A 115343-nucleotide genomic window follows, 5' to 3' on the forward strand; every position below is an offset into this window, starting at 1 on the left:
CCTCTGCCTGTACACTGCGATTCTTCATCAGCTTCTTTCCTTCCTCACTCTTTAGACATTCATCTATTTCTCTATGCATCTTCTCCAAGGCTGGTACGATCCTTGCGCTTCTTCCGTTTTTTGATGTCGTGCATTTGCTCCTATGCGGACATTCTACACAGTTTTTATTTCTGTAATACACGGTTGTTTTTGGGTATTGTCCCTTAAGGCTGACTCCGACACGTTCTACTTCAAATACATATCCGACAGGGCATACAGGTGTTCCGTTTTCATCTCGCTCCATGTGCCGTAGCTGATAACGATTCTTGTCCGTTATTTTTTCTTTCTTTTTTTCATATCCGCTGTATTTCAATATCCCTTTGATACCTTTACTCCTGCAGTAACTGTAATTTTCATAGCTTCCGTATCCTGCATCTGTCACTTCCACTTTTGGATAGTTACCATACAGTTTTTTATATCCTTCTGTAAATGGTTGTAATGTTCGTATATCATTCGTATCGCCACTGATATAAGAATATGCGATATATCCATTGCTTACTCCTACCTGCACATTGTATCCCGGCTTGAATACATTCGTATGATTGTAATAATCATATTTCATATGCATGAATGTAGCGTCCGGATCTGTCTTGGAAAAACTGTTCCTGTTTCCCAGTATATCTTCCTGCATTGCATACTGCCACATCTTTACTGCACTTTTCTTCAGTTCATCGCACAATTTTGCGATTTCGTGCTTTCCTCGGCCTTTTCGAATATATCCTTTTTCTTTCAACCAGTTTTCTAGTGTTTCATCTATTTGTATCATATATTCGATATTCGGATATTTTAGAAGGGAATATTGAATATTGATCTCATGCTTTTTAAAGTATTGGTTTATCTGTCTCAATAGCTCCATACATTTCTGCCAGTGTCTTGGAAGATAACATCTGCTCCAGCCTCTCCAACAGAAAGTCATCTTGTTGGCATTTGCTTCGAACTTCGTTCCATCGATATAAAGAATCTGTTCTTCTAGCGCTTTTTCATCCTGTATATACAGATAGATTTCCTTCGCAATGGTTTCTATTGATTCTTTCAGAGTGTTATTGATGAAACTGGTACTATGTCAAGATTTCGGACAACTAAAATATAAGAATTTTCAATTTTTAGTTTAAATTATTCTGGTAGTAGTTTTTTTCATATTTGTTTGGAGATTGGTAATCACAATGAGAATGTATTCTTACTGTATTGTAAAATCCTTCTATGTATTCAAATACCATCTGATAGGCTTCTGAATAGTCATTTATCTTTTTTCTGTTTAGCCATTCTCTTTTTATCAATGCATGAAATGATTCTATGCATGCATTATCCCATGGATTCCCTTTTTTAGAGTAACTGCCGATCATTCCTATCGTTAGATTATAGTATTTTTTTGATGTGAATTGAACACCTCTGTCACTGTGTATTACTACCGGATTATCTGTTTTTCTCCTCCTTTTTGCTTCTTCCAGACATTTTAATACTTCCTCTACTTCCATTGTTTTTGTTAGTTTCCAGGCTATTATTTTTCTTGAGTATAAATCCATTATACTTGTCAGATACACAAATCCTTCTTCCTGTGTCCAAATATAGGTTATATCTGTACACCAGGCTGAATTCGGCTTTTCAGGATTGAAATTACGTTTTAGAATATTCTTCAGTTTTGATGAAAAATCACTGTCCTTAGTGGTTATTGTGCATGGTCTGATATAATGGGCTTTAATACCCATCTCACGCATAATATTGCCCACATATTTTTCGCTGACTTTTATTCCTGACTGATTCAGTTTTACAGTTATTTTCGGTGCTCCATAAATTTCATGTGATTCTTCATGAATTGCTTTTATTTTTTTACTGAGTTCCTGTTTTCTAACTTTTTGTTTAGAAGGTTTTCTGTTAACGTAATCATAATATCCTGATTTACTGACATTAAGTTTATCGAGCATACCGGAAATCGAAGCATTATTATCATTCTGCTTTTTTATTTTGATTTGATAATAAAGTTCCTGTTTCGTTATTTTCCCAGTATGCCAATAGCCTTTTTTAAGACATCAAGCGCATCCTGTGTATCTTTAAGCTCCTTACGCAAACGAGCAATTTCTTTAGCTTCATCACTAGAGAAATTACCAGAACCTCTGGAAACAATAGTACCATTATTTTTATCAGCATCTTTCACCCATTTATGAACAGTACTGTCAGCAATGTCAAAACGTTTAGCAATAGAAAGTTTAGATTCATCAGGATGATCAAGTACATACTGAACAACTCCTTGTTTAAATTCATCTGTAAATGTAGGTTTAGCCATAATTAAATTCCTCTTCTTTCTGTGTTAATAATTTATGACAGTATACCATAAGATGCTTTAACTCTCACATTTAACTGATACGGTTTTTATTCTAGCATCAAACGCTCAAAACTCTTGTAACTGGGAACACAACCATTTGTAATGCTGCGATATCGAACATCGTAGCGACAAAGCTTCTCTAACCTACGTAAAGAAGCGTAGCCATTTTCAGCGAAAGCCATAAGGATGACGGTTAGCATCATGACAGGATCATAAGAACGAGGATCAAGACTAAGGAAGTCTATGAACTTACTCAAATTTATCCTCCTCAAGACTTCCAGGATCGTGATACTCAAATCATCTTTAAGAACATCGTTTTGAAAAGAAAAATTAAAATCTAGTAGCATATATGGCTGATATGCTGTATAATTTTCTTGGTTAATTTGAGTACTTGTCATACATAAATTATACCAAAAAATACACCTTCTTCCTTATGGAATTGGGTGTATTTTTTTTGTCTTAGAGCTTGACTTATCTGTCACAGCACCGATATATGGACTGGATTGACAATACTTTATCTAAAATACGGCTTTTAGGATATTTGATGTAGAATAGAAGAATCTTTGCTACTTTCTTGGGAGCGGTATAAAAAGAACAGAGGAATAAAAGCAATGAAGCAGGCAGCTATCCCTGCTAATTCCAACCAAAGGATAGGTATGTTGATATAGCTTAAGAAAGGGAATAGTTTCATAATATGAGCGGGAAGATTGGTTGTCATGATGTAGTTGGAGCCAATAACTTGATTGAGTCCGAAAACAAGCGCAAAAATAATATTAGCGTCGATAAACGCTTGAAAGGCTTCTCGGTAGGTGATTTTCCATTCCAACACATACAAGACGTAAATACTGGCAGTTAAAAAGAAATGATGGCTGAAGAAGAATTGCCAAAAGATAAAGCGATCCGGTCCACAAGTAAGATCCGGCAGTAAAATAGCAGGAAGCGGTCCGGCAAATGAAAAGAAATAAACAAATTTAAACATCTTTTTATGATTGGTTATGAGTGCGTACATAAACAAATAGCCACTGATAAAACAGAAATGTAATGGTAAATGCTCCTTGTAGCTCCATGTTCCATCGAGTATTTTTTGACCATAATAAATAGCCATATTGGTAAACATGATGCCTGCAACGATGTAACGAAAGGCTTTATCATGGTATTTCCATTTGCGTATAGCTTCTCGATGCTTATAAATCAGTACCATTGCCAACAGCATCGTTATAGTTAAAACGATATGCCAAAAACCGAATAAACGGAAATGAAAAATCCCCGGCGTGTCGCTAAAAAAACTCATACTATCCCTCATTTCATATATTTATTTTAGCATAAAACAGCATAGAGAATTATTACATTATGGTAAGAATGGTAGAAAGATAAGCGTGATTGTCAGTTTTTTCTTTCCCAATTTGTGAATTATTGATATAATAACAAGCGTTAGGCGGGGATTGAGTATGAAACTTAAGCAATTCAAATATATGGATTATATTAATGTAGTTATCGGCGGTGTTTTATTTGCGGCAGCCGTTAATCTATTTATTGTACCGATGAATTTATTCAGTGGCGGAGGTATCGGCGTTGCCCAAATTTTACGTACCCTGATTAGTGGGTGGATTTCAGTTCCGAAGGGGTTAGATGTTGCGGGTATTATCAACTTTTTAATCAATATACCCTTGTTTATCATGGCATATCGCAGTATCTCACGTAAGTTTTTTATTAAAACCCTGTTGAATGTAATTGCCCAAACGGTTGCCTTTACATTGATTTGGATACCGGAAACTCCGATTATTGATGATGTGTTAGCAGCTTGTTTGATTGCCGGCTTGATCGGTGGTTTTGGTATCGGTTTTGCTTTACGTTGCGGCGGCAGTGGCGGCGGTGTGGATATTCTCGGTGTTTATATGGCGAAAAAATCCGAACGGTTTTCTGTCGGAAAACTGAGTATTGTTATTAACGCCTGTATTTTTACTTGCTGTGCGATTTTATTTGATTTGGCAACAGCCATTTATTCGATTATCTTTACAGCTTGTATGTATTTGACGGTGGATAAATTTCACTATCAAAACATCAACATGACAGCGATGGTGTTTACACGAAATCCGCAGGTTAAAAACAGTATTATGGAGGAAACCGGCAGAGGTGTTACGTATTGGAAAGGCGCAGGTGCCTATACAGATAATGAAACCTTTGTTTTAATGACGGTTATTAACAAGTATGAGGTGCCACAGGTAAAAAAGATTATTTTATCGGCAGATCCGCAAGCCTTTATCATTATCAATGAGGGAATGAGTGTCAGCGGTAACTTTGAAAAACGTTTGTAGGAAGTCTTTTGATTTTCGATATGGATAAATAAAACGGAGATCTCAAACATGGTTAAATGAAATGACCATATAAGAAATCTCCTTTTTTATTGCTTGTTTATAGATAGAAGAAAATATTATTTTTTATTGGCTTCTTCCTTCTTTTTCTTCTCACTGATGTATTTTTCGTAAATAAACTTTAATCCCTTAAAGGTTAAATCACGATCGTAAATATCAATTTCATCGGTATTTTTATAAATGATTTTCCCCAATCCTCCGGTAGCGATGACCTTCATATTACAGCCAAGCTCCTCTTTGAACTGACGAATGATGTATTCGCTTTGTCCGATATAGCCATAAACAAGACCGGCTTGCATACTGGTTGTGGTAGTCTTGTTTAAAATGGATTTCGGCTTTTTGATTTCGATTTCCGGAAGCTTGGCAGCCTGTGTCCACATTGCTTGTGCACTGGTTTCAATCCCTAAGGCAATTACTCCGAATTCAAAGTTTCCTTGTGCATCTACATAATCATAGGTTGTAGCAGTACCGAAATCTACAACTAAGCAAGGACCTCCATAGGCATAAAAGGCACCGGCTGCATCAACGATACGATCTGCGCCGACCGCCTTGGGATTCTCGGCTTTGACGGAAATTCCGGTTTTGATACCGGGACCGACAACGATCGGTTCTTTTTTCATATATTTGCGAATGCCATTCAAAAAGGAATGCATGATCTTAGGAACAACGCTGCTGACGATAACATCATCAATATCATTGATGGATACCTGAGAGGCATTTAAAAAGTTTGTGATCATGAAGCCGTATTCATCACTGGTACGCTTCATTTTGGTGGTTAAACGATAATTTCCGATGAGTTTATTGCCATTGTAAATACCGATGGTAATATTGGTGTTTCCGACGTCCATTACTACTAGCATGCTATTGTACTCCTTTTTCCTCGCGAATTTCGGCAAGTCTTTCCAAAATCTTGCAGGCAACCTCATATTTGCTCATAATTGAAAGCTCTTGAAGCTGCTCTTTTTCAATAAGGGTTACGATGTTGGTATTATGACCGAACCCGGCTCCCTCGGTTTTTAAATTGTTTGCGACAATCATATCGCAATGTTTCTTTTCCAACTTTGCTTTGGCATTCTCAATTAAATTTTGGGTTTCCATCGCAAAGCCGCAAAGAATTTGATCCTTTCGAATATGTTCTCCCAAATAGGCGAGAATATCGGGATTTTTGACAAGCTTTAAGGTAAATTCTTCACTATCCTTCTTGATTTTATGCTCGGCAACACTTTCAACACGATAATCTCCTACGGCAGCTGCCTTGATAATATAATCGGCAGATATATAGTGCGCTTTTACAGCCTCTAGCATATCCAAAGCGCTTTGAACGGAAATCAGCTGAACGCCGAAAGGTGCTTCCTCTCGACTCGGTCCACTGATCAAGGTTACACAGGCTCCCATGGATTGTGCGGCACGTGCTAATTCATAACCCATTTTACCGCTGGAATGATTGGAAATATAACGTACGGGATCTAAGGCTTCCTGTGTAGGTCCGGCAGTGATCAGCACATGTTTGCCCTCTAAACGTCGATTGGTTTGAAAGTAGGAATCAATGCATGCTTCTATATCACTTAGCTCTGCCAACTTACCTTTTCCACAATCCCCACAGGCAAGAAAACCACTTGCCGGCTCAACGATGTGATAACCAAGCTCCTTGCAAGTCTTAAGGTTACGTTGCGTAACGGGATTTTCATACATTTGCGTATTCATGGCAGGACATATTACCTTAGGACAATCGGCAGCTAGAAAGGTTGTAGTAAGCATATCATCGGCAATACCGCATACAAATTTCGCAATGACATTTGCGGTAGCCGGAACAACGACAAACAAGTCGGCACGTTTGGCAAGGGAGATATGCTTTACACTGCGATCGGCAACCTTTTCAAAGGTTGAAACCATAACATTATGCTTCGTAAGGCTTTCAAAGGTTAAGGGAGTCATAAACTCTGTCGCATTCTGCGTCATGATCACCTCTACATCATAGCCCTTTTTTATTAAATTACTCGTTAGCTGAGCAGCCTTAAATACAGCAATTCCTCCACTAACACCTAATACGATAGTTTTTTTCATATTCAAATCCTCTTTCGCTGAGACAGCGTCATAAGCTATCTTATTATAACGCAATGTGATATGCTTGACAAGAATTGTGTGATTGCTTTCACAAGTTGAGATAAGCATTCTTTTCTTTTACGATCTATATTATAATAAAGATAAACGAGGTGGTTGTATGTATATTGTCGATAGTAAGACCATGCATAGATTAGATGAACAATTGATAAAACAGCAGCGTGTATCATCACTTGATCTTATGAAGCGAGCTGCAAGTGGCGTGAAGGATTACATTGATGAGCATCATACAAAGCTGGTACGTATTTTGATCGTTTGCGGTGTCGGAAATAATGGCGGCGATGGTTTTGCGCTTGCCAGCTTATTGAAAGAAGATGGGTATGTAAATGTAACCTTGTTTACGCTTGCAAATGAAAACCAGCTTACAAGCGATGCAAGATTTTATGCTTTGCGCTGTGCTCAACTGAATATTCCTTGTTTTCATCAACTTCATGAACTGGAAGGTTTATTAAAAAACAGCGAACAATGTGTCGATGCTTTGTTTGGAACAGGCTTATCACGTGGGATCCATGGGGATTATGCGCAGGTCATTCATCAAATCAATGCAAGTAAGCTTCCTTGTATCAGCATTGATATGCCAAGTGGTATCCACAGTGATACAGGAGCTTGTATGGGCTGTGCGATTCATGCCGATGTTACGATTAGCTTTGCCTGTTACAAGCAAGGACAGCTGTTAGGTGAGGGAAGGCGTTATTGCGGACATTTGAAAATCGTAGATATCGGTATTCCTCATGAAATGATCGCAAAGGAAGAGCATGCGATACTTTTAACGGAGGATAAGACACGCCAGATGTTGCCAAAGCGTTTTGAACAATCGCATAAAGGCAGCTATGGTAAGGTGTTGGCAATTGGCGGAAGTCGTTCGATGCATGGTGCTATTACCTTATGTGCCAAAGCAATGCTGCGAAGCGGAGTAGGCACTTTGACCTTATTTGTGCCCAAAAGCATCGGTATGCTTTTAGCAATGAAGCTAGAGGAGTGCATGTTGATAGAGGCAGATGATGAGAATGGCATGTTTGCACAAGGGGCATTATCCTTGCTTAAAGAAAAAATTGGGAACTACGATTTGGTTGTGATTGGAAATGGTATGGGAAGAACAAAGGCAAGTGAGGCATTGGTTGCCTATGTGCTGCAACAAGATATACCTTGCATTCTTGATGCCGATGCCTTGTGGTCATGTGCTAAATACAGAGAGCTGATAAAAAGACGGCAAGCTCCTTTGATCGTAACACCACATCCAAAGGAGTTCAGTTATTTGACAAGCAAAAGCACTGCCGAAATCAAGGCCGATCCTTTTAAGGCAGTGCGGGAATTTACAAGCTGTTATCCAAATGTAACACTTGTTTATAAAGATTATGTCAGTATCATAGCGACAGATAAAAAGTGCTACGTTAATTGTATCGGTAACAATGCCTTAGCCAAAGGTGGAAGCGGCGATGTGCTTTGTGGCATCATTTCCGGTTTATATGCACAATCCAAGCAAGCAATAGAGGCAGCAGGTGCCGGAGTTTATGTACATGCCAAGTGTGCCGATGAGCTATTACAAGTGGAAGATGCAAACAGTATTTTACCAAGTGATATCATCTTTACCTTATCCAAGGTATATAAAGCTTTACGCTAATGCATATACGCTTTATATGTTTCCAACAAATCATTAGGTAGAGCAACCTCAAGATGCATGCCATCTTCGAAATCATCACGCTGTGAAATTTGTGCTTGTGTAAGCAGTCTGCCATAAAGACTGCTTTTTTCATAAGGAATGCAAAGCTTTACCATAGTGGTTAGTGGAAATAAACGAAGTCGAATTTGATTTATCAGTTCCTTTATACATTCCTCGTTTTTAGCACTGATAAAAAGGTGCTCGCCATGCATGGAAGGATAGGGAATATCGGTTTGATCGCATTTGTTGAATACATGAAGTATCGGCAGATTTCCGATATGCAGGGCTTGCAGTGTGTCGCTTGTTACTTTCATCTGTTGTTCATAATCGGCATAGGAGGTATCAATGACTTCGATTAACAAATCGGCATAGCAAGCTTCCTCCAAGGTTGAGTGAAAGGCCTCGATAAGTTCATGGGGAAGATCGCGTACAAAACCAACGGTGTCGCTTAATAAAAAGCTTTGATGTCCCAAATCAATGCGGCGTAGAGAGGTATCTAGAGTCGCAAACAGCATATCCTTTTCATATACGTATTTCTCTTTCGAGCTATTGCTGTATTGCAGCAGAGCATTCATGATGGTTGATTTTCCGGCATTTGTATAGCCGATCAAGGAAACAAGAGGGAGGCGAGATTGCAAGCGAGCATTTCGTTGTGTCATGCGCGTTTTTTCCAATTGCTTTAATTCTCTTGTTGTAGATACAATGCGTGAGGCAATACGGCGTCTATCCAGCTCCAACTGCTTTTCTCCCAAACCCTTGTTTTGACCGCTGGCACTTTGTCTGCCTAAATGTTTTTTCGAACCGATCAAGCGTGAGCGCTGGCGTTTTAATTGAGCATTTTCGATTTGTAAGCGTGCTGCTTTTGATTTGGCACGGCGAGCAAAGATTTCCAAAATCAAATCGCTGCGATCCATGACGTTTATATTCCAATAAGCCTCAAGGTTTCGGATTTGTAGAGGGGATAAGTCATTGAAAAATAAAACAGCATCTAGGGCATGTGCTTGTAGAAAGGTATGGATTTCCGCACATTTTCCTTTTCCGATCCAAGTGTTGCCATGAATTTGTCGCAGCACTTGGCGAAATTCTCGGACAATTTCCATATCACAGGCAGCAACCAGCTCCTTAAATTCCTGTATATCTTCTTCATGAAGTGTTTGTGCACCAAAAACAACAGCAACCTGTTCCATGCAATCCCTCGCTTTTCTTTCTAAGAATAGGATACCATAGTTTTAAAGGAAAATTCCAAGAAAATATTGCACCTAAAAGAAACGTGAGCATAGCTTAGGGAAGGAGGGATTGTATGACGATTCGTGTTTTTATTGATCAAGGACACAACTTGGGAGAAATCAACGCTGGTGCGAATGGAAATGGTGTCGTTGAGGCGGAGGTAACCTATCGAGTAGGTAAATATTTGGCAAAGTATCTAAATACCGATCCTGCTTTTACGGCAAGGGTATCACGTTTGTTTCCGGATACGGTTTTGGGATATGATGCCGCAAGCAGCTTACAGGAAAGGGTAGCGATGGCAAATCGTTGGCCTGCTGATTATTTTATCAGTATTCATGTAAATGCCAATTTGAATCCCAATATCAACGGAAGTGAAATTTACGTATATCAGGAAAACAGCGTTGCTTATGATTTAGCGCAGGTGGTTTTGGCTTCCATTGTAACAAGCATTCCGATGCGGGATAATCAGGTACGTATCAACCCACGCTTATATGTGTTGCGTAAAACGACGATGCCGGCAATTTTGATTGAATTGGGCTACCTTAGCAATCCGGAAGATGCGCAGAAGCTTTTAACGAAGCAGGAGCAATTTGCCTATGCGATTTATCAAGGCCTGCGTGATTATGTCATGCGGAATGCTTAGAAATCACAGCTGTGATTTCTCTTTTTTTACTGAAAGAGGTTCCAATTTCAAAAAGTCGGGAAAATGTAAATAAATCCTTGGAAAATGATAGGAAATAAAAGTAAAGTAAGGTATAATTTAAATATAAGCAGGTGATGAAATGGAACAGAAAATGCAGGAATTTTTAGCAAAGTATGAAATAGCTCCTTGTGAACATATTGAAACAGTGTTGGATACGAGTACGACTTGTCTTGTTGTAAGGGGCTGTGTGGGCAGTGGTAAGACACAGCTTTTTTTATCGCGTCTTGCCTATCTATTAGAGAGTGAAGCAGCACAAAAGGAACAGATGCTGAACCTAGTTGTTGATGCCTCTAGCGCACGTATGATGAAACAGGCATACAGAGAGCGTTACGGTTGTGAAAAGACCCCTAATTTTGTGGATATCTTTTCGTTTGCCTATCGCATTGTCAGCTTTTATGATGAGAAAAATCAAAATACCAGAAAGGTATTCAGCAATATGCAGAAGGCTGCCGATAAGATTTTAAGAACTCAGTTTAAGCTGATATGCTCCAATGTGGAAATCGAGCGGTTATTGCAGAAGGTTTATCAGTGTAAGCTGCGTTTGTTAAATGAAAAAAGAATTGCGGAAATCAAAATGGATAACATTGATTTTGCGGCTTTTTATAATGCTTATGAAAAGTTTAAGAAGCAAAAGAAAATTTATGACAAAGCCGATGTCTTGCAGGAAGCCTTGCATATTCTAATGTATGATAAGGAAATGCTGGAGCTCTATCAGCAGCGCTTTGCGTATATCACGATCGATGATGCACAGGAGTTATCCTATGCCGCACAGATGCTGATTCGCATTTTACAGGCGCATCAGGCAAAGCTGTGCGCGTTTGTAAATCCACAGGTAAGCTGCGATCTGACCTATGATGCCGATGCAACGATATTCGATGCATGGAAAGATGATTATGAGGATTATAAAGAGGTTGTTTTAACAACGACACATCGTTTGAATTCGACATTATGTGAATTGACAAATCGTTTTATACCAAGCACCATGACAACTGCAAGTACTGAGGAATGTGAAATTAAGTATAAAGGCTTTAGCGAATGGAAAAAGATGTATGATTATGCATTAAAAAGAGTTGAGGAAAAAGAGGAGGTTGCTTTCTTATATCGAGAAGATGCCATCGCGATTCCGTTGATTGAGCATCTTGTATCCAATCAAATCGCAGTAAATTTCCAATGGAATATCAAAAGCTTTTTGAATGATTCGATTGTCAAAGATATGGTTAACTTTTTGTCCTTATTTATAAATCCACGAAATATGCGTGCCTTTTTTGAAGTGCATAAATATATGGGCTTGGATATGAGCAATCGTATGCTTTTGGAAATTGATGGAATTATGAGCGATCAACCGCAGATGGATATTTATCAATCCATTATTGCCAGCAGTTATAAAGCTAGTGGGAAACGTTTATTGTCCTCTTATATGGAGGATATCCGAGAGGTTTCCGGTGGAACGACCTTTGACATGCTGCAATTTGTGTTGGAGAAATTTGCTTATGATGCGAATATGCGAAAGGAACGACGTACGATACAGGATCCGGTATGGATCGCATTGCAGATTTTGGCAGCGAAGTACCCCGATCCAAGAGAATTTTTAGAGGTATTGCGTGGTCTGATCAATATTTCTTCAAGTGAGCATGCCGATGTTTATGTATTGCCGCTTCGTGCAGCGTATGGCAGACAGTATTCCTGCGTATGTATGATTGACTGCTTTGCGCATATTTATCCGAAATTTAAAGGAAATGCCTATGAGGAAGCCTTTGAAAGACGGTTGTTTTATATGGGAATGAGCCGTGCTGTTCATCATTTGGAGCTATTTACCGGCAAGAACTGTTTTGGTACGCGTTTGGAAATGTCGCCATATATTTATGAATTGCATGGTAAGCGCAAGGAAGCAAGTAAGCCGAAGGCCACAAGCTCTCGGTTAAGAGAACAGGATTTTAAACGTGGTGTACGCATTGAGCATGCAAGCTTAGGAAAGGGAACGATCAAACGTGTGAAGGACGGTATGATGGAGGTCGTTTTCGCAGAAGAAAATAAAATGCTTAATATTAAATTATGTATAAAAAATAAATTGGTAAAGCTTGTTTAAAATAGAATATTATAGAAGTGCAAGAAAGACTATCTTTTCCAAACTTTTAAGCAGGTATTAAAAAGAGATTTCTAATATGGTTGTTTAGCCGCTGCCATACTTGAAATCTCCTTTTTATATGCTGTATCGTTTTGATTTTAAATATGCGATGTCTTATAAACTACTTTGTGAAGTGAATAGGTTCCTTTTGTTTTACTTCTTCTCATTTTTCTCTTACATAACAAAAAAAGCCTTAATAGAAGGCTTCATTTATCAAATGGTGACGCGTACGGGATTCGAACCCGTGAATGCATGCGTGAAAGGCATGTGAGTTAACCGTTTCTCCAACGCGCCATCAATATTGCTTACATATCCTACCATAAGTAGCGAATAAACACAAGTAGAAATTTGCATTTTTTTCATATAATTTATTGCACGGGAAATAATTTGCCATAAAAAAGCAAAATATATATGCAAAATGAATGATTTTTAACTTTTTAAATGAGGTGATGTTTAGTATAATAAGGCAGGAAGCTAGGTGGAATGAAATGAAAAAACTATTATTGATTACAACCGGAGGAACGATTGCTTCCTCACCAAGTGATGAAGGCTTGATTCCGGCATTGAATAGCCAAGAATTGTTATCAATTTTAGGCTTACGCGAAGAACATATACAATTGGATTGTGAGGATTTGTTAAATCTTGACAGCAGCAATATGCAACCGGAGGAGTGGAAGCTGATTGCTCGCCGTATTTATGAGGTATATGCGGATTATGATGGCATTATATTAACGCATGGAACCGATACGATGGCATATACTGCAAGTGCCTTGAGCTTTATGCTGCACAATTTGCCGATACCGGTTATTTTGACAGGCAGTCAGCTGCCGTTGCTGCACCCGCTGAGTGATGGTGTGGATAATATACGCTTGGCATTTGCTGCTGCTCAATGCGCTTTGCATGGTGTCTATATTTGCTTTAATCGCAAGCTGATGCTTGGTACACGTGCGGTTAAGGTACGTACGATGAATTTTGATGCCTTTGAAAGTGTCAATGCACAGCCAATCGGTATCGTTGATGCAAGAGGCTTACATATCTATGAGAAAGACGCTATCTCTTTAAAGGGGAAATGTGAGTTGTATGATGATTTGTGTGAAGATGTCTATTTGATGAAGCTTACTCCCGGCATGAATCCGGAAATTTTAGATGTTTTAGCAAATATGAATTACAGAGGCATCGTCATTGAAGCCTTCGGTGCCGGAGGTATTCACTTTATACGTCGAGATTTGATTAGTAAGCTGGAAGAAATTGTTGCGAAGGGAATCAGTGTGGTGGTATGCAGTCAGTGTCTTTATGAAAACAGTGATTTTTCGATTTATCAAACCGGACAAAAAGTGCTGCGTCATGGTGTGATCCAAGGCTATGATATGACGAGTGAGGCTTGTCTGACCAAATTGATGTGGGCATTGGGACAAACAGCGGACCCACAGACTGTGAAGGAAATCTTTGCGACAAATTATGTGAATGAAATTACTTTGAAATAATAAAAATAAGAGACAATCAATTTTTTACGGTTGATTGTCTTTTTATATGGAAATGAAAAATGAGACCAGTATTTCACTTTGTCTCATTTATGCAATTAAATATGATGCTGCAGCTCTTCCCAAGTATTACAGGTAAGTAGCTGATTGGAAAGCTCATATAGCTGAGATTAAGCTTAAAGTGGATAACCATTCCTTTGCATCAATAGCGAATTTCTGTTTGATTTGCATGGACAATAAATTCAAAGTGCCAAGTCGATTGCCTTCTTCTAAACCAAGCTTTGTGCCCTGTTCTAACCCTAGTTTTGTCCCTTTTTCTAATCCTAGTTTTGTACCTTCCTCTAGACCTTTCTTCTTGCCTTCATCATAGCTATCCAACAGATTGTTCTTCTCTCTCCACTCTGCCATCTGTCTCGACATTGCCAGCGACCACAGCCCTTCATCATCTTTGAATTTCTCATGCTTTTCCATTAGCTTTCTCACCAACCTTTCCTTTGTCTTTAGTATAGCATGATTCGCATTGTTTTTAAATAAGTAGCACACCTGTTCAAAATCATTCATTGCTTCCATTCCCTTTTCCTTCGCTATTTCATCAATCATCGGCAGTTGAATATAGATTCTGTGTAACAGTGGCTCTTTGCTTTCTGCCTCTCCATATGGATCTCGCATAATATAGCGATTGATCAATCGTTTCTCATTTTGCGGACATGCATTTACAAAGATGATTTGATAAATCGATTGCAGCTGACGATAGTTCTCTCCCTCTACGAGCTGCTTGCTAAGCATGTTTGCCCCATAGTATTCAAATCGTTTCCATTCCGATGCCTGTAAGAAGGTAGTTTGCATTTCAAAGTCATATTCATGACCTTGCTCGTCCTTGACATGAATATCCAAGATGCTTTGCTTTTGCGCAAGCAGTGTTGGATCAAGATTGGGATTCAAAACGATGCTTTCTTTTGGGTGAATACCGGTAACACGTTCAATAATGGTGTTACGGATATACGTGGAATCCTCATCTTCACTTCCAAGAGCATATTTAAAGAAAAAGTCGTTGCAGTAATTCACTTCATTACTGCATGTTGTATTGGTAAGCATATCGATCCTCTCCTTTCGCTGAAATATACCTACATATATCTCATACGAAGGAAAAAGAAAAAGCAGTGAAAAATTGTAGAAAAATAAAAAAAGATGCTTTTAAATCAGCATCTTAATCACATAAGCAATAAGAATTGTAGAACCGGATAGGGAGGAGCCTACAATACCAAGTACAAAACCGGCAATGGCTCTGCCAAGAGGGCGTGCCTTGTTGCCAAGAACAATAGCAATGATACCACAAATTAAAGAAGCAATGCCACAGCCAACACCTAATGGAAATAAAAAGAAAAACAAGATGGCGGATAATACGGCAATAGATACGGAAACAATACCAAGTACCATAGAGGCAATTGCTTTTCCGACAGATGTATTTTGCATATCATCACTCTCCCTATTTCATGATAATTCTAACATAATCCAAACATACAGGCAAGAAAGGAAGAAAACGTGAAAAATATAAGAAGGATCTTCCACGTTATATATTGCTATATCAAGAAGAAGCTTTATAAAAAAGTGGCGGCAGGTGAGGAAATTTCACATAATTAGTTGCGCATGCAACGAGTTTGCGCTATACTATACAAGTCTTATTGAGGAGAGAAAACATGAGAGAAATCAGCAAATATGCGTCAATGATTTATCGCTGCGGACAAATCTATTATGACGAATATCTGACACCCTATCATATCGGTTGTGGGCAGCAGTTTTTTTTACTTCGTATTTATGAAAAGCCCGGGATTTCACCGTATGAATTGGCATCTATGGGAATGTACGACAAAGGAACATGTGCCAGAGCGTTGAAGAAGCTGGAGGAGGAAGGCTATATTGAGCGTGTGGTTGATACACATGATCGACGTTTGCAGCATTTATTTATTTCGACAAAAGGAAAAGAGCTTATACCAATCATTCAAAAGATGCTAGATGAATGGTATGAGGCAATATGTATTGATTTTAGTGAAGAAGAAAGAAGCATGGCAGGGGAATTGATGCGGCGAATCAGTGAACATGCGATGCATGCTATCGGTAGGAGGTAATTATGGAAGCAGTGAAAATAAGAACAAAAAATCCGTTAGGATATCAGCCAATCGGACATTTATTGATGCGATTTGCGATTCCATCAGTGGTATCAATGTTGGTTAATGCTTTATATAATATAGTCGATCAAATTTTTATCGGAACCGGAGTCGGCTATTTAGGAAATGCCGCAACAACGGTTAGCTTTCCTTTGCAGACAATCATTTTGGCATTAGGAACGATGATTGGTGCAGGGGCGAGTGCCTATGCTGCTATTAAACTAGGTGAAAAAAGAGAGCAAGAAGCAGAGCATACTCTTGGAAACGCCTTTTTTATGCTAGTATTGGCAGGTATTATCATCATGGTTGTCGGACTGGTATTTTTAGAACCGATCTTATATTTGTTTGGCGCAACCGCAAAGAATTTTGCATACTCCCAAGATTACGCCAGTATTATTTTGTTGGGAACGGTTTTTAATTTGTTGGGAATCGGCTTAAGTAATATGGCAAGAACTGATGGCAGTCCAAACATTGCGATGCTCAGTATGATTGCCGGTGCTGTTTTAAATACCATTCTTGACCCGATTTATATATTTGTATTTCATTGGGGCGTGAAAGGAGCAGCCATTGCGACGATCACCTCACAGATTATCGGTGCGGTTATTCTGGTGTATTATTTTTTGAAGAAAAGTACAATGCGTTTGCATATTTCACAAATGAAAATTAAGAAAACTATTTTTGTCAGCATTTTATCCTTAGGGTTTTCAAGCTGTATCACGCAGACAGCCGCCACTATTATGCAGGTAGTAATGAATAATTCTTTGGTTTATTACGGTGATTTAACTTCTACTACCGGCGATGTAGCACTAAGTGCAATGGGGATTGTGTTAAAGATATCTATGATCATTACCTCGATTTGTATTGGAATTGGTATCGGAGCACAGCCGATTTTAGGGTTTAATAAGGGAGCAAGACAGCCTAAGCGTATAAAGGAAACATACAAAAAAGCATCTTCGATTGCTGTTTTGACATCAATTATCGGTTGGGGAGTATGTATTGCGATTCCCGGTGTAATTCTATCCTTGTTTGGCAGCAGTGATCCGGTATTCTCAACTTTTGCGCAAAGAGCTATGCGTATTTATATGCTTGGTATCTTTACTGCCGGTTTCCAAATTACCGCAACCAGCTATTTTCAAGCGACCGGACAACCGTTAAAAGCATCGGTTTTATCCATGATGCGCCAGCTGATCCTGTTGATTCCTTTGATTTTGATTTTACCACTGTTCTTTGGTTTAGACGGTATTTTGTTTGCCGGTCCGATTGCGGATATCAGCAGCGGAATCGTAGTTTTTGTCTTTATTTCAAAGGAAATGAAAAAACTGAATGCCCAGATTGCGTTGGAAACGGAAGAAGAGCTTGGTGTTTATAATGATGAATTGGTGATGTAAAGCTGTTATAGCGACAGCTTTCTTTTTTAATGATACTACAACTTCAAAGAGAAAAGAGGTATAATAGTAGCTAACGGAGGTGAGGTATGTGAATGTTAATTCCCCGATTGGTATTTTCGATTCGGGAATGGGAGGCATTAGTGTTTTAAAACAGATTCATGCCCTCATGCCGCAGGAGAATTTACTTTATTTCGGTGATTCGGCCTATGCACCGTATGGAGAAAAAAGCAGAGCTGAAATTACAGAGCGCTGTTATAGCATTTGTGAATTTTTTATGCGTAAAAAGGTCAAGGCTATTGTGATTGCCTGCAATACAGCTACAAGTGCTTGTGTAAATGAACTGCGTAAGCGTTATTTGAACATTCCGATTATCGGCATGGAGCCGGCTTTAAAGGTTGCGGCGGATAATGAACAACAGCAGCATATTCTTGTATTAGCGACGTATTTTACATTAAAGGAAAAAAAGTTTGCCGATTTAATGGCGCGCTGTGAAAAAGAGCATATTATTTACAAGCAGCCTTGTCCGGCTTTGGTACATATCGTTGAGGAGCATAAGCTGCAAGATGAAGAACTTGTGAAACAAACATTGCGAAACTATTTAGCTCCTTATAACCTTGAAGAAATAAACAGCATTGTATTAGGCTGTACGCATTTTGTGTTTTATCGAAAATATCTTACGGAGCTATTGCCAAAGCATATTGCAATCATTGATGGAAATACGGGAACAGCGAAGCAGGTAAAGCATTTGCTGGAGGAGCGCGATTTGCTGAAACAAACCAAGGATATCGGAGCAATAGAAATTTATAATTCCTTAGAAGATGATAAGGATATACAGGATTTGGCACAAGAGCTATTGAAGGGATAAGCCGTTTTCATTGCGTGAATGTGCAAATCATTATATAATAAGAACTATTAGGAGGATCTGACATGAGAGAAAATGCTTGGAAAAAATATGATGAAAAAGAAATGAGTGAAGTCTTTGCGTTCAGTGAAGGCTATAAGAAGTTTATTTCTGATTGCAAAACAGAAAGAGAATGTGTCGATGAGGCAATTCGCATGGCGAAGGAGCACGGCTATCGTGATCTTGATGAGGTAATCAGAAATAAGGAAACTTTAAAGGCCGGAGATAAGGTATATGCCAACAATATGGGGAAAACAATTGCTTTGTTTATGATTGGTGAAGAAGCAATGGAAAACGGAATGAACATTCTCGGTGCCCATGTGGATAGTCCGCGTTTGGACTTGAAACAGAATCCATTGTATGAGGATCATGATTTGGCAATGTTGGATACGCATTACTATGGTGGAATTAAGAAGTATCAGTGGGTAACTCTACCTTTAGCACTACATGGTGTAGTTGTGCGTAAGGACGGTACATCTGTAACTGTAAATATCGGTGAAGATGAAAGCGATCCGGTAGTTGGTATTTCCGATTTGTTGGTACATTTATCTGCGGATCAAATGACCAAAACGGCTAGTAAGGTGATCGAAGGAGAAGATCTTAATGTTACCGTTGGCAGCATTCCTTTAAAGGATACGGAAAAGGAAGCAGTTAAGGCGAATATCTTAAAGCTTTTGAAAGATAAGTATGATATCGTAGAAGACGATTTCGTATCTGCGGAAATTGAAGTTGTTCCGGCAGGAAAAGCACGTGATTATGGCTTGGATCGTTCCATGGTAATGGGATATGGGCATGATGATCGTATTTGTGCTTATACATCTTTAATGGCCTTATTGGAAATGCCAAGTGTAAAGCGTACTGCTGTATGTCTGCTTGTAGATAAGGAAGAGGTAGGCAGTATCGGAGCGACCGGTATGCAGTCAAAATTCTTTGAAAATACAGTAGCAGAGGTTATGGATCGTATGGGTGAATATAACGATTTAGCACTTCGCCGCGCATTGAAAAACTCTAAGATGTTGTCAAGTGATGTAAGTGCTGCGTTTGATCCTAACTATGCAAGTGTTATGGAGCCTAAAAACTCAGCTTATTTCGGACAGGGTATCGTATTTAATAAATATACCGGTTCAAGAGGAAAAGGCGGCTGTAACGATGCCAATGCGGAATATATTGCAGAGCTGAGAAACATCATGGAGAAAGAAAATGTAGCATATCAGACAGCCGAGCTTGGAAAGGTTGATCAAGGCGGAGGCGGAACAATCGCTTATATCCTTGCTCAGTATGATATGGAGGTTATCGACTGCGGTATCGCCCTTCATAATATGCACGCACCTTGGGAAATTGCCAGCAAGGCAGATATTTATGAGGCTACCAAAGGCTATATTGCATTCTTAAAGCACGCCTAATAAGTAAAAAGCAAGTTTGGTTTTATCAAGCTTGCTTTTTTAGAAGATTCTATGTTATATAAGATAAAGTGAAATTAGAGAAAATTAATGTTTCATTTTTGTTTTATCATCTAAAATTATTGTTATGAAAAATGATAATAAAAAAAGCTCATAGCTCGAGCTTTTATTTTTCTATGGCTGGGGTACTTGGATTCGAACCAAGGAAATGCCAGATTCAGAGTCTGGTGCCTTACCGCTTGGCTATACCCCAATCTTTGTGCGGCATGTGATATTATAAAGCACAAGGTAGGACTTTGTCAATAGAAAATAGGTAAAAATCCTAGTTTTGGTTGATAATGGCACGCGTTTATTATATGATAATAATGCTATCGAAAGGAAGAATATGTCATGAAAAAAGTAAGAACAAGATTTGCACCTAGTCCTACGGGATATATGCATATAGGAAACTTAAGAACAGCACTTTTCGAGTATTTGATTGCTAAGCATGAAGATGGGGATTTTATCCTGCGTATTGAGGATACCGATCAAGAACGCTTGGTAGAGGGAGCTGTTGATATTATTTACGATACGATGAAGGCGGTTGGTCTGAACCATGATGAAGGACCGGATATTGGCGGAGACTTCGGACCGTATGTACAATCAGAGCGTTTATCCATGTATAAAGGATATGCGGATCAGCTTGTAGAGCTTGGCGGAGCACATTATTGCTTCTGTAGTGAGGAAGAAATCGAAGCACAGCGCAAGGAAGCGGAAAGCTTGGGAATTTCTTTTAAATACGATGATCCATGTAAGCATATTTCGATTGAGGAAGCCAGAAAGCGTATTGCCGATGGTGAAAAGTATGTTGTACGTCAAACGATCAAAGCCAATGGAGAAACGTATTTTGATGATGAGGTGTATGGAAGAATTGAGGTCGATAATGCTACCTTAGATGAGTCCGTTTTATTGAAATCCGATGGCTTCCCTACATACAACTTTGCGAATATTATTGATGATCATCAGATGCAGATTTCTCATGTTGTACGTGGGAATGAATATTTGTCATCAACTCCGAAATATAATTTGATTTATCAGGCATACGGTTGGGATATTCCTACCTATGTGCATGTTCCACCGGTTATGAAAGATGAACAGCATAAGCTTTCCAAGCGTAATGGAGATGCCAGCTTTCAAGATCTAGTAAAGAAGGGGTATTTACCGGAGGCAATTCTAAACTATATTGCTTTGCTTGGTTGGGCACCGGAGAGCGAACAGGAAATTTATTCGCTTGAAGAGTTAATCAAGGTTTTTGATATTAAGCGTATTTCAAAATCACCGGCTATCTTTGATATTGATAAGCTGACTTGGATGAATGGTATGTATTTGCGTGCTATGAGCGAAGAAAAATTTTATGAAACGGTAAAGCCGTATATTGAAGAAGCGATTAAACGTCCGGTTGATCAGATGGCAGTTGCCCGTATTTTACAGCCACGTACCGATGTACTGTCCAATATTGTGGAAAGTTTGGATTTCATTGATGTCCTTCCGGAATATGACAATGCCATGTATATTCATAAAAAGATGAAAACAACCTATGAAATTGCGTTAAAGGCATTGAAGGCAAGCAAGGAAGCCTTGGAAGCATTAAATGATTGGTCCAGTGAAGAAAAGCTGCACGATGTATTGTTGGCACTTCCGGCACAGATGGAAATGAAAAACGGACAGATTTTGTGGCCTGTACGTTGTGCGATTACCGGTAAACAGTTTACACCGGGAGGAGCAATCGAAATTGCATATATTCTTGGTAAGGAAGAAACACTGGCTCGTATTCAAATCGGTATTGAAAAGCTGGAAAAAGAGGTTGCTTAAGAACTGCGTTTGCAGTTCTTTTCTAATCGTAACGGATAATGTCATGAAGTCGCATACCGTTTACGATTTCTTGAAAGACGATGTAAGAAATAAATGAAATTAAGGTATCCAAGGACAGCATTTTAGAGTACAATGTTGTTGAATACTTGAAGGAGGACGCAAAATGACAGTAGTTGAAAAATTAATTGAATTAAGAGCATTGATGGCAGAGCGCGGCATTGATGTGTATATGATACCAACCTCTGATTTTCATGAAACAGAATATGTTGGCGAGCATTTTAAAGCAAGATATTTTATGTCCGGCTTTAGCGGTTCACAGGGAACGTTGGTTGTTTGTAAGGATCAGGCAGCTTTATGGACCGACGGACGTTATTTTATCCAAGCCGCAAAGCAGTTAAAGGGATCCGGTATTGAACTCATGCGTATGGGAGAAGAGGGAGTTCCTACCATTGTCTCTTATATTTACGATCATATTTGTGAGCATGGTGGTTTTGGCTTTGATGGGCGAGTTATGAATACAAAGCTTGCGGCATCTATTTGTGCAAAGCTTAGTGAAAAGCAAGTACGAATCATTTGTCATGAGGATTTAGTGGATAAGATTTGGAAGGATCGTCCAGCGCTTCCAAAGGATCCTGCCTTTTTCTTAAAGGAATGTTACAGTGGAAAATCAACAGCGGATAAATTGGCAGATATTCTTGCGGTTATGAAGAAGAAGCAGGCAACCCATCACATCGTTACGACCTTAGATGATATTGCATGGATTTTAAATATGCGTGGGAATGATATTGCGCATTTTCCGGTCGTACTTGCATATTTGATCATTACCGAAAATAAGCATCACCTATTTGTCGATAGGAGTAAGTTATCTCAAGAGCTATTGGATAATTTTGCTCAAAATGAAATCGAATTGCACCCGTATGATGCGGTTTATGAATTTGTGAAAACAATTCCGAAAACAGCGGTTGTCATGATGGATAAAGCACATGTGAATTATGCAATCAGTGAGAACCTTAAGCAAGTCAGCAAGATCATTGATTGTCCAAATCCATCACAGATGATGAAGGCAATTAAAAATCCGGTGGAATTAGAGAACAATCGTAAAGCGCATATCAAAGACGGTGTTGCGATGACGAAGTTTATGTATTGGCTGAAAACCAATGTCGGAAAAATGGAAATAAGTGAAATTTCCGCAAGTGATTATTTAGCTGAATTACGTGCGCAGCAAGAGGGTTTTTTAGATGTAAGCTTTGATACGATTGCGGCTTATAAGGAGCATGCGGCAATGATGCATTACAGCGCTACAAAGGAAAGCGATGTTCTTTTAAAGCCGGAGGGAATGCTGTTAGTTGATAGTGGCGGACAGTACCTAGAAGGGACAACCGATATCACCAGAACTTTTGTGTTGGGGGCAATCAGCGATGAGGAACGTTTGCATTTCAGTGCTGCTTTACGTGGACATATCGCTTTAAGCAAGGCACATTTCTTATATGGCTGTCGTGGAACAAATCTGGATATTCTTGCCAGAGGACCATTATGGGAAATGGGAATTGATTATAAATGCGGAACCGGACATGGTGTTGGGCACTTACTAAACGTACATGAAGGACCAAATGGCTTCCGTTGGCGCATTGTGAGTGAACGCAATGACAGCTGTGTGTTAGAGGAAGGTATGACACAGTCCAATGAACCGGGAGTTTATGTAGAAGGAAGTCATGGTATTCGTCATGAAAATGAATGTGTGGTTGTTAAGGGAGAAAAGAATGAGTATGGGCAATTCATGCATTTAGAAACGATTACCTTTGTACCTTTTGATTTAGATGGAATTGATCCCGATGTTTTAAGTAGCTATGAGAAGCAATGGCTGAACGACTATCATCAAGAAGTGTACGAGAAAATTTCGCCATATTTGACGGAAGAAGAAAAGACTTGGTTAAAACAGGCAACAAGAGCAATCTAAGAGCGGTTAACATACCGTTCTTTTTGTTTTTATATTATAATAGAGATGGTGATATCATGAAATCAATATTGGTAGAAATTCAATGTGATTGCGGTTTTCATACCTATCGAAAGAGCGAAACTTTAGTGTTATCTGATTTTGAGGTGGATATTCGCAAGGCATTAATGGAAAATACATATTTTACGATACGCTGTCCACGATGTGGAAAAGAAATTATTTTTCTTCACCCCTTTGCTTATGTGGATAAAAAGCATCATTTCATAATATTATTGAAGCCGAAGCAAGCCTTTTGTGAAGATGATCATCATTTGTATCATGAGGATACAAGAAGTCGCAAGCGAATTGTGTTTGATCCTAAGACGATAAAGGAAAAGCTATGTATTTTGGAAGATGATTTCGATGATCGTGTGATTGAAATCATGAAAGAAAAACTACGATTGCAGCTGGAAAGACAGGGACGGGAAATCGTGGATATCGTATATCAGGATCGCCATGAGGACAGCTTATGGTTTTTGGTCAATCAAGAACCGTTGGCAGTGCTGTATGAAAATTATCAAAGCATTGAAAGCAGTTTAGAAAAGGAGAAGTACGATCGTTATTTAGCGATTGATGGGCAATGGGCGAAAGCATGGCTGGCATTGCATAAATAAGTGTGGAAGGAGAGTTTTGTATGTCGTTAAAACTGGAGCATATTACAAAAAGCTATGGTTGCATAGAGGCAGTGAAAGATGTGTCATTCACATCACAGGGAAAGCATTTCATTGTACTTGCCGGTCCTTCCGGCTGTGGAAAGACGACGCTTTTACAGCTGATTGCCGGTTTTTTAAAGCCGGATAGCGGAAGTATATGGATAGATGATAAAGAGGTTCAGCATGCCAAACCGCATGAAAGAGATATTGCGATGGTATTTCAAGATGCGGCATTATTTCCAAGCATGACGGTTTACGATAACATTGCCTATGGTCTTACCTACGGCGGCCTTTCTAAGCAGGAGGCAGGGCAGCGAGTGAGGGCGATGGCGGAGGTATTGGGCATTGATGGTTTATTAAAACGCAAGGCAGAGGCTTTAAGCAATGGACAAAAGCAGCGTGTGAGCATTGCCAGAGCCTTGGTACGCAGACCGAAACTGTTTTTGATGGACGAAGCCTTCAGTGCCTTGGATACACGTTTAAAGGCTCAATTACGTTTGGAACTTGCGAAGCTTTATCAACAACTGGACGCAACATTTCTTTATGTTACACATGATCGCTTGGAGGCTATGACCTTGGCAGATACCTTAATTGTGATGAAGGAAGGAGTCTTTCAGCAAATCGGCGATCCCTTAAAGCTGTATCGTGATCCCGCTAATTTATTTGTGGCAGCTTTTTTAGGTACGTATGAAATCAATACTCTTCAAGCGTATGTCGATGGTAATATTCTTGCCTTTGAGAAAGAATGCATAAAGCTTTCAAATACCTACGAAGCACAAGAGGTTATTATGGCAATACGTCCGGAGCATCTTATTTTTTCAAAGGAGGGAATGCGAGGAAGAATTGTTCTTGTGGAGCATTTGGGTGATGAGTGCTATATCCGTCTTGCTTGGCAGGATCATCTTTTTTATATGAAGGTCGATCGTAAAGTAAATATACAGCTATATGATGAGGTTTGTTTTCGCTTTGATCCAAAAGAAATCCTTTTGTTTGATAAAACAAGTGAACAGCGTTTGTTTGGTAAATAGGCAGTGGAAAAGGAAATGTAGGAGTATGTAGTTTGATAAAATGAGTTTTAAAGACTTTGGGGAATTTCCTCAAAGCTTTTTTATTGCTGTTTATAAATAACAGCTATCATGGATAAAGGCATGTGGAAGCTTACAAGTTGGAAAAAGATGGAAATTAAAGCGATTCATAAAAGATGGAAATTAAAGCGATTTCATATTGACGTAAGAAAAGGAAATGATATAATTATTAAGCTGAAAACGTTTTCTAATTTAAAAATCAGCGACAGACAGATATTATTTAATTGTCTTTGTTTATGAATAGGAGTGGGAGTGTTTACGATAGGGGTTTGAATTTGGCAAGGCATGCTTAAGGTATGAAGCAAGGCTTTGCGAAATAGCGATTATTTAAGGTAAGAGAAAGGAATAGGACATATTTACGATGAAAAAGACGACAGATAAGCTCAAAAAAATAGTTTTAGCATTTTGTTGTAGCATTTCTTTGGTATCTGCAACAACTGTAAATACAGCAGCGGCAGAAAACAGCGATGTTATGAATGCTTATGTAGGAAATGAAAAGCTGTTGGATACAGAATTGAATCTTGATGAATTAAAAAAGGGAAGTGGATCTTCTTATAAAGGAACAGCTTGGCTAAATGATGAATTAAGCTCTAAAATAGTTGTAACTACCAATCAAGAAGTTCATGATGTGGAAGTAACTGCAAATGATTTTACCAATCAGGCAGGCAAGGTTTTAGCAAAAGAAAATATTGAAATCAAGTGGCTGAAAGAGGTTGAAGCCAAAGAAGGTCGTAACGCAGCCGGAAAAGTGAAAAAATATCCTGATGTCATTCATAAGGGCGGTAAGAAGGATATTGCGGCAAACGATGTGCAGTTTGCATGGGTAACGATCAAGGTTCCGGAAACTACCGCACCGGGCATCTATAAAGGAACACTTAAGGTATCGGCGGCAGAATTGGAAAAACCATTTGAACTGCAATACACGATTGAAGTGTTAAACTTGAAACAGCCGGCAGCAGAAGCAACGGAAATTCAGGTTTGGCAGCACCCTTTCTCAGTCGCAAACTATTACTTGGGATTGGGAGAAAAAGCAACCGGTGGTATTACGAATGAAGTAAGAAATGATTTCTATTTCACAGAAGAGCACTTTAACTTAATGCGTGATTCTATCGAAGAATATGTTTCTATCGGCGGTCATGATGCGGTAGCGAACATTGTTGAAGAGGCATGGAACCATCAATCCTATTATAACGATTTATCCATGGTAAAATGGACAAAGAAAAAAGACGGAACATGGGACTTCAATTATGATTGGTATGATAAGTGGATCAATTTTATGATCGAATGCGGTGTATTGGATCCTGCAAACGGCATCGGACAGATCAAATGCTACAGTATCGTACCATGGAACAATCAGATTGCTTACTTTGATGAGGCAAAAGGGAAAACGGTAAAAGAATCTCATGAGCCGGGCAGTGCAGAATGGAAAGCTATGTGGCAGCCGTTCTTGGAAGATTTCTTAAAGCATTCAAAGGAAATGGGTTGGTTTGAAATTACCTATATTTCTATGGACGAACGTGGTCTTGATCAATTAAAACCGGCAGTGGATATGATTGAATCCGTAACCGATGAGGAAGGCAATCACTTTAAGATTTCTTCTGCATTGAACTATCAATCACCGGATACATACGAATTTACCGATCGTATTGATGATATTTCCATCAACTTAGGCAATATCAAACAAGCAGAGGATATGGAGCAGTTATCTGCGCATCGTCAAGCATTGGGATTGACTACAACGATGTATACCTGTACCGGAGATTATCCAAGCAATTTTATGATCAGCGATCCGGGAGATAACTATTGGGATATTTGGTACACCATGACACTGGGAACCGATGGCTATATGCGTTGGGCATGGGATAATTATGTGTATGATATGCACGGTGATGCTACCTATCGTTATTGGGAACCGGGAGATGGGTGGTTCATTTATCCGGAAGAAAGAGAAGCAATTGATGAAAGCTATCAAGCTTCCTTCTATAGCACACCACGCTATGAGCTGTTTAAGCAGGGAATTCGCGATGTTGCGAAAGCAAAATATTTATTGAACAGTGCGGCTGCAAGTGCAGAGCAGAAAACAGCTTTAAAGAATGTTGTTGAAAATCTGAAAAAGCCGAACAAAGGAACTTATCAGGGGTCAGCTGTTCCTGCGACACCGGAAGATCGTATGCTTGTGCATTCTGAAACCGCACGTGCATTGGAGGCTACAAATCAATTAGCCAAAGAGGTAGCTGGAAGCAATGAAAAAGCAGCTTTAAAAGCGGCAATCGACAGTGTTTCCAAGTATGAAGCAGGTAATTATACAGAAGAAAGCTGGAATGCATTGCAGAAAGCATTAAAAACAGCCAATACAGTTTATGCCGATGCAGATGCGACACAGGCTGATTACTATGATGCAAAAGAAGCATTGGAAGCAGCAATGCAGGCATTGACTTATCGCAGAGCGGATTATTCAAAGATAGAAGCGGCAATCGGCAAAGCAGAGGCATTGAATCGTGCCGATTATGTTGATTTCAGTGCGGTTGAAAACGCCATTCAGGCAGTTGAATATGACTTGGATATTACGCATCAAGCCGAGGTAGATGCCATGGCACAGGCAATTCTTGCTGCGATTGAGGGCTTAGATAAAAAAGAGCCTATAAAACCGGAACAGCCACAGACACCGGACAAGGAAGAGGACAAGAAGCCAAACACCGGTGATGTAACAAGTATGCCGTTGTTTTTAAGCCTACTTACAACGTCCGGTATTGCGCTTGGCTATGGAATGAACAAGAGAAGAAAAAACTAAGCTAACCAAAGACTTATATGTGAAGTGAATCGGTAGCTTTCACGTATTTGATAAAGAGAAGCAGGTGGGTACAAGCCTCAGGTAGAGGTTTTGTGTTCATCTGTTTTTTCTTTAGGGGAACTTGCTTCATCGTAAAAGCTTTTAAAGGTTGCGGATGCGGATATAGGTATATATTTTATTGGAAGTTTATTAGAAAAAAGATAATAGTGTAAATGACTATCAACACTATTTGAATATTTTAGAGAAACAAAAAGTACCGAATGCTAAAGCTGAATTAGAAAACATGATTGTTTTGGATTATTTAACAATGAATATAGACAGGCACATGAAAAACTTCGGTGTTATTCGAAATGTAGAAACACTTGTATGGGAAAAGGTAACACCTTTATTTGATACGGGACAATCGATGAATTGCAGTGAGATTACTAAAAATATGAATTTTTATGATGGAAAAGGGAAATTATTTTATAATACAGAAAAGAAATTTTTTACTTATTTATCAATCATTGATAATTTTGAAAGATTTGATCTATCCAAGTTAGATGGTTTAGATAAAGAATATCAAACAGTATTAAAAAAATATCAGCAGTTTACGGATATGAGCGATGATCGAATCGAAAAGCTTGTAGATGGCATACGCATAAGAATGAAAGAATTTAATATCTATAAAGAGAAACAAATTTCCAATGGAAAAAGTATTGTTGCCGGGAAAGACTAGACAGTCTGATTTATAATAAAGATGTGAAATTAAAGTCGGGCATCTATGTATTCTCATAACGAATTAAGAAGTATAGGAACTGTTTGATAAAACACACAATCTCACATAGTCTCGACATAATTTAAATATTATTTTTTACTATACTATAAGCAAGCAAGGGATAATAATCATAGAACCCTTGCTGTATGAATAACCCCCTCAAATAATTTTTCATACTTTCTCCCTATCATACAAAAAAGACGTCGTTGGCGTCTTTTTTGTATGGTGAATTGTGTAGAATCGATAAAGAGAGTTTAAGTTATGATTAGAAAAAGACACTTATTGACTTCATTTAGAAAAAAAGCTATGATTATCGTATTCGAAAATAAGAAGGAGATTTCAAATGGAAAACAAAACAGGAAATGTAGAGAAAAAGAAGGCAACACTGCCATTTCGTTTATTTTATGTATTGGCAATCGGTATGCTGATTTATATGGGCTTTTCTGCGATTACCAGCTATCAAGCCTTTGTAGATTATTGTGCCGGTTATCAATTGGAACCAAGTGCGGAATGGTTTACCGGACTAAAAAGTATTTTGGCAGCAGTGATTCCTTGTTTGGTATATGCGGCAACCATGTATGGTATTGGTTTGCTATTGGAAAATTCAGAGAAAAAGTAAAATAATGAGCATATGGAGGTGAAACTTTATGTGCTTTTTTTATGCTTTTATGCTTAAAGATATAAAAATGATTTGTATTTTTGATTATATTCATTTTTCTGTGCAACCGGAAAGTGCAAAATAAATGTTAAAAAGTACAAACAAAAAATATAGACGATGATATTCGAAAGTAGTAAAATTTAAGAGTAAACGGTTACAGCTATTTCTGTTGATGGGCATAAGAAATTGTCCGTTTATATTTTTTAGCTGTGATGTAAGCGGATACATAGCGGATTATATATGGTTTAAGATGGGGGAATCTATGAATTGTATAGATACGCTATGCGTTGCTAATGCTTAGCTGCAATAATGATAGAATCATCGACTTTGGAGCCAATGACTGTATTATTGTTGCTGAAGGGAGGAGCGATCGGTAAAACGAGAAAACATAATTTTAAACGCAATGAAATCAAAAAGGATTGAAAGGAGAATATTATGTTTAAAAAGGTTGTTGCTAGTGGACTAAGCCTTATGATGGTACTAAGCAGTACAGGGTATCAGCAATTGGTTCAAGTTCACGCAGAAACAAACATGTTGAGCAAACAATTATCCGGCATCAAAAGCGTAGAAGCGGATAAGAGTGAAAAGAATGTTGTTTGGGTAACATTCACAAATGGATACAAAGGAAAATTAACTTTCTTGGATAATGGAATTTTCCGTTACAATGTAGATCCAAAGGGTGAGTTTAGCGAATATGCTACACCACGTTCCAGCGCTCACAAAGCAAGAATTCAGCAGTATCCAGATGATTCTGATAAATATAAACACCCGGAAGCTACTGTAACGAATCAAGGCGGAGTATATACGATTTCCGCAGGTGATGTTACAGTTACATTCAACCAGCAAGCGTTGATGAGCGTAAAATCCGGAAATAAAGTTGTTTTACAAGAAACATCACCTCTTTCTATCGGTGATCGCAGTGTCGTTCAAACATTAGCAAAGAATGATAATGAAAATTATTATGGTGGTGGAACACAGAACGGACGCTTTGTTCATACCGGTAAAACAATCAATATTGCAAATGAAAGCGGTTGGAATGATGGACAGGTATCTTCACCAAATCCATTCTATTGGTCAACTGCCGGATATGGTGTTTTAAGAAATACATTTGCTGATGGAAAATATGATTTCGGTGAAACAAATAGTGAGACTGCAACAGCAACTCATGATGAAGGAGAATTTGATGCTTATTACTTTGTAAGTGATGGAGCAAATGGTGCAGAGGTTTCACAGGATATTTTACAGGAATACTTTAAGGTAACTGGTAACCCTGCATTACTTCCTGAATATGGATTCTATGAAGGACACTTAAACTGTTATAACCGTGATGCTTGGGCAGATGGTGAGCAGAAAGCCGATCCAAGTAAAGGAAATAAAACTTGGGTAACAACAAATCCTGATGGAACTGAATTTAAACAGACAGAAGCAGGCGGAACCGGATATGAGATTAAAGAAAATTTACAATCCGAATCCTTAATGGGTAAAGGTCCGACTACAAAAAACAATGTGCCTTCCGGTGTTACGACACCTGAACAATTCTCAGCAAAGGCAGTATTGGATCGTTACGTTGAAAACGATATGCCATTAGGATATTTCCTTCCAAATGACGGTTATGGCTGTGGATATGGACAAAACGGATATAAAGTAACCGGTGGTGTTGAAGCTGATGGAAGCAGCAATGCGGAACGTACTGCAGCAATCGATGCCAATGTCGCTAACTTAAAGGAATTTACCGATTATGCAAACAGCAAAGGTGTTGATACCGGTCTATGGACACAAAGCCAATTATCACCGGATTCTAATAACAATACATCTTGGCATTTATTAAGAGATTTCAAAAAAGAAGTTAAAAACGGTGGTATTACGACATTAAAAACCGATGTTGCTTGGGTTGGTCAGGGTTATTCAATGCAACTAGATGGAGTAAAAACCGCTTATGACACAATTACCACTGAAGTAAATAAGCGTCCAAACATTATTTCCCTTGATGGTTGGGCAGGTTCTCAGCGTTTCAACTCTGTTTGGACAGGGGATCAAGCAGGTGGAAATTGGGAGTATATCCGTTTCCATATTCCTACTTATATCGGACAGTCTTTAAGTGGTAACCCTAATATCGGTTCCGATATGGACGGTATTCATGGCGGTGCACCGCTAATCGCAACTCGTGATTATCAGTGGAAAACATTTACTCCACAGATGTTGAATATGGACGGTTGGGGTACTTATACAAAAGCTCCACATGCATTTGCCGATCCATATAAGAGTACATCTCGTATGTATTTGAAGTTAAAAGGTCAGTTGTTGCCTTATATTTATACAAGTGCTGCTTCTGCATCTAACTTGAATACGAAAAACGGAGATACCGGACTTCCTATGATCCGTGCAATGTTCTTGGAATTCCCTAACGATGATTATGCATACAGTAAAAATATGCAGTATCAATATATGTTCGGTGATGCATTCCTTGTTGCTCCTGTTTATCAAAATACTGAATTGAATGAAGAAACAGGTGCAGATATCAGAAACGATATTTATTTACCAAAAGGTGAAACTTGGATTGATTACTTTACCGGTGAACAATATCGTGGTGGAACTGTAATCAACAACTTTGATGCACCATTATGGAAGCTTCCATTATTTGTAAAGAACGGTTCTATCGTTCCAATGTATGAAGAAAATAACTCTCCGGACAAGATCAATCGTGCAAATCGTATTGTTGAGTTCTGGCCGGAAGGTGAAAGCACTTATACAGCTTACGAAGATGACGGAAAATCAATTACAAATAAAACAGAAAAAGATGAAGATTATGGTGTGATTGATAATATTTCTTATGGAAATCACTCTGAATTGACTTATAAATCTGTTGTTAATGAAGAAAAGAAACAAGCTACATTAACTGCTGAAAAAGTAAATGTAACTGGTTCTTATGATGGATATTCTGCTGAAAAGAACACTACATTTGTAGTAAATGTATCTAAGAAGCCAACCAAGCTGACGGCTAAAAACGGTTCTTCAACCTTAAAGAATGTTGAAGTAAATTCAAAGGCTGAATTTGATGCAAAAACTCCAAATGCAGGTGAGGCGGTATTCTTCTATGATGCAAACCCAACAATCGAAACTTATGCAAATGAGCATGAAACTAAAATCAAAGAAATGGTGAAAGATGTTAAGGTTGCACCGAAATTATATGTAAAATTTGCAAAAACCAATGCTACTGAAAATGCTCAGCAATTAGTAATTGACGGTTTTGTTAATGATGGAAATCTTCCAAATGACGGAGAAAATGCAAGCCTAGATGCTCCTAAAAACATTGAATACAAACCTTCTTCTGATTCCATTGCATTGACATGGGACGAAGTAGAAGGCGCAACTTCTTATGATGTTGAAGCTGATGGTATTGTATATTCTATGCTTGAAAAACCGGCATATACACATTCTGGATTAAACTATCTTGAAAAACACACATATCGAGTTCGTTCTGTAAATAAAGACGGACATTCTGAATGGAGTGAATTGAAAGAAGTTTCTACACTTGATGATCCATATCGTAATGTTCCTAAGGGTATGACAGTGTCTTATGATCAAGGAAATACTCCGGCAGCTTATGCAGGAAAATTTGAATATATGGTAGATGGTGATGATGTAACAGAATATAGCTCTGCTGATGCAGGTGTATTCAATGGAAAATCATTCACAATTGATATGAAGAAGATTTATTCTATCAATAAATTAGACTATGTATTTAGACAAGATGGATCAAATGGTACAATTAAGAAATTCAAATTATCTTATAGTAACGATGGTGTAAATTGGAAGAAATATAAAGACGGGGAAGAAATCAATCTTACGCCAACAACGCAATGGCCACTTGGAGATAAAAATAAACTAAATACACAAAATGTTAATGCACGTTATGCGACAGTGGATTTAGAACAATTTAAGGCTAGATATATCAAGGTTGAATTGGTAGAAACTGCCGGAGGCTTCTTGCAGGCATACGAAATTCGTCCATATCATGTTGATAAGGATAAAGGAGTAATGCCGGGCGACTTTGAAGCAAATGGTATTATCAATGATAACGACGAAGTTTGGTTAGATAGCCATAATCCTGAAGCAGCCGGTGCACGCAAAGGTGGAGCATTCTATGAATCTGATGCAAATAAATTTGATTTGAATGAAAACGGAATCTTTGATGCTTACGATATTGCTGTCTTGACTACTCAGTTAAATGGTGGGGTAAAAGAAAAGACAAATGCTTCCGGTGTATTGAGTGCAGTGCCTTCTAAACAAAATGTAAAAGCAGGCGAAACATTCACAGTTGATATTTACGGAAGTGGATTGAAGAATGTTTATGCATTTGATTTTGAATTATCTTTTGATAAAGGTGCACTTTCTTACAGTGATGATGACTTTGTTGTAAAGACAACTGCAAAAACAAGAAATCAAAAAGTATATGAATATCTACATCATGAAGAAACTGATGAAAAAGATAGAGTATATGCAACTATAACAAATCTTGGAAATCAGACAAGTCTAAATGGAGATATGAAGTTAGCTACTGTTACTTTAAAAGCTAATAAAGAATTAGATTTAAGCAACTTGCAGTTATCCCATGGATTGGTAGTCGGTTCTAGCTTGAACTACGTGAATGGTTTAGATCCAGTGAAACCAAATGAACCAAGTGATATGGTTGAAAAACGTTTGGTTGCTCACGAAGATATCGTGAAGGCAAAAGCTAAATCAAATGGACCAGTTGGAGATGGAAATGACATTTGGGCAAGCTTAGACCAAAATAACAGCACTTACACAAACAGTAATTATGGAAATGCTGCAAATGCACACCCTCAGGTATACACATTTGAACTGAAGGATAAGATGAGTCTTTCTAAGGTTGGAGTAAGACCTAGATCAGCAAATCACTATGGTCAGTTAGGTTCATTCAAAGTATTTGTTAGTGATGATAAGAATACTTGGACACCGGTTAGCGATAAGGTTACTGTAAATGCAACTACTGCGGATAGCGAAGGCTATACATCTGTTGAACTTCCAAAAGGAACAAGTGCAAAATATGTAAAACTTGAACTTGAACCTGCGACTGCCGATGGAAATTGTGTTGCGACAAGTGAAGTAGCTATTTACTCAGCAGCAAGTGTAAAACCAACAAGTATTGTATTTGAAAAGGATACAATGGAATTGCACATTGGACATCTAACTCCTGTAAAAGCTATTGTTGCTCCTGAAGATGCAGCTAATAAGCTATATGAAGTAACAAGCGATAACTCAAAAGTTAAAGTAATTACTTCTTCTGATGCGAATGGATATTATTACTCTCTATTGGCTCTAGAAAAACTTAACGACGGTGAAGTAGTTACTCTTACTGCTACTTCAAAAGCTGATCCTAAGTTGAAGGATACAATGACAGTAACGGTAACTGATAAAGCATTCGTTGATGATTTGAATGCCGCAATCGCTGAAGCTGAAAAAGTAGTCAATGAAAAGGATCTATACACTTCTGCTTCTGTTGATGTAGTGGAAAAAGCATTAGCAGCTGCTAAAGAAGCAGTTAAAAACGGAGATCAGGCTACTGTCGATAAAGCAGAAATTGATTTATTGAATGCTATTGCCGGTTTGGAATTTAAAGGCTCTGATGATACTAGACCAGATAGTACAAATCATATTGACGAAGGACAGATGGAAGTAATATCTGTTACAAACTATGCAGACAGTGATATCAAAGATCACATTATCGATAACAATGCGGATAGTATTTGGCATTCTAGCTATGGACAGGGTGCAAAACTTCCAGTAGATGCAGTAATTGATTTAGGTGCTGTTTATCAGTTAGAACAAGTTGATTACTTACCACGTCAAAGTAGCTCTAATGGACACATTACACATTATCGTATTGAAGTAAGTACAGATAACAAGACATTTACTCCGGTAGTTGAAGGATATCTTCCAAATAATGGCTATGAATTGGATAACAAGGAAGTAGCTAAGATGATTAAGTTTGCTCCGGTTGAAGCACAATATGTGAAGTTCATCGCATTGGGAACTATCGGTGATAGTGGAAAGAACAATGACCGTTATGCATCTATCGCAGAATTGGATTTCTATGGTACTACGAATGCGGCAGTAACAAATGTTGCTTTCGAAAATGATGCAATGGAAATGGTAATAGCTGAACAAAAACAGTTAAAAGCAATTACTACTCCTTCTAACTCTACAGAACAATTAGTATGGAGCAGTGATAAGGAAGATGTTGTATCAGTAGATCAAAATGGTGTAGCAACTGCCAAAGCAGCAGGAACTGCAACTATTACGGTTAAGAAGGCAACTGACGCAAATATTTCAGCTTCTATGACGATTACGGTTAAAGCATTGGATAAGAGTGTATTAGAAGCTAAGATTAAAGAAGTTAGTGAGTTTAAAGCTACTGTAAAAGATGAAAAAGTTGTTGCTTATCTAACAGAAGAAATTGCAAAAGCGCAAGCAGTTGTAGATAATGCAGGTGCAACAGAATCTGATGTAACACAAGCGGTAGAAGCCTTGACGAGTGCTAAAGATACAGCTGTAAAAGCAATTGATGTTTTAAATCGTTTCGCAGCTGTAAAAGCATTGGATTTGAGTAAATTCGATCCAGCCGGACAAGAGGAACTATTAGCTCTTATCAGCGAAGTTGAAGAATTGGCAAAAGAGCCAATCACCAATCTAGACGTATTAACTGAAAAAGTTGCTAAGTTAGAAGAATTGAGTGGTAAATTGCTTCCGCTTGATGTTACTACTTTAGAAAACTTAATTAAGGTTGCTGAAGGAATTGAATTGGACAAATATGTTGATAATGACGCTAAAGATGCATTCTCTGCAGCTTTAAATAAAGCAAAAGAAGTTGCTGCAAATCCGAAAACTTTGGCAGAGATTAAAGCAGCGGAAACAGCATTAAAAGATGCAGAAGGAAAACTAGTCTTAAAAGCAACTACAGCTACAAAAGATGCTTTGAAGGATTTGTATGATGAATTTGCTAAGTTAGATTTGGAAAATTATTCAAATAAACATCAGGAACAAATACGTGATATGATGGATCGTATTCAGAGTGCTTTGAAAGATGAGCAATTATCTGAAGATGATGCAAAAGCGTTGTTGAGTGAAGCAGCTAAGGTTTATGCTGAATTACCAGCAATTAGTCCACTACCAGATCCAAATAATCCAGGCAATGGTCAAAATCCTGATGGTAATAATGGAGCAGGTCAAAAACCGAATGGTGATTCAACAAATACAGGCGATACAACAAATGCAGCATTATATTCTATGTTGTTATTGGCTAGTGCCGGTGGTGTTGCTTTAATTGGAATGAAGAAGAAAAAAGCGAATAAAGAATAGAATAAAATTATGAGCTTGTAATAATCTTTATGCCAAGTAAGATGTAAATAAAAAGTGGGATCAATGTGCCCACTTTTTATGTACCGAGAAAAAGTTTTCAATATTTTTGATTATCTCTTTATCAATATTAAATAAATCTATGATAAAATCACACATAAGTTTAAATTTCCATTGTTAGCATTTTTTCTTCTATAAACAAAATAAAAATGCGGGGGATTTTAGCAAAAAAAAGTATTTATACAAAATGTTAAAGATACTTACACATAATGTTGAATAGGCTTTAAAACGGCAGCATCTAAGTTTAAAGGTATCACACACCCTATACGAATTTAAAGCGCTTTTATTATGATAGGGTATGATAGGATAAAAATGAAGGTATATGTATATTTATTAGCTTTAATTTATTCTGAAATATTAAAAAGTGCAAAACAAATGTTTAAAAATACAAAAACTATTATTTTAAATTGAGATATAATATATGCTGTAAGGGCTTTCTAACACTCTGCGGTTAGCTTAAACATTTTAATTACATTTGGATTTACATGAATCTTTAAATGATAAGAAAGAAACAGGTAGTCTTTATGGAATTAAATCAAGGTAATTATATAATTCTTTGGGATAAGGATTATATGATTATAAAAAGGAAGGGGTTGGAAACAGAAAGAAGGCCTTAAATTCTATCTGAAGTAGAGGGTGTTACAAAGCGTTTTATTTTTAAATCTGCGGGAAAGGAGAAATTTATGATTAAAACGAAAGTGGGTAAATTGTGTTTGGCATCAGCGATGGCATTTACTACATGCGTACCATTTGCAGCCACACCGATTTATGCAAAAGACGAATCTTCTTTTAAAGGTGTATTAGCAAGTGTCGATAGTGTTACTGTGGGGAAAGATAAAAACATTGTCGATATTAGCTTCAACGGGGGAAAGGTTAAAGGTCGAATCACATTCTTAGAGGACGGTATTTTCCGTTATAATGTCGATCCGTCAGGAGAGTTTAGCGAATATGCCACTCCAAGAAGTCAAAGCCATAAGGCAACTATTCAAGCACAATCAGATGATTCTAATGTGTATAGCAAGCCGGAAGCAAAAATTACCGATGACGGCTCAGCTTATAAAATCAGTGCAGGCGGAGCAACGATTGTTCTTGATAAAAATACTGCGGAAATGTCAATTGTCAACGAAGCAAATGAAACTGTATTGGATGAATCAGCGCCATTGAGCATTGGTAACCAAACAGTGCAGCAATTAGAACAAAAAAGTGATGAATACTTTTTTGGAGGGGGAACACAAAACGGACGTTTTACGCACAAAGGTAAAACAATTAACATCGCAAACGAAAGTGGATGGACAGATGGTGGTGTAGCTTCACCAAATCCATTCTATTGGTCTACAAACGGTTATGGTGTATTAAGAAATACCTTTGCACAGGGTAGTTATAACTTTGGAAACGGTATTTCTAATGTAGCAACTACACATAACGAAAATGAATTTGATGCGTATTATTTTGTAACTAGCGGAAAAGAAAAATCAGTTGCCGAAACTGCAGAAACCGTGTTAAATGAATATTACGATGTAACAGGTAATCCAGCGCTACTTCCTGAGTATGCTTTCTACCTAGCTCATTTGAATTGCTACAACCGTGATGGTTGGACAGCTGAGTCAGATAAAGGCTGGACTTTGGAAGATGGTAAAAAATACCAAGAATTAGGTCAAGCTGAAGGTTATGTTATTCCGGAAGGAACATATGCCGAGTCTTTAAATAATGAAGGGCCGACAGTAGATAAGGATAAATTTAAGGGTGTTATCAATGAGGATACTCAAAAATACTCCGCACAGGCTGTTATTGACGGACATATTAAATATGATATGCCGTTAGGTTGGTTCCTACCAAATGACGGATACGGCTGTGGATACGGACAGAATGGTTACTATCAGAAGCGTGAAGCTGGTGAAGGTACGGAACGTATGACTGCAGCTATTGATGCTAACGTTGCAAACCTGAAGAAATTTACAGATTATGCAGAAGCACGTGGTGTTCGTACCGGATTATGGACACAAGCAGCATTGACACCTGAAGATAGTGAAAAGGATTCTCATTATCAGGGCTTCCAAACATTACGAGATTTCAAAAAGGAAGTTAAAAACGGTGGAGTATCTGCGCTTAAAACAGACGTTGCATGGGTAGGACAAGGGTATTCTATGTCATTGAATTCCGTAAAGGACGGATATGATATTCTATCTACAAGCGGTAAACGTCCTGCACTTGTATCACTAGATGGTTGGGCAGGCTTCCAACGTTATGCTAGCGTTTGGACAGGCGATCAAGAAGGTGGAAATTGGGAATATATCCGATTCCATATTCCAACATATATCGGACAGTCTTTAAGTGGTAATCCCAATATCGGTAGTGATGTTGATGGTATCTTCGGTGGTTCCAGTTTGATTACTACTCGTGATTTGCAGTTCAAAACATTTACTCAGACAATGCTAGATATGGACGGTTGGGGTGCAAAACCTAAAAAACCTTATAACAACGGTGATCCTTATACTTCAATTAACCGTATGTATTTGAAGTTGAAAGCACAATTGATGCCTTATCTTTATACATACGCACATGAATCCGTAGATGGCTTACCAATGATTCGTGCAATGTTCCTAGAGGAAGCAAACGCTCATACATTCAGCACTGCTACTCAGTACCAGTTTATGTATGGAGATAATTTCCTAGTTGCTCCTGTTTATCAGGATACAGCTATGAAGGAAAATGGTGATGATATTCGAAATAATATCTATCTTCCATCTACAGCAGATACTTGGATTGATTACTTTACAGGTGAACAATATAAAGGCGGACAGGTTATCAACAACTTTGATGCACCACTTTGGAAGTTACCATTGTTCGTTAAAAACGGATCTATTATTCCAATGTATGAAGAGAATAATAACCCAATGACAATTACAGAGGATAACCCTAAAGGTCTAGATAAAACAAGAAGAATTGTTGAATTCTATCCTTATGAAGAATCTTCATTTGATTTAATCGAAGATGATGGTATTTCTTTAGATCTTGCTAACGGATCAAGAAATTATGGCGGACAGGTCAAGACCCATATTACTTCTGTTGTTGATGGTGATAAAGCTACCTTAACAATCGGAAAATCTAATGGAAATTACAATGGTTATAATTCTAACCGTCATACAACTTTCGTTGTAAATGTTTCAAAAGAGCCTTCTTCATTAGAAGCGAAGAATGGAGCTTCTAAGGTAAGCTTGGAGAAAGCAAAAGATTATGCTGATTTTGAAGCAAGAGCTAAGAAAAACGAAGCAGTATATTTCTATGATGAATCTCCTAACTTGAATAAATATTCAATGGACGGAGAAGAATTCAAGAATACAAAAATCACTACAACACCTAAGCTATACGTTTCATTACCTAAGACAGATGTAAATCAAAATGAACAGGTATTGGTTGTAAACGGATTTGAAAACGACAGCGAAGCATTGCACATGAAGGACGAGCTGAACGAAAAACTAGCTGTGCCTACATTAAAATTCGATGAAGAAAAGAAAACTCCGACAAGCATTTTAGCTGAATGGACAACTGTACCAGAAGCTACAAGCTATGAAATGATGATTGACGGTGTACTTTATGCAGTAGGTGATGAAAAGACAACAAGCTATAATCATGTAGATTTAGCTTATAATTCAGCACATACTTATAAGATTCGTTCTAGAAACAAAGATGGCTATTCAGCATGGAGTGAAGAACAAACAACTTCATCATTACAAGATCCATGGAGAAATGTGCCTGATGTAGAGGTTACTTGGAATGGTGGAGATGCATGGGGAGCATTGAAAAATGCAACTGACCACAATTTATCTACAATTTTCCACTCAACTAATGGAGATGCGGTATCTAAGGCTGAACCATTGATCATGGATTTGGGTGCTGGATATCAGTTGGATAAATTCGTATATACACCACGTGGTACAGGTCAGTCAGGTGATGGACCTGTTGGTGTAAGCAGTAATGGTACTGTTTCTCAGATGGACGTTTATATTAGTCTTGATGGTAAGAATTGGGAAAAAGTACACGATGGAGCAAGCAATCCTTGGACATATCAAAAAGATGCAGAGGTTAAAGACAGTCAAAAAGAAGTTTCTTTAGAAGGAAAATCTGCACGCTATGTTAAGTTGATTGCTACAAAATCTGTTGGTGGATTCTTCGCTGCGAATGAATTATCTGTGTATAAGAAAGATGGTACAAGTCCATTTGCAATCGGAAGTATCAGTGCTCAAGGTAGAGATGAGGTAACGGAATCAGATTATCAGAACTTGATGACTTATAAAGGCTTATCAACAAAGGATAATCCAACATTTGCTAATCAGGTTCAAAACTATAGTATGGACATCAATATGAACGGTGTTTACGATGTTTATGATTACACTTATACAATGTTTAATCTAGATGGCGGTACTAAAAAGGAAGGTTCTGTTTCCGGAAATGCATTGCTATTGCCAAGTGCAACAAGCGTAAATGCAGGAGATACATTTACAATTGATGTATATGCCGAAGATGTTAAGAATCTAAATGCTATCGGACAGGTAATTAACTATGATCCTAGCAAATTAGAATTCCAAAAAGCAGAACAGAGCGCGTTGATTGCACAGATGGAAGATTTGACAGTTAATAAAACATACGATTCTGATAATACAGCTTATGTGAATTTAGCTTATGTAAATCGCGGTAATAAGCCTGTATATGAAGGGTCTGGTATTCTTGCAACGATTACGATGAAGGCAAAAACAAATCTTACAAATGTTGCGGAAGCAATTGAATTGAATAAAGTAACATTGATTGGGCCAAATCATAATGAAGTTGTAACGAATACAGATGAAACTCCAGAAATTCCAGATGTTCCAGTAGAAACAACGAAAGAATATACATTGAATGACTTTAACATTACGATGACAAATGATGTTCTGACAACAGATGATGGAACTAATGTTAATAAGATTCTTCAAGCTGGTGGATATGATGCATTGTTTAATGGAACAAACGGTCGTGAATTTGAATTTAAGTGGTCAGCACAATCAGCAGATGCCGAAAAGCTTCCAGCTTATGTAAAAGTACCGACTACTATGCACTTTGAATTTAAAAAACCTAGTTCATTAACGAATTTCGTAGTTCACAATTCTGATAATGCAACTGCAAACAGCAACGGGTACTTAACAAGTGTTAAGGCAACGATTACTTTTGCAGATGATAAGGTTGAACCGAAGGTAATTACATTTGATAAGCCACAAGATGCTTACGAATTTGTTACTGGATCTAATGAATTGGTTAAAAAGGTAGATATTGAATTCCTTTCATCATCAGGTACTGCACAGTACGATGATCCTCAGAAAAACCGTATGTTGACATTGGGAGAAATCGACTTTAATTTGGTAACTGGTGTACCGGTAGAAGGAATTAAACCAGCAGACAGCAATGCAAAAGAAATTTTTGTAGGTTATTTATCAGATGTGAAAGCAGTTATCACTCCAGAAGAATGTCCTAATAAATTCTTTACAGTAACAAGTAGCAATCCGGAAGTTGCAAGCATTGTTACTTTAGCTGATAAAAACGGAAACCCTATTTACAAAGTACGCGGTGTATCAGAGGGTGATGCAACAATTACCTTAACATCTGCTGCGGATAAGACAAAGACAGCCTCTTATGTAGTTAGAGTAGTTAAAGGTGCTGATAAGAAAGAATTAGCACAGCTTATTGAAGATTACAAAAACTTAGCTGCTGACAATTACACTGCGGAATCTTATGCTAAGTTTGAAAAGGCGTTAGCAGAAGCATTGAAGGTTAATAGTGATGTTGATGCTACACGTGCAGAGGTTGATAATGCTACAGTAGCTTTACGTAACGCGGTTATGTCTTTGGAAACGAAACCAGTTGATGAAGGAAAACTATTATCTGGACATATTGAATCAGCAGATGCGCTTTACAGTGAATCCAATACAGCGGACAAAATGTTCGATGGTGATTTATCAACTTATTGGGAATCCCCATATAGCGGATCTAATGTAGGTTTACCAAAAGATGTAGTTGTTAAGTTAAATAAGACTTACACATTAGAACAATTAACATTTATTTCTCATACTGCACGTAACGGCGGTGTAACAAATTATCGTATTTCTGTAAGCATGGACGGCCAAAACTGGACAAACGTAACTAGTGGACTAGTAGACTATGATGCATATTTGAAAAATGAAAATGTTACTGTAAATGCACGCTTTGCTCCAGTTAATGCAAATTATGTTAAATTGACAGTTCTTGAAGCAGTAGGTAGAGTACAAAGTGAAGATAATCAATATGCACGTATTGCTGAGATGAAATTGTATGGAGAAGTTCCATCTGAACCAGTTGATACTTCAAGCTTAGAGCAACTTGTTAATAAGTATAAAGATACCGAACAGGGTAATTATACTGATGAAAGTTGGGCAGCATTCCAAAATGCATTGTTTGAAGCAAATGCTGTACTAGAAAAGGAAAATCCAACACAGGACGAAGTAGATACTGCGTATGCTAATTTGAAAAATGCGATTGAAGGATTAACTGACAAAGAAAATCCAGATAAACCGGTAGATCCAGATAATCCTACAGGTCCAATTCAACCTGTTGATCCAGAAAACCCTGGTAATCAATCCGGCGGTTCAAAGGATGAGACAAATACCGGAGATGTAACAAATTTAGCAAATATCTTTATTCTGTTATTGCTTTCAGGTGCAGGACTTGTATTGCTTCGAAAGAAAAGCAGACAATAATTGAACATAAAGAGTGAGAGGATTAAACTTTCACTCTTTTCAAAGTTTAATAAAGATTTAAAAAAGTATAAAAATAGATAGAGGTAGTTGAATGAAACTGAAGATGACAATTTTGGTAGCAGCTTTATTGTTGTGTAGTGGTTGTAATGCGGCAGAAGAAAAACCAATCAAATATGTTAATTGTAAAAGAATGGATTACTATAATGTAATGGATATCGAAACAAATATTAAAATCGGATATCAAGGTCTTGATGTTGTGAACACAGAAACTATTGAAAATATTACATTATATAAATCCGAAGATGTTAGTAATGAAGAAATGACGAACATGGTAAATGATATGTTAAAAGCATATGATGAACAGAAGAAAAAGATGGAAAAAGATAAGGCAATTGAATTTGATTATACATACGATGAATCAAATATTACAACCTATGGAAAAATCGACTATGGAAAAGTTGATGTGGATAAGCTGTTAAAGGAAGATCCAAGTCTAAAAGATTTAATTGAAGATGGTAAGTTTCATGTAGTAAAAATGAAAGCAAGCTATGAGGCTCTAGGAGCTGTTTGTACGGATTTGGAATAAACTTATATAATATATTGCTATTATGAAAAAAGTGAGTGATGTAATGAAAAAGCTGATTTTAGGCGTATTCTGTATATGTATGCTTGTAGGGTGCGGCTCCAAAGATGCTTACGAGCGAGATGAGAGTGCCGGTAAAATTGTTACTATTACACTAGATGAAATGCAGGAAAAGCTTTCGAATAAAGAAACCTTTCCTATTGTATTTACAACAAGCTATTGTGGTTATTGCAGTGAGTTTCATGAGGTATTTGAAGAATATATAAAAACGCATCATGTTGTGATGTATGAAGTGGTACTTGATATGGAAGATCGCAGTGAACAAGAAAATTTAGATATTATTTTGCCGCATTTCCCACAATTCTATTCTACTCCGGGGGTATTCTTTGTAAAAGATGGAAAAAATGAGGAGTATTTAGATTTTGCAAGCTTAGGTATGAATGAAGAAGTAATTGATGAGTGGGTGCAAAAGCATCAATTAGATAGAAAGAAATAAGATTAAGTTAAGGTGATTGATACTATGATTTCAATCATCTTTTTTTCTACTTAGCTTATGCCATTAACGTCAACGACTTGATGGTGAATGGCTATTAAATAGAATCTACAGAAATAGTAAGCTATAATAGAACAGTGCTTGTATCTGTATTTATCAAAGCATATTGTTCACTAAACTATATAAAAGTGTGAAATATAATCACTAAAAACTATATAATTATGTGATTTTAGTTGTTGCTCTCATGATTTTAACATATAATATAAATGTAAGAGGTGATTTTATGGAGCGATTTATCTTAAAAAAACTGTTAGACTGGAAGAATTCTTCTTATCGAAAGCCATTGATCTTGAAGGGAGTGCGTCAGGTAGGTAAGACATGGATTTTGAAAGAGTTTGGCAAACGCTGTTATGAAAATATAGCCTATTTTAACTTTGACGAAAATGAAGAGTATAAGCAATTTTTTGAAACTACCAAGGACGTAGATCGGATTCTGCAAAATTTGATGCTTGCCAGTGGTCAGAAAATCTTGCCTGAAAAAACCCTTATTATTTTTGATGAGGTGCAGGACTGTCCTAAGGTAATTAATTCTATGAAATATTTTTGTGAGAATGCGCCGCAATATCATATTGCTTGCGCCGGATCTTTGTTAGGTATTGCTTTGGCAAAGCCATCTTCTTTTCCGGTAGGTAAGGTTAATTTTATGCAGATTGATCCGATGACATTTACTGAGTTTCTACTTGCTAATGGTGATGAAAATCTAGTACGGTACTTGGAACAGTTGGATAGTCTTGAACCTATTCCTGATGCCTTCTTCAATCCTCTCTATGAGAGATTGAAAATGTATTATGTTACCGGCGGTATGCCGGAATCGGTGTTAATGTGGACGGAGGCACGAGATGTTGTTGCTATGCAGGAAGCATTATCCGGAATTATCGGAGCTTATGAACGGGATTTTGCCAAGCACCCGAATCTCAGTGAGTTTCCAAAGATTTCAATGATATGGAAGTCTGTTCCTTCTCAATTGGCAAAAGAGAATAAGAAGTTTCTCTATAAGGTAGTTAAGGAAGGTGCACGAGCTCGTGAGTACGAAGATGCTTTACAATGGTTGGTAGATGCTCGTTTGGTGCATAAGATTTATCGTAGTTGTGCGCCTGGTTTGCCGATTGCTGCTTACGATGACTTATCGGCTTTCAAACTGTATTTAGTAGATGTGGGATTGCTCCGCCGTTTAGCTCAGTTGGCTCCTACTGCCTTTGGAGAAGGAAATCGCCTGTTTACTGAATTTAAAGGTGCATTGAGTGAAAATTTTGTGTTGCAAACTTTAATTACTCAGTTTGAAGTCGTGCCACGTTATTGGAGCCAAAACAATCCACCTTATGAAGTTGATTTTCTCATTCAAAGGGAGAATGACATTTTTCCTATAGAGGTTAAATCTGAAACTAACACAAGTAGTAAAAGTATGAAGAAATTTAAGGAGCTGTTTCCTGAAAAAGTCAAACTTCGCATACGATTTTCATTGGATAATCTGAAGCTGGATAATGATGTGTTGAATATCCCTTTGTTCATGGCGGATCAGGCAGATCGTTTGATTGGGTTGGCGTTAGAGCAAAATAAAGTATAATAACAGAAGATTTGTTAACGAAGCTTGAATATAAATGTAATTAAAAAGATATTTTAAATATACCACATGTGGCTTTCTGCTAATCAAATGGCATCACTTGTTGGTAGAGATTCAAAGACAATAGGAAAGCATGTAAATAATACACGAAAAGACAGGACTACCATTTGGCAATCTTGTTCTTTTTTTATTTTAGAGCTATTTCGACTGTTATAGCCCTTTTTTATTTAGTAATCCATGTACCACTTCGTTTAGAACCCGCTCGTTCTAATTTACCAAGTTTTTGTAATTTTGCACATATTTTTTTAACACCAGCTAAGCTTACTCCTGTTAGGTTAGCAACAGCTTGCATAGATAAGTTAGGATTTTCAGTTAAAGCGTTATATACTTTTGTCTGTTTGGTAGATAAATCCGATTGATGAATTTCTTTTTGTTTTCTCATTGTTATATCAGGTCTTTCAAAAGCTAGTGGAAGAGTAACTTTTAACATACCATCATCAAAAGAAAAAACATCTCTACCATATTTTTCTACTATAGTAGGAATACCATGTCCACTTTGTTCTGCGTATTTAGCAGCCATGAATATTGTTAATAGACTTTTGTTTACAGGAACACTTGTTCCATGGTAGAAACCTTCTTTAGATAGTGAGAATGGAAGTCCACCATAGGAAACGATTTCAATACGATCATCAAACATATATACAGATGGTGCAAAACCATTCTTCCAGTCGTTGTGTAGACTAGCGTTGATCCATGCTTCTCTAAAACTTGCAAAATTAAATAAAGATTGTTCTTCTCTAAGTGAACGTTCAAGATTTACAGCTGTGCTATTTATTGTCTCAAAGTATTGCATAACTTCAGAAACAGAAACTAAAAGACATTTACTTCCATATTCTGTTCTTTTAGACATAACACTTTTATCTAATCCTTCAAAAACTACGACCTTTAATGAGATTTCGTTATTATCGGATAATAAATAAGCATTCATATTAAATTTTCCATCCCTATTTAATAATCCATAATTTGAATAGAATTCTTTTGTAGGTTTATGATGGATTCCATTTCCTGCTAATATTCCGAATAAAGAAGTAAATGTTAATTCTTGTAATGGTGAAGTTTTTTGACGTAAAATATCAGAATCAGAAGTAGCAAGCATTTTTCTTAACATATCATTTGAAGCTTTTTCGTTAGCTGATACATTACGCAAATAATATCTTCCGTCAAAAATAGGCTACTCATTAGTCTACTTTTTAGTCTACTTTTAGTATACCAATTAGTATACTAAAGGAAATATTGAGATTATCTTTCCATTCGTTGTATATTTTTTTGTTGATGTAAATAATCATTTACGGTCATATTGTCTTTATCAAGATATTGGATATCCTTATCTTCATCAATCAAACGATATCCTTGTTTTCCTAAATTGATTTTTTTATCTGATAGAATTGTACCTTGAAAATTAACAAGAATTCTATGTGCTATTTCACATAGGATACCTTGACATTTATCATCATGACGAAGCTCGTAACGATAGATATTGTCTGGTAAGTGAAGATTATTTACTCGAAGGTCGGCATAAAGAACTTCTTTATTAAATAACTTAATTGGTTCACATCGTAATTTGTCAAATTCTTCTTTTGTCATAGTTTAGTTTCTTTTTTATTAACTGCTCTCTCCAATTTGTTTTGCTTTTTGTTTTTTAGTCCAGCGAAGTTGAAAGTAGATTTTAATGCTTAGTAATACAAATAAAATGATAATAAAACAGGGGTTGTAACAGTTGAAATAGCTCTAAAATAAAAAAAAGAACAGGATTGCCAAACGGTAGTCCTGTCTTTTCGTGTATAATGTAGATATGAAAAAAAACAACATTTAGACAACAAGATTATAAAACATATTCTGATGGTGTGTAACTGTGTTTGCCGTTAGATTTATCAATTTTCAACCATACTTTCAATCTTCCTATTAAAATGCTAATAGGAATATCGAATCCATGAGCAAATGAATTGCGTAGAAGCTTTTGTGATGGTTATACTAATAGCACAGAAAGTAGGCTGAAACATGAACATAGTAAAGCGAGATGGAAGCATACAAAGCTTTCATGAGGAAAAAATCAAAGATGCTATGCGTAAGGCATTTAGAAGCACCCAGCTTCCCATTGAAGAAGAACAGCTGCATATCATGGCAGTGGAAATTGTATCTCAGCTTAGCGAGGGGAGTCGAGTGGAGGATATTCAGGATAAGGTTGAGGAAGCCTTAATGAAGCATTCCTATTTTCAAGTTGCCAAGAATTATATATTATATCGCTCAAAACGAAGCGAACAGCGCAAGGCGTTGAAATCTCTTGTGGAAGAGGTACAGGACGAAGGGCTTAAAGAAGTTTTTTTTCATATCCAAAAGGACTTCGATATGGAAGTCTACGATATGTCCGCCTTATTAACGAAGCTGCGTACCTTTTTAAAGGAAACGATGAATAGTGAACAACGCATGGAAATGCTTATTCGAGCAAGTGTAGAAATGATTTCCAAAGATGCACCGAAATGGGAGTACATTGCAGCTCGTCTTTTTGCATACCGTATGCATAACGATATTGCAGCTCGTATGCAGCAATTAGGCATTCAGGACTTTTATGGAAAATTGGCGTATCTTACTAAGGAAGGATATTATGGCTCTTATATTTTAGAAAACTATACCCAAAAAGATATTGCCGAATTAGAGGCATACCTGCAAGATGAGCGGGATCAGCTTTTTACATACAGTGGTTTGGAATTGGTTGTGAAACGCTATTTGATGCGTGCGCATAATCATGATATTTTAGAAACACCACAGGAAATGTTTATGGGAATTGCAATGCATTTGGCAATTCCGGAGCAAGAACGTGTTGTGTGGGCAAAAAAGATTTATGATGTCTTAAGCAGCCTAAAAGCAACCATGGCAACACCGACCATGTCGAATGCCCGTCGTCCATATCATCAGTTATCCAGCTGTTTCATTGATTGTGTCGATGATTCCTTGATGAACATTTATAAATCCATTGAAAACTTTGCCCAGGTATCCAAGTATGGCGGAGGCATGGGGCTTTACTTCGGTAAGGTACGTGCCAGTGGAAGCGATATTCGTGGCTACGAGGGAGCTGCCGGAGGAATCATTCGTTGGATCAAGCTTGTTAATGATACCGCAACAGCCGTCGATCAGCTCGGTGTTCGTCAAGGGGCAGTTGCTGTGTATTTAGATGTATGGCATAAGGATTTGCCGGAGTTTTTGAATTTACGAACCAACAACGGTGATGATCGCATGAAGGCACATGATATCTTTCCGGCACTTTGTTATCCGGATTTGTTTTGGCGAATGGCAAAAGAGGATCTGAATGCTACTTGGTATTTGATGTGTCCGCATGAAATTCATAAGACCATGGGATATCATTTAGAGGACTACTATGGTGAAGAATGGGAAAAGCGCTATTTTGAATGTGTAAATGATCCTCGCATATCCAAACGTGAAATGCTGCTAAAGGATATTGTACGTTTGATCTTGAAATCGGCGGTGGAAACCGGAACTCCGTTTGCCTTTAATCGGGATCATGTCAATCGTATGAATCCAAACGGACATGAAGGTATGATTTATTGCAGTAATCTGTGTACGGAGATAGCTCAAAATATGAAACCGTTGGAGCTGTTGGAAAAGGAAATCGTAGAGGTTGATGGAGAAAGCATCGTTGTGGAAAGAAGCAAAGCCGGAGAATTTGTGGTATGCAACCTTGCCTCTCTTACCCTAGGAAATCTTGATGTGCAAAACGATAGCGAATTGCGTGAGGTCATTCGTGTATTGGTACGGGCACTAGATAATGTTATTGATTTGAATTATTATCCTTTAAGCTATGCGAAGATTACCAATCGCCGTTATCGTCCGATCGGTTTAGGAGTGAGTGGATATCATCACATGCTGGCAAAGCAAGGTTTGCGCTTTGAAAGTGAGGAACATTTGGCGTTTGTCGATACGCTGTTTGAAAAAATCAATTACTATGCCTTGGAAGCAAGTAGTGATTTAGCAAAGGAAAAGGGCAGCTATGCTTGCTTTGAAGGCAGTGATTATGCTACGGGAAGCTATTTTGATAAGCGATCTTATGTTGATGAAAAATGGTGGAATCTGCGTAAGCAAGTAAAGGAAAACGGCTTGCGTAATGGATATTTGATGGCAGTTGCGCCAACCAGTTCCACTTCGATCATCTCCGGTACCAGTGCCGGTGTTGATCCGATCATGAATAAATATTTCTTGGAGGAGAAAAAGGGCAGTATGATTACCCGTGTTGCACCGGATCTAAGTCCGGCAACCTTTTGGCTTTATAAACAGGCACATTTGATCGATCAAAGCTGGATCGTTCGAGCAGCTGGTGTACGACAGCGTCATATTGATCAAGCCCAATCGGTTAATTTATATATCACCAATGAATTTACTCTGCGTAAGGTGCTGAATCTTTATATTGAAGCATGGGAGCAGGGAGTAAAAACCATCTACTATATTCGCAGCAAATCCTTAGAGGTTGAGGAATGCGAATCATGTGCAGCGTAAGGAGGCAGCTATGAATTTACAACGAAAACCGCTTTTTAATGAGCATGGGGATATTGACGTTCATCTACGTAAAATGATCAACGGCAATACGACCAATTTAAATGATTTTAACCACATGAAATATACTTGGGCAAGCGATTGGTATCGGCAGGCAATGAACAACTTTTGGATACCGGAAGAAATCAATCTTAATCAAGATGTGAAGGATTATCGAAAGCTGTCAAAGGCGGAAAAGGACGCTTATGATAAAACCTTATCCTTTTTGATTTTCTTGGATTCCATACAAACCGCCAATTTACCTAATATCGGAGAATATATCACTGCCAATGAGGTCAATCTTTGTTTGACGATTCAAGCCTTTCAAGAGGCAGTGCATTCGCAAAGTTATAGCTATATGCTGGATTCTATTTGTTCACCACAGGAGCGCAACGCCATCTTGTATCAGTGGAAAGACGATCCGCATTTGTTAGCACGTAACAAGTTTATCGGTGATTTGTATAATGATTTCATGGAGCATCGAGATGGAGAGCATTTGATCAAGACCTTGATTGCCAATTACATTTTAGAGGGTATTTACTTTTATTCCGGATTTATGTTTTTCTATAATCTCGGACGTATGGGAAAGATGCCCGGTTCCGTACAGGAGATTCGTTATATCAATCGTGATGAAAATACGCATCTTTGGCTGTTTCGCTCCATACTGTTGGAATTGAAGAAGGAAGAGCCGCAGCTTTTTACACCAGAGCATATTGAGATATATAAAGGTATGCTGAAGCATGGAGTAGAGGAAGAAGTCAAGTGGGCAGAGTATGTGCTTGGAGAGCGCATGGAAGGCTTGACCATGGAAATGGTAGCGGATTATATTCATTACCTGGGAAATTTACGAAGCAATGCACTTGGTTTTGGCAGCTTGTATGATGGATATGAAAAAGAACCTGCTTCGATGGAATGGGTGTCTATGTATTCCAATGCGAATATTATCAAGACCGATTTCTTTGAGGCGAAATCAACTGCCTATGCGAAATCCAGTGCCTTGGTAGATGATTTATAAAAATAGGATAGATAACGTTATTTTTGCTATAATAAAGAAAAAGGAGGTGCTTTTATGAATGAAAAAAGAAAGGTCGTGCTTGTTGGAACCGGCTTTGTCGGAATGAGCATGGCATATAGTTTTTTAAATACCGGTGGAATTGACGAACTGGTATTGATTGATGTGAATGAAGAAAAGGCAATCGGAGAAGCGATGGATTTACAACATGGCTTGCCTTATGCACAGGGAAAGCTGAGCATTAAGGCAGGAGGCTATGAGGAATGCAAAGATGCCGGTATTGTGGTGATAACGGCCGGAGTAACACAGACACCACAGGAAACACGCTTGGATTTAACGGCGCGCAATACGAAAATCATGCAAAGCGTAACCGAGCAAATTATGGCAAGTGGCTTTGATGGCATCATCGTCATTGCCAGCAATCCGGTGGACTGTATGACCTATGTTGTGCAAAAGGTAAGTGGTCTGCCAAAGGAAAGAGTGATCGGCAGCGGTACATTGTTAGATAGTGCCAGACTTCGTTATTTAATGGGTGAATATCTAAATGTATCCAGCAACAATATCCATGCCTATATCATGGGAGAGCATGGGGACAGCAGCTTTGTACCTTGGACCAATGCCTATGTCGGTTGTAAACCGCTTTTAGATGTTTTAGATGAGCAAGGTAAGGATTTATCACAGCTGCATGATATTTATACACAGGTTCAACAGGCAGGTTATGAAATCGTAAAGCGCAAGAAATCAACATACTATGGCATCGGGCTTTCTTTAAATCGCTTGGTACAAGCCATATTTAATGATGAAAATGTGATTTTGACCGTATCGGCTTATCAAAGTGGCGAATATGGACAGCGTGGCTTATATATCGGTGTACCGGCAATCATCAATCGTCATGGCGTACGTGAGGTCGTGAAATTAAAACTGAATGAAGTGGATCAAGCTAAATTCAATCATAGTGCACAGATGCTTAGCAGCATCAATCACGAAACGATCGATCCGCTTTTATAAAGAAAAGGCTCCTTAGGATTGTAATAGATCCTTAAGGAGCTTTTGCATTTATTCGATGATGCTTAAAATTTTTGTTTCATCAAAGGGAGGAACTTGTGTCTTTTCTTCTGCTCCATAACCGATTGCGATGGCGGCAATCGGCAAGAGCTGTTCATCTATGCCATAATATTTACGAAAGGCGGCGATGCGTTCCTCACGAGGACCGATTGCACACCAACAACAGCTTAGATCTTGATGGACAGCTTCTAGCAACATATTTTCGATTGCCGCACTGGCATTGACATACAAGTATGTGGGATTGCTTTCACAATGCAGATCACCGAAAACCAAGATAGCACAAGGAGCTTGTTTCATCATTTGCATATAAGGCTGTAAGGTTGGCATTTCATCAAGTGCTTTACGATTGGTTACGATCATATAGCGTGTACTTTGGGTATTGCGAGCCGATGGTGCACACATACCGGCATGAAGGACCTCCTTGAGCTTTTCTTTTTCGATTGGCTTGTTTAAATATTGACGAATACTTCTGCGTTTTTCAATTTCCTTTAGCATATTATCACCTCTTTTTCTTTTATTATAGCTATTATAGCACAGGATCAAAGCGTTAGTTTTCCTGTTGCAGCTTTTGTATCAGCATACATACAAAAGGAGCCAAAAGCATACCGCAAATTCCAAATAACTTGCCTCCGACATACATGGCGATAAGGGTAACAAAAGGGTGCTGTCCAAGCTTGGAAGATAAAATTTTAGGCTCTAAAATACTGCGGATAATTCCGATGATAAGATTTAAAAGTAGCAAACCGACTGCCAACTTGGTGCTGCCTGCGATATAGGAAACAAATGCCCAAGGTAAAAGAATACCACCGCAGCCAAGAATCGGCAGCATGTCAAACAGTGCAATGCCAAAAGCGATGAGCGCTGCTTTATGAACTTTTAATAAGACAAGTCCCAGCCAAAGCTGAAGAAAGGTACATAACAGCAATATCCCATAGGCCTTTGCCATTTGTTTCAAGGTTGTTTTTACAAGTTTTGAGGTACGCAGCAGCTTTATTCGCCACGCTTTTGGAAGCTTGCTTGTAATTGCGGTGGTAATGCCTTGATAATCGGCATTGATAAAAAAGGAAGAAACGATGGAAAGAAACATTGCAAATAGAATGTTAGGTAAGGAAAGCATTAGCTTGCTGATGGTATAAAGGAAGCTTGAGGTTAGTTTTGAAAGAAAGGAGGCAAGGGATTGTTGAAGTTGTATGAGTAGGGAATGCAGGATATCAGCAAAGGGCAGTTCTTTTGAAAGGTTGCTTACTTGAAGGTCGGATTGTGCAAGGTAAGGAGCGATGTATTGCTGATAAAACGCAGGCAGCTGCTCCATGAGATCTTGTAAAAGCAAAATTCCTTTAAGGGCTACGATAAACAAGAGGAGGGCTAAAAAACAATAAAATAGAAAGAGTAGTGCGGTGGAGTATAAACGTATATGATTTCCTTGTGTGAAGCGAAAAACGATGGGGCGCAGGATATAGGCAATCGCAAAGCCAATCAAAAAAGGAAGAAATAACGGTATTACATAATAGAAAAGAACATACAGCAGTGCCAGTATGCTTCCGTAATATAGGAGCTGAAGTACAAATTGCTTTTGTTTTTGAGGATCCATAGTTTCATTGTATGAAGAAGTCTCAGAATTTAGAAATCCTTGAAAAGACAGAGGAGAAAGAGGTAGATCTACAGTTTTGGCAAAATTGGTAGATTTTTGGAAAAATCAGTAAATGATTATCATGGAAGCCCTTGTAATCTTGCGTATTTGCGTTAAAATGGAAGTATCAAAAAGGAAGGGAGTGTGAGTTGTATGAAACAAATGGTTGGCAAAGTATATGACAAAGCACTTCAAGATGGACCATTCGGTCCAACATTTCAATATGGTTTTCAATAGATGTGAGGCAAATTTGCTTTGCGTCTATTTTTTTACCAACGTTTTGATCGATAGCAGAACAATAAGGAGGAGATTATTATGGATCAGACATTTAACAAAGCTTTTTGGGACGCATGTGCCAATGGAGATTTTGCGACCGTATGTGCGGAAATCGCAAAGGGCTGTGATATTAACTATCAAAACGGTGATGGACGTACCGGCTTGATGCGTGCGGCTAAACGTGATTATAAGGATATTGTACGTGTGTTGTTGGATAACGGTGCCGATGTAAGCTTAGAGGATAATAAGGGAAAAACAGCTATCATGGGAGCAGCTAAAAAAGGCAATAAGACCATTTGCAAGAAATTGATTGAAGCAGGTGCCGATGTGAATGTAGCAGACGATCGCGGACGTACCGCTTTGATGCGTGCGGCTTTCTTAGGGAACGATCGCTGTGTAGAAGTTTTACTAGATGCCGGTGCAGATATCAATGCGCAAGATGAAGCAGGACGCAGTGCCTTGATGGAGGCATGTGTTGCTTTTAAAAAGGATACGATCAATTTATTGTTAAAGCGTGGAGCCGATGTAAATTTAGGTGATAATAACGGAACAACTGCTTTGATGCGTGCAGCTTATGGCGGCTATGCTAGCTTAGTAGAGGATCTGTTGGGACATGGGGCTGATAAGGATTTGGTAGATAAGGAAGGCAATAAGGCAATCCATTATGTACGCAGTGAATGCTTGGCGCAGCTAAAGCCGATTTTGAAATAAGGGGGTTAGGAAGATGCGAGATTATTTATCACATGAAGTACGCAACGTCGTTGTGCTAGGGCATAGCGGAGTTGGAAAAACAGCGGTATTGGAATCTATGCTATACTTCACCAAGGCCAGTGATCGCTTTGGTGTAACAAGTGAAGGAAGCTCTCTTATTGACTATGATGCAGAGGAAATCCGTCGTGGCATTTCGGTGTATGCTACCCTTGTACCGATTGAATGGAAAGATTGTAAGATCAACTTCTTGGATACACCGGGCTATGCCGATTTCATTCGCGGAGTAGAAGAAGGGGTTGCGGTTGGCGATAGTGCTTTGATTGTTGTTGATGCAAAAGATGTCGTACAGCCGGGTACACAGAAGGCTTGGGAGGAAGCGCAAAAGCACAATCTTCCGACCATCTTCTTTGTAAATAAATTAGATGAAGAAAATACTTCTTTTGACACCGCCTATCAAACCCTGCGTGATAGCTTTGGTAAGAGCGTTATTCCATTTGAGGTTCCCATCATGGAAAATGGAAAATGTATCGGTTCAGTCAATATTTTAAGAGATAAGGCATGGTATTTTGAAGGACCACTAGCAAATTCACAAAAAGCCCAGCCGGTTCCGGAGAATATGGTGGATATCGTTAAGGGATACAAGGATCAAATTGCCGAAGCAGTGGCAATGGGCGATGATGAGCTGATGGAAAAATTTTTCAGCGGCGAGGAATTCAGTGAAGCGGAATTAACACGTGGTGTGCGCCTAGGAGTACGCAGCGGAGATATTCGTCCGGTGTTTAGCGGCAGTGCAACGCATAGTGTCGGAATTGAGCGTTTGATGGATTTGATCATTAAGTATTTCCCAACGTATGGGGAATCCGGTAGTATCACCGTACATGATGAACAGGGAAAAGACGTAGTATTGGAAACAAATGAAAAGGAAAAGCTATGTGCGAAGGTATTTAAAACCGTAGTGGATCCATTTGTCGGACGTATTACGTATGTAAAGGTGCTTGCCGGCGTGATGAGTGCGGATTCTGTTGTTTATAATACCGATAAAGAAAAGCAAGAAAAGATTTCCGGTATCTTTATTATCAAGGGGAAGCATCAGACTGCGGTAGGGAAGCTGTTTACCGGTGATATCGGTGCGGTTGTAAAGCTGCAATATACGCAAACCAACGATACGCTTTGTGAGAAAAACGAACGCTATGTTACCGAGGATATTCCATTCTCTACTCCAATGCTTGCCATGGCGGTATATCCGGCTAGTAAAAACGATGAGGATAAGATGAGCAATGCGCTTGCCAGAATGGTAGAGGAAGATCCGACCTTACGCTTGGAAAACAATACCGAAACCAAGCAGAGTGTTTTGTATGGTGTAGGGGATCAGCATTTAGATGTTGTGCTTGCGAAACTAAAGGCGAAATATAAGGTTGAGGTGCGTTTGGAAACACCGAGAGTGCCTTATCGTGAAACGATTCGTAAAACGGCAATCGGAGAAGGTCGTCATAAAAAACAATCCGGTGGTCATGGACAGTTCGGACATGTATTTATTGAATATGCACCAAATCCCGATGTTGAAGAAATGGTCTTTGAAGAAAAGGTTTTCGGTGGAGCAGTACCACGTCAGTATTTTCCGGCAGTAGAGGCAGGACTTCGTGAATGTATGACGAGTGGTATTTTGGCAGGCTTTAAGGTTGTTCATGTGAAAGCAACCTTACTTGATGGAAAGTATCATGATGTCGATTCCAGTGAAATGGCATTTAAGCTAGCGGCACGCTTATCTTATAAAGCCGGTATGGCAGAAGCAAAACCAATTTTATTAGAGCCGATCGTAAATATTACCGTACGTGTTCCAGATGATTTCACCGGTACGATTATCGGAGATTTCAATAAGCGCCGTGGAGCTATCATGGGCATGGATATGGTTGATGGATATCAGGAAATCAAAGCTCAGGTTCCACTTGCGGAGCTATTGAAGTATCCGATTGAACTGCGTGCCATGACGCAGGGTCGAGGAGTTTATACACAGGAATTTGATCGTTATGATCCGGTTCCACAAAACTTGGCAGAGCGTATCATTGCTCAACATAAAAAAGAAATGGAAGAATAACCAGGTAAGGCGGAGCTGAAATGCTCCGTTTTCCTTTGTGCTTTTGGAAAAGATACGTTACAATAACAGTAGTGAGGTAAAGGATATGAAGGAAATAAAGATTACAGATATTAAGGGAATTCAGGTTGGCTGTGCACAAGATGAGGTAGGAGGAAGCGGTTGTACGGTTGTGTTATGCAAGCAGGGGGCAGTTGCCGGTGTTGATGTACGAGGCGGAGGTCCTGCAACGCGTGAGACGGATTTGTTGAATCCAATCAATATGGTGCAGCAAATTCATGGTGTTATGTTGAGTGGGGGAAGTGCGTTTGGTTTAGATGCGGCAAGCGGGGCAATGCAATATTTGGAAGAGCAAACATGCGGATTTGATATGCAGGTTGCTTATATTCCGATTGTATGCGGTGCATCGCTGTTTGATTTGTCAGTGGGTGATCCCAAGTGTCGTCCCGATCGAGAAATGGGGTATGAGGCTTGTAAAAACAGTGAGCAAAATGCTTGGGAAGAAGGAAATTACGGTGCCGGTACCGGTGCCAGTGTTGGAAAATTGTTAGGTTTTGATAAGGCGATGAAAAGTGGACAGGGTGCATATGGCTTGCAGCATGGTGATTTGCAGGTCGCAAGTATCGTAGCAGTCAATGCTTGTGGAAATGTATATGATTTTGAAAACGGAGAGTTGTTGGCAGGTATTTATGATCAGAAGCAAGGACGCATGTTAGCAGTGGAGGACATGCTGTCGATGCAGGAAGAAGCATGGCAGAAGGCAAATTGTGCGAATACGACAATTGGCTGTATCGTAACCAATGCCAAGCTGAGTAAAGCGGAATGTAGTAAGGTTGCCGGAATTGCACATGATGGCTATGCACGTGCGATTCGTCCAGTGCACATGACAAGTGATGGGGATACGATTTTTGTATTGAGTACCGGTGAGGTAGAGGTAAATCTTGATGTTGTTGGTGTATTAGCAGCAGATACGATGGCAATGGCAATTAAACGTGGAGTTAAAAAAGCCGAAAGTGCGTATGGTCTGCCATCAAGTCAAGAGATTAAAAAATAATATTTAAAGCATGGAAAGCAGAGGATTGCTGTTCACAGTTGGATTGGTAAGTATATATAATATAAGAAATGAAATCAAATGAAAGCAGATACAAAAACATGACGGTTACATTTCTATGAATATTGTATATTTTATGTTTCGCTTGCATGATTTCGGTTGAATTGTGAATAGCATTTTACTGTTTTTGTAGGTAAATAAAAAGTGATTGACTTTTCATTTGATGTGTAATAGTATATAAATGCTATTAAAGATATTTTTTAGCGTACGAAATTGAATGTAATCTGATAAATCATTGCTGCATGCATGTTTAAAGGGTTGCAGGGTTACGAGTAATTGTCCAAAGAGTTTTTTTGGACAGGCGAAGCTCGTCCTTTTTTTTGCCCGAAATACTCGGGGGGGGGGGTAGAAATATGACAAATAAGAAAAAAATGCTATTATCAATTATATTATTAGAGGGATTTGTTTATGGCGGACTCATGTATCTGTTTCATATAGATTTTGCAAAACATTATATTGTATTATATTATATTTTTCAGTTTATTTTTAGTCGATATCGGGAAGATAATCATTTGATATGGGAAGAAATGAAAATGATTATTCAAGCGAATGGAATGCTATTTCTTGTGCAGGTATTGTTTAACGATGTTCTTCAACAGAATATTTTCGATTTAGCTGCGCTCACTGCGCTTATCATCGTTTTCGATATTATTTTAAATCGAACGATGCGTGTAATATTCAGAAAATATGTTGCCGATCGGGTGTTGGTTATTGGGATTGGTAAGCATGCCAATGATTTTGTGAAAATCACACGAGAAAATCGCTTTGCGATGATGAATGTATTGGCATGTGTCGATATTAATCACGTGGAGGGATTTGAAAATTATCATCAAGCATGCCGTGTAGAAGATGTTGAGGTTGTTGATTATAAACTACTAGATGAAGTTATTGAAAAATATCGTATTAATTCAGTTATGCTGGCAATTCCGGATTCATCTAAGTCGCAAATGCAGCGGATTATAATGGATTTATTTGACAAGGTTCCGATTGTAAAATATATGCCGCGAGTAAATGGTATGATGACCTTTGATTCAACAATTGCCGATTTTGATGGTAAGCTAGTGGTTACTTCGTCGCAAACGAAAACACATGTTATCGGTAAGATCATTAAGCGAATCATTGACATTATTGGAGGTATTTTGGGAGTTCTTTCCTTAATACCGTTGTCTGTCATCATTAAAGTGATTTCCTTGAAAAATGGTGATCATGCTTCGATTTTCTTTACGCAAGATAGGATCGGAAAAGATGGAAAGAAAATTCGTATTTATAAATATCGTTCTATGATTCCGAATGCGGAAGCAGAGCTGGAGCGATTGATGAAGGAAAATGAGGATATTCGCATTGAATATCTGACGAATAAAAAGCTGGTGAATGATCCGAGAATTACCAAGATCGGTCATTTTATACGTCGTACAAGTATTGATGAGTTCCCACAATTTATCAATGTCTTGATGGGAAATATGAGTTTGGTTGGTCCACGCCCATATCTTTTTAGGGAGAAAGAAGATATGAGTATTTATTATAAATCTGTTATAAAGTGCAAACCGGGAATAACCGGAATGTGGCAGGCACATGGCAGAAGTGATTTGTCATTTAAAGAACGCTTGGTTTTAGATGACTACTATTATAGAAATTGGAATGTTTGGCTGGATCTGACCATTGTGTATAAAACCGTAAAAAGTGTAATATTTAAAAAAGGAGCCATGTAGTATGAAATTATCGAAGGCAGAGAAAACAGTCATCTTTGCGACTCTTTTTTGTGTAGTTGTTATGTTTGGGGTGGGTTATTTCCGTTTGCAGCGTGTTGATGATAAGCAGTATGCTTCTAAGCTGCCAAATGCGAAGGAAGCATTTTCAAAGCTGCGTTTGAAGGAAAATCCGTTGATCATAGAAGCAGGGAGTAAGGTAAGCAAGGATCCTGCTTTTTATTATAAAGGAAATAAGTCTATCTTAGCGGATATAAAATTAGATGTATCGAATGTCGATCCTTCGAAATTAGGACGCTATACGATCAAAGCAATTTATCAAGGTCTTGAACAAAAGATTCAGGTAGAAGTTAAAGATACGCAAGCGCCTCAAATATCTATCGCAGCGGATAGCTTTACTTTTGAGGTAAATGATTATTCAACGATAGATGAGGTCATGGCGATGGTAGAAGCCCATGCGACAGATGCGTTTGAAGGCAGTGTGGAAATAGAGCCATGGATTGATTATCTTCCATATGAGTCTGCAACCTATACATACGAGTTAATCGCAAAGGATACGAGTGGAAATACTTCAACGAAAACGATTACGATTTCTTATGTGTATGCAGCAGCTTATGATAATATTGGCGAACCACAGGGGAATACGGTTGTGCCGCCTGAAAATCAAGGGCAAGCACCCGAAAGCAATAACAATATCAATCCGCCTTCAAATCAAGGCAATACTGAAGGACAGTCGGAAGAAAACGGTGGCAGCGGCGGAGTTGAAGACCAGCCGATTGTAGAATGATAAAATAAAGGAGAATGATGATGAACGATAACTATATAACCGAAGAAAAAGAAAAAGAAGAACTGGAAATTGATTTAGGTCAATTTTTCAGAGAGTTGAAAAAGCGTTGGCGCTTGATCGTAATTTCTACTTTTTCGCTATGCTTACTTGTTTCTGTTTTTACGATCTTTTTTATTGATAAGAAATATAAGAGCGAGGCAACCATTTATTTAACCCCGAAAGTGAATGAAACGACCGGAACCGTTGATGCGAATTCTATTAGCGGAAACAATCAGTTAGTAAACAACTGCTTGTCTATCCTTAAGGGAAATAGCGTGTTGCAAAAGGTAGCGGATACTCTAAAGCTTTCGTATGATGAGGTAGCAAGTTCTATTTCTGTAAGCAATGATGCGGAAACACAAATCATTCGTATCAGTGCTATAACAAAAGATCCGCAAAAATCAAAGGATATTGTAGACACAACTGTTTCTACATTTACAGAAATGATGCTTGAAATATTAAATCTAAAGAATATTACGATTATTGATTATGCAAAGGTTCCGGAAGGACCGGTTTCACCTAGTATCGTGAAAAATGCGATAATCGGAGCTGCAGGAGGCTTTGTATTGTCTTGCGGATATATCTTTTTAGCAGTTTTATTGGATAAGCGATTAAAGAATAAGAGTGAAGCAGAGCAATTTTTGGAAATTCCGGTATTAGCCGAGATTCCGTATTTTGAGGATTAGTATGAAAGGATTTGTTGATATTCATAATCATTCAGCATGGAATGTTGATGATGGTGTTCAAAGCTTCGAAGAAGCTAAGGCTTGTTTAACAAGAGCAAAAAAAGATGGAATAGAGATCATTGTGTCGACCCCTCATTATATTCCGGGAAGGTTCTCAAAGGAGGACTTCGATGAAATTACAAAGCGCCAATATGAGTTGATAGAATTAGGTAAAGAGATGGGAATTCAAATCTATTTGGGTTCGGAAATCTTCTTGAATGATGATTATCTGGAAATGCTCGATCAAGGACTGTTTCACTCGCTTGCAGAAGGAAAATATGTGTTAGTGGAATTTGATGTCCGTAAAAATATCAAGAACAATGATGATGTCGAGGATATTCTTTATGAAATTAAGCTGCGTGGCTTTACACCAGTGATCGCTCATGTAGAAAGATACTTCCATGATGGAATGGATTTGGAAAGAGTACAGCAATGGGTAGATATGGGTGCAATTATTCAAGTCAATCGTACAAGTTTTTTTGCGAAAAAAGGAAGCAGCTCGCAAAAAAATGCATTTGCGCTCATTGAACATAATCTGGCACATGTTGTTGCCACTGATACCCATCATGATGATGGACCTAGAAAGTGCATGCTTTCTGATGTATATGGGCTATTGTCAAAGGAATACGGCGAGGAAAATGCCGCTATTCTTTGTTGCGAGAATCCGAAAAATATCGTTAAGAACATAGAAGTAAGAACAACAAATGTTTTGAAGAAAAGATCTTTTTTTCAAAAATTGTTTAGAAAGAGGTAAGGTATGAGTAGACGAATTGTAGTTGATAAAAATATAAAAAGTGCATCAAAAAGCAGAAGAGGAAATCAGTTTGATTATTCAGAAATTTATCGACAACTGCGAACAAACATTGAGTTTTCTTCTATTGAAAATAAGGTGCAGGTTGTCAATGTTACATCGACAACACCAAATGAAGGAAAAAGCAGTGTATCAAGTAATTTAGCGATTATTTGTTCTGATAAATATGAAAAGGTATTGTTAATTGATTGCGATTTACGAAAGCCGGTGCAACACAAATTTTTTAATACAACCAATAAAGTAGGTTTAAGCAATTTGTTGCTAAGCTATAAAGATAAAATTGATATTGAAGATGAAACATATTTTAAACGCTATAAAAAGAATACAAGCGCAGGTAAATTGTATCTTTTAACTTCCGGATCCAAAGTGCCTAATCCGCAGGAATTATTATCTAGTAAGCGATTTAAGCGATTAATCGAGGAATTAAAAAAGGAATTCGGCTTCATTATTATTGATTGTCCGCCAATCAGCGCAGTATCCGATGCCATTCCGGTTGCTTCTGTGAGTGATGGAACTCTGTTTGTTTGTTCCGCTAAGGATACCAACAAAAAGGAAGCGAAAGATGCACTTGTACAATTAAAGCGTAACGGAGTTAATGTACTAGGCTGTGTCTTAACTAAGGTTGAAGATCCTTCAAATAAGAAATATGGATATTATTATAATAAAGGAGAATAAGATGAGGTTATGAAAATAGCAGTAGCAGGAACAGGATACGTAGGATTAAGCATTGCTATATTACTGGCACAACATCACGAGGTAGTTACAGTTGATATTATTCCAGAAAAAGTAGAATTAATTAACAATAAGAAATCACCTATCCAAGATGATTACATTGAAAAATATTTAGCTGAAAAAGAGTTAAACTTAACAGCTACATTAGATGCAAACGAAGCATATAAGGATGCAAAATTTGTAGTTATTGCTGCACCAACTAACTATGATTCAAAGAAGAACTTCTTTGATACAAGCGCAGTTGAATCAGTAATCAAATTAGTAATGGAGATCAACCCTGAAGCTATTATGGTTATTAAATCAACAATCCCTGTTGGGTATACAAAAAGCATTAGAGAAAAGACTGGAAGTAAAAATATTATTTTCTCTCCAGAATTCTTGAGAGAATCTAAGGCGTTGTATGATAACTTATATCCCTCAAGAATTATTGTTGGAACTGATATGAATGATGAAAGACTACTTGAAGTTGCTCATGTATTTGCTGAACTGCTTCAAGAAGGGGCTATTAAAGAAGATATAGACACACTATTTATGGGATTTACTGAAGCCGAAGCTGTAAAATTATTTGCTAATACTTACTTGGCTTTACGTGTATCTTATTTCAATGAGTTAGACACATATGCTGAAATGAAAGGTTTAGATACTCAACAAATTATAAATGGGGTATGTTTGGATCCTCGTATTGGTACACATTATAATAATCCATCATTTGGATATGGTGGATATTGTTTGCCTAAAGATACAAAACAATTATTAGCAAACTATGAAGATGTACCACAAAATATGATGTCTGCGATTGTTGAATCTAATAGAACAAGAAAAGACTTTATTGCTGATAGAGTATTAGAAAAAGCCGGTTATTATAGTTATCAAGATAACAATGAATATGATTCAGCTAATGAAAAAGAAATCACTGTTGGTGTTTATAGATTAACTATGAAATCAAATAGTGATAATTTTAGGCAATCGTCTATTCAAGGTGTTATGAAAAGAATTAAAGCAAAGGGTGCTAAAGTGATAATCTTTGAACCAACTTTAAAAGATGGCGAAACATTTTTCGGAAGTGAAATTGTAAATGATTTAGATTCATTTAAAAAACAAAGCGATGCAATTATTGCGAATAGATATGATGAATGTCTAAATGATATAGAAGATAAGGTATATACGAGAGATTTATTTAGAAGGGATTAATTTTAATGAAAAAAAATATAAAAATAGCTTTTGCTGCTTCCTCAGGTGGTCATTATGAACAGTTAATGATGTTAAAGCCTTTAATGGATGAATACGATAGCTTTGTTGTTACAGAGAAAACGCGCTATTCAGCCAAGGTCCTTCAAAAAAAGAATTACTATATGAAGCAAGTGAACCGGAAAGAATTAATGTTTATACCGAAGATGATTCTTAATTGTTGTTTAGCATTAAGGTTAATGGTTAAAGAGAAACCAAATATAGTAATCTGTACAGGTGTTTTAGCAATGATACCTCTATGTATGTTTTGTAAGATTTCAGGGGGAAAATTAATTTTTATTGAATCATTTGCAAAAATAAAAAGTCCCACACTGACTGGAAAGCTCTTGTATAAATATGCTGATAGATTTTATATCCAATGGGAAAGTTTAAGAGAATTTTATCCAAATGCAATTTATTTGGGAGGTATTTACTAATGATATTTATAACGCTAGGTTCTCAAAAATTTCAATTTAATAGAGTTTTAATTAAGATTGATGAACTAGTTGAAAAAGGATTATTAAAAGAGCAAGTATTTGCGCAAATTGGTTACTCAGACTATAAACCGAAATTTTATGAGTATAAAGATTTTCTAGATAGAGAAGATTTTTTTAAAAAGATGGAACTTTCAAATATCGTAATTACGCATGGAGGAACAGGAGCAATTATAGGTGCATTGAAAAAAGAAAAAAAGGTAATTGCTATTCCGAGGCTAGCAAAATATGGAGAGCATGTAGATGATCACCAAATTCAAATTATAAATGAATTTGAAAGTTTAAATCTTATTGAACCAGTTTATAATATAGATAAATTAAGTGATGCGATAAATTCTATATTAACTAGAAAATATGCCACATATAAATCAAATACAACAAATATCATAAATGACATTAAGAAGTTTTTGGAGGAAATAAGGTGAATAAAGTAAGCTTTGTTAAAAAACTATATAGAAAAATATTGAGGATTATGCCAACAAAAATTGCCCTATATGTTATTTATTTTAGAGGGTATAAAAAGATTTTAAATATAAAAAATCCTAGTACTTGGGGTGAAAAAATTCAATGGTTAAAAATTAATGGTGGATTGGAAAAATTATCAAAATATGTTGATAAATATGAAGTGCGCGAGTTTATAAGAGATACGATAGGAGAAGAATACTTGAATCATTTGTATGGCGTGTATGATTGTGTAGATGATATTGATTTTTCAATTTTACCGGATAAATTTGTTCTTAAATGTACTAATGGTAGTGGTAGCGTGATTGTTTGTGATAATATAAATAATTTTGATATAGAAGATGCTAAAAAAGAAATGGGTAGGTGGCTTGTTGATGATTATTATAAGGAAAAAAAGGAATTACAGTATAGAGATGTAAAAAATAGAATAATCATTGAAGAGTATCTTGAGGATAGTTCAAAATCATTGACAGATTATAAATTTTATGTATTTAATGGAAAAGTAGAATATTTTGCTGTATTTTATGATAGATATACAAATAAATCAGTGGATACATTTAGAGTAGATGGAAAAAAATTAGAAAATGTAAAAGTTTGTAATATTCCTAATAGTAATTATGAATTTGAATATGATGAAAAAATAAAACAAATGATTAGGTTATCAGAAATCTTATCAAGATGCTTTACTTTTGTTAGAGTGGATTTTTATTTAGTGAAAGGAAAAATCATATTTGGTGAATTGACATTTACAGATGGAGCTGGATCAGATCCTTGGAATCCAATATCTTTTGATAAAGAAATAGGGGCAAAAATACCGCTATGTGAAATTTTAAAGGAAGGAAGAGTATTATGAGAGTGTTAGTTATAGGTCCTGACATAGAAAAGTCAAAAGGTGGTATGTCAACAGTAATTAAAGAAATTAATGAAGATAAAGACTTACGAAGTAATGTAGAAATTGATATATTTTCATCATATGTAGATGGAAATAAAGCGTATATTCTACTATATTCATTTATCGCTATAGTAAAATTTATTTTATTTTATAGAAATTATGATGTTTACCATATTCATTGTGCTTCATATGGAAGCACTTTTAGAAAGGGGATATATATTTATTTAGTAAAGTTATTCAATAAAAAAGCTATTTTGCATATCCACGGAGCAGAATATCTAGTGTTTTTTGAGAAATCTAAACATAAAAATTTAATTATTAAAATATTGAATAAAGCTGACTTAGTGATAGCTCTGTCAAATGAATGGAAGAGGAATTTTGAAAAAACATTTCATATAGAAAATTGTATTGCTATAGAAAATGGAATTGATGTAGAGAAATATTCTAGTTGCAGTGGAGTAAAAAAAAATAATTATAATATTGTTATGTTAGGAAGGCTAGGCACAAGAAAAGGTACATATGATTTAATAAATACAATTGAAAGAGTTGTAACCCACTTTCCCAATTTAAAATGTTATATGGCAGGCGACGGAGAAATAAATAAGTGTATAACGCTAATTGAAAAAAAGAATTTAAAAAAAAATGTGTTCTGTTTGGGATGGGTAAATTTAACTAGGAAAACTGAAATTTTGAAAGATTCAAATATACTAGTGCTTCCCTCCTATAATGAAGGATTACCAATGGCTATTTTGGAAGGGATGGCTTCAGGAAAAGCTATAATCAGTACAAATGTTGGAGCAATACCAGAAGTTATATCATCTGAAAAAAATGGAATTTTAATTCATCCTGGCGATATAGAAGCATTGGAAAATGCTATTATTAGGTTATTTACAGATTATAATTTAGTAAAAGAAATGTCAAAAAATAATAGGAAGAAAATAATAGAAGAATTTAGTACAAAAAAAATGCATGAGGAAATATTAAAATGTTATAGAAAGGTGTTTATATGAATAAAGTAGGATTAAGTGTCTGTTATGATACAAAAAATTTTGGTAGTCAATTGCAGGTGTTGGCAACTATTAATCAAATAGAAAAATTAGGATATGATACAGAAATTATTAGATATAAAAAAAAGATTTCTTTATCACTTATAATACAAAATATTCCACGACTTTTTAATGGGCAATATATAAATGGACTCATAAAGAGTAATAAAAAAAATAAATTATTGTCAAAATATCCAGAGATTGTGGATAATATAAAAATTAGAAATAATAGATTTTCTAAATTCGCTAATGATAATTTTATAAATGTTTCAAATTTCTATTATGGGTGGCATTCATTGAAAAATGCTGCAAAGAAAAATTATGATATGTTTTTATGCGGAAGTGATCAATTATGGTTACCAAGTAATTTAGAAAGTCATTTTTATACATTGGAATATGCCCCAAATGAAAAACCTAAAATTTCATATGCTACTAGCTTCGGTGTCGGAGAAATTCCTTGGTATCAAAAAAATAGAACAAAAAAATATCTGAATAGACTAAACCATATAAGTACAAGAGAATTAAAAGGGGCAGAGATAATTAATGACCTAACAGGTAGAGATGTACAAGTTGTATGTGATCCGACATTACTTTTAACGAAAGAGGAGTGGGATAAACTTATTCCAAATCACACTGTTGTTAATGAAAAATACATTTTTTGTTATTTTTTAGGAGAAAATGAGAATCATAGGTTACAGGCTCAAAAGTTAGCAAATCAATTTAACTTAAAAATTGTAACTATTCCGTTTTTAGATAATTACGTAGAAATAGATAGATTTTTTGGTGATTATAGTTTATATGACATAGATACAAATGATTTTGTTAATTTAATTCGAAATGCAGAATTTGTTTTAACGGATTCATTCCATGGTACGATTTTCTCTATATTAAATAACAAAAAATTTATTACATTTAATCGTTTTGATTCGAAATCAAAAAACTCAAGAAATTCCCGTATTGATAGTTTATTTAAGGTATTAAATATTCAAGAACGTAGATATAATTCAAAATTAGAATTGTCTGAACAGATTATTAAAGATATTGATTATGGCACTGTAATTAATAATGTAGAGTCATTAAGAAATGATTCGATTAATTATTTGACTAATGCCTTAGCTGCGAGTGAATAATATGATAGATAAATTAAAAAAAGATGAATGTTGTGGATGTACTAGCTGTTATAATGCATGTCCAACTTCTGCTATTACATTAAGAAAAGATGAATTAGGATATCTGTATCCTAGTATAGATGAAAAAAAATGTGTTAAATGCAATCTATGCGAAAAAGTATGTCCATCGCTAAATAAAAAGGCGGATGTAAAGATAAAAAATGCATATATAGGTAGAAGTGTTTCAAGCTTCGTTTTAGATAACTCAGCATCTGGTGGTATAGCGACTGCCTTAGCCTTGAATTTCGTAAAAAGAGGAGCTATTGTATATGGTGCTGTATATAATGATAAATTTGAGGTTGTTCATAGTAGAATAGACAAAGAAGAAGATATACACAAAATTAGCGGTTCAAAATATATCCAAAGTAAAATCGGAGATACTTTTAAAAATATAGAGTTAGACTTAATATCAGGGAAAGATGTTTTGTTTATAGGTACACCTTGTCAGGTTAATGGTTTAAATACATTCATTCGGTCAAATAAAGAAAATCTTTATACTATCGATTTTGTTTGTCATGGAGTTTGTTCACCGTCTATTTGGTCCGACTATATTCATTTTATAGAACATAAAAATAAATCTAACATAGAAAAAGTTGATTTTAGGGATAAAATGATAGGATATAGAAGTACTGGAATGGGTATTGAATTTAAAAATGGGAAAAAATATTTTGGAAGTCCTAGGATTGACCTAATGCTAAAAATATTTTATAGTGATAAATTATCTAGAGATGCTTGTTATAATTGTGAAAATAAATCTACAAATAGATTAAGTGATTTGACTTTGTTTGATTGTTGGAATCCTTCTGATTATTTAGATATAGAAGATGATAATAGAGGTTATACAAAAATATTAGTTAATACTGAAAATGGGCAAAAAATAATTAATTATTGCAAAGATATTATTGTATATCAAGTTAACTATAAACAAATTTTACCTAAAAAAGCAAAAAATGCATATAACAGTAGTATAGGTAGACAAGAAGATAGAAACGATATTATTCAAGAATATATATATAAGGGATTTGAAATATGTGTTGATAAATTTTTTAAAGTATCCATTTTTGATAATTTAGTAGAAAAACTTAAACTTTTATTGAATAAAGTAGGAGTGTTAGCAATTTTTACAAAAATAAAAAGGTAGGTGATGGATATTGCATTTAAATAAAATCTATCTTAAATCGGTATTCATGTTAGTAATTATAATATTAACAATGTTATCGCATGTGTTGAATATAGGATTCATAGGTGAATTTATATATGTTTGGGCTGTTTTTTATTTAGTTATTATAGGGGTAAAACGAAACCGGCTGAATAAAATCCATATTAAAATATTATTTTTACTTATTTTAATTCTAATGATTGGAATAATAGGAAATTTATTGGCAATATATAAGCCACCATTTAAGGGAATAGTAATGGATATTGTTAACTTTACTAAATTACCAATATGTTTCATTAGTTTTTCATTATTTTGGGATAATACATCTTTTATTGTTAAAGAAGATACTATGCATATGATTACTTTATTTGCAAAGATTTTTACAGCTATAGCGTTTTTGAGTTTGATTTTAAATTTTATATTACCAATAGGTATGGGGGACGATATAAGATATGGAATTGAATCATTTAAGTTTATTTATGATTCTGCGGCTTGGTTAAATCAATATTGGATATTTATTGTTATTGTTTTATTTGCAAGTATTTCGTTAAATCGTAAAAATTCAACATTTTTATTTTTAGCTCTAATCGTCTGGTCCTTTACGTTAAGAAGTAGAGCAATTGCACTAGTTTTTATAACTGTATTGATATATTTAATTATAACTAAAAAGCAATATGTGGATGATTTTAAAAAAAGATTTTTAAAAAAAAGGTATATTATTTCAATCACTATATTAATGGGGATTCTAGGATTAAGTTCGATAAAAAAATACTTTTTAGGAATAAAAGTTACTGCTAGGCAATTATTATTAGAAAATGGAATTACTATTATGAAAGATTATTTTCCTTTCGGATCAGGATTAGCGACATACGGTACCGAAGCAGCAAAAAAATTTTATTCACCTTTATACCATGAATATAATTTATCATCCTTTTGGGCGCTTAAAGAAAACGGTACTGAATTAACTGATACATTTTGGCCGGCAGTAGGAGCACAAATAGGTTTTTTTGGTTTACTGCTATATATTTGTTTAATCGTTACAATCTTCAAATATTGCATCTATAATACCCGCAAATCACCATTCTTTTTTGGAAGTGTTATTATATATGGAATATATTTATTTGTATCATCAACAGCTACTGGAATCTTTTTTTCAGATTTAACAGCTATTTTTATAACAGTGATATGTTTATTTATTTCATTAGAGAAAGGCAGGAATTTTAATAAATGAAAACTGTAGTATTGTTTGACCCAAGCATTAGATCATTGAATATGGGAGATCATATTATAATGAAATCTGCAAAAGATGAATTAAAAGAAATTATATCTGATAAATTTTTAATTCATTGCGCGACTCATCAACCCCCTGTAACTTGTTATCAAAATACAAGATTAAATCCCAAAATTAAAATTTATGATGACGCTCAATTTAAATTTATTTGCGGTTCAAATTTATTATGGAAGAATTTAATGATACCAAGACCAACATTTAATGTAAATTTATTTAATACCAAGATTTACGAAAATAGTATTTTAATGGGTGTTGGTACAAATTCCTCCAATAAAAATGCTAATTTATATACTCGCATTATTTATAATAGGATTTTATCAGAAAAATTTTATCATAGCGTACGTGATGAAAGAACAAAAAGATTTGTTGAAAGTTTAGGATTTAAAGCTATAAATACAGGATGTCCAACAATGTGGAAGTTTAATAAGGAGTTTTGCAAACAAATTCCGACACATAAATCATCTAAAGTAGTTTTCACATTAACCGATTACAGTCAAGAACAAAGAGAAGATCAAGAGCTAATCAATATTTTGGTTAAGAATTATGAGAAAGTTTATTTTTGGCTACAAGGAGCATCTGATGAAGAATATTTTGATTCTTTGGCAAATACTAAAGGTATAATTAAAGTTGCGCCGACATTAGAAGCATATGAAGCCATTTTAAATGAAGGCGATATAGATTATGTGGGAACAAGACTTCATGCAGGAATGTATGCAATGCAACATAAAGTTAGAACAATTATTTTAGCAATTGATAATAGAGTCAGAGATATGAAAGAAACATATCATATTAATACAGTTGAACGAACGGATATAAATAGCTTAGATTCATTAGTAAATTCAACAATCACAACGCAAATTTCTATTAATGAAAATAATATTAATGAATGGATGTCTCAATTTAAGTGAGTGAATAATGAGTAGAGAAAAAAACTTATTGAAAAATATTTTTGTGTTAGGATTGGGGAAAGTTTTACCAAGATTTTTTAGTTTGTTTACATTGCCGATTATAACCTTTTATTTATCACAGGAGGAATTTGGAACCTATGATTTAATTACAACAATGGTCTCATTTTTCCTACCACTTGTTACTTTACAAATGCAATCTGCTGCATTTAGATTTTTATTAAATAATAGGGAGAATAAAGATTATTGTGAAATAATAATATCGAATATTTTACTATTTACATTTATATCCTCATCAATAGGATTAGGTGTACTGTTTCTTTTTTTAATTAAAGTTCCTTTTATATTAAGAGTTTTAATAGTTTTATATTATTTTATAGATACTTATTTTAATACAGTTCAACAGATAGCTAGAGGATTATCAAAGAATAAAGTGTATTCAACTAGTGTTATCGTTTGTACCGTTATTGAATTTTTTTCAATTTTGTTATTTGTTGTTTATTTAGAATTTTCATTGAATGGATTGATATGTGCATTGATTTTATCATGTTTTGTTGCTTCAATCTATATTACAATGGAGTTGAATATTTTAAAATATTTCAAATATTCAAGAAGGTCAAAGAAAGTAATTTTAGAATTATTATCCTATTCTTGGCCACTAATTCCAAACTCATTATCTTCTTGGGTTATGCAGTTATCTGATAGAGTAATTATTAGCCTGTTTCTAGGTGTTTCTTCTAATGCTGTATACGCTGTAGCCAATAAAATTCCTAATTTATTTAGTCTTGTTCAGGGAACTTTTAATATGGCTTGGCAAGAAAATGCAAGTTTAGCAATTGATGATTCTGATTCTGATTTATATTATAGTAAAATGTTCTCTTTAACATTTGGAGTATTAGTAGGAATTCTCTCATTTACGATTGCTGCAACACCTCTTTTATTTAAAATTTTAATTAAAGGTAATTATCAATCTTCTTATAATCATATTCCAATTTTATTTTTAGCAGCTTTTTTTAGTAGTATATCGTCATATATTGGTGGAATATATATTGCGTATAAAAGAACAAAAGAAATTGGTTATACAACATTAATTGCTGCTTTAATAAATGCTTTTATAAATTTTGCTTTAATAAAAAAAATTGGAGTATATGCGGCTTCGATATCAACTTTGATTAGTTATTTTTTCCTTGCATCATACCGTATGATAAAAGTTCGCGATTTTCAAAAAATCGAATACGATTTATATAAATTTATTGGAGCAATAGCATTATTGATAATGATGTGTTTTATTTGTTTTTGCAAAATTCTAGTGTTAGATATATTTAATATTTTGATTGCCGTAATTATATCTTTCTTTTTTAATCAAGAATTAATAAAAATGATTTTCAAAAAATTTCGAGGTAATTTATGAGTAAAAAATTAAAAGTTAGAAAAAGGTATTTGTTAAAAGCAACAATTGAATTTATGGAAAGAATTAGATTTTATTTAATTCCGACAGCACAAGGCAGAATTAAATGGTTGAAAAAACATAATAAATTCGCATATATTGGTGAACATGTTCACTATCAACCCCGTAAATATCCAACAGATTCAAAAAATATTAAGATTCACAATAATGTTGCAATTGCATCAAATGTAGAATTTACTGCACATGATATTATTCATTTTGTATTTGATGGACAAGAAGGGAAACGTACATATAAAGAATATGAAGGGTGTATTGAAATTTTAGACAATGTTTTTATTGGCGCGGGTACTAGGATTTTACCGAATGTAAAAATTGGACCTAATAGTATAATTGCTGCTGAGTCTTTGGTGGTTAAAGATGTTCCAGAAGGAACTATTGTTGGTGGTAATCCTGCAAAAGTTATAGGTAATTTTGATGACTTAAAGAAAAAAAGAAAAATGTATTCAGATAGTCATCAAAATTTTAATAATAGCAAGTTATGGGATGAATTTTATAGGAAAGAGTGATGGTTTTGTTGAAAATAGTCGAGAATTTGTGAAGAATTTTGCTATGATTTGGAAGTTGAGTCATATTTTTATGTTTACAGGTTTTAATCTAATGATTTTAGAAAAAATTCGAGGTTGGAAGTTTAGAGTACAATTGCTGAATTGATTCATGCAGATTAGATTTTATTGAAAGTAAGAAAAGAACATTGACATGGGATGGATTTCTACAACTGCAAAATAACCAGTAGATTGTAATGTTCATGATTACCTCCCAAATAGTAGAGTAAATATAAAATTATTTTACTGTAGATTGAGGAGGATGTTTTATGAATGTTCAAAAAGTATTGCATAAAGTAAAAAAACAGCAAAGGTTGTCGTAAAAGAATTATGCCAAAACCAGTTATACCTTTTCCTTATAGATCTACTAGCAATATCGCACATATTATGTATCAAAAATATGTTAATGCAGTACCATTATATAGATAGGAACAGATTGGAAAAATCTGGGATAAAGCTAAGCCGTGCAACGATGGCGAACTGAATCATATGGAGTTCGATGAATTGTTGAAACCTTTAGGCGAATGGATGCATAAAACGATATTAGAAAAAATATCCGCATGCAGATGGAAACTGTGATGTGGGTTATGAATGAATTTGTCATATAGTTTCTTTTGGAATATGAAAAAGTGGAAGGTATTCAGCGTAGTTAGTGCTGGTTCAATCCACTTTTTATTAACGCTTACACAATATCCGCTGTTTTGGCATGTATAAATTCCAATAGCAAAACAGGAGACATGGCAATCTGTATCCCTATCTTACCACCGCTGAAATAAATTTTATCAAATCGTAATGCGGATTCATGCAGTACGGTTGGATAGGCTTTCTTCATGCCGATTGGAGAACAGCCTCCGCGAATATATCCACTGATAGAAAGCAGATTCTTAACATGAATCATTTCAAGACTTTTTTCATTGACACATCTTGCACATTTCTTTAGGTCAAGTTCACAATCGACAGGAACCATAAAAACATAATAATGCCTTGTATTTGAGGTTAATACCAAGGTTTTAAAAACCTGCTGAGGCTGTTGATGCAGCTTAGCTGCTACCTGCAAGCCATCAACCGCTTCCCCTTGATGCTCATAAGTCAAAACTTCATATTCTAATTTTGCTTTATCCAATATGCGCATGGCATTTGTTTTTGTTATGTTCATAAAATCACCATAAAAAGTATATCACAAAACACGTAATGGATAACTTCAAATTTTATCTTTGAGATGCTATAATGTTGCTGGTTAAAAGGGTGATGCTAGATGATAAAAGCAATTGCGATGGATATGGACGGTACATTGCTGAATTCCAATGATGAAATCATGCCGCAAACCAAACAAACACTTATTGCATTAGAAAAGCAAGGGGTTCGTTTGGTATTATCAAGTGGCAGAAGCTATCGGCGCTTGATGAAATATGCCAAGGAATTGGAAATGGATCGTTATGGTGGATATTTGGTAGAGGTCAATGGAATTGCACTTTATGATGTTAAGCAAGATCAACGTAAACGATTGGCTAGCTTCTCTTTGTCGGAATGCAAAGATTTATTTGCCTACTTCAAGAATAAAGGCATGGAAGTTATCGGAAATATGGACGATGGTTTGCTTTGTTATATGACAGAAGAAATTTATGAATATAAGAAGCATTATCGCAAGGAACATAAGATACCAAAGGATTTTCCATGGACGGCAGGTGCTTTTTCGGTTTTATCCGATATGCGTGAAGGGTATCCACACCAGCGTTATATCCAAGATGAAAGTGAAATTGATGTGATTTTCAATAAGATATGCGTAACACATTTCGATTCGCAAAGAGTAGCTGCGATAATGGAACAGGCAAAACATGATTTTAAGGACAGCTATTGGTTGGGACTTACAACAAAGCGATGGCTGGAGGTCATGCCTAAGGGAGTTACCAAAGCAAGTGGCTTATCTGCCTTTTGTGAAGCAAGCGGTATTACCTTTGATGAGATATTGGCCTTTGGTGATGGTGAAAATGATATTGCGATGCTTGATGCTTGTGGCAAAGCGATTGCCATGGAAAATGCTTTGGATAGTGTCAAGAAGCATGCGGATTTTGTTACCGCAACGAACAATGATGAAGGGATAGCAAAGGGGATTGCCTATTTTCGGGAGGAATTTATATGCGATTAACAGGCTTAAATGCAGAAGATGTACTTGCAAGTGCCAAGCAAATGTTTCCGGGGAAATACATTGAGCTTACGACTTGTGATTTGTTTTTAGCAGATATAGAAGCCGGCGAAATTCAAATCGAAGGAATTGATCACCCATTGTATGTCAGCACCCATTACGCTTATGAAAATCGTATCGTAAATGGGAATCCGACACGCTACAAGGTGGAGTTAACGGCAATCTATGTCAAAGATAATCGCTATGATGTCATCTATGACAGTACACAGTCTTATCATATTGCTTATGAGGAGCAGGGGGTTCAATTTGTTCGTTATGATAAGTTACAGGATTTTTTAAAGCCATATATAAAAAAGCAAGACAGCTGACAAAATTTGACAACTTTTGAAAGCAAATAACGATAGAATAAGAAAGGCAGCAGTTGCCACATACAGATACTTCCCTCATCTGTATGCAACGTCATTCTATCCCGAATCGAGATGAAGCCCTTGAAAGAGGGCTTTATTTCGTTTTGGAAAGTGATTGACGCTATCTTGGCTGTGTGGTAAACTAAACAAGTTATTTTATAAACAAAAAGAAAGCAGGTAACAATGACAACATTTAATGAATTACATATCAGTGAAGCGATTTTGCGTGCGGTAAGCGAAATGGGCTATGAACAAGCAACGGAAATTCAGGCAAAAGCCATTCCCTATATTATGGAAGGAAAAGATGTACTGGGAAGAAGCAACACCGGTACCGGAAAAACTGCCGCCTTCGGTATTCCGGCAATAGAAATGGTACAGCCGCAGGACAAATATGCGAATGCCTTGATTATTTGTCCTACCAGAGAGCTGGTAACTCAAGTCGCAATGGAATTGCGTAAGTTTTCCAAATATAAGGAAGGCGTGAAAATCGTTCCGATTTACGGCGGACAGCCGATTGAACGTCAAATTCAATTATTAAAGCGTGGCTGTGGGATTGTAGTAGGAACACCGGGACGAATCATGGATCATTTGCGTCGTAGAACGCTAAAGCTATCCGATATTCGAATGGTTATTTTAGATGAAGCAGACGAGATGCTAAATATGGGCTTTAAAGAGGATATTGAAGAGATTTTATCTTTGATGCCAAGTGAGCGCAGCTATCAAACGATTTTATTCTCTGCCACATGGCCAAGTGAAATCATGCGAATTGCCAAAGAATTTCAAAACGATCCGGTAACGGTTGAAATCAAATCTGCACAGCGTACCATTGATACGGTAGAGCAGCTCTATTATGAGGTTCCGCGTGGAAAGAAAGCCAATGCCTTAAGGGTATTGTTGAATCACTATGATCCTGAGCTATGTATGATTTTTGCGAATACGAAAAAAATGGTAGATGAGCTACAAGGCGAATTGAATAAGCATGATATCAAGGCTTGCGCATTGCATGGTGATATGAAGCAAGAATTTCGAAGTCGTGTCATGGAGCAGTTTCGAAGCGGCAGTATGCCAATCTTAATTGCGACCGATGTTGCAGCTCGTGGTATTGATGTTGATGATGTCGATTTGGTCATTAACTTTGATATTCCCCAAGATAATGAGTATTATATCCATCGCATCGGACGAACCGGTCGTGCGGGGAAAAAAGGCTTGGCCATTACGTTGATTAGCGGAGGCAGACAGCGAAGTGAATTAAAGAATATCATGCGTTATACGAAAACCAACATTAAGCATCATGCCCTTCCGACTTCAGCACAAATGCAGGCGCATAACCGCAAAGCATATATTGAAGGTGTGAAGCTGGCTTGCGATGAAGGAGTTACTGATGAAAGCATGGAAATCGCTAACGAATTGTTGGCGGAAGGAATTGCGGTGGAAAATATTATCTCTGCTTTAATTTCTATGACTTATAAAAACGAAATTATTGATATTGAAGAAGAGGAGCATGTGAAACGCTATGCGGCTGACTTTGAGGCAGTTACCCTGAAATTCAGCATTGGTAAGCAAGATGGTGTAAAAACCGGTAATATCGTTGCGGCAATTAGTGAGGAGTGTGGAATTTCTTCAAAGGCAATCGGTCGTATTGATGTGCGTTCCAATTTCTCATTGGTTGATGTCGATGCGGCAAAGGTCGATTTGGTATTAAGCAATATGCAGCGTGCGCATATTCGCGGCAGAGAAGTAAGTGTAGAAATCGATCATGCTCCTAAGCGAAAAAATGCCGGTAAGGAAAAAAATACTCGTAACAAGATGAAAAATGAAAAAAACAGAAAACGTCGTGATGAGCGTAAAAAACGAAATACAACAGGACGAGAAGGAAAACGTAAAAAGGTGAAGAAAGGATAGCTTTCTTCCTTTTTTATGCTTTTGAGATAAAAAAGCTGCAATTATGCAGCCTTGGTTTATTAAATTTCTTCTTTCTTATATACAATGGTGCGATGTGGATATGGGAATTCGATTCCCTCGGCATCAAAGCGCTTCTTTATGGATATACGCAAATCGGAAAGCATTGCGAATCCCTCGGCCTTGCTTCGAGAGGGAATGGTAGCACGCAGTTGGATACCGCTATCCATAAAGTCAATGACACGTATGACGATATTGGGCATATCGGCAGCAATTTCCTCAGCATTTCGTATATCCATATAATGCGGGTGCTTTTCTGCTTCCTCACGAATAATTTGCATGGCTTTATCTAAGTCGCTTTCATAGCTGATTTGTAAGAAAAGAAAGTTGGCATTGGAGGAGCTTAAGCTTATATTCTCCAATACCGCTTTATTCATTACACTGTTGGGAATGAGGATGCGTGTATTTTCGTATGTTTGTATGACGGTATGACGTAAGGAAATATCAACCACATAGCCTTCATACTCTCCATTATCCACCTTGACAAGATCACCGATGTGAAACGGCTTGAAGGTAGAAATCAGAATACCATTGACCATATTGCCCAAGCTTTCTTGCGCTGCCAAACCGAAAACAACCGCTAAAATACCGGCACTTCCCCATAACTTGCCAAGAATAGAATCAAATGGCTTAAACAAAGAAAGGCAGGCATAGGACGCTAGTGTATAAATTACAATACGCACCATGCGCATGATAAAGGCTTCATTAGAAAATTGCTTGCGCTTGACGTAGCGTTGGATCATACGTCTTAAAATATAGGCAATGCCTAAAAACAAAAGGATCATAAGAATGGAATTAAATAAACCATAGGTAAAAAAATCCTCTCGTCCAAATGCATTGATAGAATCGATCATAGAACTCATACCATTCACCTCTTATAGTATTATACATGATTATTATACAGGAAAAGTGGGATATCATTGAAGAAATAAGTGGAATTATGTGATATTGTTGAATATAAAAAAAATTCCGATATAATACTTTTAAAGTAAGAAGGTGAATAGAATGCGAGTTCGCAGCAAAATCTTAAAAATAAGGAATCTTCCGAAAACAGGAGAAAAACGCGGAGAAATTAAAACAAAGCCCTATGGTTTGTTACTGACGTTTTTGGTCATCGGTATTGCGCTGCTGTTTACAAGCTATTATGTATTTGGAATCGTGCTGGTAGGTCTTTTCCTTTATTACCTCTTATTTATCAAGAATACGATACTGGTAGAATTTTTTGATACCTATGCAGTGTTTTATTTAAACAATGGGAAAGATGAATGCTATGTATTGTTTTGGAATGATGTCAAAGACTGGCAACTGGAAAAAGCAAAACGAGATATGGATATCTTGAATATTGTTTTAAAAGATGATACGACGATTGCTTTAAAATGCTTAGGTCGTAAAAAAATATGCAAATATTTTAAACAATATGCGGCAGTAGGTGCACATAAAGAACAAGCATGACTGCCTTTTTCTTTGGGAATATGATATAATTTTGAAAGATATGAGGAGTGATTGACAATGCAAACCATGCAGGTTGTTTTTTATCATACAAAGGATATTTTAAAGAAGCGTGGCTGGCGTATGTATGCCGCTTTGTTTTTTGTTTCTATGTTTATTATGCTTTACACCGAGGGACTTCAGTTATTGATGGATACGGCAGGGACAGCGTATATCATTATATCGTTTATTTGTTCCTTGTTGAATATGGTAATGATGGACACAGTGCTGTTCTTGTTTGTAAAAGCCATTCGCAAGCAAACCTTCGGCAAGGCGGATCTTGTTTATGCGTGTAAAAAAGCACCACTTATGATCATAGTCGGTTTTTTATTGGCAATGCTGCAAATTACCTTTTCACTGGTATGTTCGCTTTTCTTTCGCATACAATGGCTGTATTTGATTGTTTATGCATTGATTTATGCTTTCTTTACGATTTACAATGCTTTGGTTGCTTATGGAATTTATGACGGAGTCAATTTTTTACAGCTGTTTAGCGGTAGTTTGTATATTATGAAGGAACATGCCAAGGAGCTGCTTGTGGCAAGTATTTTCTTGATTTTATGGTATATGGCAGGACAGTTGCTTGTACCGAAGCTGACAGTAAGCATCTTAGGCTCTGCTTATTATGCGGGAGCAATTATTCCCGGGATTTTACGGGCCTTTTTCATCAGTCCGTTGGCAGTTGTGCAAATTACGCTGTTGAATATGGTCTATTACAGTGTTGTTTATGTGTTGCTGTTACCGGTGTATTGCATAAGTGCGAGAGCTTATGAAAGTGAGCATTATATGTGTATGCCAAGTGGCACTCGATTTTTAGAGGAGGTGTGCTGTGATGAAAAAAATAAATGAATTTTTAACTATGATTCACTTACAAGAAAAACCACTTAAGCTTTGGTTGTTGATCGTTATTCCCAGTGTAATTTACTGTGTTATGCTATCCTTTGTCCAAACATTGATGTATATGGGCGATCCACTGATTTATTATTCTGCTTTATATTTCTTGATTCTATGGTTTGGCTTTGTTTGGTTGATTGTCTTTTTTCAGTTTTTAAATAAAAAGCGCGGCAACACCATGACCTTAAGCATCAAGCGTTATCTGCTTCCGTATTTCGGTGTGCAGACGATCTTCTATATTTTGATGATGGGGTGTCATTATATAACGATGCAGATTGCCGGTGATTTAAGTAAGAATTTCTTATTTTATATATTAACGGCATTGTGTATCCTCCTTACCCTTGCTTATCTTCCATGGCAGCTGTTTTGCTGTTTTGAAATTTTGGACGGTAAAAGAAATCCACTACGTATTTTGAAGGACGGATTGGTAAAGCTGGCAAAGCAATATCAGATTTGCTTCTATGCATTGATCTTATTGGCATTTGTGGCAGTAGTGTTTGCTTTCGGAAAGGAAATGCTATTTCATATACCGATGAGCTTTGTTCCGTATATGAGCGTGCACGATATCATGGTCAATGCCAATCCATTTGCAGATGGAATCGCTATGGCGGTCTATGCGTTTAAAGATGTCAGTCAATGGGGCAGTGTGCTGTATTCTCTTGTATACGGCATCATTATGTCTGTATTGCTTGTTGTATATTATATGCTGATGGCATGTGCATACGATGAGGATATATGCATATCGTAGCATAGGAGGGATTTGATGGAGGTTGAATGCAATACCTATACGTTGTGCTTTTATTATCGTAAACAGGCAATCGCAGTACGAGTTCATGTCAGCAGCAAGCCTTCCAAAAGAGAAATACGAATTATGGTAGAGCCTTTGTTTTCATAAATAAGGGCTTTTCTTTTTTTTATAACACAATTTCGTTGTGGGCTCATATACTAGAATGTATAAGAAAAGAATAGGCTTATATATGAAGGAGGATCAAAATGAGCAAACACTTAACGAAAGTCTTTGCCGGCATGCCTCATGTAAGTTTTCTTGCAACGATTCCTACAGAGCCGCAAAAAGAATGCCCAAGCATCGACATTCTTGTGGAAGAGGTAGATGATGAGGGGAAGTATCATGATGAAAATACACCAATGTTTATCAAGCTGTGGGAAGCAACAGGAGAATGCAGGCAATATGAGCTTTCAATGCAACAGGGTTGTGGTCGTTTATGTATAGACGATTGTATGTGTCCTATACGAATACAGTTGGTTGATGCAGATGGAACAGCCATCGAAAAGATAACTTACTATGTAAATGACGAAAAGCAGGAAGCTGATGCTGCAATCGTCCAAGGAGGGGAAGAAAAAAAGATTTGTGTACGCATGGTATACTGCCATGAAGCGTATGCCTCTCTTACCTTAACGAAAAGTTTGCGTCTTATTGATGGAACATGCTGTCAGCCACTCAACGATATGGAATTCTTTATACGTCTTACCCATACCGATGGATCAAATTACTTCTTTACACTGCACGAAGAAAATCAATTTTGCGAGCAGATCCAAGGCTTGAAGGTGGGAGAATATCAAATTGAGGAGCGCACAAACGGAAGCTATCAACCTTGCTTTTATCTTGATGGCGAACCGCTTGTTTCAACCCAATGTTTCATGTTAACAAAGGGAGAGCATACAGTAGAAATCATCAATGCGAAAGCGATGCACACCCAATTTCAAATATCGCGTTATGTGCGCAATGCTTATGGAGAACTTTGTAAGCCATATGGTGAAACTATAGAAATGTTGTTGATAAGTGAGCGAGGGCAAAACAGCCTATGCTTTTGTGATGAAAATGATTTCTGTGTGCAAATCCAAGGTCTTGATGCAGGCTGCTATGAGCTTTGTGAGCAAGCCATGGCATCAAACATCAGTTATTTGGTAAATGATGAGCCGGAAAGCAAGCGAGCTTGCATAGAGCTTTGTGAAGGAGGCTGTGATGATATCGTAGTAATTGAATCACCATGTGATAAGCAAGCACAGCCAAGTTTTTCCTCCCTTCGTATTTGTAAATACATTCGTAGTGGAGGCGGTCGCCTTGTACGTCCAAGTGAGGAATATCAATATAAAGTACAGGTAAGAGGCTGTGGTACCTGCGATGCCTTTTATCTAAATGCCAATAATAATTTCTGTGTGGACTTAGCAAATGTATGTCCGGGAGAGTATTGCGTAGAGGAAATCGGTTGCGAGGACTTTGTTACAAGCTACAGCATTAATGGCGGCTTGGAAAAGACAAGTGCCGAATTTTGTTATGATGGGGAGCATGGCATTTGTGTTTCGATTATCAACGAGGCAAAAAATCGTGGCAGTGTATGCATTAGCAAATATATCCGTGATGCACAGGGAAATTTATTACAGCCAAGCAAAGACAGCGTCTTTCGCGCAACCCTCAGCTCCTATTTTATGCGTCAATGCTTTGAGCTGAAGGCTGAAAATAACTTTACGGTTTGTTTCGATGATTTACGTTTTGGCAGTTATGAAATACGTGAGGAAGTGCAGTGCGACTTTGAAACCGGCTATCAGATTGATTGCGGCAGGCTGAAAAGCAACGGACGTTTTGTGATTGATAATTGCTTCGAGCATGAAGTAAAAATCATCAATGCCCTTCCATGCAGGGAAACATATTCTTTGCGTATATCCAAGTTTGTAGAAACATTGTCCGCTCAGCTGGTAAAACCGGCAGGTGATGAGGTATTCAAGGTTTGGGTGCATGGGGAAGATTTTTCCGAAACCTATTGCTTGAAGGCATCTAACAATTGGCAGCTTCAACTAGAGGGCTTGCGAGAAGGCTGCTATCAAGTGGAAGAGGTTGGCTGTGAAAACAACGATATCAGCTATATTGTAAACCATCAGCCTTGTAAGGAGGCATGTGTATGTTTGAAAAACTGTAATCAAGAGGTGGTTATTATCAATCATGCAGCAGAAATGGGAACCATTACACTAAAGGCAGTCGTAAAGAACTGTGATGGCGAAATCATTGAGCCACCATGCGATGCACGCTTTGAGGTGCTTGTAGAAGGAAAAGAAGGCTGTTATCAGGCATGCTTATGTAGGGATAATGATTGGTGCTTTGCGTTAGATGATGTATGTTGTGGCAAGTATCGCATCATTCAAAAGGATAATTTCGGATATCGCGTCAGCTATTATATACAAGGAAGGCTTGACAGTTTCGGAAAGCTGCGCATGGGCAGCGAGGACGAAAGTGTTGTTATCATCAACGAGGAAAACGATTGCAGCGGAAATGTCATCGTTACGAAATATGTCGAAAACGATCAAGGACAGCTTGTGCTTCCAACGACAGATAGCACCTATTGTTTTGCGCTTTGCAATGATGCCGGTATGCAGGAGTATACATTGGATCAACAAAACGATTTCTGTGTATATTTTGATGATTTACCAAAGGGTGCGTATGAAATCGTAGAACAAGGTGGTGGAGAACAGGTACGCTATCAAATTGATGGAAGTGAGGTCGAAAGAGCTTGCTTCACGCTTGCTAAGCAGGATATTCATATTGATATCATCAATATGGAGAAAACCGCAAAGCCACTGCATATTTGTAAGAAGATCTGCGATGGAAAGCAGTGGAAGCTGCCAGATGCTTCCCAATGCTATCACATTTTGTTGAAGGGGAAAAAGACCCATGAAATCTACGAACTGAATGCGGAAAACAATTTTGCGATTTCACTTTGTGATTTAAGAAAACAACACTATGAGATAAAGGAGCTGCATGCGCAAGGAAATGTAAGCTATTATGTGAACGGAAGCTGCCAAGAGGACGGCTATTTCTTATACAACGGGGAAGAAACGGAAATTGAAATTGTGAATGAGGAGCACGCTTTGGCCGGTATTGAGATTCGTAAAATGGTTTGTGATGCGTATGGCGATTTGCGTCGTCCATCATCGCATGATACTTTTGAGGTCATGATCGAAAGTGAAAGTTTTAAGCAAAAGTTAACGCTATGTGATGAAAATGATTTTACGATCCATTTATTTGATATGCCAAGAGATCATTATGAAATTTGGGAATGCGGAAATCATGCGGTGCGCTATCTCATCAACGATTTGCCATACGAGCGGGCATGCATTGATGTCGGTGATGAAGATGTGTATGTAACCATTGTAAATTATCCATGTCCAAGAGGTAGCTTGCATTTTATTGCGGATACCAATTGTGCAACTGATCCACTCTGTTTTCAAGTACAAAGCAAAGCCTTTTGTGAAACTATTACACTTGATGCTACACATCATTTTCAAGCAAGTCTATGCGACTTACAGCCGGATAGCTACTTGGTAGAGGGTGATGATGATATTTGCTTTACGATGCATGGACAATGCTTCGATCAGCACGTATGTATTGAATTGCAGGGAGAAGATGTTGAGGTCTGTGTGATGCGGAAAGAAAAGCGTCAAAGTGAGCTTTTTGTTCAGAAGTGGCTGCAAGATGATGAAGGCAGAAGGAAACCTTTCCATGATGCCTGCTATGACATGGTGCTTTGTGCAAAGGATTGGGAAAAGAGCTTTCAGCTATGTGCCAATCAAGATTTCAAAGCTTGTTTTATGCTTGAGGAAGGCAGCTATGAGCTAAAGGAATGTAATGGACAGGCTAAATATTGCATCAATCAGGGAGAATTGCGTAAAAAGGCTTGCTTTGAGGCATGCGGTGATCCGATTTCTATTGATGTAATCAATGAAATGCCAAAGGCTGTCCTGCATCTTGGAGTATGTGTGCAAGCATGTGATGGGACAATGGAAAAGCCGCAAGGCGATCTTAGCTTTCTAATGGAAATTACGAAGCAAGGACAGAAAATAAAGCGTGTGGTGCTAGATGCGGAAAATGATTGGTCAAAATCCATCGAGCTTCCTTATGGAGATTATGAAATCACCCAACTTCCACATGAGCAATTCGCTGGGGTGCAGTATATGGTTTGTGAAGAGCTTTGTGAGCAAGCCTGTATTCATTTAGAAGCAGATATGTGTATTACCGGTATCAACGAAGCTATGTGTGCTATGGGCAGTATTGAAATCAGTAAGCTGATCAAAGAGCAGGATCGCTATCACTATCCGCCACAAGACGCACAATACTATGTTCAACTCATCGGTGAGCAGGAAACCATACGCACTCTTTTATATGCGGATAATGGTTTTTATGCCAATATCTCAAACTTAGCAAGGGGAACCTATGAGGTCGTAGAGGAGAATAGCGATGAAACAACAGCCTATATTGTAAACAATGCTGCTTTAAATAAGCAGGGGATCGTTCATGTAGCGGATAATGCCAATACGGTGCATATCATCAATACCGTAGAGGAAAAGATGGGGAGTATCGTGTTACAAAAAAAGCTTCGTGAAAACGATCAGCTGCATACGCCGCAAGATAGTGATCGCTTTACTTTTTTGATTAGTCGCCCGGGGTATCGCCAAACGGTTAGCTTAGATGCCGCAAATCAGTGGCAAACGGTTTTAAGTGATTTGGCAAGTGGGGATTATGTAATCAGCGAAATTGATACTGATGCAGATGTAAGCTTTATTATTGATGGAGGAAGTGAGGTCAATCGAGCGGTTGTGCATGTCGATGGAACCTCGCATCAGGTGCAAATCATCAACGAATATAAAAAAGTGGTAAATGGCTTACGGATTCAAAAACGTATGCGAGATAGTGAAGGAAATTTCCATACACCTAATGAGGATATGCGTATTCGCTTGCGTGTTACCAGCCCCGGCTTTTACGAGCTTGTAACCTTGAGTAAGGAAAATGATTGGCAGATTGTTTTTGAAGATCTGAATACCGGTTGGTATGTTGTTGATGAGATTGATGCACAGGGCAAGGTAAGTTATATTGCCGATCATGGAAGTGAAAAGGATCATGGTGTCATTTTGGTGCATGATGGTATGCACAGTATGGAGGTTATCAATGCAAGTGAGCAGCAAAGCCTAGGTAGCTTACAGATTGAAAAAATGATTCGGACCGCACAGGGTTTAAAGCGTCCGCAAGATGACTTTACCGCTCTTATCTATGTGCATAAACCGGGCTTTCAGCGGGTAATTACGCTAGATAAGGAAAATCAATGGAGTGCTAAAATTGAGGATTTAGCCAATGGCTTGTATGCCATAGAGGAAATCGGAGCGACGCAAAGGGTGTCCTATATTGTCAATGGTGAAAAAGAGAGCGAGCATGCGGAAATAAGTGTAGAGAATAATGCGCATCATGTTTTGGTGATCAATGAAGAAAGCAATGGCGACGCTTCCTTATCCATTCGCAAGCGCATTCGTGCCGCAAATGGGAATTTGGTTGCACCGCAGTTGGAAGAGAGCTTTCAAGTGGAAGTTTATCAAGAAGCACAGCTATTTCAAACACTTACCTTAAATCGTCAAAACCATTGGCAACAAACCCTAGAGCATTTGCCACAGGGAAGCTATGAGATAAAAGAAGTTAGCGATTTGGATTATGATGTCAGCTATATCCTTGATGATGGGCAGGAGCAAGAGCGTGCGGTAGTAGAGCTGGATCATGGAGCACATCGTGTTCAAATTTTAAATTCACGCATGCGGGATAGCGGTCATTTGACGCTTACAAAGCATATTCAAAATGCCGATGGAAGCATAATGAAACCGGCAGATGGAGATGAATTTGTCGTACGTGTTTTCAGTGAAGAATATGAACGACTTGTGCCGCTTAATAACGGAAATGATTTTGAAGCATTGGTGGAAGGCTTGCCAGATGGACAATATGGTATTTTGGAAATTCAAAATGCGGCATATTTGACAACCTATCGCATTAACAACGGTCCGCAGCAGGCAAGTGCGACCATTGGTATGGCACCCAATGTCAGTCATCATGTTGATGTGATCAACGAACTGCGTGGCAATCGCAATACGATTGAAGTATTTAAATATATGCTAGATGCAGACGGCAATTATCTGCCGCCAACCGCTCCTGATGTATATTCCTTTACGATTACCGGCTTAGATAACGATGTATCAGAAACGTATGAGTTGAATGTGGAAAACAGCTGGCATCAAAGTATTCGAACCTTGCCAAGTGGGCGTTATCAGGTGCAAGAAAGCGGTGGTTCGCCATATTCGGTGAAGTATTTGATTAACAGTGCACAGCTAATGGAGGAAGCAATCTTTGAGGCAACTGCCGGATCTACGCAGGTCATCGGAATCATCAATACACAGGCGAATGATGGTAAAGGAACCTTGTCGATTTCAAAGCGTATTCGTGATGCCAACGGTTCTTTATCTGTTCCGCAAAACGGAGAGGTTTTTACGGTCGTGCTATCCGGTGGGGATTATCAACAAACGATTACGTTAGAACCGAATAATAATTATCAATTTACGGTGTATGATTTACCATTTGGATCATATCAGGTAGGTGAGGTTACCAGCGATTACGAAGTCAGCTATCGGGCAAATGATGGAAGTGAGTCCGCACAAGGAAACATTGAAATCAATGCAACGGCAGTGAATACGATGCTGATTATCAATACACCGATAGCATCTGTGATAAAAAGAAGCTCTACACCAATACGAGTCGTAATTGAATAGTATAAAAACAAGATAAGCAGCTATTAAAAATCTATAAAAAATAGAGGACCCTATGAAGAAAGTGAGAAGCTTAGCTTTATAGGGTCTTTAATGTGGTATTTTATATGGAATCAGAACAATATAAATAATGATTATACAGTTTATCATAGATGTTGTAAAAGCATTAATAATCGCACTTCCGATTGCAATCCTTTTAAATATGATTTTGTATATGATGAGGACATTTACTAGCAGTGCGGGATTTACGATAAATATTTGGCAAATGATTGTGATTACGGGTGTAGTTCTTTTTGTTGGAATTTTAGGAACATTTGTCGGTTGGAAGATGCTATCGAAAGAAAGTATCATAGATAAAATACGAAAAACAAACGTATAGAAACGAAGGATATAGGGAGAAAATGAAGAGATAAAATATTCGTGTTTTTCTATGGTTGAAAAAAGCTGATTTTGTTACATTGCATTATCACTTTCTTTCATAAAATAAGAAAGTATTGTAAGAAAAGAAATGTAGTACAAAAATATTAAAAAAACATAGTTTTTCAGCATAAAAATCAAGAAAACAGCTAGAAAAAACAATAGTTTCGTTCTATAATAAAGTAGTATCGTAATCAAGGAGGAAAACAAATGACTAAGAAATTTATGTCAATGGACGGTAATACAGCCGCTGCTCATTGCGCGTATGCTTTTACCGAACTATCTGCGATTTATCCAATTACTCCATCTTCACCAATGGCTGAAGTTGTGGATCAATGGGCTACCCAAGGTCGTAAAAATATTTTCGGCAGTGTGGTAAAGGTTGCGGAGCTTCAATCAGAGGGTGGAGCTGCCGGTGCCGTACATGGTGCTTTACAGGCAGGAACACTGGCTACTACATTTACAGCATCTCAGGGCTTGCTGTTGATGATTCCAAACATTTACAAAATGGTTGGTGAATGCTTGCCGGGTGTTATCCACGTAGCTGCTCGTGCACTTGCAACCAGAGCATTGAATATCTTCGGTGATCATGAAGATGTTTATTCCGTACGTCAGTCCGGTGTTTGTATGCTGGCTAGCCACTCCGTACAGGAAGCTATGGACTTAGCTGGTGTTGCACATTTGGCTGCATTAAAGGGAAGTGTACCGTTTATTCACTTCTTCGATGGATTCCGTACATCTCACGAAATTCAGAAAATCGAGGTTTTGGATACAGAAGTATTCAAAGATTTAATTGATAAGGAAGCACTTGCAAATTTCCGCAAGAATGCTTTGAACCCACATACAAATCCGGTTACACGCGGTGGTGCGGAAAACGATGATATCTTCTTCCAGGGTATGGAAGCTCGTAACAAGCACTTTGATGCAATTCCGGATATCGTTGCCGGTTATATGAAGGAAATCTCAAAAATTACTGGACGTGAATACGCTCCATTTACATACTATGGTGCAAGCGATGCAGAACGTGTTATCGTTGCAATGGGTTCTGTAACCGAAGCTGCTAAGGAAACGATCGATGCACTTACAGCTGCCGGAGAAAAGGTTGGTATGATCAAGGTTCACTTGTATCGTCCATTCTCTGTAAAATATTTACTTGCAGTTCTTCCAGAAACAGTGAAGAAAATTGCGGTACTTGACCGTACAAAAGAAACCGGTTCTTTAGGTGAACCACTATATTTGGATATCCTTTCTGCATTGAAAGATAAAGATATCGAAATCATCGGCGGACGTTATGGTCTAGGATCTAAGGATACACAGCCATATCACATCAAAGCCGTATTTGATGAATTGAAGAAAGATGTTATGAAGAACTCTTTCACAATCGGTATCAACGATGATGTTACAAATCTAAGTTTAGATGCGGATTCTTCATTCACAGTTCCGGCAGACTACACAAGCTGCTTGTTCTGGGGACTTGGATCTGATGGTACGGTATCTGCTAACAAATCAACTGTTAAGATTATCGGTGATAACACAGATCAGTATGCACAGGCTTACTTTGCTTATGACTCTAAAAAAGCCGGTGGTGTTACACGTTCTCACTTGCGTTTTGGAAACTCTCCAATCCGTTCAACTTACTACATCGACAACGCTGACTTCATCTCTTGTTCATTAGATGCTTACATGTTCAAATATGACATGGTAAGAAACTTGAAAAAAGGCGGTTCTTTCTTGTTGAATACAACATTCTCTAAAGAAGAAATCGTTGAACATATGCCAAATCGTATGAAGGCACAGTTGGCGAAGAAGGAAGCTAAGCTTTATATCATCAACGCTACAAAGATTGCTGCTGAAATCGGTATGGGACGTAGAACAAATACCATTCTACAGTCTGCATTCTTTGCATTGAACGAACAGATCATGCCTTATGATACTGCAGTTGATCTAATGAAGGCTGCTGCTAAGAAATCTTACTCTAAGAAGGGTGATGCTGTTGTTGAATTGAACTACAAGGCAATCGATGCCGGTAAAGCTGGAATTGAAGAGGTTGCTATCGACCCAACATGGGCTGAACTTCCATACGATGCAGCTCGTACACTAACTGGTGATGAGTATTTCGATAACCATGTAGCTGTTATCAACGGTCTTGAAGGTTATGATATGCCGGTATCTGCATTTGCCGGAGATTTCCTACTTGATGGATCTATCCGCAACAATGTTGCATTTAATGAAAAACGTACCATCGCTGTTCAGGTACCTACTTGGCATGCAGAAAACTGTATCCAGTGTGGTATTTGTAGCTTTGTTTGTCCACATGCTACCATTCGTCCGTTCTTATTGACAGATGAAGAAGTTGCTAACGCTCCTATGGAATTTGAAACTCTACAGGCTATGGGCAAGGGTGTAGAAAACTTGAAATATCGTATTCAGGTTACTCCTGCTAACTGTGTAGGCTGTGGCTTATGTGCTGTTGAATGTCCTGGTAAAGCAGGTAATAAGGCACTTGAAATGGTTGATATCAATGAAAAACTTGGTGAAGAACCACTTGCTGATTACTTGTTCAAGCAGGTTGAATACAAGACAGAGTATTTCCCTAAAGATACTGTAAAGGGTTCTCAGTTCTTGATGCCTTACTTTGAAGTATCCGGTTCTTGTCCGGGTTGTGGAGAAACTCCATACTACAAGCTTGTTTCTCAGTTATTCGGTAGAGATATGTTAGTAGCAAACGCAACAGGCTGCTCAATGATTTACTGTTCATCTACACCATCTACTCCATTCGTAAATGATGCTAATGGCGAAGGTGTTGCTTGGGCAAACTCTTTGTTTGAAGATAATGCTGAATTTGGATATGGTATGGCACTTGCTCAGAACTACAAAGAAGCTAGAATCTTGAAAACAATGGAGGACAACATGGAAAATGTTGAACCTGCATTGAAAGATGCATTCGCTAAATATATTGAAGTACACGGTGATCGTGAAGCAGAAAGAGAAGTTGCTCCAACAATTAAAGAACTTGCTGCTAAATCTGATATCGCTGATGTAAAAGAACTTGCTGAAGAAGATCTTATCAGCAAATCTGTATGGATCGTCGGTGGAGACGGTTGGGCTTATGACATCGGTTACGGTGGATTAGACCACGTATTGGCAAATGACTTGAACGTTAATGTACTTGTACTTGATACAGAAGTTTACTCTAACACAGGTGGTCAGTCATCTAAATCTAGCCAGGCTGCTTCTATTGCGAAGTTTGCTGCCGGTGGTAAGACAACTGCTAAGAAAGATCTTGGACAGATTGCTATGGCATACGGTCATGTATATGTAGCATCTATCTCTATGGGTGCTAACAAGGCTCAGACATTGAAGGCTATCAAGGAAGCAGAAAGCTATAACGGACCATCTTTGATTCTTGCTTACTCTCCATGTGCTGAACACGGTATCAAGGGCGGACTTGCTAATCACCAGAAAACACAGGCAAAAGCTGTTGAGTGTGGTTACCTAGACTTGTATCGTTACGATCCAAGAAAAGAAACTCCTTTGACAATCGATTCTAAGGAACCTGACTTCGATAAGATGTTAGACTTCATGATGAGCGAAACTCGTTATAGCCAGTTACCTAAGTTGAAGGGTGAAACTGCATACGAAATGTTCGAGAAAACAAAGAAAGACGCTATTAAACGTCATAAGAGATTATTAGCTATCGCTAAAGAAGATATTTAATAGTGAGTAAAGAGATCCTTAGGGGTCTCTTTTGTTATTTATAAGCTTATTGTGTAATATCAAGAAAAATACTTTGAATGAACGAGGTATTGACAATCCTTTTATTATAGTTTACAATATGAACCATTAACAAAGTGAATGAAAAATAAGGAGGAGCACTATGGCTGGTTTTAATGAAGATTTGTTAGATGCGTGGTTACAGCTTACACTTGTGATTGATAATGAGAAGATCGTATCCGGTATGCCGCTGAATGAGATATTGATTTATCGTTATTTGTATCATCATCAAGCAGAGGATATTACAGCAACGACGCTTTGCCAAGCAATCGGAATGCTGAAATCACAAATGAATCGTACCTTGACATCGATGGAGGAAAAGGAACTGATTCATCGTGTTCGTTCACACAAGGATAAACGACAGATTTTCGTTCATCTCAACGAGGCTCATATCTCTTTATATGAACAAGAGCATGCGCGAATCCTACACATTGTGGATTGCTTGATTGAGCGTGTAGGAACGGAAAATGCGAAAGAAGCTTTAAAGCTCTTTCAGTTGATTGCACAAATTGCAAGGGAGGAAATACGATGATACGTTTAGTGGTGGATTCTTCAGCAGACTTGATGCAGGAGGAATTGGAAGCATGTAATATCAGTTTGGTGCCGCTTCAAGTAACAATCGGAAATCAAAGCTATTATGATGGTGTTGATTTATTTCGTGATGAGTTTTATGAGTTATTAACAACAAGTACAGAGTTTCCCAAAACCTCACAGCCATCACCGCAGGATTTTGTGGAGATCTTTGAAAAGGCAAAAGAGCAGGGCGATACGCTGTTGTGCATCTTGTTATCGAGTGCATTGAGTGGAACCTATCAAAGTGCTGTTTTAGCGAAAAGTATAGTTGAATACGATGGAATTTATTTAATTGATTCCCTATCGGCTACGGTAGGTACTCGTATGTTAGTGGAAGCGGCAAAAGGTATGGTAGCTGCTGGAAACAATATTACAGAAATTGTGGAATATTTAGAAGAAATGAAAAAGCATATCAAAATCTTAGCCGCAGTGGATACCTTGGAATACTTATGCCGAGGAGGACGTGTTTCTAAGACGGCGGCTGCAATTGGGGAGATGGCAAGTCTTAAGCCTTTGATTACGGTAAGTGCTGAGGGAAAGGTGGAAGTGGTTGGTAAGCGACCGGGAACACAGCGAGCAATCTCTTTCTTAATGAAGAAATTAGCTGAATATGAGCTGCATGAAGCTTATCCACTGTATTCCTTGTTTACTTATGGAACAAGCAACTGTGAAAAACTGGAAGCGAAGCTGATAAAAGAAAATTATCAAATAAAAAAACGCCAACAAATCGGACCGACAATTGGTACACATGTTGGACCGGAGGCGTTTGGCATTTGCTTTGTTGAGAAATTTTAAGAATCAATAGTTGCCTTCTAAACATAGCTGTTGCAGCTTTGTTAATGGCTCTGACATATATTTATTTTTATGAACAACAAAATGAAAGCTGCGTATAACGGAGAGGTTTTCGATGGATAAGATCGATAACACTCCGTTTTTTACTTCTTCCTCTACCATGCGTTTGGAAAATATAGCAATACCTCTGCCGGCGATAACAGCATTTTTAATTGCTTCGGTACTGGTAGCACAAAAGCTGCGATGCAGTTTGATCTTGTGTTCTTCTAATAGCTTCTCATATTGGTTTTTATCGGCACTTCCACTTTCGCGACTCACATAGTTTTGTCCGTCAAGCATGGCAAGGGAGAGTGTCGTGTGATTTGCAAGAGGGTGATTCTTACCACATACAAGCACAAGTTCATCTTCACAAAAGGGCAATGCAATGAGCTGTTCGTTGTTGATGGTACCCTCGATAAGCCCAATATCGACTTGATTGTTTAAAAGAGCCTGTTCGATATTGGAGGAATTGGTTACGGTAACTTCAAAACTGCATTGGGGGAGCTTATCTTCGGCAGTGTGTAGGATATCGTTGATTAAGCAGGTACCGATAGAAACACTGCAGCCGATTTGAATATGTGTTTTTTCGCTTGCTTGATGCATAGCTTCCTCCATTTGCTTATAGGAGTCCAAGATATGACGGGAAAAGGAAAGCAGCAGCTTTCCCTCATTTGTTAAATAGAGCTTTTTTGAAAGACGTTCAAATAGCTTGACACCATAGAAATGCTCAAGTTCTGAAATTGCCTGACTAACACTTGGTTGAGAAATATGTAGGCTATGAGCGGCTTTGCTCATTCCTCCATGATCAACAACAGCGGTAAAAATCATTAAATGGCGTAAAGTCATAGTATCCCTGCTTCCTGCTGTTAAACAGCTCCTAATAATACATAAATCAGTGTTCCAATCAAACCGCTTCCTAAAATGATGGCAATCGCATTGGCTTTATATTTTCGTAAAATATATAAGGAAACAGCAAAGATTAAAACTTCTACCCAACGAATATTGCTGAGAACGATATCACCTAGTTCAGCTTGGAAGATACCCAATAAAAGAATGGAAGCACCTGCCGAAGCGATAAGGGCTACTACTGCCGGACGCATGGCACCTAAGACAATCTGCACTCCATTAACATTACGATATTTATAATAAAAATGAGCGAGTGTTAAGCAGATGATAAAGGAAGGAATGATACAGCCTAAGGTGCATAGCAGTACGCCAGGAATACCGGCAATGCGCATACCGACAAAGGTGGCGGAGTTGATGGAAATCGGACCCGGTGTCATTTCCGCAACGGTGATTAAATCGGAAAACTCTCCTAAGGTCATCAATCCGTAGATATTAACGATTTGTTCCTGTATCAAGGGAATAGCGGCATAGCCTCCTCCGACACTGAATAAGCCTACCTGAATGAAGGCGATAAATAGTTTAATGAGCAGCATTGCTTGTCCCTGCCTTTCTGTTTTGGAATGTTTGCTTGATGCAGTCGATGATACCGATGCCTAAGCAGATGAGAATGATGATCATTGCACTGATATCCAATAGATAGGTAGCGATAAAGGCAAGGACCATCATAGCGATATAAAGCATGCGCTTGGTGTGGAAAACATTTTTTGCCAAATTGATAACAACATCGAAAATAACGGCTGCCACACCGGCACGCATGACCTGCAAAGCGATGCTGATGTAGGGATTGGTACGGAATTGATCGTAAAACATAGAAATGATGGAAATGATGATCATCGGAGGAAGAATGGTTCCTAAAATAGCAACAAGGGAGCCAACCACTCCGGCGATACGATAACCGATAATAACCGAAGCATTTACCGGCAGCGGTCCGGGAGAAGATTGCGTGATTGCTGTTACATCGAGCATTTCATCTTCCTCTAACCAACCTAACTCTTCTACATATTTCTTTTTCATAAGTGATACAATTACAAATCCTCCGCCAAAGGTACAGGCACTTAAGACGAACATGGATTTAAATAATGTCCACAATTTACTATAATCCTTTTTCATATTGTCCTCCTTATTTGAAACAAGAAAATTTTACCACATAAAAATATATTTGAAAAATATATAATTATTATATATATCATAGGTAAATAATTATGAATTATACATATTTAAAAGAAAACGAAAAAAAGAAAAATATAGAAGTAGCAGAAAGAGTTTATTAGGTAAAAATTGATGGGAAAGGTAACACATTTTGAAAAGTGTTACCTTTTTGGACATTTTCTCATATTTGTCCATAGGAGATTTTTTGCTTGCCGATTATATTGTAATGTGTAAGGTGATATAAGATGGGTAAGGATATTGATTACATTTTGATTGAAAATTCAGTGAAAAAAGCCTTGAGGGATATACAGGATAATCCCAAGCGAACGATTCGCAATTTGGTTGATTACGGCTTGGAGTTTGCGAAGGGTGGCTTTCAGAAGCAAAGCTTACAGCTTGCTCAGCGGCTATTGGCAGATGAAAATTGCCGTTATTATGATCTGATTGGCAATGCCGTTGAGCATGTCGATCCAAAAACATTGTTAAGCTTCGGTATGAATGTCGGTTATAATGCGTGTACGATGGGTGTAAAACGCATTCGCTTGTTGGAGGCAAGGGAACAGCTGCATATTCCTTGGAGTTTGTTTTTGAAGGTAAAGGATTTTGATGAGGTGCATCAAAAACAGCTTTGCCAGATTATTGAGGAAGGCATGGAGCTTGGAATTTATGTGTTTGTTTTCGTAGTTGAAGGGCAGGTTGAGCAACTGTTGAGTATGCTTTTTGAATATGAGCAATGTGCCTTTGTGTTGATGTGTCGAAAGGAATGCTTGCATGAGGAGGTTCTTGATCAGATAGCAGAGCTGCATAATCTTATGCTTTCTGTTGGGTATGAAAAGGATATTGATACAACGGTTGCTGACATGCGTAAGCGAGGTCTTTTGTATGGCTTGCATGTTGTATATGGTAAGCAAGAACTTGCGGAAATTGAAAGCGGACAGTTTTTTCAATCGTTTGAGCCGCTTTGGCCGCTGAGTGTTGCCTTGCTTGCAGACAGCGATGTTGAGGAAAAGGAAAAAGCAAAGCTTGATCAAGCGCTTTGCACATTGCGTATTACGAAATCATATCCTACCTTTATCCTACATTTACAAGAGGATATTCAACGCATTGATGAGGTGTTTTCCAATGAAGGATATTGCGTGGGAATTGATGAGCAGGGCTTTTTGATGCTGAATGGAAAGAGCATTTATCAAGCAGCTGCCAATGTTTTTCAAAGATCACTAAAAACGGTTTTGCATCATTGTTTAGCAAAACAAGACGGTTGTGTATGTAAGGAGGGTGATTGAGATGCCGCAATATTCCATGGGAATTGATGTAGGTTCTACAACAGTGAAATTGTTTGTTAGCGATGAGCAGGATAACAATGTGTATCAAAGCTATCTTCGTCATCATTGCGATGTTCGCAAGACGATCCTAGAAGAATTGCAGCGACTGAAGGAGCAGCTTGGCAATGTAGAGGTCAAAGCGGTTATTACCGGTTCCGGCGGCTTGGAAATAGCAAAGCGATTGGATATTGAATTTATGCAAGAAGTCATTGCCTGTACGAAAACGGTAGAAACGTATATTCCGCAAACCGATGTGGCGATTGAGTTGGGTGGGGAAGATGCGAAAATCACCTATTTTAAAGGAACGCTTGAGCAGCGAATGAACGGAACCTGTGCCGGTGGAACAGGGGCGTTTATCGATCAAATGGCGAGCTTATTGGAAACAGATGCGGAAGGTTTGAATACATTGGCGAAATCTTATACTTGCATTTATCCGATTGCCTCTCGCTGTGGGGTTTTTGCGAAAACGGACATTCAACCGTTAATAAATCAAGGAGCATTAAAAGAGGATATTGCCGTATCCATCTTCCAAGCTATCGTCAATCAAACGATCAGCGGGCTTGCGTGTGGAAAACCGATTCGTGGAAAAGTAGCCTTTTTGGGTGGACCCTTATATTTTCTTGATGCTTTGCGTGAACGCTTTATTGAAACTTTGCATTTGAAAAAGGAAGATGTCATCTTTCCGAAAAACTCCCAGCTGTTTGTTGCTATGGGAGCTTGTTTGCATGCAAAGGAGCTGAAAAAAGAACGATCTTTAGAAAACATCATAGAACAATTAAAGCAGCTTTCTTTACAAAGCTTGGAAGAAAAACAACATTTGCCTGCGTTGTTTGAACATGCTGAGGAGCTGCAAAGCTTTCAAGAACGCCATCAAAAACAGCAGGTGAGAGAAGGAAACTTACAAAACTATTGCGGCGATGTGTATTTGGGTATTGATGTCGGAAGTACCACAACGAAGCTTGTTTTGATTGGGAAAGATGGAACGATTTTATATAGCTTTTATAGCTCTAATAAAGGTGAGCCTTTGGATTTGGTCTTAAAAGCGATGAAGCAGGTTTATCAACAGTTGCCAAAAGGCTGCAAGATTCGAAAAGCAGGGGTTACCGGCTATGGGGAGGCACTGATAAAGAGTGCACTAAAGGTTGATATCGGTGAGGTAGAAACGATTGCCCATTATCAAGCAGCACGCTGCTTTTGTGAGGACGTTGATTTTATTTTAGATATCGGCGGACAGGATATGAAGGCAATGCGAATTTGTGATGGTGTTATTCAGGATATTACATTAAATGAAGCTTGCTCCTCCGGCTGCGGTTCCTTTTTGGAAACCTTTGCGCATTCCTTAGGATATTCGATTGAGGAATTTGCGCAGCTTGCTATGCGCTCTGTAAAGCCCTTGGATTTAGGCAGTCGTTGTACGGTCTTTATGAATTCAAAGGTAAAACAGGCACAGAAAGAGGGAGCTTTCATTGAGGATATTGCGGCAGGGTTGGCATATTCTATTATTAAGAATGCGTTGTATAAGGTTATTAAGCTAAGGAATAAAGAGCAGCTTGGTAAGCATATCGTTGTGCAAGGTGGTACATTTTATAATGATTCGGTTTTGCGTGTGTTTGAACTGGAAACCGGTATGCACGTAATACGTCCTAATATTGCCGGTCTTATGGGTGCTTATGGTATGGCTTATATGGCTAAGGAGGCAGATGATGGTCTTGGTACAAGCCTGTTAAGCTATGAAGAAATCTGCCGCTTTCATGCAACACATGAGATGCGTCGTTGTGGAAAATGCAGCAACAACTGTCTTTTGACGGTTACCTCCTTTTATGACGGACGAAAATTTGTGAGTGGAAACCGTTGTGAGCGTGGTGCGGATATGCCGCTTGTAAAAGCAAAGCTTCCCAATATATATGAATATAAGTATCGGCGTGTATTTCAATATACATCGCTTTCCAAAAAAGAGGCGTTAAGAGGAAGTGTCGGCATTCCTAGAGTCTTGAATATGTATGAGAACTATCCTTTCTGGCATACCTTTTTTACAGCCTTGAAATTTCGGGTAGTCATTTCATCAAGATCTTCTAAGCAGCTGTTTGAAAAAGGAATGGAGTCGATTCCAAGTGAAAGCGTTTGTTATCCGGCAAAGCTTGTCCATGGACATATAGAGGACTTATTAACGAAGGATATTGATTTTATTTTTTATCCTGCTGTCTTGTATGAGCATGTTGAATTTAAAGATGCGGATAATCATTATAATTGTCCGGTTGTTGCCGCGTATAGTGAAACGATACGTAACAATATGGATTCCATTGCAGAGGCAAAGATAAAATTTAAAAACCCGTTTATATCTTTCAATAATCCAAAGACACTGTTAAGGGTGTTGGAGAAAGAATTGCAGGAGTATCATATTCCCCATGCGGAAATCAAGGCGGCACTAAAGCTGGCATTTGCGGAAGATGAGCATTACCATGCGGATATTCGAAGGGAAGGCATGCGTGCCTTAAGCTATATGAAAAAACATCATAAAAAAGGGATTGTTTTAGCTGGCAGACCATATCATGTTGATCCGGAAATCCATCATGGCATTGCGGAGCTAATTGCTTCGGAGGGTTTTGTGGTTTTGAGTGAGGACAGTGTTTGTCATTTGGATACAAAACGCTTGCAGCTGCGAGTGGTTAATCAATGGACCTATCACTCACGCTTATATCGGGCAGCCTCCTTTGTGGCGGATCAAGAGGATTTGGAGCTGATTCAGCTGACTTCCTTTGGCTGTGGCTTAGATGCGGTAACAAGCGATCAGGTTACGGAAATTTTAAAGGCAAGCAACAAGCTTTATACATTGATTAAGATTGATGAGGTCAGCAATCTTGGCGCAATTCGTATTCGCATTCGCTCCTTGAAATCAACCATTGAAAAGAAAAGTGCACGTGCACATCAAAACAAAAGCTATGAGCTTTCTTGTGTACCGTTTACCAAAGAAATGAAAGAACAAGGCTATACCATTCTTTGTCCGCAAATGTCGCCGATTCACTTTCAGTTTATTGAAGTCGCAATGAAAGAAGCGGGATATCGTTTCGAGGTATTACCTTCGGTTGATAGAGAAGCGATGGAAGAAGGCTTAAGATATGTGAATAACGATGCGTGCTATCCATGTATCTTGGTTGTAGGACAAATGATGAATGCCTTGCATAGCGGAAAGTATGATTTGCATAAAACTGCCTTGATGATCACGCAAACAGGGGGAGGGTGTCGTGCTACCAATTATATCGCGTTGATTCGTAAGGCGCTTCATGATGCGAAAATGGATTATATTCCGGTGATTTCCGTCAATCTTGCAGGCTTGGAAAGCAATCCCGGTTTTCAGCTTACACCAAGCTTAATCAAACGAGTGATCATGGGTGTATTATATGGCGATTTATTGATGCGGGTATTGTATCGTATGCGTCCTTATGAAAGAGAAAAGGGGGCAGCCAATCAGCTATATGAAAAATGGGTAAAGCTATGTAAGTATAATCTGCATACCGGCAGTCTATCGGAATTTAAACGCAATGTTTGTGGGATTATAAAAGAATTTGATGCGTTGGAGACAATTGATGTGGTAAAGCCACGTGTTGGCTTGGTTGGTGAAATCTTAGTGAAATTTCACCCTACGGCAAATAATCAAATTGTGGATATCATTGAAAAAGAGGGCGGAGAAGCAGTCGTACCGGATCTATTGGATTTCTTTCTATACTGCTTCTACAATGCGCATTTTAAGGAAAGCAATTTTGAAGGAACGCATATGGCAACCATGCTTCGTCAATGTGGTATCGAGATCGCGGAGCTGCTGCGTAAAAATATTGTAAAGGAACTGCGCCTTTCAAAGCATTTTGATGCACCGCATCGTATTGAAGAAATCGCACAGCTTGCCTCTGAAATCGTATCCTTGGGAAATCAAACCGGAGAGGGTTGGTTTTTGAGCGGAGAGATGCTTGAATTGATGGAAGATGGCTGTTTCAATATCGTATGTATGCAGCCCTTTGCCTGCTTACCAAACCATATTACCGGAAAAGGAGTTATAAAAGCGATTAAGAAAAAGTACCCTAAGAGTAATATCGTTGCTATTGATTATGATCCGGGTGCCAGTGAGGTCAATCAGCTTAACCGAATCAAGTTGATGTTTGCTACTGCGAAAAAGAATTTAGCGGCACAGGAAAAAAGTTCTGTGGCTTATCAAGAGCCGCTTTTAGAGACTTGCGAAAATACAAAATCTCAAAAGGATTTGAGAATCATGAAGTCTTAATGAAGGAGAATGCTTATGACAGTGAAAGAAATTGGACTTTGGATATTTATCTTTTTCCTATATAGCTTTTTCGGTTGGGTATGGGAAAGTTGTTATCGCTCGGTTAAACAAAAGAAGTTTGTGAATCGTGGATATCTCAATGGTCCATGGCTGCCGATTTACGGATTCAGTGCGTTGATTATTTTATATCTTACTTATCCCTTTAAGGAGCGTATCGCCATGGTCTTTTTGGTTGGTGCATTAAGTGTCAGTATCATTGAGGTAGTTGTTGGGTTAAGTATGGAAAAGCTGTTTCATGTACGTTATTGGGATTATCGAGGAGTTCCTTTGAATTATAAAGGTTATATTGCCCTTCCGATTTCTTTGCTTTGGGGTGTGTTGGCAGTGCTGTTGGTGCGCTTTGCGGATCATCAGGTAATGCAGCTTACCGCATGTTTACCGCTACCCGTTTTGTATGTGGCAGATAGCATATTGCTTGCTTTATTTCTTTTTGATGTGATTCTATCAACGATTCAGGCCTTGCACCTAAAAAGAATCTTGCATAATAATATTCAAAGTATAAATGAGCGTAATAAACGTTTAAGAAAACAAGTGAAGAAGCATCGTGCAGAACTGAATGAGAAGGTCTTAAAAAAAGCAGAAAAGGCTTTGAAACGAAATCCAAGCATCTTCTCCAGCAAGCATAATGCCGGACTTAGTGAAATGCGTACAATGATCAACGAAATCAAAGATAAGCTGAATAAAGATCAGGGAAAATAATGCTGTTAAGGCTCAAGGAGTGTGCGAAATTGCGGCGACTTGAGCTTTTTTTGTAGCATTTTCTTGGAAATGAACGAGAGCTTATGTTTGAAAAATGTCGATAAGAATGCTATAATGTGAGAAATTTTAATAAGAAATGAATGCTTGAAAAGGAGCTACATTGATTGGGAGTGAGCGTGTGCCGGAATCAAATATCACAAAGAAGGTTCTTGCCAAAGCGTTGAAAAACTGTATGCAGACAAAAAGCTTTGCGAAAATTACGGTTATGGATATTTGCGAGGAATGTGGCATGAATCGAAAGACCTTTTATTATCACTTCAAAGATAAATTCGATTTGGTAAATTGGATTTTTAATATCGAATGCTTGAAGCAGCTGCATCATAGCGAATATGTCTTTTTATGGGAAAATTTTGAAACGCTGTGTGAATATTTCTATGAAAATAAGGAGTTTTATCGGGAGGTATTTTCTTATGATGGCCAAAATTCCTTTACCGAGTATTTTCAAGAGATTTTTTATGCCTTGTTGGCAGAAGATTTTTGTGTAGTTTTTCCCAGTTTAAAAGGGCATAAATATGAAAGCTTTGTAATCTCCTTGTATTTAGATGTTTTTGTTTGTGGAATCAAGCGTTGGATTCGTGATCCGGCATGTACGCCACCAAAAGAATTTTGTATGCTGATCAAAATGATTTTATTGAAATCATCGGAGGCTTTCGTGGAGAATTTTCATTATTAAAAGAGTTTAACTGTTAAAAATGAGGAAGCAAAAGCTGTTTATGACTTTTTGCAGGATTTGAATACATTAGGCTTTGATAGCTTTTTTTATTTTGTTTTAAATCTTACGATATCTTTAGAAAAACGTAACAATAAATTTTACTATTTTTTGTAAACGATATACTATAATACATTTGTAAAATAGGTTTAGGATAAGAGTATATATTGTGGCTGTTATTTGAGGTTATCGGGAGGTATGTATGGAGCGATTAAGACGTAAACGGAAATTAAAGCCTAAAATTGTTTATACATTGTGTGGTCTCTTGGGCACTTGTGTAGTGATTTGCGGTTTTTTGCTGATTCACCCGGTGGTAATTTGTGAGGAGCGTATCGAGGTCGGTTTACAAAAGGATTTCCATTATCAAGATGGTATTAAGCTTGTGATGTTTGGAGATAAGAAAGAAGTTAGCTTTGAAGGGAAGGTCGACACCTCAAAAGTAGGAGTGTATAAGGGGGCATATCGCTATAAAGAAAGAAAAATGCCGGTTGAGATCGAAGTTAAGGATTTAACACCGCCTTCCTTGCAGGTTAAGGAATATACTACTGATATGGTGGAAAAGGTATCTGCTAAAATGTTTGTGAAAAAGGTTGAGGATCAATCGAAGGTTACGCTTTCCTTTGCTTCTGAACCATCTAACAAGGAAGGAAAACAAAGGGTTGTTATTGTCGCAAGCGATGAAAACGGAAATGAGACAAGGAAAGAAACGATCTTGGTGCGCAAGGAGGATAAAACAAAGCCGTCTTTGGAGGTGCGTGGTGCATTGTCCTTTTATTTAGGGGATACTTATACTTTCGAAGATAAGGTAGCGGTAAAAGATAATCTTGACAAGAAGCCGAAAATTGAGGTGGATACTTCAAGAGTGAATTTTAAGCAAGCAGGAAGCTATCCGCTTCGTTATTTGGTAAGTGATCGTTCGGGAAATAAAGCAGAGATAAAAACAAGTGTACGTATTCGTCCACAATCGGAAAAAAATCAAAAGGTAGTATATTTAACCTTTGATGACGGTCCTTCATATAATACAGAAGAAATTTTAAAGGTCTTGGAGCGTTATGATGTGAAAGCAACCTTCTTTGTAACCGGAGTCAGAGCGGATTGTTATGAGAGTATTGCCAAAGCGTATAAAGCAGGGCATTCGATCGGTCTGCATACATATAGCCATGATTATGCTTCGGTATATAGCTCTACACAGGCGTATTTCCAAGATTTGCAGAAAATAAGTGATTTAGTGGAGCGTATGACAAATGAAAAATCTTATCTGATTCGTTTTCCGGGAGGATCCAGCAATACGATCAGTGCGAAATATGTGCCGCAGATTATGACAAAGCTTACACAAAAGGTGCAAGAAGAAGGGTATCAATATTTTGATTGGAACTGCGATTCTACCGATGCCAGTGGAAATAATGTTCCGGTTGCACAGATTGTTAGAAATGCGACCTCCTCTGATGCGCAATATATCAATATTTTGATGCATGATACCGATGCTAAGGATACGACAGTGCATGCACTTCCGCAGATCATCGAATATTATCGTAGGCAAGGATATGTGTTTGAAGGCTTGGAAACAGATTCGTATGCACCGCATCACCATGTCAATAATTAAAGTGTCTGTTTATCAGATGCTTTTTCATGAGAGGGGAGCTTTATAAAATCTTCCTTTGACAATCTGCGTTAAGTACATATAATTATAGATAGGATATGAGGTGTTAAAATGAAGTTGCTTGTTGTGATGGCAGGAGATGATTATGCCCAACCGATTTCCGATTGTGTCATAGAGGGAGGGTATCATGCTACTACTATCGGTTCCAGCGGAGAATTTTTACAATATGGAAAGACCGTAATGCTGATAGGGGTAGAAAATAATCAGGTACAAGAAGTTGTTACTATGATTGAAAAATTGAATTGTCATGAGGAAGTAGAGATTTATGTTATTCCGGCGTATGATTTTTTTAAGACACAGAAGGTTTAGCGGACATTATGGAAGCATATAAGACAGACTGAAATATAGGGTGTTTTTAGCTTAAAATAAAAAAATTAAAAAATACAAAAAATTATAAAAAGTTATTGACATAACGATAGAGCGATGGTATTATATATGAGCGCTGATTTCCTAAAGGAAATTTGGTTGCCCAATAAAAACGTGGAGGTTTAGCTCAGTTGGGAGAGCATCTGCCTTACAAGCAGAGGGTCAGCGGTTCGAGCCCGTTAACCTCCACCATGATGTGCCGACTTAGCTCAATTGGTAGAGCAACTGACTTGTAATCAGTAGGTTGTGGGTTCAATTCCTATAGTCGGCACCATTTTTAATCAATCTAGGGAAGGTAGCGAAGAGGCTAAACGCGGCTGACTGTAACTCAGTTCCTTAACGGTTCGGCGGTTCGAATCCGTCCCTTCCCACCATCTTTTATTGGGGTATAGCCAAGCGGTAAGGCACCAGACTTTGACTCTGGCATTTCACTGGTTCGAATCCAGTTACCCCAGCCATTCATGTAGTACCATGACCCGTTAGCTCAGTTGGTAGAGCATCTGACTTTTAATCAGAGGGTCGGGCGTTCGAATCGCCCACGGGTCACCATTTGATTGCGGGTGTAGTTCAATGGTAGAACTTCAGCCTTCCAAGCTGACTACGTGAGTTCGATTCTCATCACCCGCTCCATTGTGAGCAAAAAGCCTTTGTTTAAAGGCTTTTTTTCTATATATAACAACGGTTTTACTTTTCAACTATAACAAGTAAACTTTCGAAAGATTGTTGGGAAAATAAAAAAGTGTGCTTGAAAGGCACACTGGAATTGTAAATAACACTAGATTAAATACATATATTATATCTTTCGTTTTCGGATATATTTATCCTACCTTACTTGCCCATCTCCCAAAATAATATATTTTTGAGAGGTTAATGCTTCCAGTCCCATAGGACCACGAGCATGAAGCTTCTGTGTACTGATTCCGATTTCCGCACCGAAACCAAACTCAAAGCCATCGGAGAATCGAGTAGAAGCATTGGCATAAACACAAGCGCTATCGACTTCACGTAAGAATTGTTTTATATTTGTATAGTTCTCGGAAACAATCGTTTCACTGTGATGAGTGCTGTATCGGTTAATATGATAAATGGCTTCTTCAAGATCTACAACCTGTTTCATGGAGATTTCCATTCCCAGATATTCCTTGTAGTAATCCTCTTGACTAGCAAGCTGACAGCGTTCATCATAGGCACAAAGATAAGGATCGGCATGGATAGTAACACCAAGCTCCAATAAACGATGAATAAGTATGGAGATGAAATCACTATCCACATCTTTGTGAATTAAAACACTTTCACATGCATTGCATACACTGGTGCGAGAGGTTTTTGCGTTGATGATAATTTCCAATGCTTTGTCTAAATCAGCCTCATCATCAATATATACATGACAATTCCCACTTCCGGTTTCAAGGACAGGAACACTAGCCTTTTCTACGGTTGAGCGAATCAGTTTTGCGCTTCCACGAGGAATGAGCACATCAAGATATTCGTGCATTTTCATAAATTGAGCTGCGGCTTCATGACTTGTATCCTCTACAAAGGAAATTGTTTCTTTAGGAAATTGGCATTGTATAAGTGCTTTTTGCATGAGTTCAACAAGCTTTCGGTTAGTATGAAAAATATCTTTGCTACCACGGAGCATTACGCTGTTGCCGGATTTGATGCATAAAATCGCAGCATCTACGGTTACATTTGGACGTGCTTCATAGATCATTCCGACTACTCCCAAGGCAACACGCATCTTTCCTATTTGCAAGCCGTTGGGCAAGGTTTTCATTTGCGAAACTTCACCGATTGGATCAGGAAGTGCGATAACTGTTTGAATGCCGGATAGTATAGCATCAATGCGCTCATCGTTAAGCATCATGCGATCTAGCAATTGCTCGCTCATGCCACAGGCTTGTGCCTTTTGCATATCGATTTGATTTTGTTCTAAGATCTCCTTACGATGAGTGTCTAGTATTTGAGCGATATGGGATAGAATATTATTTTTTTCCATTGTTGAAGCATTCATGATAGCAAAGCTGGCATCTTTACAGCGTCTTGCATCTTCGATTAAGCTCATAGGTGTTCCTCCTTATAAAATAAAGTTCCGCGATAGTCGTTGTTTAGAATATCGTAGATGATTTGGGGGTTTTCTCCGTTTGCGATAACCATGGGAATCCCTGCATCAGTAGCGATTTTAGCAGCCTGTAGCTTTGTTGCCATTCCGCCGGTTCCAAGCTTACTTCCAACTCCTTGTGCCATAGAAAATATGTGTTCGTCGATTTCGGTAACGATTGGAATAAGGGAAGCATGGGGATTGCTTGTAGGATTGTCGTTATAAAGTCCGTCAATATCACTAAGCAGAATCAAAAGATCGGCATGGATCAAAGTGGCGGTAACGGCACTTAAGGTATCGTTATCACCATAGGTAATCTCATCAACGGCGATGCTGTCATTCTCATTAACGATAGGAATGACTGCTAATTCAAATAGGGTTTTTAGTGTGTTGATGGCATTATCTCGTAAAATACTGTTTTCGGTAATGGTTTTTGTTAAAAGCAGCTGTGCGATCTTTGAGCCGTATTGCGAGAAAAATTTATCATAAATAAACATAAGCTCACATTGACCAACACTGGCAGCAGCTTGTTTTTCGCGCATTGAGTGGGGCGCTTTGACATTTGAAGCTTTGCCATACCGGCACTTACCGCACCACTGGTAACTAGCACGATTTCCTTTCCGCTGTTTTTTAAATCACTTAATACCATGGCTAATTGATCGATCTTGCGAAGGTTTAATCCACCATGAGCATGACTAAGGGTGGAGGAGCCTACCTTGATGACGATTCGTTTCATATCTTTAAACTGCTTCATAAGCCTTCATCTCCTTTGAAATTTTTATATATTATAGTAAATTCTGAGCTTTTCGGCAATACTCCTGATGAAAGTAGGGGTAACGTGTCAAACATTGAGTGAGAAAAAGAAATTGCAGATTTTAGCACTCGATACTTGACGCTGCTAAGGAAAAGGTCTATACTATTAGCAGACTTATAAATAGAGTGCTAATCGGAGGTAATGAAAATGGCTAGAAAGAAACAATTTAAAGCAGAATCAAAACGACTTTTAGATTTGATGATCAATTCCATTTATACGCATAAAGAAATCTTCTTGCGTGAGCTTATCAGCAATGCAAGTGATGCGATTGATAAGCTATACTATCAATCCTTAAGTGAAAATGACAGTGCGGTGGATCGCAGTGCATTTAAGATTCATTTGGATATTGATAAGGAAAATCGTGCCTTGGTAATTTCGGATAATGGTATCGGTATGGATAAAGAGGAGCTGGAGGAAAACCTTGGAACAATTGCGAAGAGTGGTTCTTTGGCATTTAAAGAAGGTCTAAGTGAAGAAGAAAAGAAAGACGAGGCAGTGGATATTATCGGGCAATTCGGTGTCGGATTCTATTCTGCATTTATGGTAGCATCTCGTGTAGAGGTATTAACGAAAAAGTATGGAAGTGACACAGCTTACGAATGGAGCAGTGATGCGGTTGACGGCTATACGATCGAAGAAGCACAAAAGGATAGCTGTGGTACAACGATTACTTTATATTTAAAGGATAATACCGATGATGATAACTATGACGAATATTTACAGCAGTATGAAATCGAACGTTTAGTTAAGAAATATTCAGATTATATTCGTTTCCCAATTGAAATGATGATGGAAACGCAAAAGCGCGTAGATGAGGAAACAGCGGAAGGCGAGGAAAAGCCGGCTGAACCGAAATACGAAACAGTATTAGAGCTGAAAACATTAAACTCTATGATTCCTTTATGGAAACGTAATAAATCTGAAATTACGAAAGAGGAATACAATGAGTTTTATCAGGATAAATTTAATGATTTCCATGAACCACAGCGTGTAATCCATACAAGCGTTGAGGGAGCGGTATCTTTTTCTACCCTGATGTTTATTCCGGGAAAAGCACCTTACAATTACTATCAACAGGATTATAAGAAGGGCTTGCAGTTATATAGCCGCGGTGTGTTTATCATGGATAACGCCGAAGAGCTGATTCCCGAGCATTTCCGTTTTGTAAAGGGATTGGTTGATTCACAGGATCTATCCTTGAATATTTCACGTGAGATGCTTCAGCATGATCGTCAACTGAAGGTGATTGCGAACCGTATTGAAAAGAAGATCAAATCCGAATTGTTGTTAATGCTGCGCAACGAGCGTGAGGAATATGAAAAATTCTGGAATAATTTTGGTTTACAAATCAAATTCGGTGTATACAATGATTATGGTATGCATAAGGATTTGTTGCAGGATCTGTTGTTGTTCTATTCCTCTAAGGAAGAAAAACTCGTTACTCTTGATGAGTATGTTGCACGCATGGAAGAAGGACAGGAATTTATCTACTTCATGAGTGGAGATAAGATTGAAAATATCGATCAGATGCCAACCGTTAAGAAGGTCAAGGATAAAGGTTATGAAATTTTGTATTTAACGGATAATGTCGATGAATTTGCATTGCAGGTGCTTGGTAGCTTCAAGGATAAAAAATTCAAAAATATCTCACAGGGCGATTTGAATTTGGATAGCGAAGAGGAAAAGAAGGAACTTGAGAAAAAGGCAGAAGAAAACAAGGATTTACTAGGCGGCATTAAGGAAGCACTAGGTGAAAAGGTCAAAGAGGTTAAGATTTCTTCTCGTTTGGTAGATGATCCGGTATGTCTGTCAAGTGATGATGGTATGTCTTTTGAAATGGAAAAGGTATTGAGTGCGATGCCGGAAGGAAATCCTTATGGCATGAAGGCTTCTCGTATCTTGGAAATTAACCCAAATCATGAAATCTTTAAAGCTTTGCAGAAGGTATATGCCGATGATGCAAATGCGGTGAAGGATTATGCCGAACTGTTGTATGATCAAGCATTATTGATTGAAGGATTCCCAATTGAAAATCCAACTGAGTTTGCTAAAAAGATTTGTGATTTCATGGTAAAAGCAAGTAAATAAGGAAGATAAAGGAATGCGAACGGAAAAATTTGCATTCCTTTTTCGAGTAATGGTATAATTTCCATATCAAAGAGGCATGCACTGTTTTTAGCATTGCCGATGAAAGAGGAGGAGAGGTATGAGAAAGCGTGGTATTGTAAGCATCGTGATACTTACAATCATTACTTGCGGAATCTATATGTTTGTCGCAATGTATCAGATTTATTCCGATGTTAATTATGCAGCGAGGGAGACCGATACGGCATTAACCGATGTATTATTAAGTATCGTTACTTGTGGCTTATGGTCTTTGTATTGTTACTACAAATATTCCAAAAAGCTTTCCGCTTTAGGGGCTGAGGATAATGCATTGATCAATGTTTTGTTAGGAATTTTCGGCTTTGGTTTAATTTCTTTATGTATTATGCAGAACAGTATTAATAATTTGATTGATAAGGGAATGGCATAGCATGAAAAAAAAGCATGACATGATTTTGCTTGGGATAGTTCTTCTTGTAGTGCTCATACTTTTTGGTGCATATTGCCCTATGGAGGAAATCATCGGCATTCCATGTCCCGGCTGCAATATGCTTACAGCACTGTATTGGCTTAGCAAGGGAAACATGGAAATGGCAAGCTTTTATCACCCGGCTGTTTGGGCATTTATAGGCTATGCTGTATGCGTCATCATGTTGTGGTTCAAATATCGTGAGCGTATGTTTCAAACAAAAACTTTTCGTATTTGTTCAGGTTTGTTCCTATTTGTTTTTTTAGGAGTATATGCGTATCGAATGCTGACTGTTTTTCCGAAAGAGCCGATGCAGTTAAATGAAAACGCAATGCTAATAAAATGTTTCCGTCTATTCTAGGCGGAATTTTTCTTTTTATTCCGAGCATTCCCATGTATAATGAAAGAATAGTAGGAGATGTTGATATGATTAAAAATATGATATTTGATATTGGAAATGTATTGGTAACCTTTTATCCCAAAGCTTATTTTTCACAAAATTTTCCCGATGAAATACAATGTGCAAGAATATGTGAGGAGGTATTCGCTGATGAGGTGTGGCAGCTTTATGATCAGGGAATATATGATAAGGGAGATTTATCGCAAATATATAAGGAAAAGTATCCGCAAGATTGGCAGGAAATCTCTTATGTGTTAGAACATTGGCTGTCGTTGATGCAGCTAAAGGAGGATACCTTTGCGTATGTCCAAGCAATGAAAAATCAAGGTTATAAGATCTATCTTTTAAGTAATATCAGTATAGATAGTGCTGCCTATTTAAAGGCAGCTATGCCATTTTTTAAAGTGGCAGATGGAGCTGTTTTATCTTATGAAATAAAGGTGAATAAGCCGAATCGTAAAATTTTCGAGGCCTTATTTCAACGCTATCAGCTTCAAGCACAGGAATGTATCTTCTTTGATGATCTGCCCCAAAATATTGCAGCGGCGAATGCTTTGGGAATGCATGGAATCGTTTTTGAAAATATGACACAGGCTGCGAAAGAAGCAGTTGATATTATTGAAAGGGAGCGTTTATGTTAAAAAAGAAACAGGTAGTTACGGGAACGATTGCGCATATTGATGAAATGGGCAATGGCATTATAAAATATCGCGAGGATATGATACTGGTTCGAGGAGCATTGCCACAGGAGGAGGTACGTGTTGAAATTGTAAAAAGGCTACAGCAGGGGTATGTCGGAAATATTTTGGAAATCATCAAGCCCAGCGAATATCGTTGTAAGCCGAAGTGTTCGATTTATGCAAAATGCGGAAGCTGTCAGCTGATGCATCGAAAACAATCCAATCAGGCACAGTATAAAAAAGAACAGGTGGTAGAGCTTTGTAAGAAGCAGCGTTTATCAATACCGGTAGAAGATGTCTTGTGCGCTGGCAATCCATATCATTACCGTAATAAAATGATCATCGGATTTCAAAAAGGAAGAGATAAGCGTATCAAGGCGGGCTTTTATGAAGAATTTTCCCATCGTATCATTCCTTATGAGGCATGTTTATTGCACCCAAAGGAATGTGATGATATAGTACAGAGCATTGTCTCGCTTATTCAAAAGCTTGCTATTGAGATTTACGATGAGGATCGAAGAACAGGATTGCTAAGACATGTATTGATACGCTATGGCAAAGTAACAAAGCAAATTATGGTGGTGTTTGTTGTCAGCTCAAATGTTTTTCCCGCTCGCCGTAAGCTTGTTGAAGAATTGCTGAAGGCACACCCGAATATCACAACAATCGTTCAAAATGTAAATCCACGTAAAACAAGCATTGTTTTGGGAAATGAGGAGCGTATCTTGTATGGAAAAGGCTATATTGAAGATATCCTGTGTGGATTACGCTTTAAAATATCTTGCAAATCCTTTTATCAAATCAATCATGATCAATGTGAGGTATTATATACGAAGGCATTGGATAAGTTGATGCTAACAGGTAATGAGGTTGTTTTAGATGCTTATTGCGGAATTGGAACAATCGGTATGTGCGTTGCTTCCAAGGTAAAGCAGGTAATAGGTGTTGAGCTTAATAAAGATGCGGTTAAAGATGCTATTCAAAATGCCAAATTGAATAGGATTCGCAATATTCGTTTTTTATGTGATGATGCGGGAAGCTTCATGAGTCAGCTTGCCAAAGCTCAACAAACACTAGATGTATTGATCATGGATCCTCCACGTAGTGGCAGCAGTCAGGAGTTTCTCAGTAGTGCTGCTCGTTTGAGGGTACCTAAGATTCTTTATATTTCCTGCAATCCCAATACGCAGATAAGAGATATTCGTATGCTTCAAAAGCTGGGATATCGTGTGGAGGGAAGCATGACGCTAGTGGATATGTTTCCTTTTACAAATAGTATCGAAAGTGTCTGCATGCTTGTAAGAAAATGATTGATGGTTACTTATTAAGTAGAAAATTATAAATTATCATGTAGAGATGCTTTCTTTTGGGTGTATGTGAAGCAGAATGATAGGATTTTGATGATAATATACTAACATTTCAATAAAAATACAGATTTTGCATGATATTTTTCGCAATATGATGTAAAATTGATATAACAAAGCATTTGATACGAGGTATCATCTTGGGAGGTTACTATGGATTACGAAAATAACGATGTGTATGAAGAAGATGTTCGAGACTTTGATGTGGATATCGAACAGCGGAAGGCTTTGATCGAAGAAGCAAAGCAAATAGAAGATACAGGAGATTGGAGTGCATTGAATCGTGAACTATCCGATCTACAACGCAGATGGCGCAGAATCTATTATTGGGAATCTGCGTATGAGGATACATTGGAAGAAGAATTTGATGCGCTTATCGACAAGTTTTATGCTAAGCGCAGAGAGCTTTACGCCAGTGTAGAGGAAACCAAAAAGGATTTGATCAAGCAGGCAAAGGCACTGATGAATTCTACGGATTGGAATCGTGCGACCGAAGCGATGAAGGATTTGATGACACAGTGGAAGGCAGCAGGCTCTGCGGGAAAAGAAAAAGATGATGTATTATGGGAAGAATTTAATGTTGCACGTAATACCTTCTTTGATCGTAAGCATACGCATTGGGAGGATATGCAAACAAAATTCGAACAGGCACGTAAGGTAAAGGAAGAATTGATCGAAGAAGCGAAAAAGCTAGAGGACAGCACTGCTTGGCAAGCTAGCGGCAATGCCTTCAAGGAATTGTTTGCTCGTTGGAAGGAAGCCGGAAGTGCGGGACGTGAATATGAGGACGATTTATGGAATGCCTTTCATGCAAGTCGTCAAAAGTTCTATGCTGCACGTGATGCCTATTACGATGAATTGCATGAGAAACAAGATGCTTTATATCAGCAAAAGGAAGAGCTGTTAGCAAAAGCAAAGGAAATTGCTGAAAATACATTGTTCACCCGTGAAGATACGGCCGCAATGAAGCAACTTTCTGTGGATTGGAAAGCTGTTGGCTTTACTGGAAAAGAACGCGATGATGAAATTTGGAAAGCTTTCCGCGATGTGATGGATACCTATTTTGCCGGCTTGAAGCAGTTTAATGAATCAAAACATGCACAGTGGCGTCAGCGTATGGAAGATCGCCGCATGCGTAAAACGGAGCTGATTCAGGAACAAAAGCGTCAGATTCAGCGTATTGAACGAGATATGGTCGCTCTATTGGGAGAACGTGCAATCGAAGATGCTAAGGAACGCATTGCGGATAAAGAAGATTTTATCAAAACATTAGAGGCTGAAATCGAAGAATTGGATAAAGCTTTAGCACAATAGGAAGAAACAGCATCGTAGGGTGCTGTTTTTGCATATCGGAAGCTATCGTAAGGATAAACAGAAGGTGGAAATATGGAAATGAAACAATTGGTAGAAAAACAACGACGCTTTTATCAGAGTCATCAGACAAAGGACGTAAGCTATCGCAAGCAAGCTTTAAAGCGCCTTCGCTCGGCGATTATGATGTATGAAAAGGATATTTCTGCGGCCTTATATCAGGATTTGCATAAGGCAGAGATGGAAAGCTATATGACTGAAGTCGGCATGGTGTTT

General features: G+C 37.7%; 85 protein-coding genes, 8 tRNA genes and 4 pseudogenes (2 of these 97 cut by a window edge). 74 read left to right on the forward strand and 23 right to left on the reverse strand.

The genetic code is table 11. The annotated features are described in order from the left end of the window. The 5 genes and pseudogenes from EUBDOL_RS07595 to EUBDOL_RS07615 all read right to left on the reverse strand — a co-directional run. Window positions 1–1090, reverse strand: a pseudogene (locus EUBDOL_RS07595) (transposase) (its annotated part extends 149 nt beyond the left edge of the window); the annotation flags it as partial. A gap of 52 nt (window positions 1091–1142) precedes the next feature. After that, entirely contained in the window at window positions 1143–2033 is an 891-nt protein-coding gene (locus tag EUBDOL_RS07600; RefSeq protein WP_328284344.1) for an IS3 family transposase, read from the reverse strand. Continuing rightward, the gene (locus EUBDOL_RS07605; RefSeq protein ID WP_004798671.1) at window positions 2030–2320 is read right to left on the reverse strand and encodes a transposase; all 291 of its coding nucleotides are present in this window, start codon (window positions 2318–2320) and stop codon (window positions 2030–2032) included. The genes EUBDOL_RS07600 and EUBDOL_RS07605 overlap by 4 nt, the downstream gene beginning before the upstream one ends. A gap of 95 nt (window positions 2321–2415) precedes the next feature. Continuing rightward, a pseudogene (locus EUBDOL_RS11990) lies at window positions 2416–2757 on the reverse strand (transposase); the annotation flags it as partial. 134 nt (window positions 2758–2891) lie between these two features. Next, complete coding sequence (locus EUBDOL_RS07615; protein WP_040463612.1) at window positions 2892–3650, reverse strand: YwaF family protein; 759 nt, start codon at window positions 3648–3650, stop codon at window positions 2892–2894. A 157-nt stretch (window positions 3651–3807) separates the two neighbouring features. Here EUBDOL_RS07615 and EUBDOL_RS07620 point away from each other — a divergent pair, with 157 nt between their 5' ends. After that, complete coding sequence (locus EUBDOL_RS07620; RefSeq protein WP_004800287.1) at window positions 3808–4674, forward strand: YitT family protein; 867 nt, start codon at window positions 3808–3810, stop codon at window positions 4672–4674. 116 nt (window positions 4675–4790) lie between these two features. On the opposite strand, the gene EUBDOL_RS07625 is transcribed toward EUBDOL_RS07620, so the two are convergent. After that, the gene (locus EUBDOL_RS07625) at window positions 4791–5591 is read right to left on the reverse strand and encodes a type III pantothenate kinase (protein ID WP_004800289.1); all 801 of its coding nucleotides are present in this window, start codon (window positions 5589–5591) and stop codon (window positions 4791–4793) included. A gap of 1 nt (window position 5592) precedes the next feature. Then, window positions 5593–6795, reverse strand: coding sequence for a bifunctional phosphopantothenoylcysteine decarboxylase/phosphopantothenate--cysteine ligase CoaBC (coaBC, locus tag EUBDOL_RS07630; protein WP_040463614.1), 1203 nt, complete (start codon window positions 6793–6795; stop codon window positions 5593–5595). 157 nt (window positions 6796–6952) lie between these two features. On the opposite strand from coaBC, the gene EUBDOL_RS07635 reads away from it, so the two are divergent. Beyond that, complete coding sequence (locus EUBDOL_RS07635) at window positions 6953–8473, forward strand: bifunctional ADP-dependent NAD(P)H-hydrate dehydratase/NAD(P)H-hydrate epimerase (protein ID WP_004800293.1); 1521 nt, start codon at window positions 6953–6955, stop codon at window positions 8471–8473. Here the strand turns inward: EUBDOL_RS07635 and hflX are convergent. Beyond that, window positions 8470–9699 (reverse strand): GTPase HflX, encoded by a 1230-nt coding sequence (gene hflX / locus EUBDOL_RS07640; RefSeq protein ID WP_004800294.1) that lies wholly within the window; start codon window positions 9697–9699, stop codon window positions 8470–8472. The two genes, EUBDOL_RS07635 and hflX, sit on opposite strands and share 4 nt — an antisense overlap. A gap of 113 nt (window positions 9700–9812) precedes the next feature. Between hflX and EUBDOL_RS07645 the strand changes: the two genes are divergently transcribed. Both EUBDOL_RS07645 and EUBDOL_RS07650 read left to right on the forward strand, forming a co-directional pair. Beyond that, the gene (locus tag EUBDOL_RS07645; RefSeq protein WP_004800296.1) at window positions 9813–10382 is read left to right on the forward strand and encodes an N-acetylmuramoyl-L-alanine amidase family protein; all 570 of its coding nucleotides are present in this window, start codon (window positions 9813–9815) and stop codon (window positions 10380–10382) included. Between the two features lie 139 nt (window positions 10383–10521). Next, window positions 10522–12528, forward strand: a complete 2007-nt coding sequence (locus EUBDOL_RS07650; RefSeq protein ID WP_004800300.1) for a UvrD-helicase domain-containing protein — start codon at window positions 10522–10524, stop codon at window positions 12526–12528. A 257-nt stretch (window positions 12529–12785) separates the two neighbouring features. Here the strand turns inward: EUBDOL_RS07650 and EUBDOL_RS07655 are convergent. Then, window positions 12786–12861 (reverse strand) — tRNA-Glu (locus EUBDOL_RS07655). Between the two features lie 194 nt (window positions 12862–13055). Between EUBDOL_RS07655 and EUBDOL_RS07660 the strand changes: the two genes are divergently transcribed. Beyond that, on the forward strand, window positions 13056–14051 hold the full coding sequence (locus EUBDOL_RS07660; protein ID WP_040463617.1) for an asparaginase: 996 nt from the start codon (window positions 13056–13058) through the stop codon (window positions 14049–14051). A gap of 95 nt (window positions 14052–14146) precedes the next feature. Here EUBDOL_RS07660 and EUBDOL_RS07665 read toward each other — a convergent pair. Both EUBDOL_RS07665 and EUBDOL_RS07670 read right to left on the reverse strand, forming a co-directional pair. Beyond that, window positions 14147–15143: pseudogene (locus tag EUBDOL_RS07665) on the reverse strand (PD-(D/E)XK nuclease family transposase). A 99-nt stretch (window positions 15144–15242) separates the two neighbouring features. Then, window positions 15243–15521 (reverse strand): hypothetical protein, encoded by a 279-nt coding sequence (locus EUBDOL_RS07670; protein ID WP_004800304.1) that lies wholly within the window; start codon window positions 15519–15521, stop codon window positions 15243–15245. A 224-nt stretch (window positions 15522–15745) separates the two neighbouring features. Between EUBDOL_RS07670 and EUBDOL_RS07675 the strand changes: the two genes are divergently transcribed. The 4 genes from EUBDOL_RS07675 (at window position 15746) to EUBDOL_RS07690 (ending at window position 19905) form a co-directional block, all read left to right on the forward strand. Further along, a complete protein-coding gene (locus tag EUBDOL_RS07675; protein ID WP_004800307.1) occupies window positions 15746–16174 on the forward strand; it encodes a MarR family winged helix-turn-helix transcriptional regulator in 429 nt (142 codons plus the stop codon). Between the two features lie 2 nt (window positions 16175–16176). After that, window positions 16177–17601 carry an MATE family efflux transporter gene (locus EUBDOL_RS07680; protein WP_004800309.1) on the forward strand — a complete coding sequence of 475 codons (1425 nt, stop codon included), beginning with the start codon at window positions 16177–16179 and terminating at the stop codon, window positions 17599–17601. A gap of 88 nt (window positions 17602–17689) precedes the next feature. Next, window positions 17690–18466, forward strand: coding sequence for a glutamate racemase (gene murI, locus EUBDOL_RS07685; RefSeq protein ID WP_004800311.1), 777 nt, complete (start codon window positions 17690–17692; stop codon window positions 18464–18466). A gap of 62 nt (window positions 18467–18528) precedes the next feature. Further along, window positions 18529–19905 (forward strand): aminopeptidase, encoded by a 1377-nt coding sequence (locus tag EUBDOL_RS07690; RefSeq protein WP_004800313.1) that lies wholly within the window; start codon window positions 18529–18531, stop codon window positions 19903–19905. Between the two features lie 174 nt (window positions 19906–20079). Here the strand turns inward: EUBDOL_RS07690 and EUBDOL_RS07695 are convergent. Continuing rightward, window positions 20080–20155 (reverse strand) — tRNA-Gln (locus EUBDOL_RS07695). Window positions 20156–20292: 137 nt separating this feature from the next. On the opposite strand from EUBDOL_RS07695, the gene gltX reads away from it, so the two are divergent. The 12 genes from gltX to EUBDOL_RS07755 all read left to right on the forward strand — a co-directional run bounded on the left by gltX (window position 20293) and on the right by EUBDOL_RS07755 (window position 46591). Continuing rightward, window positions 20293–21753, forward strand: coding sequence for a glutamate--tRNA ligase (gene gltX, locus EUBDOL_RS07700; protein ID WP_004800315.1), 1461 nt, complete (start codon window positions 20293–20295; stop codon window positions 21751–21753). Window positions 21754–21916: 163 nt separating this feature from the next. Continuing rightward, window positions 21917–23710, forward strand: coding sequence for an aminopeptidase P family protein (locus EUBDOL_RS07705; protein ID WP_004800318.1), 1794 nt, complete (start codon window positions 21917–21919; stop codon window positions 23708–23710). 56 nt (window positions 23711–23766) lie between these two features. After that, window positions 23767–24360 (forward strand): CpXC domain-containing protein, encoded by a 594-nt coding sequence (locus tag EUBDOL_RS07710; RefSeq protein ID WP_040463621.1) that lies wholly within the window; start codon window positions 23767–23769, stop codon window positions 24358–24360. A gap of 20 nt (window positions 24361–24380) precedes the next feature. Beyond that, complete coding sequence (locus EUBDOL_RS07715; RefSeq protein WP_004800322.1) at window positions 24381–25427, forward strand: ABC transporter ATP-binding protein; 1047 nt, start codon at window positions 24381–24383, stop codon at window positions 25425–25427. A 418-nt stretch (window positions 25428–25845) separates the two neighbouring features. Further along, the gene (locus EUBDOL_RS07720) at window positions 25846–28275 is read left to right on the forward strand and encodes a glycoside hydrolase domain-containing protein (protein ID WP_004800326.1); all 2430 of its coding nucleotides are present in this window, start codon (window positions 25846–25848) and stop codon (window positions 28273–28275) included. 283 nt (window positions 28276–28558) lie between these two features. Beyond that, window positions 28559–28993, forward strand: a complete 435-nt coding sequence (locus EUBDOL_RS07725; protein ID WP_154645861.1) for a hypothetical protein — start codon at window positions 28559–28561, stop codon at window positions 28991–28993. Between the two features lie 382 nt (window positions 28994–29375). Further along, window positions 29376–29651 (forward strand): hypothetical protein, encoded by a 276-nt coding sequence (locus EUBDOL_RS07730; RefSeq protein WP_004800328.1) that lies wholly within the window; start codon window positions 29376–29378, stop codon window positions 29649–29651. 474 nt (window positions 29652–30125) lie between these two features. Then, window positions 30126–37070 carry a discoidin domain-containing protein gene (locus EUBDOL_RS07735; RefSeq protein ID WP_004800332.1) on the forward strand — a complete coding sequence of 2315 codons (6945 nt, stop codon included), beginning with the start codon at window positions 30126–30128 and terminating at the stop codon, window positions 37068–37070. A gap of 740 nt (window positions 37071–37810) precedes the next feature. Then, window positions 37811–43891 (forward strand): discoidin domain-containing protein, encoded by a 6081-nt coding sequence (locus EUBDOL_RS07740; protein WP_004800335.1) that lies wholly within the window; start codon window positions 37811–37813, stop codon window positions 43889–43891. Window positions 43892–43982: 91 nt separating this feature from the next. After that, window positions 43983–44477 carry a hypothetical protein gene (locus EUBDOL_RS07745; protein ID WP_004800338.1) on the forward strand — a complete coding sequence of 165 codons (495 nt, stop codon included), beginning with the start codon at window positions 43983–43985 and terminating at the stop codon, window positions 44475–44477. Between the two features lie 43 nt (window positions 44478–44520). Next, window positions 44521–44970: a hypothetical protein gene (locus EUBDOL_RS07750; RefSeq protein ID WP_040463627.1), complete on the forward strand. Its 450-nt coding sequence runs from the start codon at window positions 44521–44523 to the stop codon at window positions 44968–44970. Between the two features lie 280 nt (window positions 44971–45250). After that, window positions 45251–46591, forward strand: coding sequence for an ATP-binding protein (locus tag EUBDOL_RS07755; protein ID WP_040463630.1), 1341 nt, complete (start codon window positions 45251–45253; stop codon window positions 46589–46591). A 220-nt stretch (window positions 46592–46811) separates the two neighbouring features. On the opposite strand, the gene EUBDOL_RS07760 is transcribed toward EUBDOL_RS07755, so the two are convergent. Together EUBDOL_RS07760 and EUBDOL_RS07765 are read right to left on the reverse strand one after the other, a co-directional pair. After that, entirely contained in the window at window positions 46812–47795 is a 984-nt protein-coding gene (locus EUBDOL_RS07760; protein WP_040463632.1) for an ATP-binding protein, read from the reverse strand. 92 nt (window positions 47796–47887) lie between these two features. Continuing rightward, window positions 47888–48232, reverse strand: a complete 345-nt coding sequence (locus EUBDOL_RS07765; RefSeq protein WP_004800346.1) for an LPD28 domain-containing protein — start codon at window positions 48230–48232, stop codon at window positions 47888–47890. Window positions 48233–48646: 414 nt separating this feature from the next. Between EUBDOL_RS07765 and EUBDOL_RS07770 the strand changes: the two genes are divergently transcribed. The 3 genes from EUBDOL_RS07770 to EUBDOL_RS07780 are packed head-to-tail and all read left to right on the forward strand — an operon-like array spanning window position 48647 to window position 53210. Continuing rightward, entirely contained in the window at window positions 48647–51154 is a 2508-nt protein-coding gene (locus EUBDOL_RS07770) for a ribonucleoside-diphosphate reductase subunit alpha (protein WP_004800348.1), read from the forward strand. Between the two features lie 10 nt (window positions 51155–51164). Then, window positions 51165–52205, forward strand: coding sequence for a ribonucleotide-diphosphate reductase subunit beta (locus EUBDOL_RS07775; RefSeq protein WP_040463635.1), 1041 nt, complete (start codon window positions 51165–51167; stop codon window positions 52203–52205). A gap of 54 nt (window positions 52206–52259) precedes the next feature. Next, window positions 52260–53210, forward strand: coding sequence for an L-lactate dehydrogenase (locus EUBDOL_RS07780; RefSeq protein ID WP_004800351.1), 951 nt, complete (start codon window positions 52260–52262; stop codon window positions 53208–53210). Between the two features lie 48 nt (window positions 53211–53258). On the opposite strand, the gene EUBDOL_RS07785 is transcribed toward EUBDOL_RS07780, so the two are convergent. Then, window positions 53259–53762 carry a nitroreductase family protein gene (locus tag EUBDOL_RS07785; RefSeq protein WP_004800353.1) on the reverse strand — a complete coding sequence of 168 codons (504 nt, stop codon included), beginning with the start codon at window positions 53760–53762 and terminating at the stop codon, window positions 53259–53261. Between the two features lie 52 nt (window positions 53763–53814). Further along, entirely contained in the window at window positions 53815–54858 is a 1044-nt protein-coding gene (gene ytvI, locus EUBDOL_RS07790; protein WP_004800355.1) for a sporulation integral membrane protein YtvI, read from the reverse strand. A gap of 354 nt (window positions 54859–55212) precedes the next feature. Between ytvI and EUBDOL_RS07795 the strand changes: the two genes are divergently transcribed. The 19 genes from EUBDOL_RS07795 (at window position 55213) to EUBDOL_RS07885 (ending at window position 74506) form a co-directional block, all read left to right on the forward strand. Then, the gene (locus EUBDOL_RS07795) at window positions 55213–55884 is read left to right on the forward strand and encodes an ankyrin repeat domain-containing protein (protein WP_004800357.1); all 672 of its coding nucleotides are present in this window, start codon (window positions 55213–55215) and stop codon (window positions 55882–55884) included. A gap of 13 nt (window positions 55885–55897) precedes the next feature. Then, window positions 55898–57979: an elongation factor G gene (locus EUBDOL_RS07800; RefSeq protein ID WP_004800359.1), complete on the forward strand. Its 2082-nt coding sequence runs from the start codon at window positions 55898–55900 to the stop codon at window positions 57977–57979. Window positions 57980–58064: 85 nt separating this feature from the next. Then, window positions 58065–59030, forward strand: a complete 966-nt coding sequence (locus tag EUBDOL_RS07805) for a P1 family peptidase (protein WP_040463639.1) — start codon at window positions 58065–58067, stop codon at window positions 59028–59030. 410 nt (window positions 59031–59440) lie between these two features. Then, a complete protein-coding gene (locus EUBDOL_RS07810) occupies window positions 59441–60796 on the forward strand; it encodes an exopolysaccharide biosynthesis polyprenyl glycosylphosphotransferase (protein ID WP_004800363.1) in 1356 nt (451 codons plus the stop codon). Between the two features lies 1 nt (window position 60797). After that, window positions 60798–61580 (forward strand): hypothetical protein, encoded by a 783-nt coding sequence (locus tag EUBDOL_RS07815; RefSeq protein WP_004800365.1) that lies wholly within the window; start codon window positions 60798–60800, stop codon window positions 61578–61580. A gap of 20 nt (window positions 61581–61600) precedes the next feature. Next, the gene (locus EUBDOL_RS07820) at window positions 61601–62305 is read left to right on the forward strand and encodes a YveK family protein (protein WP_022420014.1); all 705 of its coding nucleotides are present in this window, start codon (window positions 61601–61603) and stop codon (window positions 62303–62305) included. 1 nt (window position 62306) lies between these two features. Next, on the forward strand, window positions 62307–63098 hold the full coding sequence (locus tag EUBDOL_RS07825; RefSeq protein WP_004800369.1) for a tyrosine-protein phosphatase: 792 nt from the start codon (window positions 62307–62309) through the stop codon (window positions 63096–63098). 3 nt (window positions 63099–63101) lie between these two features. Continuing rightward, entirely contained in the window at window positions 63102–63830 is a 729-nt protein-coding gene (locus EUBDOL_RS07830; protein WP_004800371.1) for a CpsD/CapB family tyrosine-protein kinase, read from the forward strand. Window positions 63831–63839: 9 nt separating this feature from the next. Next, a complete protein-coding gene (locus EUBDOL_RS07835; protein ID WP_004800373.1) occupies window positions 63840–65078 on the forward strand; it encodes a nucleotide sugar dehydrogenase in 1239 nt (412 codons plus the stop codon). A gap of 5 nt (window positions 65079–65083) precedes the next feature. Next, on the forward strand, window positions 65084–65551 hold the full coding sequence (pssD, locus tag EUBDOL_RS07840) for a PssD/Cps14F family polysaccharide biosynthesis glycosyltransferase (protein ID WP_004800375.1): 468 nt from the start codon (window positions 65084–65086) through the stop codon (window positions 65549–65551). Further along, window positions 65551–66033: a PssE/Cps14G family polysaccharide biosynthesis glycosyltransferase gene (pssE, locus tag EUBDOL_RS07845; RefSeq protein ID WP_004800376.1), complete on the forward strand. Its 483-nt coding sequence runs from the start codon at window positions 65551–65553 to the stop codon at window positions 66031–66033. Before pssD ends, pssE begins: the two co-directional genes overlap by 1 nt. Further along, entirely contained in the window at window positions 66030–66923 is an 894-nt protein-coding gene (locus tag EUBDOL_RS07850; RefSeq protein WP_004800378.1) for an ATP-grasp fold amidoligase family protein, read from the forward strand. Before pssE ends, EUBDOL_RS07850 begins: the two co-directional genes overlap by 4 nt. Continuing rightward, complete coding sequence (locus EUBDOL_RS07855) at window positions 66920–67972, forward strand: glycosyltransferase family 4 protein (protein WP_004800380.1); 1053 nt, start codon at window positions 66920–66922, stop codon at window positions 67970–67972. The genes EUBDOL_RS07850 and EUBDOL_RS07855 overlap by 4 nt, the downstream gene beginning before the upstream one ends. Then, on the forward strand, window positions 67969–69138 hold the full coding sequence (locus EUBDOL_RS07860; protein WP_004800382.1) for a polysaccharide pyruvyl transferase family protein: 1170 nt from the start codon (window positions 67969–67971) through the stop codon (window positions 69136–69138). Before EUBDOL_RS07855 ends, EUBDOL_RS07860 begins: the two co-directional genes overlap by 4 nt. 1 nt (window position 69139) lies before the next feature. After that, window positions 69140–70318, forward strand: coding sequence for a Coenzyme F420 hydrogenase/dehydrogenase, beta subunit C-terminal domain (locus tag EUBDOL_RS07865; protein ID WP_050750091.1), 1179 nt, complete (start codon window positions 69140–69142; stop codon window positions 70316–70318). A gap of 10 nt (window positions 70319–70328) precedes the next feature. Further along, window positions 70329–71567 carry a hypothetical protein gene (locus EUBDOL_RS07870; RefSeq protein WP_040463642.1) on the forward strand — a complete coding sequence of 413 codons (1239 nt, stop codon included), beginning with the start codon at window positions 70329–70331 and terminating at the stop codon, window positions 71565–71567. After that, window positions 71564–72535, forward strand: a complete 972-nt coding sequence (locus tag EUBDOL_RS07875; RefSeq protein WP_004800386.1) for a polysaccharide pyruvyl transferase family protein — start codon at window positions 71564–71566, stop codon at window positions 72533–72535. Before EUBDOL_RS07870 ends, EUBDOL_RS07875 begins: the two co-directional genes overlap by 4 nt. Before the next feature lie 7 nt (window positions 72536–72542). Beyond that, window positions 72543–73943, forward strand: coding sequence for an oligosaccharide flippase family protein (locus EUBDOL_RS07880; RefSeq protein WP_004800388.1), 1401 nt, complete (start codon window positions 72543–72545; stop codon window positions 73941–73943). Further along, on the forward strand, window positions 73940–74506 hold the full coding sequence (locus tag EUBDOL_RS07885; RefSeq protein WP_004800390.1) for an acyltransferase: 567 nt from the start codon (window positions 73940–73942) through the stop codon (window positions 74504–74506). The genes EUBDOL_RS07880 and EUBDOL_RS07885 overlap by 4 nt, the downstream gene beginning before the upstream one ends. Window positions 74507–75224: 718 nt before the next feature. On the opposite strand, the gene ybaK is transcribed toward EUBDOL_RS07885, so the two are convergent. Continuing rightward, window positions 75225–75698, reverse strand: a complete 474-nt coding sequence (ybaK, locus tag EUBDOL_RS07890) for a Cys-tRNA(Pro) deacylase (protein WP_004800394.1) — start codon at window positions 75696–75698, stop codon at window positions 75225–75227. 99 nt (window positions 75699–75797) lie between these two features. Between ybaK and EUBDOL_RS07895 the strand changes: the two genes are divergently transcribed. The 3 genes from EUBDOL_RS07895 to EUBDOL_RS07905 all read left to right on the forward strand — a co-directional run bounded on the left by EUBDOL_RS07895 (window position 75798) and on the right by EUBDOL_RS07905 (window position 78994). Beyond that, window positions 75798–76688 carry a Cof-type HAD-IIB family hydrolase gene (locus EUBDOL_RS07895; RefSeq protein WP_004800396.1) on the forward strand — a complete coding sequence of 297 codons (891 nt, stop codon included), beginning with the start codon at window positions 75798–75800 and terminating at the stop codon, window positions 76686–76688. After that, window positions 76679–77053 (forward strand): hypothetical protein, encoded by a 375-nt coding sequence (locus tag EUBDOL_RS07900; protein WP_004800398.1) that lies wholly within the window; start codon window positions 76679–76681, stop codon window positions 77051–77053. The genes EUBDOL_RS07895 and EUBDOL_RS07900 overlap by 10 nt, the downstream gene beginning before the upstream one ends. A 222-nt stretch (window positions 77054–77275) precedes the next feature. Continuing rightward, window positions 77276–78994 carry a DEAD/DEAH box helicase gene (locus EUBDOL_RS07905; protein WP_004800400.1) on the forward strand — a complete coding sequence of 573 codons (1719 nt, stop codon included), beginning with the start codon at window positions 77276–77278 and terminating at the stop codon, window positions 78992–78994. A gap of 59 nt (window positions 78995–79053) precedes the next feature. On the opposite strand, the gene EUBDOL_RS07910 is transcribed toward EUBDOL_RS07905, so the two are convergent. Further along, window positions 79054–79914, reverse strand: coding sequence for a mechanosensitive ion channel family protein (locus tag EUBDOL_RS07910; protein ID WP_040463646.1), 861 nt, complete (start codon window positions 79912–79914; stop codon window positions 79054–79056). A gap of 142 nt (window positions 79915–80056) precedes the next feature. Here EUBDOL_RS07910 and EUBDOL_RS07915 point away from each other — a divergent pair, with 142 nt between their 5' ends. The 9 genes from EUBDOL_RS07915 (at window position 80057) to EUBDOL_RS07950 (ending at window position 94582) form a co-directional block, all read left to right on the forward strand. Next, on the forward strand, window positions 80057–80503 hold the full coding sequence (locus tag EUBDOL_RS07915; RefSeq protein ID WP_004800404.1) for a hypothetical protein: 447 nt from the start codon (window positions 80057–80059) through the stop codon (window positions 80501–80503). Window positions 80504–80560: 57 nt separating this feature from the next. Next, a complete protein-coding gene (locus tag EUBDOL_RS07920) occupies window positions 80561–81388 on the forward strand; it encodes a hypothetical protein (RefSeq protein WP_004800406.1) in 828 nt (275 codons plus the stop codon). Next, a complete protein-coding gene (locus EUBDOL_RS07925; protein WP_004800408.1) occupies window positions 81372–82181 on the forward strand; it encodes a hypothetical protein in 810 nt (269 codons plus the stop codon). Before EUBDOL_RS07920 ends, EUBDOL_RS07925 begins: the two co-directional genes overlap by 17 nt. A 15-nt stretch (window positions 82182–82196) precedes the next feature. After that, entirely contained in the window at window positions 82197–82328 is a 132-nt protein-coding gene (locus EUBDOL_RS11820) for a hypothetical protein (RefSeq protein ID WP_004800410.1), read from the forward strand. Window positions 82329–82426: 98 nt separating this feature from the next. After that, the gene (locus EUBDOL_RS07930; protein WP_004800411.1) at window positions 82427–89026 is read left to right on the forward strand and encodes an MSCRAMM family protein; all 6600 of its coding nucleotides are present in this window, start codon (window positions 82427–82429) and stop codon (window positions 89024–89026) included. 127 nt (window positions 89027–89153) lie between these two features. Further along, a complete protein-coding gene (locus EUBDOL_RS07935; protein ID WP_004800412.1) occupies window positions 89154–89402 on the forward strand; it encodes a hypothetical protein in 249 nt (82 codons plus the stop codon). Window positions 89403–89650: 248 nt separating this feature from the next. Then, the gene (nifJ, locus tag EUBDOL_RS07940; RefSeq protein ID WP_004800414.1) at window positions 89651–93157 is read left to right on the forward strand and encodes a pyruvate:ferredoxin (flavodoxin) oxidoreductase; all 3507 of its coding nucleotides are present in this window, start codon (window positions 89651–89653) and stop codon (window positions 93155–93157) included. Window positions 93158–93317: 160 nt separating this feature from the next. Next, window positions 93318–93746, forward strand: coding sequence for a MarR family winged helix-turn-helix transcriptional regulator (locus EUBDOL_RS07945; protein ID WP_004800415.1), 429 nt, complete (start codon window positions 93318–93320; stop codon window positions 93744–93746). Then, window positions 93743–94582, forward strand: coding sequence for a DegV family protein (locus EUBDOL_RS07950; protein WP_004800416.1), 840 nt, complete (start codon window positions 93743–93745; stop codon window positions 94580–94582). Before EUBDOL_RS07945 ends, EUBDOL_RS07950 begins: the two co-directional genes overlap by 4 nt. 3 nt (window positions 94583–94585) lie before the next feature. On the opposite strand, the gene EUBDOL_RS07955 is transcribed toward EUBDOL_RS07950, so the two are convergent. The 3 genes from EUBDOL_RS07955 to EUBDOL_RS07965 are packed head-to-tail and all read right to left on the reverse strand — an operon-like array spanning window position 94586 to window position 96634. After that, entirely contained in the window at window positions 94586–95464 is an 879-nt protein-coding gene (locus tag EUBDOL_RS07955) for a LysR family transcriptional regulator (RefSeq protein WP_022420324.1), read from the reverse strand. A gap of 20 nt (window positions 95465–95484) precedes the next feature. Further along, complete coding sequence (locus EUBDOL_RS07960; protein WP_004800418.1) at window positions 95485–96057, reverse strand: chromate transporter; 573 nt, start codon at window positions 96055–96057, stop codon at window positions 95485–95487. After that, window positions 96044–96634 (reverse strand): chromate transporter, encoded by a 591-nt coding sequence (locus EUBDOL_RS07965; protein WP_004800419.1) that lies wholly within the window; start codon window positions 96632–96634, stop codon window positions 96044–96046. The genes EUBDOL_RS07960 and EUBDOL_RS07965 overlap by 14 nt, the downstream gene beginning before the upstream one ends. 284 nt (window positions 96635–96918) lie before the next feature. On the opposite strand from EUBDOL_RS07965, the gene EUBDOL_RS07970 reads away from it, so the two are divergent. The 12 genes from EUBDOL_RS07970 (at window position 96919) to EUBDOL_RS08025 (ending at window position 106452) form a co-directional block, all read left to right on the forward strand. Further along, a complete protein-coding gene (locus EUBDOL_RS07970) occupies window positions 96919–97956 on the forward strand; it encodes a hypothetical protein (protein ID WP_004800420.1) in 1038 nt (345 codons plus the stop codon). Window position 97957: 1 nt separating this feature from the next. Further along, on the forward strand, window positions 97958–102268 hold the full coding sequence (locus tag EUBDOL_RS07975) for a 2-hydroxyacyl-CoA dehydratase (RefSeq protein WP_040463648.1): 4311 nt from the start codon (window positions 97958–97960) through the stop codon (window positions 102266–102268). Window positions 102269–102283: 15 nt separating this feature from the next. Next, entirely contained in the window at window positions 102284–103027 is a 744-nt protein-coding gene (locus tag EUBDOL_RS07980; protein ID WP_106381524.1) for a putative ABC transporter permease, read from the forward strand. A 178-nt stretch (window positions 103028–103205) separates the two neighbouring features. Then, the gene (gene dhaS, locus EUBDOL_RS07985; RefSeq protein ID WP_040463743.1) at window positions 103206–103760 is read left to right on the forward strand and encodes a dihydroxyacetone kinase transcriptional activator DhaS; all 555 of its coding nucleotides are present in this window, start codon (window positions 103206–103208) and stop codon (window positions 103758–103760) included. A 238-nt stretch (window positions 103761–103998) separates the two neighbouring features. After that, window positions 103999–105399, forward strand: a complete 1401-nt coding sequence (locus tag EUBDOL_RS07990; protein WP_004800425.1) for a polysaccharide deacetylase family protein — start codon at window positions 103999–104001, stop codon at window positions 105397–105399. Between the two features lie 108 nt (window positions 105400–105507). After that, window positions 105508–105765, forward strand: a complete 258-nt coding sequence (locus EUBDOL_RS07995) for a cyclic-di-AMP receptor (protein ID WP_004800426.1) — start codon at window positions 105508–105510, stop codon at window positions 105763–105765. 173 nt (window positions 105766–105938) lie between these two features. After that, window positions 105939–106014: transfer RNA gene (locus EUBDOL_RS08000), tRNA-Val, on the forward strand. 6 nt (window positions 106015–106020) lie between these two features. Continuing rightward, window positions 106021–106096: transfer RNA gene (locus EUBDOL_RS08005), tRNA-Thr, on the forward strand. Window positions 106097–106111: 15 nt separating this feature from the next. After that, window positions 106112–106196 (forward strand) — tRNA-Tyr (locus EUBDOL_RS08010). Between the two features lie 8 nt (window positions 106197–106204). Next, window positions 106205–106280, forward strand: a tRNA-Gln gene (locus tag EUBDOL_RS08015). A 15-nt stretch (window positions 106281–106295) separates the two neighbouring features. After that, window positions 106296–106371 (forward strand) — tRNA-Lys (locus tag EUBDOL_RS08020). A gap of 7 nt (window positions 106372–106378) precedes the next feature. After that, a tRNA-Gly gene (locus EUBDOL_RS08025) sits at window positions 106379–106452 on the forward strand. Between the two features lie 193 nt (window positions 106453–106645). Here EUBDOL_RS08025 and EUBDOL_RS08030 read toward each other — a convergent pair. Next, window positions 106646–107887 (reverse strand): glutamate-5-semialdehyde dehydrogenase, encoded by a 1242-nt coding sequence (locus EUBDOL_RS08030; protein WP_004800428.1) that lies wholly within the window; start codon window positions 107885–107887, stop codon window positions 106646–106648. Continuing rightward, window positions 107884–108677: pseudogene (proB, locus tag EUBDOL_RS08035) on the reverse strand (glutamate 5-kinase). The gene EUBDOL_RS08030 and the pseudogene proB overlap by 4 nt, the downstream one beginning before the upstream one ends. A 207-nt stretch (window positions 108678–108884) precedes the next feature. On the opposite strand from proB, the gene htpG reads away from it, so the two are divergent. From htpG to EUBDOL_RS08070, 7 genes are all read left to right on the forward strand, one after another. Further along, complete coding sequence (gene htpG / locus EUBDOL_RS08040; protein WP_040463650.1) at window positions 108885–110825, forward strand: molecular chaperone HtpG; 1941 nt, start codon at window positions 108885–108887, stop codon at window positions 110823–110825. Window positions 110826–110943: 118 nt separating this feature from the next. Further along, window positions 110944–111273 (forward strand): DUF4234 domain-containing protein, encoded by a 330-nt coding sequence (locus EUBDOL_RS08045; RefSeq protein ID WP_004800432.1) that lies wholly within the window; start codon window positions 110944–110946, stop codon window positions 111271–111273. A gap of 1 nt (window position 111274) precedes the next feature. Then, entirely contained in the window at window positions 111275–111673 is a 399-nt protein-coding gene (locus tag EUBDOL_RS08050) for a DUF2752 domain-containing protein (RefSeq protein ID WP_004800433.1), read from the forward strand. A 65-nt stretch (window positions 111674–111738) separates the two neighbouring features. Then, window positions 111739–112353, forward strand: a complete 615-nt coding sequence (locus tag EUBDOL_RS08055) for an HAD family hydrolase (RefSeq protein WP_040463652.1) — start codon at window positions 111739–111741, stop codon at window positions 112351–112353. Continuing rightward, on the forward strand, window positions 112347–113702 hold the full coding sequence (rlmD, locus tag EUBDOL_RS08060) for a 23S rRNA (uracil(1939)-C(5))-methyltransferase RlmD (protein WP_004800435.1): 1356 nt from the start codon (window positions 112347–112349) through the stop codon (window positions 113700–113702). Before EUBDOL_RS08055 ends, rlmD begins: the two co-directional genes overlap by 7 nt. A gap of 207 nt (window positions 113703–113909) precedes the next feature. Next, window positions 113910–115070: a DUF349 domain-containing protein gene (locus EUBDOL_RS08065; protein ID WP_004800436.1), complete on the forward strand. Its 1161-nt coding sequence runs from the start codon at window positions 113910–113912 to the stop codon at window positions 115068–115070. A gap of 72 nt (window positions 115071–115142) precedes the next feature. After that, window positions 115143–115343, forward strand: partial view of an aldehyde dehydrogenase gene (locus EUBDOL_RS08070; RefSeq protein ID WP_004800437.1) — the 5' end (the start) only. Its footprint extends 1170 nt past the window's final position; 201 of the gene's 1371 nt are visible here — the first part of the coding sequence; it begins with the start codon at window positions 115143–115145; its stop codon lies beyond the right edge, outside the window.

This window comes from Amedibacillus dolichus DSM 3991 (assembly GCF_000154285.1).
In the GTDB taxonomy this organism is placed as follows: Bacteria; Bacillota_I; Bacilli_A; order Erysipelotrichales; family Erysipelotrichaceae; genus Amedibacillus; species Amedibacillus dolichus.

Bases quoted from the DNA above. Each gene is read 5' to 3' on its own strand.
- coaBC (WP_040463614.1), bottom strand. From the start codon at position 6,795: ATGAAAAAAACTATCGTATTAGGTGTTAGTGGAGGAATTGCTGTATTT.
- ybaK (WP_004800394.1), bottom strand. From the start codon at position 75,698: ATGAACATAACAAAAACAAATGCCATGCGCATATTGGATAAAGCAAAA.
- rlmD (WP_004800435.1), top strand. From the start codon at position 112,347: ATGTTAAAAAAGAAACAGGTAGTTACGGGAACGATTGCGCATATTGAT.
- EUBDOL_RS07795 (WP_004800357.1), top strand. From the start codon at position 55,213: ATGGATCAGACATTTAACAAAGCTTTTTGGGACGCATGTGCCAATGGA.
- EUBDOL_RS07720 (WP_004800326.1), top strand. From the start codon at position 25,846: ATGAAAAAGACGACAGATAAGCTCAAAAAAATAGTTTTAGCATTTTGT.
- EUBDOL_RS07625 (WP_004800289.1), bottom strand. From the start codon at position 5,591: ATGCTAGTAGTAATGGACGTCGGAAACACCAATATTACCATCGGTATT.
- EUBDOL_RS07755 (WP_040463630.1), top strand. From the start codon at position 45,251: ATGGAGCGATTTATCTTAAAAAAACTGTTAGACTGGAAGAATTCTTCT.
- htpG (WP_040463650.1), top strand. From the start codon at position 108,885: ATGGCTAGAAAGAAACAATTTAAAGCAGAATCAAAACGACTTTTAGAT.
- EUBDOL_RS08055 (WP_040463652.1), top strand. From the start codon at position 111,739: ATGATTAAAAATATGATATTTGATATTGGAAATGTATTGGTAACCTTT.
- EUBDOL_RS07930 (WP_004800411.1), top strand. From the start codon at position 82,427: ATGAGCAAACACTTAACGAAAGTCTTTGCCGGCATGCCTCATGTAAGT.
- EUBDOL_RS07880 (WP_004800388.1), top strand. From the start codon at position 72,543: ATGAGTAGAGAAAAAAACTTATTGAAAAATATTTTTGTGTTAGGATTG.
- EUBDOL_RS07705 (WP_004800318.1), top strand. From the start codon at position 21,917: ATGACAGTAGTTGAAAAATTAATTGAATTAAGAGCATTGATGGCAGAG.
- EUBDOL_RS07715 (WP_004800322.1), top strand. From the start codon at position 24,381: ATGTCGTTAAAACTGGAGCATATTACAAAAAGCTATGGTTGCATAGAG.
- EUBDOL_RS07785 (WP_004800353.1), bottom strand. From the start codon at position 53,762: ATGCTAAAGGAAATTGAAAAACGCAGAAGTATTCGTCAATATTTAAAC.
- EUBDOL_RS07835 (WP_004800373.1), top strand. From the start codon at position 63,840: ATGAAAATAGCAGTAGCAGGAACAGGATACGTAGGATTAAGCATTGCT.
- EUBDOL_RS07950 (WP_004800416.1), top strand. From the start codon at position 93,743: ATGATACGTTTAGTGGTGGATTCTTCAGCAGACTTGATGCAGGAGGAA.
- EUBDOL_RS07995 (WP_004800426.1), top strand. From the start codon at position 105,508: ATGAAGTTGCTTGTTGTGATGGCAGGAGATGATTATGCCCAACCGATT.
- EUBDOL_RS07725 (WP_154645861.1), top strand. From the start codon at position 28,559: ATGATTGTTTTGGATTATTTAACAATGAATATAGACAGGCACATGAAA.
- EUBDOL_RS07815 (WP_004800365.1), top strand. From the start codon at position 60,798: ATGAAATTATCGAAGGCAGAGAAAACAGTCATCTTTGCGACTCTTTTT.
- EUBDOL_RS07620 (WP_004800287.1), top strand. From the start codon at position 3,808: ATGAAACTTAAGCAATTCAAATATATGGATTATATTAATGTAGTTATC.
- EUBDOL_RS07650 (WP_004800300.1), top strand. From the start codon at position 10,522: ATGGAACAGAAAATGCAGGAATTTTTAGCAAAGTATGAAATAGCTCCT.
- ytvI (WP_004800355.1), bottom strand. From the start codon at position 54,858: ATGGATCCTCAAAAACAAAAGCAATTTGTACTTCAGCTCCTATATTAC.
- EUBDOL_RS07945 (WP_004800415.1), top strand. From the start codon at position 93,318: ATGGCTGGTTTTAATGAAGATTTGTTAGATGCGTGGTTACAGCTTACA.
- EUBDOL_RS08030 (WP_004800428.1), bottom strand. From the start codon at position 107,887: ATGAGCTTAATCGAAGATGCAAGACGCTGTAAAGATGCCAGCTTTGCT.
- EUBDOL_RS07730 (WP_004800328.1), top strand. From the start codon at position 29,376: ATGGAAAACAAAACAGGAAATGTAGAGAAAAAGAAGGCAACACTGCCA.
- EUBDOL_RS07645 (WP_004800296.1), top strand. From the start codon at position 9,813: ATGACGATTCGTGTTTTTATTGATCAAGGACACAACTTGGGAGAAATC.
- EUBDOL_RS07960 (WP_004800418.1), bottom strand. From the start codon at position 96,057: ATGCTGCTCATTAAACTATTTATCGCCTTCATTCAGGTAGGCTTATTC.
- EUBDOL_RS07740 (WP_004800335.1), top strand. From the start codon at position 37,811: ATGATTAAAACGAAAGTGGGTAAATTGTGTTTGGCATCAGCGATGGCA.
- EUBDOL_RS07680 (WP_004800309.1), top strand. From the start codon at position 16,177: ATGGAAGCAGTGAAAATAAGAACAAAAAATCCGTTAGGATATCAGCCA.
- EUBDOL_RS08045 (WP_004800432.1), top strand. From the start codon at position 110,944: ATGAGAAAGCGTGGTATTGTAAGCATCGTGATACTTACAATCATTACT.
- EUBDOL_RS07980 (WP_106381524.1), top strand. From the start codon at position 102,284: ATGACAGTGAAAGAAATTGGACTTTGGATATTTATCTTTTTCCTATAT.
- EUBDOL_RS07900 (WP_004800398.1), top strand. From the start codon at position 76,679: ATGCGATTAACAGGCTTAAATGCAGAAGATGTACTTGCAAGTGCCAAG.
- EUBDOL_RS07780 (WP_004800351.1), top strand. From the start codon at position 52,260: ATGAATGAAAAAAGAAAGGTCGTGCTTGTTGGAACCGGCTTTGTCGGA.
- EUBDOL_RS07770 (WP_004800348.1), top strand. From the start codon at position 48,647: ATGAACATAGTAAAGCGAGATGGAAGCATACAAAGCTTTCATGAGGAA.
- EUBDOL_RS07965 (WP_004800419.1), bottom strand. From the start codon at position 96,634: ATGAAAAAGGATTATAGTAAATTGTGGACATTATTTAAATCCATGTTC.
- pssD (WP_004800375.1), top strand. From the start codon at position 65,084: ATGAAAAAAAATATAAAAATAGCTTTTGCTGCTTCCTCAGGTGGTCAT.
- EUBDOL_RS07990 (WP_004800425.1), top strand. From the start codon at position 103,999: ATGGAGCGATTAAGACGTAAACGGAAATTAAAGCCTAAAATTGTTTAT.
- EUBDOL_RS07905 (WP_004800400.1), top strand. From the start codon at position 77,276: ATGACAACATTTAATGAATTACATATCAGTGAAGCGATTTTGCGTGCG.
- EUBDOL_RS07820 (WP_022420014.1), top strand. From the start codon at position 61,601: ATGAACGATAACTATATAACCGAAGAAAAAGAAAAAGAAGAACTGGAA.
- EUBDOL_RS07765 (WP_004800346.1), bottom strand. From the start codon at position 48,232: ATGACAAAAGAAGAATTTGACAAATTACGATGTGAACCAATTAAGTTA.
- EUBDOL_RS07615 (WP_040463612.1), bottom strand. From the start codon at position 3,650: ATGAGTTTTTTTAGCGACACGCCGGGGATTTTTCATTTCCGTTTATTC.
- EUBDOL_RS07830 (WP_004800371.1), top strand. From the start codon at position 63,102: ATGAGTAGACGAATTGTAGTTGATAAAAATATAAAAAGTGCATCAAAA.
- EUBDOL_RS07970 (WP_004800420.1), top strand. From the start codon at position 96,919: ATGGGTAAGGATATTGATTACATTTTGATTGAAAATTCAGTGAAAAAA.
- EUBDOL_RS07855 (WP_004800380.1), top strand. From the start codon at position 66,920: ATGAGAGTGTTAGTTATAGGTCCTGACATAGAAAAGTCAAAAGGTGGT.
- gltX (WP_004800315.1), top strand. From the start codon at position 20,293: ATGAAAAAAGTAAGAACAAGATTTGCACCTAGTCCTACGGGATATATG.
- EUBDOL_RS07800 (WP_004800359.1), top strand. From the start codon at position 55,898: ATGCGAGATTATTTATCACATGAAGTACGCAACGTCGTTGTGCTAGGG.
- EUBDOL_RS07910 (WP_040463646.1), bottom strand. From the start codon at position 79,914: ATGAGTTCTATGATCGATTCTATCAATGCATTTGGACGAGAGGATTTT.
- EUBDOL_RS07675 (WP_004800307.1), top strand. From the start codon at position 15,746: ATGAGAGAAATCAGCAAATATGCGTCAATGATTTATCGCTGCGGACAA.
- EUBDOL_RS07885 (WP_004800390.1), top strand. From the start codon at position 73,940: ATGAGTAAAAAATTAAAAGTTAGAAAAAGGTATTTGTTAAAAGCAACA.
- EUBDOL_RS07750 (WP_040463627.1), top strand. From the start codon at position 44,521: ATGAAAAAGCTGATTTTAGGCGTATTCTGTATATGTATGCTTGTAGGG.
- EUBDOL_RS07710 (WP_040463621.1), top strand. From the start codon at position 23,767: ATGAAATCAATATTGGTAGAAATTCAATGTGATTGCGGTTTTCATACC.
- EUBDOL_RS07860 (WP_004800382.1), top strand. From the start codon at position 67,969: ATGAATAAAGTAGGATTAAGTGTCTGTTATGATACAAAAAATTTTGGT.
- EUBDOL_RS07810 (WP_004800363.1), top strand. From the start codon at position 59,441: ATGACAAATAAGAAAAAAATGCTATTATCAATTATATTATTAGAGGGA.
- nifJ (WP_004800414.1), top strand. From the start codon at position 89,651: ATGACTAAGAAATTTATGTCAATGGACGGTAATACAGCCGCTGCTCAT.
- EUBDOL_RS07865 (WP_050750091.1), top strand. From the start codon at position 69,140: ATGATAGATAAATTAAAAAAAGATGAATGTTGTGGATGTACTAGCTGT.
- EUBDOL_RS07975 (WP_040463648.1), top strand. From the start codon at position 97,958: ATGCCGCAATATTCCATGGGAATTGATGTAGGTTCTACAACAGTGAAA.
- EUBDOL_RS07660 (WP_040463617.1), top strand. From the start codon at position 13,056: ATGAAAAAACTATTATTGATTACAACCGGAGGAACGATTGCTTCCTCA.
- EUBDOL_RS08065 (WP_004800436.1), top strand. From the start codon at position 113,910: ATGGATTACGAAAATAACGATGTGTATGAAGAAGATGTTCGAGACTTT.
- EUBDOL_RS07745 (WP_004800338.1), top strand. From the start codon at position 43,983: ATGAAACTGAAGATGACAATTTTGGTAGCAGCTTTATTGTTGTGTAGT.
- EUBDOL_RS07925 (WP_004800408.1), top strand. From the start codon at position 81,372: ATGAAAAAAATAAATGAATTTTTAACTATGATTCACTTACAAGAAAAA.
- EUBDOL_RS07805 (WP_040463639.1), top strand. From the start codon at position 58,065: ATGAAGGAAATAAAGATTACAGATATTAAGGGAATTCAGGTTGGCTGT.
- EUBDOL_RS07955 (WP_022420324.1), bottom strand. From the start codon at position 95,464: ATGACTTTACGCCATTTAATGATTTTTACCGCTGTTGTTGATCATGGA.
- hflX (WP_004800294.1), bottom strand. From the start codon at position 9,699: ATGGAACAGGTTGCTGTTGTTTTTGGTGCACAAACACTTCATGAAGAA.
- EUBDOL_RS07735 (WP_004800332.1), top strand. From the start codon at position 30,126: ATGTTTAAAAAGGTTGTTGCTAGTGGACTAAGCCTTATGATGGTACTA.
- EUBDOL_RS07825 (WP_004800369.1), top strand. From the start codon at position 62,307: ATGAAAGGATTTGTTGATATTCATAATCATTCAGCATGGAATGTTGAT.
- EUBDOL_RS07690 (WP_004800313.1), top strand. From the start codon at position 18,529: ATGAGAGAAAATGCTTGGAAAAAATATGATGAAAAAGAAATGAGTGAA.
- EUBDOL_RS07635 (WP_004800293.1), top strand. From the start codon at position 6,953: ATGTATATTGTCGATAGTAAGACCATGCATAGATTAGATGAACAATTG.
- EUBDOL_RS07895 (WP_004800396.1), top strand. From the start codon at position 75,798: ATGATAAAAGCAATTGCGATGGATATGGACGGTACATTGCTGAATTCC.
- EUBDOL_RS07935 (WP_004800412.1), top strand. From the start codon at position 89,154: ATGATTATACAGTTTATCATAGATGTTGTAAAAGCATTAATAATCGCA.
- EUBDOL_RS07605 (WP_004798671.1), bottom strand. From the start codon at position 2,320: ATGGCTAAACCTACATTTACAGATGAATTTAAACAAGGAGTTGTTCAG.
- EUBDOL_RS07920 (WP_004800406.1), top strand. From the start codon at position 80,561: ATGCAAACCATGCAGGTTGTTTTTTATCATACAAAGGATATTTTAAAG.
- EUBDOL_RS07670 (WP_004800304.1), bottom strand. From the start codon at position 15,521: ATGCAAAATACATCTGTCGGAAAAGCAATTGCCTCTATGGTACTTGGT.
- EUBDOL_RS07875 (WP_004800386.1), top strand. From the start codon at position 71,564: ATGAAAACTGTAGTATTGTTTGACCCAAGCATTAGATCATTGAATATG.
- EUBDOL_RS11820 (WP_004800410.1), top strand. From the start codon at position 82,197: ATGGAGGTTGAATGCAATACCTATACGTTGTGCTTTTATTATCGTAAA.
- pssE (WP_004800376.1), top strand. From the start codon at position 65,551: ATGATATTTATAACGCTAGGTTCTCAAAAATTTCAATTTAATAGAGTT.
- EUBDOL_RS07775 (WP_040463635.1), top strand. From the start codon at position 51,165: ATGAATTTACAACGAAAACCGCTTTTTAATGAGCATGGGGATATTGAC.
- EUBDOL_RS08050 (WP_004800433.1), top strand. From the start codon at position 111,275: ATGAAAAAAAAGCATGACATGATTTTGCTTGGGATAGTTCTTCTTGTA.
- EUBDOL_RS07915 (WP_004800404.1), top strand. From the start codon at position 80,057: ATGCGAGTTCGCAGCAAAATCTTAAAAATAAGGAATCTTCCGAAAACA.